Origin of the sequence: Streptomyces sp. NPDC091972 (assembly GCF_044756385.1) — a bacterium.
In the GTDB taxonomy this organism is placed as follows: domain Bacteria; phylum Actinomycetota; class Actinomycetes; order Streptomycetales; family Streptomycetaceae; genus Streptomyces.
Genome location: NZ_JBIVSV010000016.1, coordinates 113,303 through 215,825 on the forward strand (window position 1 = coordinate 113,303; position 102,523 = coordinate 215,825).

Sequence of the window (102,523 nt, forward strand, 5' to 3'; positions counted from 1 at the left end):
GAGGGTGGGGCTGGGGATGGAGCGGGGGCTGCGGCAGGATCGTGGAGGCGTACGGCGGCGTCGGCGACGCGGTCTGCTGCGGGTAGCCGTAGCCGGTGTGGACGGTCGGGCCCTGGGGCGGCGGGTAGCCGGTGAAACGCCGCTGCTGGTGCACCCGGATGTCCATCACCAGGAAGTACACGCTGCTGAAGAGGCCGAGGAGCATGACCAGGCCCATGGCGACGTCGGTACTGGGGTCGCTCTCCGGCAGCGCGCCGACCACCGCGAAGCAGGCGATGGACAGCGGAAGGCTCGCCCAGGCCAGCACCCAGTCGACCGTCCGTCCGCGCAGGAAGGCGACCCGGAACAGCGGAGCGCAGGCGAGCAGGCCGCACGTGAGGAAGCCGGCGGCGGCGAGCAGCACGCGCAGGGTGATGACGGTGCCCGAGCTGCGGGCGGGCGGCACCGCGCCGTGGCCGTACATAACGCTCCTGAACCGGGATTCGATGTGGGGTTCGAGCGTATAGGCCGATACCGACAACAGGTCACGGGTTGTACCGAACCGTTGTCGAGCCGATCAGTCCGGCGCGACCGTTCCGTCGGTGAGTCCGTCGTACATCCCGCGCACGAGCCGCTCCCCGAGCCGGCCCGCGTGCCGGAGCGCCCGCTCGAACTCGTCGAGCGCGCGGAAGCGTTCGCCGTAGCGTCGTTGCTCGTCGAGCGGGAGCCGGGGCAACTGGAGTCTGCGCACGTCCAGGCGGGTCGCGGTGGAGGCGTAGCTGCTGGCCTGGCGGTTGTTGGCGGTGCCGCGCAGGAAGCCGGCGAGGAACCAGGGGTCGAGCGCCGCCGGATCGGGGCGCAGCAGCACGAGGTTGCGTCCCAGGGCGGCTCCCGTGGCCGCCGTGTCGATCACGCGTGCCACCGAGCCCCCGCCGAGGACCGGTACGACGACGTCGCCCGGTTCGGTCAGCACGGCCTCCTCGTCGCTCTCGGGGAGCGTTCCGGAGGGGTCGGTCCCGGAGAGGACGTCGTGGTCGGTGAGCACGGGCACGCGTGCGTGGCCGCCGTTTCCCCCGGTGCGCAGCATCAGGGCGCCCCCGCGCGCGAGTTCGCCGATGGTGGTGAGCGGCCACCGCGCGGGGTGCGCGGTGTCGGCGCGCCGCGGGGTGAGGTCTGCCGTCAGGCGCAGGGTCTCCCCCAGCAGTTCACGCACGGCCGTGAGCTGTTCGGCGCCGTCGGCCGCCGTGGGGGGCGGCAGGTGGCGGGCGGGGGCGAGGTCCACGTCGTCGTCGAGGAGTTCGATGACGGGCAGCGCGCGGGCCAGGCCCGGCCGTTCGGTGAAGCGGCCGGGTCGCCCGAAGGACTGCCAGGCGTCGAGGACGGCTTCGCGCACGGCCCGCCAGTCCGGCCCGCCGCGCCCCTCCCCGGCGAACTGCCCCACGTCGACCAGGAGCACCTCCGGCTGCGCGGGCGCCCTTTCCGGGCGGCGCAGCACCCACAGGTGCAGCGGGATGTTGTACGGCGGGGCCGCCCCGACCGGCAGGGCGATCACGGCGCGCAGGGCACCGCGGCGCAGCAGGTCGGCGCGGATGCGGCGGCCGGAGCGGCGGGACGCCGCCGCGGGCGGCATGAGCAGGACGCCGGCACCGCCGTCCTTGAGACGGGCGAGCGCGTGCTGGACCCAGGCGAGCTCGGACTCGGTGCGGGCCGGGAAGCCGTACTCCCAGCGGGGGTCGTAGGCGAGCTCGTCATGGCCCCAGTTGCGCTCGTTGAACGGGGGGTGGCACAGGACGGCGTCGGCGTGCACGTGCGGGTGGGCGTCGGCGCGGAGGGTGTCGCCGGTGGCGCCGCGCACGGTGGACCAGGTGTGCAGGGCGAGCCGGAGCGTGGTGAGCGCGGCGAGTTCGGGGGCGCTGTCCTGTGCGTAGAGCCTCTGGTCGGGGCGGGTGGCGGCGGCCCGCAGGAGGGCGCCGGTGCCGCAGGCCGGGTCGAGGACGGTACGGGCGGGACCGGCGAGGTCGGCCATGAGACCGGCCAGTTCGGCGGGGGTGAGCGTGTACTGGCGCGGGTTGGCGTCGAGGTGCCGGCCGAGCAGGAACTCGAAGGTCTGCCGGGCTCCCAGCTCGGCCGCCAGCTCGGCGACGCCGCGGAGGAGGGGGGCCGAGGGGAGGAGTTCGGGGGCGGTGGGGGTGTGGAGGGCGGGGTGGGACATCACCGGGCCCGCGTCCTGGGGGCTCACCGCAGTGCGCGCGTCGGGGGCCGGGGTGTGAACCGACCCCGGGGTGTTCACAGCCGTCGGGGCACTCCCGGTGTCGTCGGCCGGAGTCGCCGCTCGGGTGCTCGTGGCCGCCTCCGCTCCGAAGCGCGGTGCGAACACCTCCCGCAGCGCCCCCGGCAGCATGTCCGCCAGGCGCTCGTCGGAACCGGCGCTCACCTCCAGCCAGACCGGCGGGCGGTCGTGGATCAGCAGCAGGGCGCAGCCCGCGTGGGTGAGGGCGGTGACGGGGCCGTCGGGATGGCCGGAGAGCTGCTGCCAGACGCGTTCACGCAGCGGGACCTCAGCGAGTTTGCCCTGCTTGCGCAGCCATGACTCGACCTCGGCGAGCGCGAAGGAGGGGCTGGTCTCGGTGCCGCCGACGGGCCTCGGGAAGTCCGCGTGCCTGCGCCGCCAGTTGCTGACGGCCGCGCGGCCCACCCCGGCCAGCCGTGCGATACCGGCGGCGGTCACCTCAGTCGCGTTGTCCTGCACCCGCCCGCTCCCCTCGTCGTGCGCCGGCCCGGCGACCCCCACCGGCCCAGCGCCCCGCATGTGACGCCGAGCATACCGACGCACGCAAGATCTACCCATTCACGCCGTGTACACGAGCCCTCTCGTGAACCGTGTTGACTCGGTTCACAAGCTCTGCTCTTATTGACCCAGCGAAACGAGCGACTGCCGACTGGCGGTGGTCGCCGGGTCGGAGGGGGACACAGCCATGGGCATGAAGGGCAGGATCTCGCTGGGCGCCGTGGCCGGAGTCGTCGTCATCGGAGTCGCCTCGGCGAACGCCGGGCAGAACGGGGACGGCGGCACCTCCGGGGGCAGCGCCGAGGGTTCCTCGGCCTCCGCGCAGCGCGAGGCCGGGGGCGAGCAGGGCGAGGCGGGTGGCAAGGGCGCCCACAGGGCCGCGGCCGCCGAGAAGAAGGCCGCGTTCCCGGGGGACGGCGACTTCCAGGTCGGTTCGGACGTCAAGCCCGGCACCTACCGCACCACCGGCAACAGCGACGGCATGTGCTACTGGGAGCGGGTCAAGGACGCCTCGGGCGAGATGGACTCGCTGCTGGCCAACGACGACGTCACCGGCACCAGCTACGTCACCGTCAAGACCACCGACAAGCTCTTCACGTCGAGCGACTGCAACGACTGGGAGGCCGTCGCCGACCGGGCGAAGGGCTCCCCCGCCTCCCGGATGGCCGGCGACGGCGGAATGTTCGGAGTCGGCGCCGACATCGCCCCGGGCACCTACAGGTCCACCGGCAACACCGACGACTCCTGCTACTGGGAGCGCGCCAAGGACGCCGAGCACGGCATCGACTCCGTGCTCGCGAACGACAACGTCAACGGCACGGCCGTCGTCGAGGTCAGCGCCTCGGACGCCTACTTCAAGACGACCGGCTGCAAGGACTGGACGAAGACCGGCTGAACCAGCCCGTCCCCCTTCGGTCTCCTCCGCTCACCACCGGGGCGCCCCCATGCGCAGCGCCCCGCACCTCATCACCTCACCGCATCCCCATCAAGGAATCACCATGCGTCGTACCGCACTTGCCGCTCTCTGCATCGCCGCCGCGGCCACCGCAGGACTCACCGGCTGCCAGTCGGACCAGGACAAGGTGGACAGCAGCACGAACGCGTCCGCCGCGCCGGGCAAGTCGGCTGCTCAGAAGGACCCCTTCGCCGGGCTGAGCGGGGGCGAGATAGCCGACCGTGCCGCCAAGGCCACGACCGGCGCCTCCTCGCTGCGGATGAAGGGCGACATCCCCGACGACGAGAGCGGCGCCACCATCAGCCTCGACGTCCTGCTGAACAAGAAGGGCGAGTGCGCCGGCACGATCGGCATGGGCGGCGAGGGCAAGGCCGAACTGATCAAGACCGGTGACATCGTCTACATGAAGTTCGACGAGGCGTTCCTGCGCGAGCAGAGCAAGGGCGAGCCGAAGGCGGACACCGACGCGGCCGTGGACATGCTGGCCGGCAAGTGGACCAAGTCCAAGGCGACGGGCGCGGACGCCAAGGAGTTCGAGGGCTTCTGCGACCTGGGCGCGGCGCTGGAAGGCGCCACGGACACCAACTCCGACGCGAGCCGCGGCAAGACGGCCACCGTCGACGGGACACCGGCGATCGTCCTGCACGAGAAGGACGGCAAGGACCGCTACACCTTGTACGTCGCCACCGAGGGCAAGCCGTACCTGCTGCGGGTCGACAGCACGGCCGGGGCGGACCAGGGGTCCGTCACCTTCAGCGACTTCGACGCACCTGTCCCCACGCAGAAGCCCACCGGCGAGATCCTGGACCTGGACGCCCTGGGCGGCTGACCCACCGCAAGCGACACGGCCCGGGACGTCGGCTTCCGGTCACGACACGCATGACGCGGCACGCATCACCCGGCGCGCATGCCGCGTGACGTGTGACGCGGGACCGATGACGCGGACCGATGACGCGGGACACAGGGATGCGGCACGCTCAAAGGGCGTGCCGCATCCACACGTTGGGCTCGACGTACACCGCGTACCCGCGCTCCGGCTCACACCTGACCGGCACCAGCGCTCCGGGCACCTCGATGTCGCCGGCCGTGTCGAAGGGCAGTCCGGTCCAGCGGCGCCACTGCTCCAGCGAACCGGACACCGTCATGGAGGCCGGCGCCACGGCGTGCACCTCGGCCCCGGCCCGCGCGTGCACGCGCAGCCAGGGATCGTGCGGCAGACCGTCGGGGCGCACGCGACGGGCGTACTCCTCGATCGGGGTGTGCGGTTCCAGATGCTTGGCGCTGGGGCGGACGGGGGCGACGACCTCGCTGAAGCCGTGGGCGCGGGCGCCGTCCCGCATCGCCGAGAGCATCAGGGCGGACAGGCCGCGGCCCTGGACGCGCGGATCGACGACGACCGAGATCGCGCTCACCGTGTCGGTCCGTACACCGCGCCTCAGGTCGCTGAAGGCCCACGTCAGCACCTCGTCCCAGCCCCGGGCGGGCAGTTCACCGCGGTCCTCGGTGTGGAGGGCGAAGGGCACGCTGTGGGCGTGCGCGACGACCTCACCCCGCTCGTCCTCGGCGAACAGCACGTACTCGGGGAACTCGGCGGAGATCCGTCCGTAGTGGGCGTTGCCCACCAGATCCTCGGTCACGAACTCCGGCCAGCTGCTGGCCATGCCGAGGACGCGCTCCCGCATCTCGGGACGCTCGGCGAGACTTGACGTCTTCCACTCCATGCGGTCACCGTAGGCGCGGGCCGGCCCGCCGGAAAAGCGCATTTCCCGACCGCCCCGCGGGAGCCCACGACCGCTCGGGGCGAACGTCACGGCCCTCAGTCCGCGTGGAAGCGGGGCGGCGCCGCCGTCGGATTACCGCCGACCGGGAGCTTCTGGCCGGGGCAGCCCGTGAGGACCTTCTTCATCGCGGACTTCTCGGCGGCCGTGACCCACAGGCCGTACTTCTTCTTCACGGCGACCTGGGCGGCCACATAAGTGCACCGGTACGCCTTGTTCGGCGGCAGCCAGGTCGCCGTGTCCCCGTCCCCCTTGGAACGGTTGGTGCTCGCGTCGACCGCGAGCAGGTTGAGGGGGTCGTTGGCGAGAGCTATCCGTTTGCTGGCGTCCCAGTACTTGGCCCCCTTCTGCCAGGCGTCGGAGAGCGCGACCACATGGTCGATGTCGACCTGACTGCGGCCTCGCCGGTACGTCACCTCCTTGCCGGAGTACGGGTCCGACTCCAGCACGCCGTACGACACCTTGCAGTGCCCGCCGGTGAACTTCACGTCCTCCAGGTCGCGTTTGAGGATGTCGTCGCGGGTGTCGCACTCGTTCGAGTCGGTGTCCGCCCAGGCGGTGCCGAACCTGTCCCGCTCGTAACCCGTCTTGGGCGCCCGCCCCTTCACGGTCAGGGACTCGGCGGCACTGAGCGCGGCACCCGAACCGACCGCTCCCCCGGTCTCCTCGGGTCCGCCGGCCCCTGTGGTCGTCTCCGCCTTGCACCCGGCCACGGCGAACACCAGCACGACGGCGGCCGCGGCCCCGCCCCTCAGACGCATCACGTGCGCCCCTCCCCTTGCAACCCGGTCCGCCCCCGCAAGGAGCGCCTTCCCTCGTACGACGTCGCGCACACCGTAGCGAGCGGGCGCACCGCGGCGTTCAGGAGGTCCAGACCACCATGCTTTCGAGTGGGCATTGCAGACATACCGGCCGTATCGTCATTGCTGAGTCACCTCCGGAAGGAGCTCTGGATGGGCATCTTCGACAGGTTCAAGAGCAACCGCCAGATGCAGGACAAGGGCAAGGACATGTCCGACGTGGCGGAACGGAAGGTCAACGACAGAACGGGCAACAAGTACGAAGGCCAAGTCGACGACGCCCAGAGGAAGATCGAGGGGTCGCTCGGCATGGATCGCGACAGGCCCGAGCAGCTGTAGGACCCAAGAAGGACTGAAGACCCACGGAGGACACCGGACCCGGCCGTCCGCGCAGATCCGTCTCGCGCGGGCGGCTTCGCGTCGAGACGAGGGCCACGTAGAGGCTGACGGAGAGAGTCGCGGTGCACCTCTGGTGCGACCGCCCCCGGCCCACGGCATCAGGGACTACGACGTCTTCTGCTCTGCCGGTGCCGTTCGCTGAACGGGAGTGCCCGAGCGCCCGTTCTGGCTGTCACCGTCAGACCTTGCCGATGCCCAGGGTCGTCTCCGACGGAAGCAGCCCGGAGGAGAGCACCGCGACCCAGAAGTCACCGAGCAGGTCCGCAAGTCGGGCCACCTCGGCGGTGCCCAGCAATTGCCAGGGTCCGGCGGCGAGTTGGTCGGTCTGGTGCTCCACTCGGTGACGCAGGTCGCGGCCGGCGTCCGTGGCCGTGCCTTGTGCGTCGACCAGTCCACGGGCCGTCAGACGCTCGTGAGCCGACCGCCATTCCCCGGCACTCCAGCCCCGGCTCTCGAAGCGCTCCACGGATGCGGCGCCTATCGCGGCGAAGGACACGAGCGACTCGACCGGGTCGAGTCCGGCCACGAGCAGGGCCGCGATGTGGCCGTCGCCTCGGTGCTCACGCAGGATCGTCGCCGCCTGCCACAGCTGGAGGTGCGGGGCCTCGGGCCACAGCAGCTCGGCGTTGGCCGCGGCCAGCGGGCGGCCCGCCGTGTCCACCGCCTCCGCCGCGCGCCGGACGAGAGCGGCGGCCTCCGCGAGCTGCGGACTGTCGACACGGTCGCCGAATATGGCGCGGTAGGCCCGGTCGATGCCCCGCAGCCTCGCCGCCAGCACCGCGCCGGGCTCTGCGATCGCCCACGCGGAGTCGATGTGCTCGGCCACCATGCGGGGGCTGAAGCTGTAGAAGGCCGATGCCACGCGCTCGGTGCCCACCGGCCCCAACGGCGCCGCCCGCAAGGGGAAGTAGCTAGGCCAGCGCTCCTTCGTGTCGTACCCGAGCGCGGCGGCCTCCTCGAAGACCTCCGGCGCGTAGTAAAGAACCGCGTGCAGTGGTTCCAGCAGATGCCAGAGCTGGCGCACCCGGGTCAGCTCCACGGCGTCACCCGCCTCGCCGGCACCGGCCTCCGTCTCGGTCCTGCCGTCGTGCTTCGACATGACATCCCCCGTCGTCAGCGCGGCCCTCGGACCCCGCATCGCAACTTGACACTGACTAGATTGCCCCGCCGCCCCGAACTTGTCAATGCCTAGATCCGGCGTACGCTCTGACCATGGCACCTGTGGAGACCGACCAGCCGAACCGCCCCTACCACCACGGCGATCTGCGCCGCGCGATCCTCACGGCGGCCCTCGACGTCATCGCCGCCGACGGCCCCGCCGGGCTGAGCCTGCGCGATCTGGCCCGGCGTGCCGGGGTCTCGCACGCGGCACCGGCCCACCACTTCCGGGACCGCACCGGACTGCTCACGGCGATCGCCGCCGAAGGCTTCGCGCTGCTCGCGACCGCCGTCAACGACGCCTCGGACCTCAAGGACGCGGGCGTGCGCTACGTGCGCTTCGCCCGCGAGCACCCGGCCCACTTCCAGGTCATGTTCGCGCCCGGCCTGCTGCGCGCCGACGACCTCGAACTCACCACGGCCCGCGCCCTGGCCACCGAGGCCCTGCGCTCCTCGGTCTCAGCCGTGCGCGCCGACGACTTCGGCATCGACAGCCGCCTCGCGGGGGTCGCCGCCTGGTCCCTCGCCCACGGCTTCGCCACGCTGCTCCTCAGCCACAACCTGGACGGCCCGGTCGGCGACAAGGACCCCGAGGAGGTCTTCCGGACACTGGCGACGACGCTGTTCCGCACACACTGAACTCACGGCCGCTCGCCATGAGCGGGTCACCGCCGCCATGGGCGGGGGACGGCCGCCATGAGCGGGGGACGCGCCCGAGGCCCCCCGCACGGAAGCCTCCCGAAGTCGGGCGACATCGGCCCGAGGGCACCATGCAGCCCACAGCACCCCCGTGGGACTCCCTCCCTCAGGGCACCGCCGCCTCACACCCCCCGCCGGGCCACCTGAGCCTGCGCAACGCGACGCCGACGAGCCCAGAGCACGGCGCCCGCGACCTCCCCGCTTCCCGCGTCCCGCGCCACCTGCTCCCGCGACTTCCCGCGTCCCACCCTCCCCAGCGGCACCACCGGCCCCCCTCCCGAGCCGCCGTCCCCGTCCCCGTCCGCCCCCGTCAAGACCCCAGAATCGAGGTGAGGAACTCCCCCACCCATCCGAGCAACTCCCGCCCGACCAACGGCTTTCCCCCCACCTTCGCCGTCTTCGGCCGCGGCACCAGCACCTGGTGGGCCGCCGGCTTGATGACGGTGCCCGGGTAGAGCCGCTTGACCCGCAGTTCCTGCGACTCCCGCAACTCCACAGGCGCGAAGCGGATGTTGGTCCCCTGGAGGACGATCTCGCCGACACCGCACGCCCGGGCGAGCATCCGAAGGCCCGCCACCAGCAGCAGGTTCTCCACCGGCTCGGGCAACTTGCCGTAGCGGTCGACGAGTTCCTCGCGGACGGCCTTGATGTCCTCCTCGGTGTTCACCGAGGCGATCGCGCGGTAGGCCTGCAGGCGCAGCCGCTCGCCCGGGGCGTAGTCGTGCGGGACGTGCGCGTCGACCGGGAGCTCGATCTTGACCTCCAGCGGCGGCTCCTCCTCCACACCGCCCTCGAGCGAGGCCCGGTAGTCCGCGACGGCCTCGCCGACCATGCGGACGTACAGGTCGAAGCCGACGCCCGCGATGTGCCCGGACTGCTCGCCGCCGAGGAGGTTGCCCGCGCCGCGGATCTCCAGGTCCTTCATCGCGACGTACATGCCCGCGCCCATCTCGGTGTGCTGGGCGATCGTCGCGAGGCGTTCGTGCGCGGTCTCGGTCAGCGGCTTCTCCGGCGGGTACAGGAAGTAGGCGTAACCGCGCTCGCGGCCCCGGCCCACCCGGCCGCGGAGCTGGTGGAGCTGGGACAGGCCGAAGTTGTCGCCGCGCTCCACGATCAGGGTGTTCGCGTTGGAGATGTCGATGCCCGACTCGACGATCGTGGTCGACACCAGCACGTCGAACTTCTTCTCCCAGAAGTCGACGACGACCTGCTCCAGGGCCTGCTCCGACATCTGGCCGTGCGCGGTCGCGATACGTGCCTCGGGGACGATCTCGCGCAGCCGGGAAGCCGCCCGGTCGATCGACTCGACCCGGTTGTGGATGTAGAAGACCTGGCCCTCACGCAGCAGCTCACGGCGGATGGCGGCGCCGATCTGCTTCTCCTCGTACGGCCCGACGAAGGTGAGCACCGGGTGGCGCTCCTCCGGAGGCGTGGTGATCGTCGACATCTCGCGGATGCCGGTGACCGCCATCTCCAGGGTGCGCGGGATGGGGGTGGCGGACATGGTCAGGACGTCGACGTTGGCGCGGAGCTTCTTGAGCTGCTCCTTGTGCTCGACGCCGAAGCGCTGCTCCTCGTCGACGATGACCAGGCCGAGGTCCTTGAACTTGGTCTCCGAGGAGAACAGCCGGTGGGTGCCGATGACGACGTCCACCGAGCCCTCCCGCAGGCCCTCCAGGACGGCCTTCGCCTCGGTGTCGGTCTGGAAGCGGCTGAGCGCCTTCACGACCACGGGGAACTGGGAGTACCGCTCGCTGAACGTCCCGAAGTGCTGCTGCACCAGCAGGGTCGTCGGGACGAGGACGGCCACCTGCTTGCCGTCCTGGACGGCCTTGAAGGCGGCCCGGACCGCGATCTCCGTCTTGCCGTAGCCGACGTCGCCGCAGATCAGGCGGTCCATCGGGACCGACTTCTCCATGTCCTCCTTGACCTCGGCGATGGTGGTGAGCTGGTCGGGCGTCTCCGCGTACGGGAAGGCGTCCTCCAGCTCGCGCTGCCACGGGGTGTCCGGGCCGAAGGTGTGCCCGGGGGCCGCCATCCGCGCGCTGTACAGCTTGATCAGGTCGGCCGCGATCTCCTTGACGGCCTTCTTCGCGCGCGCCTTGGTCTTCGTCCAGTCGGCGCCGCCGAGCCGGTGCAGCGTGGGCGCCTCGCCGCCGACGTACTTGGTGATCTGCTCCAGCTGGTCGGTGGGGATGTAGAGCCGGTCGCCGGGCTGGCCGCGCTTGGCGGGGGCGTACTCGACGACGAGGTACTCGCGTGTGGCGCCCTGCACGGTCCGCTGGACCATCTCGATGTAGCGGCCCACGCCGTGCTGTTCGTGGACGATGTAGTCGCCCGCCTCCAGGGTGAGCGGGTCGATCGTCTTGCGCCGCCGCGCCGGCATCCGGGCGCCGTCCTTGCCGGCCGCCTTCTGCCCGGTCAGGTCGGTCTCGGTGAGGACGGCGAGTCTGAGCGCCGGGTCGACGAAGCCGTACTCGATGGAGCCGCACGCCACGTGGACGACGGACGGGCTCAGGGAGGTGAGTTCGGCGTCGAGGCGGGCCGCGATGCCCTCGCCGCCGAGCACCTCGACGGTACGGGCCGCGGGGCCGTGCGCCTCGGTCACGAAGACCGCGCGCCAGCCGTCGGCGAGCCAGCCCTTGGTGTCGGCGAGCGCCTTGGCGGTGTCGCCGCGGTAGGTCTCGGGCGCGTGCATGCCGAGCTTGAGGGTGTCCGCCTCCAGTTCGAGGTCCGCCACGAACGGCGACACCGACCACCACATCATGTCCAGTTCGCGCGCGCGGTCGCGGACGTCGGCGATCGACCACAGGGAGGCCGCGCCGACGTCGATGGGTGCCTCGCCGCCGCCCGCGGTGGCCGCCCAGGACGCCTGGAGGAACTCCTGCGAGGTGGCCACGAGGTCGGAGGCGCGCGTGCGCACCCGCTCCGGGTCGCACACGACGGCCATGGCGCCCTTGGGCAGGACGTCGACCAGGAGCTCCATGTCGTCGACGAGGACGGGGGCCAGCGACTCCATGCCCTCCACGGCGATCCCCTCCGCGATCCTGCCAAGCAGTTCGCCGAGCTCCGGGTGCTCCTCGGCGAGGGCACGCGCGCGTGCGCGGACCTCGTCCGTCAGGAGCAGTTCGCGGCAGGGCGGAGCCCACAGGCCGTGTTCGGCGACCTCCAGGGAGCGCTGGTCGGCGACCTTGAAGTAGCGGATCTCCTCGACGTCGTCGCCCCAGAACTCGATGCGCAGGGGGTGTTCCTCGGTGGGCGGGAAGACGTCGAGGATGCCTCCTCGTACGGCGAACTCGCCGCGCTTCTCGACGAGCTCCACGCGTGCGTACGCGGCGGCGGCGAGGGCTTCCACGATCTGGTTCAGGTCGGCGGTCTGACCGGTGCGCAGGGCCACCGGTTCCAGGTCGCCGAGGCCCTTGACCTGCGGCTGGAGCACGGACCGGACGGGCGCGACGACCACGGAGACGGGGCCGGTCTCGGGGTCGTCGGGGCGCGGGTGGGCCAGGCGCCGCAGGACGGCCAGCCGGCGGCCGACGGTGTCGGAGCGGGGGCTGAGGCGCTCGTGCGGGAGGGTCTCCCAGGACGGGTACTCCACGATCCCCTCGGAGGGGAGCAGGGAACGCAGGGCGGCGGCCAGGTCCTCGGCCTCGCGGCCCGTGGCCGTCACCGCGAGCACCGGACGGCCGGCCTCACGCGCGAGCGCGGCGATCGCGAAGGGGCGGGCCGCCGGGGGGCCGACCAGGTCGACGTGCATGCGGTTGCCGTCCTGGGCCGCCGTGATCGCTTCCGCGAGGGCGGGGTCCTTGACGACGGCGTCGAGCAGACCGTGCAGGCTCATTCGGGGCGGCTTTCGTCCGGGGGGGTTCTGGGGGGTGGGCAACGCGAAGGGCCCGACACAACGAAGGGCCGGGGGGTCTCCAGCCTACGACGGCGTCGGCCCGACCGCCGGAGCCTGTGGACAACCCCGCCGCACCTCGGGTGCCCTGTGGACGGCGACGAACCCCCGCCCCCTGCGGACAGGCCCCCACCCCGAGCCGCCTCACCCCGTACCCAGGGCCACCCCGAGCCGCCTCACTCCGCACCCAGGGCCCCGTCCCGCGCCCCCGCCCTCCCGGAACGGCCGCCCCCAAGCGAAAGGGCCCGGCGCCGAGAAACCCCCCGTGGCTTCTCGGTGCCGGGCCCGCCCCCGTCCCCAGGAGGGCTACTCGGTGGCGATCGCGTTCAGGACGTTCATCCGGCCCGCCCGGAACGCCGGGATCAGGGCGGCGAACAGGCCCACGAAGGCCGAGCCGATGAAGACCGCGATGATCGTCGGCCAGGGGATCTCCAGGACCTTCAGGCCCTCCAGGGCGAGGAGCTTCTGGGCGGTGGCACCCCAGCCCATGCCCAGGCCGAGGCCGAGCAGTGCGCCGAAGAGCGCGATCACCACCGACTCCATGCGGATCATCCGGCGCAGCTGGCGCCGCGAGAGGCCGATCGCCCGCATGAGGCCGATCTCCCGGGTCCGCTCGACCACCGAGAGCGCCAGGGTGTTCACGACACCGAGGATCGCGACGATGATCGCGAGGGCCAGCAGGCCGTAGATCATGTTCAGGAGCTGGCCGATCTGGTCCTTGAGGGCTTCCTTGTAGTCGGTCTGGTCGCGCACGGTGTACTGCGGGTAGTCGTGCAGCGCCGCCTTCAGGGACTTGTACGCCGCGTCCGTCTGGCCTTCCTTGGCCGAGGCGAAGACGAGCTCGTCCAGGGGCATCTTGTCGGCCGGCACGTACTTGGCGAGCGTGGCGGTGGAGATGTACTTCGAGCCCGCGTCGATCAGGCCGTCGCTGCTCGTGATGGCCCGCACGGTCAGGTCTGCCGTGGCGCCGTCCTTGAAGGCGACCTTGATCTTCGACCCGAGGCGGATGCCGTGCGCCTTGGCGAACTTGTCGTGCACGGACATCGAGTCGGGCTTGTACGCGTCGGCGAGCTTTCCGGCGACCGTCTTGGTCTGCAGGTCGGTCGCGTACGTCGGGTCGGCCGCCGTGATGTCGGTGTCCTTGAGGGTCTTGCCGTCGGGGGTCGTGTAGTCGGCCTCCGCGATCTTGTACTCGGTGACCCGCGCGAGTCCCGGCGTGTCCTTGACGGCCTTCACGGCCGCCGGGGTGACGAGCTGCCCGCTGTCGGACTGGATGATGAAGTCCGTGCCGACCGTCTTGTCGAGCTGGTCCGTGGCCGAGGCGACCATGGAGGAGCCGACGACCGACAGGCAGGCGACCAGCGCGAGGCCGATCATCAGGGCGGCGCCCGTGGCTCCGGTGCGGCGCGGGTTGCGCAGGGCGTTGCGCTCGGCCATGCGGCCGACGGGACCGAACACCCTGAGGACGACGGCGCCCAGGACGCGCACCACGACACCGGCGAGGAGCGGGCCGATCACGACGAAGCCGATCAGGGAGAGCACCACGCCGAGGCCGAGCCACGAGGAGCCCTCCTTGGCCTTGTCCGCCTCGGCGGCGAGGTAGAGCGCGTAGGCGCCGCCGGCGGTCAGGAGCGTGCCCACCAGGGCCCGTACGCGGCCCGCCTTGGCGTCGGCGGGGGCGCCGGCGTCCCGCAGGGCGGCCATCGGGGAGACCTTGCCCGCGCGGCGGGCCGGCAGCCAGGCGGCCAGGACGGTGACGACCACACCGAGGAGCAGGCCGACGACCGGGGTGGTCCAGGCGATGGTGAGGTCACTGGTGGAGAGGTTCATGCCCATGGAGCCCATGAGCTTCATCAGCCCGATCGCGAGGCCGACGCCCGCGCCGACCCCGAGCACCGAACCGAACACGCCCAGCAGGAGCGCCTCGGCCAGCACGGACCGGTTGACCTGCTTGCGCGAGGACCCGATCGCCCGCATGAGGCCGATCTCCCGGGTGCGCTGCGCGACCAGCATGGAGAAGGTGTTGATGATCAGGAAGATGCCGACGAGGAAGGCGATCCCGGCGAAGCCGAGCATCGCGTACTTCATGACGTTCATGAAGCCCTCGACGTCCTGCTGGTTGGCGTCGGCGGTCTCCTTGGCCGTCTGCACCTTGTAGGTGCCGCCGAGCTCGGCGGCGACGTTCTTCTTGAGCTGCGTGTCCGTGACCCCGGCCGCGGCCGTGACATTGACGTTCGTGAAGACGTTCGACTCGCCGACGAGCGCCTGCTGGGCGGTCTTCGTGTCGAGGTAGAAGATCGCGGCACCGGGGTTGGTGACCTCGAACTCGGCGACGCCGGAGATCTTCGCCTTGTGCGTGCCGACCGCGCTGATGACGCCGATCTCGTCACCGAGCTTCAGGTGGTGCTTGTCGACGGTGTCCTTGTCGACCATGACCTGGTCGGAGTTCTTCGGGGCCGCACCGGAGGTGATCTTCATGGTGCGGGCGTCGTTGCCGTTCCAGCTGCCGACGATGGTCGGGCCGCCGCCGGACGGCGAGAGGCTGTCCTTGTCGGCGTCCACGACGGTCACCGAGGTCGAGAAGACGGTCCCCTCCGCCGTCTTCACGCCCTGTGCCTCGCGCACCTTGGTCAGTACGGAGGCCGGCATGACCGGCGGCTTGCCGTTGCCGGAGGTCGTCTCGCCGCTGTCGGAGGCGCCCTTGGCGCTCACCGTCACGTCCGAGGAGGTGGCCGCGAAGAGCTTGTCGAAGGTGGTGTTCATCGTGTCGGTGAACACCAGCGTCCCGCAGACGAAGGCGACCGACAGCAGGACCGCCACGGCCGACAGGGCCATGCGTCCCTTGTGCGCGAAGAAGTTGCGCATGGAGGTCTTCATGACGGTCATGACGTGCGCCCCCGGGCGTCGAAGTCCTTCATGCGGTCCAGGACGGCCTCCGCGGTCGGCTTGTGCATCTCGTCGACGATCCGGCCGTCGGCGAGGTACAGCACGCGGTCCGCGTAGGAGGCGGCCACCGGGTCGTGCGTGACCATCACGATGGTCTGGCCGAGCTCGTCGACCGACCTGCGCAGGAAGCCCAGCACCTCGGCGCCCGCGCGCGAGTCGAGGTTTCCGGTCGGCTCGTCACCGAAGATGATCTCGGGGCGGGCGGCCAGGGCGCGGGCCACGGCGACGCGCTGCTGCTGTCCGCCGGAGAGCTGGGTGGGCCGGTGCCGGAGCCGGTCCGAGAGGCCGACCGTGTCCACCACGCGCGCGAGCCACTGCTTGTCCGGCTTACGCCCGGCGATGTCCATGGGCAGCGTGATGTTCTCGAGCGCGTTGAGCGTCGGAAGCAGGTTGAAGGCCTGGAAGATGAACCCGACGCGGTCCCGCCGCAGTTGGGTGAGCTTCTTGTCCTTCAGCCCGGTGATCTCGGTGTCGTCCAGGAAGATCTGACCGCTCGTCACGGTGTCGAGACCGGCGAGGCAGTGCATGAGGGTGGACTTGCCGGACCCGGAGGGGCCCATGATCGCGGTGAACTGTCCGCGAGCGATGTCCACGTCCACATGGTCGAGGGCGACGACACGGGTCTCGCCGGACCCGTACGCCTTGACGACCTGCCGCGCCCGCGCGGCAACGGCCGTACGCCCTCCAGTGCCCCCGTGCCTGGTGATGGTTACAGCCGATGTCACGGTATGTCTCCTATATCGGTAAGTCAGTGAGCCGCCGGGACCGCCCGGCGTTCGGTAAGTGCTGGTGGCTTGTTCGGTACGGCGTTCAGTCTGGTGCCGCGGGTCGGTCCGGCGCGCTGGTGCTCAGCACCCTCTTCTACGGGGGAAAACCCCACCCCCGTCGATCCGGCCGCCCCTCCCCCACCGCTCCCCAGCGGCGTAAAGCCAGGTTAAGGACGGCCCCGGGGCCTTCTCGTCCTCCGGCGGTACGAACCCTCCCCCAGCCGTAGTACGGAGGTACCCCTAGGGGCACTCCACCGACAGGTGGAGGCGATCTAGGGGTCGGCTCCACCCTCCGCCCCGGCGAGACTGCACCCTGCCGCCACGTGAGGGGCAAGTGGGAGAGTGGTCGCCGGCAGATGGATGCAGGGGGAAAGGAATCCGCGTGGACGACACGAAGCCGTCGACCCGGGAGTCCGCGCGGCAGGTCTCGACGGACCGGCGCGGGGCGGTCGTGGCGGCGCTGATGCTGGCGATGGCGCTCGCGGCCCTGGACTCCACCATCGTCTCCACCGCGGTCCCGCAGATCGTCGGCGACCTGGGCGGCTTCTCGGTCTTCTCGTGGCTGTTCTCCGGCTATCTGCTGGCCGTGACGGTGACGCTGCCGGTCTACGGGAAGCTGTCCGACACCTTCGGGCGCAAGCCGGTGCTGATCGCGGGCTCGGTGGTGTTCCTGCTCGGCTCGCTGCTGTGCGCGGTGGCGTGGAACATGGGCGCGCTGATCGCGTTCCGGATCGTGCAGGGCCTGGGCGGCGGCGCCCTGCAGGGCACGGTCCAGACGCTCGCCGCCGACCTGTACCCGCTGGAGGAACGCCCGAAGATCCAGGCCAAGCTGTCCACGGTGTGGGCGGTGGCGGCGGTCGCGGGCCCGGGGATCGGCGGGGTGCTCGCCGCCTACGCGGACTGGCGGTGGATCTTCCTGGTCAACCTGCCGATCGGGGCGGTGGCGCTGTGGCTGGTCGTCCGGTACCTCCACGAGCCGCAGCGCTCCCTGCGCGTCGCGACGGCCACGCGCGCGCGTGTCGACTGGGCGGGCGCGCTCGCGGTGTTCGCGTGCGGCGGTGTGCTGCTGACGGCGCTGGTGCAGGGCGGGGTGGCCTGGCCGTGGCTGTCGGGGCCGTCACTGGTCCTGTTCGGCACGGGCCTGGCCCTGGTGGCCGCCGTGGTCCTGATCGAACGCCGGGCGGCGGAGCCGATCATCCCCGGCTGGGTGTGGCGCCGCCGCACGATCGCCGCGGTGAACCTGGCGCTCGGCGCCCTGGGCCTGCTCATGGTCGCCCCCACGGTCTTCCTGCCGACGTACGCCCAGTCGGTGCTCGGACTCGCCCCGGTCGCCGCCGGATTCGTGCTGTCCGTGTGGACGCTGAGCTGGCCGGTGTCGGCGGCGCTGAGCCAGCACGTGTACCGGCGCATCGGCTTCCGCAACACGGCGATGCTCGGCATCGCATCGGCGGCCGTGGTCCTGTTCGCCTTCCCGTTCCTGCCCTACCCGGGCGCGGCCTGGCAGCCCACCCTGCTGATGCTGCTCCTGGGTGCCGCGCTGGGCCTGTTCCAGCTCCCCCTGATCGTCGGCGTCCAGTCGACGGTCGGCTGGGCGGAACGCGGCACGGCGACGGCGTCCGTCCTGTTCTGCCGCCAGACCGGCCAGACGATCGGCGCGGCGGTCTTCGGCGCGGTCGCCAACGGTGTGCTGGCCGACCGCCTGGGCGGCGCGAGCGACCTCGACTCCGTCACGCGCGCGCTGGACGCCGGCACCGCCCCCGAGACGACCCGCGCGGCCATCGCGGACGCGGTGCACGCCGTGTATGTGGGCGCGGGCTGCGCGGCCGCCCTGGCGTTCGGGGTGCTGCTGGTGCTGGCGCCCCGGCGCTTCCCGGTCCTCAAGGAGCAGTGACCACCGCGGCCGGTCGCGGTGGTCACTCAGCCGCCCCCTGTCCGGTGAGCGCCGTGAGACTGCTGCGGACGAGATCCATCTGGGCCTGGACCTCGTCCCAGCGCTCGGCGTGCTCGCGCAGCACCCGTTCGGTCTCCCGGACGATCCGCTCCTCCTCGGCCCGCGCCTCCGCGAGGATCTCCGCCGCACGCGCGCGTGCGTCCTCCTCGCACCGCACCACCGCGGCCTTCGCCTGCGCGAACTCGCGCCTCGCCTCGGCCAGCACCGCCTTCGCCCGCGCCACCCGTTCGGCGCCCCGCAGGTCCACCTCGGCCGCCCGTTCCTCGTGGGCCCGCTCCACCTCGGCCCACCGCTCCGCGTGCTCCCTCGCCTGCTCGGCGAGCATCGCGCTGGTGCGCTGACGCACTTCGCGCAAGGCGGCGAGCGCCTTCCCACGCCCCTGCTTCACCTCGCGGCGGGCGGCGACACGGATCTCGTCGGCCTCGGCGCGCGCGGCGAGCAGCCGCTGACGAGCGCGTTCGTCCGCCTCTGCGCGCACGGCGTCGGCCTGCGCCTGTGCGGCAGCCCGTACGCCGTCGGCCCGCGCCTGCGCCTCGTCCTCGAGACCCTGCGCCTCCTGCCGCGCCCGCTCCGCGACGGCGGCGGCCTCCTCCCGCCCCATCTCGAAGAGCCGCTGCGCCCCCTTGCCCAGGGCTTCGTACGCCTGCGGGACCAGCCCCGCCACGACCTCCCGCATCCGTACCGCCTCGGCCTCCATGTCCCGGGCGAGCACGGTGAGCCGGGCGGCCCGTTCCCAAGCGGCGTCCCGGTCCCGGGACAGGGCGCCGGCGTACGCGTCGACCTGGTCGGGGCGGTAGCCGCGCCCCCGTACGGCCACGAACCCCGGGGACGACACCGGTGCGCTGCTCATCCTGGAACCCCTCTCCGCGACGACACAAACGAACGCGAAATGATGATTTCGCGCACATCTTGATGTATCGGACGGAAATGTTCATAACGCGACACTCCGCGCACGGGTCGCGGGGACGGGCCGAAAAAGGGAGGGCCGGACCCGGTCTCACCACCGGTTCCGGCCCTCCACGCGCGCGTGGCTCAGCGGCGGCGGGGCGTCACAGCAGCCCGTCCCACATCTGCTCCAGCAGCACCGACCACCAGCTCTCCGGCGAGCTCAGCGCCGCCGGGTCGAGCGAGGCGAGCTGCGCCTGGAAGTCGACGGTCCAGCGGCCCGCCTGCTCCTGGTTCAGACCGAAGCGCAGCCGCCACATCCGGCCGAGCAGGGCCAGACAGCGCTGGAACTCGGGCAGGCCCGTGTTCACGAACTGCGGCGGTACGGGCGCACCGCCCGGCCCGGCCTCCACGGGCACGGCGACGATGTTCGCCGTGCCGTACTGCACGCAGACCGCCTTGCCGAAGTCGCTGCCCATGACGAGGTACGAGCCCGCGTCGGAGGCCGGCTGCACCCCGCGCTCGGCGGCCAGCTCGGCCAAGGTCGGCACCGGCCGCCCCAGTTGGGCCTGCGCCCAGAAGAACGGGCCCATGTCCACCGGCAGCCCCGCCACGACCAGCGAGTGCGCGACGACCGGCGGCACGCCCTGGCGGTCCACCGCGGCCTGCTCGAACCGGAAGATCCCCGGCCCGAACGCCCCCGCCAGCTCATGCGCCACACCCTCCGGCGGGATCGGCGGCGCCGCCTGCACCGGCGGCAGCGGCGCCCGCACCGGTGCCGGGCGGGCGGGTCCGTCGGCCACCTGGTGCAACTCGCCCTGATGCGCCAGCAGTTGCTGCATGCCCTGCTGCCGGCTCGCGTGATCCGTGCCGTACGGGGCGATGCTCGCGATCCGCGCCTGCGGCCACTGCTCCCGGATCATCCGCGCGCAGTACGCGCCCGGCAGCTCGCAGGACTCCAACTCGGTGTGGAGCTCCAGCACCTGGTCCGGGGGCACGTTCATGCCGCGCAACTCGTGGAAGATCTGCCACTCCGGGTGCGGCGTCCCCGGCGCCGACCGCCGGATCAACTGCTGCTCCGACCCGTCCTGCGCGCGGTACCTGAGGACCGCCTGATAGCCGGGACCGACGGTCGGCTGCGACTGCTGGGGGTAGCCGTAGGCGGGCGGCGGGGTCGGCGCGGGGGGCCCCGCAACGGGCTGACCCGGCACCGGGTGCCCGGGCGTCGGCTGTCCCGGCATCGTCGGCGCGGGCGCCGGACCGGGGGACGGTACGGCACCCGGAGGCGGGGGCGGCATGGCGCCGAGCGGCATCGGCCGGGGAGCGCCCGAAGCGGCTGCGGGCACACCGGGGGCGCCGGGCATGCCGGGGGCACCCGGGCCGGGCGGGGAGCCGGGGCCACCGGTCGAGCCGGGACCGGCAGGGCCGGTGCCGGCCGGAGAGCCCGGGGCCTGGGGCGGCGGAGGCATGTTGGGGCCGGCCGTGGAGGGCCTGGACAGCACGGTCTCCGCGTGATGCACGGCGCCACCCGGGGCCCCTGGAACACCGGGAGGCTGCGGCGCACCCGGCACCCCCGGCGGATTCGGCGGCTGAGGAGCGTTCGGCGCACCGGACGTCTGCGAAGCACCCGGCGAGCCCGGCGGGTTCGGGAACCGGGACGCCCCCGGGACGCCGGGCGGCTGCGGAGCGCCCGGGAACCGCGGGGCGTCCCGCCCGTCGGCGGGCTGTACCGACACGGCAGGCGCTGCCGGAGGCGGAGGCGGGGTCGGAACGCCACCGGAACCCGGCTGCCCTGCCGCCCCCACCGTCCCGTCGGCACCGGGGGCCGACACGAACTGGGTAGGCACGTACCCGCCCCCCGCAGGCCCGGGCGGCGGAGGCGGCGGAACCGGACTCCCGCCCTGCGCCCCCCGCGAGGGAGGCGCCAGCTTGCTGGTGGCGACATCGGCGATGTCGCCGGCACTCGGCGCGGGCGGCGGCATGGCACCCGGCGGAGTCGCACCCGGCGCACCGGCCCCTTGCGGGTACCCGTACGACGGCGCCCCCGGCGAAGTCGAGGAAGCCGCCCCGCCCGGAACCCCCTGCGGATACCCGTACGACGCACCCCCGGCGGGCGGTCCGCCCGCCGGCGTGGCTCCGGGCGCCCCCGGCACCGCCGCACCCCGCGGACCCGAGATCCGAGCGGTCCGGGAGTCCGAGACGTCCGAGACATCCGAGACGTCCGACGCGTCCTGCACCTCCGACGCGTCCTGGACCTCGGACGCGTCCCGCACCTCCGAGGCGTCCTGGACCTCGGACGCGTCCTGCACCTCCGGGATCTCCGGGATCTCCGAAGCCGACGACGCTTCCCCGTCACTCACCGGCGGAGGCGCGAACACCGTCTCCGGCAACGCCACCGAGAGGTCTTCGCCCCCGTTGGTGTCGGTCCCGGTCCAGGGCCGTGCCTCCGGGACGACAGAGCCCCCGGCCCCAGCCGCCGCACCGGCGTCAGCCGCACCGGCCCCGGCACCCGAACCGGCCCCGTCGGTCCCCAACTTGTCCGCCGCGTCCTGCAACCACTCCGGCGGCGTCAGCAGGAACGACGTCTGGTTCAGATCGACCCGCGACGCAGCCGCACCCCCCGCCCCGGCCCCGGCGTCCCCGGCCCCGTCCTCCCGGCCGTACTCCTCCTCGTACCGGCGGATCACCTCGCCCACCGGCAACGAGGGCCACAGCGTCGCCTCCCCGCTGTCCCGGGCGATCACCAGCCGCTGCGCGCCCCCGTCCGAACGCGGGCCCTCCGCACGGTCCTCGGCCCACACCACGAACCCGAGGTCGAACTCCCGTACCCGCACCTCACGGTGCTGGTACGACGGCACGTCCCCGTTGATCCACTCCTCCGCGCGCTCCTGCGCCTGCGCGAACGTCACCATCGCTGAAGCTCACTCCCCCGACACGGAAGAAGACACGGGAACGGCACGGGCGAACCCGCCGTCCACCATCAGGTTCGCCACCGTCTCCAACTCCGGCGGGTTGCCGGCCAGTCGGGACAGGAACACGTCGAAGTCCGCACCGCAGGGCAGCAGAAGGCGTTCCACCCGCTCGGCCGGCCGCATCGCGGGATCGACGTCACGGGCGTCGTCGTAGGCGCAGAACCAGACCGATCCGATCGCCGCGCCCTTCACCTTCACGGCCAGCAGCCCGCCCTGGACGAAGCCGACACCGAGGTAGTCCTTCGTCAGGTGGTCCCGCAGGCACTTGTTGACGTACACGAGGTCGTTGACCGCCGCCTCGTCGCGGACCGTGAAGAACGGCTGGTCGACCAGGAGTCCCAGCTCCGCGTCCAGCGCGGCCCCCACCGGCGCCGATCCGCCCGCCGCCTTCAGGAAGGAGCGGTAGGCGCCGGGCAGCCGGTAGCCGAGGTCCTCCTCGACCCCCTGCACCTGCGACTCCGTCACCGCCAGCGACGACTTCGGCAGCCCGAAGTGCGCCGGCCGCGTCTCCTGCAACGGCCGTGTGCCCCGCTTGTTCTGGTCGACCCGGGTCGTCGCGATCCCGCCGTGGTGCCGCAGCAGCGCCTTCACCTCGACCGGGATCAGTTCCAGGCGCCGCGAACCCACCACGTGATGCCAGGTCCAGCCGTGCGGCGTCGCCACCGCGGGCACCGTGTCCCACAGCTCGTGACCGGTCGCCGCGAGCGCCGCGTTCGCCGACACGTAGTCCGTCAGCCGCAGTTCGTCGACCCCGAAACCCTCCGGCGGCTCGGCGATCTCCGCGGCGGCACGCGCGTAGGGGGAGAAGTCGGGGTAGCCACGCTCGTCCACCCGCACCCCTCTGGGATGACGCGCGGCCCGGACCGGGTCCGGAAAGTGCACGACCTGCCCGGCGTAGGCCGCGTTCGGCGGCGCGGCTTGTTGCCCGAGCCGACCTGTCGTCATGGCGAAAGCCCCCTGCGGCGCTCTGGTACGACCCGCGGCGACCCCCTGGGGCAATGCAGGGCCGCCACGCGCCGTATCGACTGTCTCGTCCGTCTCCACGCGTCAACCGCGCGCATCGCGGCGACCACCTGGATCGCGGTGCCGACAGCCTATGCGGTACGACGACACCGGTCACCGGGCACCGGCCCGGCTCCCTCCGCTTCCGTGACCAGCCGTCACCCCATCGTGACGGCCCGCCCGAACCCGGGCGTGTCGCACCGCCCCAGCTTCCGCACCAGCCACGCCATTTGGCAGTCTGTGACCTCCGGGGGGATGCACGGGAGGGGATGACGATCATGAACACGACGCAGACGGGACCGCACACAGGACCGCGCACGGGCATGACGGCCGGCACGAACGGCGGCCCGCACGCGGGCCTCGACGGCGATCCCCGCATCGACTGGAGCAGCGCCGAGAGACCCCACGCGCCCACCCTCCGCCACCGTCGCGACGGCATACTGCCCACCGTTGCCGCCGCCCTCTCCGTGCGCGGCGCCACCCTCACCTCCACCGCCGCCCGCGGCGACCAGCCGCCGCCGCTGCACCCGCTCGTCCAGGACTTCCTCGACACGCTCGGCAGCGACCGGCGCGACCGCTTCACCGGCCGCTGCGCCGAGACCATGCTCATATCGCGGCACATCGCCGCAGCCGACGCCGCCCGCAGCAAGCGCGCCGCCCGCAAGCCGATGACCAACGGAGAGGCCCGCCGCGCCCTCAAGCAGGCCAAGCTCACCGCCCGCCGCATCCGCGAGGACGGCGACCCGCTGCACGGCAGCTTCGCCGCCCCCTGCCGCGCCTGCACCGCCCTCAGCGCCCACTTCGGCGTCCGCATCGTGGACCCGACGGCGAACGGCGGCTGACCACCCCCCACCCGCACGACCCGCACGACCCGCAGCACCCACCCCGACCCCAGCACCGCACCACCCGCACGACGGCGCCCCGAAGCACACCCCGGCGCCCCTCCATGACCTCGACGAACGCGAAGGGCAGATGCACCCCGACCGCACCAGCACCACCCGTTTCCCCGTCCCCGTCGACGCCGCCCTGCGCGCCGCCGGCTGGCAGCCCGGACGCTGGGACATAAAGCAGGCCGAGATCTGGGCCGACACCCTGCGCGAGCACATCTCACCCGCCGGACACCGGCACGCCGTCTTCCCGGCCGCCGTCGAGGCCTGGGCCGAGTTCGGCGGACTGCACCTGACCCCCACCGGCCCCGGCCGCCAGGTCGCCCCGGCCCACCTCCACCTCGATCCCCTGCACGGCCTCCACATGGCCCGCACCCTCGCCGACCTGGGCCGCGCCCTGGACACCGAGGTCTGCCCGCTCGGCGCCGAGACCGACACCCAGGCACTGCTCGCCATCGACACCGAGGGCCGCGTCTACGCTCTGGACCACACCGGCGACTGGTACCTCGGCCCCGACATCGACCAGGCCCTGGCCGGCCTCGTCACCGGCATCGAACCGGCCCGCCTCACCGCGGGCTGACACCCCGGCACCCTAGGCCGCCGGAATCACCGCCGACACCCGGAAACCCCCCGCCTCCGTCGGCCCCGACACGAACACCCCGCCCAGCGCGGAGACCCGCTCCTTCATCCCCACCAGGCCGTTGCCCCCCGAGGGCAACCGGGCCGAGGCGAGGGCAGACATCTCGGGCGGCGGTTCGTTCTCCACCTGCATCGCGATCTCCGACACCCGGTGCGCCAGCCGCACGTGCGTCTTGGCGCCCGCCGCGTGCTTGTGGACGTTGGTCAACGCCTCCTGCACCACCCGGAACGCCGTCTGCTCGATCTGCGCCCCGTACGACCGCACGTCCCCCTCCACGGACAGGTCGACGGCCATGCCCGCGGCGGCCGACTGCCCGATCAGCGTCTCCAGGTCGTCCAGACAGGGTCCGTCGGTCTCCTCCACGACACGGGAGACCGCGGCGGCCGCCGCCACCCCGACCGTGACCAGCGGAACCGCCGACCGCTCCTGGCGCCCGGACCCGTCGCCGCTGCGCAGCACCCCGAGCATCTCCCGGAGTTCCGTCAGCGCCTGCCGTCCCATGTCCCCCACCAGCGCCGCGTTCCGCACGGCCTTCTCGGGGTCCTTGCGGGCCACGGCCTGCAGGGCAGCCGCGTGCACCACCATGAGGCTCACCCGGTGCGCGACGACGTCGTGCATCTCGCGGGCGATACGGGTCCGCTCCTCGTTGCGCGCCCACTCCGCACGCTCCTCGGCCCGCTCGGCGAGCAGCTGGAGTTCCCGTTCGAGGTCGTCGGCCCGCTCCCGCAGGCTCTCCATGAGCCGGCGCCGGGCCCCCACGTACAGCCCGAGCAGCAGGGGCGGCGCGGTCATCCCGATCGCGGTGGTGATCGACGCGAACGGGACGAACCAGTCCCCCAGATCCAGCTCGCCGTGCGCCATGTCCTGCCGCACCCGCACGAACATCACGATCAGCATCCCGACGAGGGACATGCCCGCCAGTGAGCCGATGATCCGGCGCGGCAACTCGGACGCGGCGAGCGTGTACAGGCCGACGATGCCCATCAGATAGCCCATCTGGGCGGGCGTGATGGCGATGCTCACGAGCACGACGGCGATCGGCCACTTGCGCCGGACGACCAGCACCGAACCCGCCAGCACACCGAACACGATCCCCGCGGCCACCGGGATCCCCGCGTCCTTCGCGAACCGGATCCCCTCGAACGCGCACTCCACCGCGGACGCCGACGCCAGACCCGCGTCCAGCACGGCGCTGCGCCACCGTGCCCACCACCACGGCCCCTTCAGTGCCGCGGTGGTGTCTTCCCCCGTCGTGGTCATGCCTCCAGCCTACTTTCGGCCCCCGCAGGTTTTCCGGTGACTTTCCGACGACCGACCCGCACCACATCGAGTGACCGTTCGACTACGGAACAGCCCGATATCCCTCGAACTGCCGAATCGCTCACCGTTCGAGCCCGGAAGATCGGATTCCGCCCGGACGGTATGCCCATGGCACACCCAGAGAACAAGTACGCGGATTTCGAAGGACTGCGGGAGCGGGCGGTCGCGCTGCGGCGACAGGGCTACAGCCTTCGACAGATCCGGGACGAGTTGAAGATCTTCAACAACGACATCCTGCACCGCCTGGTGAAGGGCGAGCCGCCTCCGCAATGGACGAAGCGCCCCAACGCGAAGGACGACCTACGAGCCAGGGCCCGGGAACTCCGCCTCCGGGGCTGGACATACGACCGGATCGAGGCGGAGCTGGGCTGCTCCAGGAGTTCGGTCTCGCTCTGGGTTCGGGATCTGCCGAAGCCGGAGCCCAAGTGCACACCGGAAGAGCAGCGCGCACGCATGAACGCCGGCCTGGTACGCCTGCGCGATTCCCGGGATCAAGAGCGCCGAGCGACCAAGGCTGCTGCGGCAGCGGCCGTCGGCGAACTGTCGGACCGCGAGCTCTTCTTCGCGGGCGTGGCCCTCTACTGGGCCGAGGGCGCCAAGGACAAGCCGCACCGTCGGACCGAGGTGCTGAAGTTCATCAACAGCGACCCCAATGTGATCAGGCTCTTCCTGCGCTGGCTCGAGTTCCTGGGGGTGCGGAGGGAGCGCCTGACCCTGCGCGTGAGCATTCACGAGACCGCAGACGTGGAGGCCGCCGAGAAGTTCTGGGCCGACATCGCCGGTGTGGACACGTCGGCATTCAGCAGGACCACCCTGAAACGGCACAACCCCCGGACGGTTCGCAAGAACACCGGAGACACCTATCGCGGCTGCCTCGTGATTTACGTCCGGCAGAGCGCCGATCTGTACCGTCGCATGGAGGGCGCCTGGTACGGCATAGTAGGAGCCGCCACTCGACGGCCAGACTAAATGTCCGGTTTAGTCGAGCTTGTTCCCCCGTGGTGTAATTGGCAGCACTGTGGCTTTTGGTGCCATCTGTCCGGGTTCGAGTCCTGGCGGGGGAGCCACGCGTCGTCCGGGCCCTGACAGCACTGTCAGGGCCCGCTCTCATGTCCCCCCGGAAACGCCCCGGTATCCTGCGGATGTCACCCCACCCCCTCCACAGCCGAAGGGCATCCCGTGAGCGCCATTCGCCCGGCAGCCGTCGTCGTTCTCGCAGCGGGTGAGGGCACCCGTATGAAGTCGGCCACACCCAAGGTCCTGCACGAGCTGTGCGGCCGTTCCCTGGTGGGGCATGTGCTCGCCGCCGCCCGTGAGTTGGACCCCGAGAACCTCGTCGTGGTCGTGGGGCACGCCCGGGAGCAGGTCACCGCCCACCTCGCCGGCACCGCCGCCGACGTACGAACGGCCGTGCAGGCGCAGCAGAACGGCACCGGGCACGCCGTGCGGATGGCGCTGGAGGAGCTCGGCGGCCGCCTCGAGGGGACCGTCGTCGTCGTGTGCGGGGACACCCCCCTGCTGACCGGCGAGACCCTCAACGCCCTTGCCGCCACGCACTCCACGGACGGCAACGCCGTCACGGTGCTGAGCGCCGAGGTGCCGGACGCGACGGGGTACGGGCGGATCGTGCGGGACGAGACGTCGGGTGCCGTGACCGCGATCGTCGAGCACAAGGACGCCTCCGAGGCGCAGCGGGCGATCCGGGAGATCAACTCCGGGGTGTTCGCCTTCGACGGGCAGTTGCTGGCGGACGCGCTGGGCAAGGTGCGCACCGACAACTCCCAGGGCGAGGAGTACCTCACCGACGTCCTCGGGATCCTCCGCGAGGCCGGGCATCGGGTGGGTGCCTGTGTCGCGGCGGACCACCGCGAGATCGCCGGGATCAACAACCGGGTGCAGCTCTCGGAGGCGCGGCGGATCCTCAACGACCGGCTGCTGACGGCCGCCATGCTCTCCGGCGTCACCGTCGTGGACCCGGCGACCACGTGGGTCGACGTCACCGTGACCTTCGGCCGGGACGCCGTCGTCCACCCGGGCACGCAGTTGCAGGGTTCGACCCATGTCGGCGAGGGTGCCGAGGTGGGTCCGCACAGCCGTCTCAAGGACACGGTCGTCGAAGCCGGCGCCCGGGTCGAGAACACGGTCTCCGACAGCGCCCACATCGGGGCGGGTGCGAGCGTGGGGCCGTACGCCTATCTCCGGCCGGGCACCCGGCTGGGTGCGAAGGGCAAGATCGGGACGTATGTGGAGACGAAGAACGCCTCCATCGGTGAGGGGACGAAGGTCCCGCATCTCTCCTATGTCGGGGACGCGACGATCGGCGAGTACACGAACATCGGTGCCGCGAGCGTGTTCGTGAACTACGACGGTCAGGACAAGCACCACACGACGGTCGGGTCGCATTGCCGCACGGGTTCGGACAACATGTTTGTGGCGCCTGTCACGGTCGGGGACGGGGCGTACACGGCCGCAGGGTCGGTGATCACGAAGGACGTGCCGCCCGGTTCGCTGGCCGTGGCCCGTGGCCAGCAGCGGAATATCGAGGGCTGGGTGGCCCGGAAGCGTCCGGGGAGCGCGGCGGCGAAGGCCGCCGAGGCGGCTTCCCGGGAGGGCGCGAGCGAGGACTGACCGGAAACAGGTGCGCCGAAGTCGTCGTACCGTGATAAGTGCACACCCGCACCCCACCAGCCAGGACGGCCCGTCGCGCCCAGCGGCGCGGTCTGTCGGCATGTGGCTGAGACACCTCTGAGGAGACAGTGCTGTGACCGGGATCAAGACGACCGGCGAGAAGAAGATGATGTTCTTCTCCGGCCGCGCCCACCCCGAGCTTGCCGAGGAGGTCGCCCAGCAGTTGGGTGTCGGGGTCGTCCCGACCAAGGCCTTCGACTTCGCGAACGGCGAGATCTACGTCCGCTACCAGGAGTCGGCGCGGGGCGCCGACTGCTTCGTGATCCAGAGCCACACGGCTCCGATCAACCAGTGGATCATGGAGCAGCTCATCATGATCGACGCGCTGAAGCGTGCGTCGGCCCGCTCCATCACGGTCATCGTGCCGTTCTACGGTTACGCGCGCCAGGACAAGAAGCACCGCGGCCGTGAGCCGATCTCGGCGCGGCTGATCGCGGACCTGATGAAGACGGCCGGTGCCGACCGGATCCTGACCGTCGATCTGCACACCGACCAGATTCAGGGCTTCTTCGACGGCCCGGTGGACCATCTGTTCGCGCTGCCGCTGCTGGCGGATTACGTGGGCCGCAAGGTCGACCGGGACAAGCTGACGGTCGTGTCCCCGGACGCGGGCCGGGTGCGGGTCGCGGACCGCTGGTGCGACCGGCTGGGCGCGCCGCTGGCGATCGTGCACAAGCGGCGTGACAAGGACGTGGCGAACCAGGTGACCGTCCACGAGGTGGTGGGTGAGGTCAAGGGCCGCGTGTGCGTCCTGGTGGACGACATGATCGACACGGGTGGCACCATCTGCGCGGCCGCGGACGCCCTGTTCGCGCACGGCGCGGAGGACGTCATCGTGACGGCCACGCACGGTGTGCTGTCCGGTCCGGCGGCGGACCGGCTGAAGAACTCCCGGGTGAGCGAGTTCGTCTTCACGAACACGCTGCCGACGCCGGGTGAGCTGGCTCACGACCTGGACAAGATCAAGGTGCTGTCGATCGCGCCGACGATCGCGAGCGCGGTGCGCGAGGTGTTCGAGGACGGGTCGGTCACCAGCCTCTTCGACGAGCAGTGAGGCGAGACCGGAGGCGTAAAAACGCTTCTGCATGATCGATTTTTCTGCGGCCTCCCGCGCTGAGTAGACTGCACGAGTTGCTCGGCGAGGGAGGCCGTATCCATGGATGCGGCGGTCCGTTATCGACGCGCTCTTCGTAGCAGGCCGTTCGTGGCCGGGTGACCACGTCCGTTCCTGATTCACGAGGAGTGATCCGCATGTCCGAGGTGAAGCTCACCGCCGAGACCCGCAGCGAGTTCGGCAAGGGTGCCGCCCGTCGCATCCGCCGCGACAACAAGGTTCCCGGTGTTCTGTACGGCCACGGTTCCGACCCGCTGCACCTGACCCTCCCGGGCCACGACCTGCTGCTGGCGCTGCGCACGCCGAACGTCCTGATCTCCCTGGACATCGACGGCAAGACCAACGAGCTGGCGATCCCGAAGTCCGTGCAGCGCGACCCGATCAAGGGCTTCCTGGAGCACGTCGACCTTCAGCTGGTCAAGCGCGGCGAGCAGGTCAACGTCGAGATCTTCGTCCAGACCGAGGGCGAGCTGGCCCCCGGCGGCAACCTGCTGGAGCACGTCCTGAACGCGCTTCCGGTCGAGGCCGAGGCCACGCACATCCCCGAGTCCGTCACCGTCTCCATCGAGGGTCTGACGGCCGGCGACTCCGTCCTCGCCAAGGACATCACCCTGCCGAAGGGCACCAAGCTGGCCGTCGACGGTGAGACCGTCGTCCTCCAGGTGCTGGCCGCGCAGGCCGAGGAGTCGGAGGGCGAAGAGGCCGCGGGCGACGAGGCCGCCGAGGCCTGAGCCCGAGCGCTCGCCGTATAGGCTCCAGCCGCTGCTCCCTGAGGGGGGCGGCGGCTGTTGCACGTGAGGAGACATGGACGTGACCACCCCTGCAGGTGCCCCCTGGCTGATCGTCGGCCTCGGCAACCCCGGGCCGGAGTACGCCGCCAACCGGCACAACGTCGGCTTCATGGTGGCCGATCTGCTGGCCGAGCGGATCGGGGGCCGGTTCAAGCGGGCCGGGAAGGCGCAGGCGCAGGTCGTCGAGGGGCGGATCGGGCCGCCGGGGCCGGCCGGCCGGCGGGTCGTGCTGGCCAAGCCGATGTCCTTCATGAACCTGTCCGGCGGACCGGTGAACGCGCTCAAGGACTTCTACAAGGTGCCGGTCGCGAACATCGTGGCGGTCCACGACGAGCTCGACATCGACTACGGCGTCCTGCGGCTCAAGCTCGGCGGCGGGGACAACGGCCACAACGGGCTGAAGTCGATGACGAAGGCGTTCGGGGCGGAGTACCACCGGGTGCGGTTCGGGATCGGGCGCCCGCCGGGCCGTATGCAGGTCGCGGACTTCGTGCTGAAGGACTTCTCGTCGAGCGAGCGCAAGGAGCTCGACTACTTCGTGGACCGTGCGGCCGACGCGGTGGAGGCGCTGGTGACCGAGGGTCTTGAGCGGGCGCAAAGCACGTATAACTCCTGACTTGTCCCCCGGTGCGCCGGGCCCGAGTTGACCCCGCGCAGGCCCATGGCCAATGATCCCGGCCATGCCTGCCACCGCCCCCACCGCCCGCCGGGCCTCGGTCGCCGCGCTGCGGTTCGGACGGCTCGCGTCGATGGGGACGGTCACGCTGCTGATCCTGGTGGCGGGGGTGTGGGGGTCCTGGGGCAGCGCGCAGTACGTGATGCTGACCAAGGGGCGGGAGCGCGGCACGGTCGAGGTGACCCGGTGCGCGCAGGACATGTGCAGCGGTCCGTACACGCCCCTGTCGCACGGGTCCGTGGCGCGCGACCGGGTCGTCATCGAGAAGTCGGTGGCCGTCCGGAAGGGCCGTACCTACCCGGTGGTGGTGAAGCCCGGCAGTGCCGAGGTCGTGCGGTCGGGGACGGCCGGGGTGCTGTACGCCTGGGTGCCGATGGGCGGGGCGCTGCTGCTCGCGTCGGTGGTCGTGGCGGGCGGGCTGCGCAGGAGCGGGCTCGCGTGGGTGCTGGCGGGGTCGGGGACGGCACTGCTCACGGCGGCTTTCGTGACCATCTGAGGGCTTTCGCCGTTGTCGGTTCCTGTGGAGAACGAGAGTGTTGTCTGTTCGTGATTGACCAGAGGTCAGTCGCGGCTGGATGCTGAGCCGCCCCCTCCACATCTTCCCGTTCCACTCTCGAAGATGGACTACTGCCCCATGCGCACCCTCACCCGCTTCGGCGTCCTGTCCGCCGTCGCCTCGGCGGCCCTCCTGGTCGCCCCGGCCGCCCACGCCACCGCTCCCGGTGACAACGGAACCGTGAAGATCCACGACGCCACCACCGGCGAAGAGCTCCGCAAGAACGAGCCGCACGTCTGCACCTTCTACCTCGACGCCTTCGGCTTCGACGCCGTCCAGGAGGTCGACTGGCACATCGAGGCCTGGGCCCCGACGGCCGACGTCAAGGGCGAGACCGTGAAGTCCGGCGAGATCACGCTGGACTCCGAGGGCCACGGCCGCACGGAGGACCTGTCGTTGCCCGACGGTCACTACAAGCTGTTCTGGAACTTCGAGGGGGAGAAGGGCGCCGCCAAGCACAAGGTCTTCTGGACCGACTGCGAGGACGAGCAGGGCGGCGGTACGACGGCCACGCCGACGACCTCGCCCTCCGGCACCCCCGGAACGGGCGGATCGGCCTCCCCCAGCGCCGAGCCCAGCGAGTCCGCCGGCGGCGGCTCCACCGAGCCCGGGACCTCCCCGTCGGCTTCTTCCTCCGCCTCCGCGCAGGGCACCACCGGTGACCTCGCCGAGACCGGCAACGGCGCTCCCGTCGGCCTGCTCTCCGGGGTCGCGGCCGCGCTGCTGGCGGCGGGCGCTTACCTCGTCGTCCGGCGGCGCCGGGCCTGACGTACCGAAAAGGCGGTGCCCCCGGAATCCGGGGGCACCGCCTTTTCGCGTGTGCGGGGGTCAGCCGGTGTTGCGCAGGCCCGCGGCGACGCCGTTGACGGTCAGCAGCAGGGCGCGGGAGAGCAGCGGGTCGGGCTGCTCACCGGCGGCGGCCGCCTCGCGCTGGCGCTTGAGCAGCGCCACCTGGAGGTAGGAGATCGGGTCCAGGTAGGCGTCGCGGATGGCGAAGGTCTGCTTGAGGACCGGGGCGGCGTCGAGGAGTTCGTCCTCGCCGGTGATCTTCAGGACCTCGCGGACGGTCAGTTCGTGTTCGGCCTTGATGGTGTCGAAGATGTGCCGCAGCTCCTCGGGGACGAGGGTGTCGACGTAGTGGGCGGCGATCCGCAGGTCCGTCTTGGCCAGCGTCATCTCGACGTTGGAGATGAAGTTGCGGAAGAAGTGCCACTGCTCGTGCATCTCGTCGAGCACGGTGTCCAGGCCCGCCTCGCGCAGCGCCTTCAGGCCGGAGCCGACGCCGAACCAGCCGGGCACGATCTGGCGGGACTGGGTCCAGCCGAACACCCACGGGATGGCCCGCAGCCCGTCCAGGGAGACGCCCGAGCCGGGGCGGCGGGACGGCCGGGAGCCCAGGTGCAGGTCGGCGAGCTGGTCCACGGGCGTCGAGGCGAGGAAGTACGTCGGCAGGTCGGGGTCCTCGACGAGCCTGCGGTAGGCGGCGTGCGCGGCGTCCGAGACGACGTCCATCGCCGCGTCCCAGCGGGCCAGGGCCTCGTCGGACTGGCGGGGCGCGGTGTGCAGGGCGGACGCCTGGAGGGTGGCGGCGACCGTGAGTTCCAGGTTCTCCCGGGCCAGGGACGGCACGAGGTACTTGTCGGAGATGACCTCGCCCTGCTCGGTGACCTTGATCTCGCCCTCCAGGGTGCCCCAGGGCTGGGCGAGGATCGCGTCGTGCGAGGGGCCGCCGCCGCGGCCGACGGTGCCGCCGCGGCCGTGGAAGAGGCGCAGGCGCACGCCGTACCGGTGCGCCACGTCACGCAGGCGCCGCTGGGCGCGGTGGATCTCCCACTGCGAGGTGGTGATGCCGCCGAACTTGGAGGAGTCGGAGTAGCCGAGCATGACCTCCTGCACATCGCCGCGCAGGGCCACGAGCCTGCGGTACGACGGGTCGGAGAGCATGTCCTCCAGGATGGTGTCGGCGGCCTTGAGCTCGTCGGTGGTCTCCAGGAGCGGCACGATGCCGATCTTCGCCCACCCGGCGTGCAGGTCGAGCAGACCGGCCTCACGGGCCAGCACCGCCGCCGCGAAGACGTCGTCGGCGCCCTGGCACATCGAGATGATGTACGACTCGATGACCTCGGGTCCGAAGACCTCCAGGGCCCGCTTCACGGTCTGGAAGACGCCGAGGGTCTTCTCGCCGGCCGCGTCGACCGGGGCCGGGGTGGGCGCGAGGGGCCGGCGCGAGCGCAGCTCCTTGGCGAGCAGCTTGGCCCGGTACTCGCGGGGCATGTCCGCGTACCGCCAGGACTCCTCGCCGAGCCGGTCGAAGAGCTGGCCGAGGGCGTGGTGGTGGGCGTCGGCGTGCTCGCGGACGTCCATGGTGGCCAGCTGGAGGCCGAAGGCGGCGAGGGTGCGGATGGTGCGGTTCATCCGGCCGTCGGCGAAGAGCCCGCCGCGGTGTTCCCTCAGCGAGGTCTGGATGAGGGTCAGGTCGTGCAGCAGCTCGCTGGTGCCGAGGTAGTCCCGGCCGTCCTCGTGCGGGATGCCCTTGGCCAGCCGGGTCTTGGTGTTCTCCAGCTTCTGCCGGATGCAGGTGGCCTTGAGCCGGTACGGCTCCTCGGCGTTGAGGCGCTTGTAGCGGGGGCTGATCTCCGGCAGGCGCTCCAGGTCGGCCTTGAGGGACTCCAGGAGCTCCTCGGTGGCGCCGGTGTAGCGGATGGAGTTCGACAGGAAGCCGCGCAGCTCGTCGATGAGCTCCAGGGCGTCGTTGATGCCGTGCTCGTGCTGGAGGATCAGGACGTCCCAGGTGACCTGGGGCGTGACGTTGGGGTTGCCGTCGCGGTCGCCGCCGATCCAGGTGCCGAAGGTGAGGGGGCGGGTGGCGTCGGGGATTCTGACGCCGACACGCTCCAGTTCCGCCGTCAGGTCCTCCAGGACGTCGCCGACCGCGCCGGCGTGCAGCTCGTCGAGGTAGTAGATGGCGTTGCGGGCCTCGTCGGCGGGCTCGGGGCGCACCACGCGCAGCTCGTCGGTCTGCCAGACGAGGTCGATGTTCTCGGCCAGACGGGTGTCGTAGCGGCGCCGGTCCGCCTCGATGACCGGGGTCTCCAGGAGGGCCGCGATCCGGCGGAGCTTGTTCAGCACCGAGCGGCGGGCGGCCTCGGTGGGGTGGGCGGTGAAGACCGGGCGGACGTTGAGGTTGGCGACGGTCTGGCGCAGGTGCTCGGGGTCGGCGTCCTTGAGGCGGTCGGCCGTACGGGCGAGGAGTCCGCCCTCGGCGGCGCGCCGGGCCCGCAGTTCACGGCCGCGGTGCACCTGCTCGGTGACGTTGGCCAGGTGGAAGTAGGTGGAGAAGGCGCGGACCAGCTTGGCGGCGGTCTCCAGTTCGGTGCCGCGCAGCAGCTCGGCGGCGGCCTCGCCGTCCTCTCGGGTGAGGCGGCGCACCTTCTCGACGAGTTCCAGCAGCTCGGGGCCCTCCTGGCGGACGAGGGTCTCGCCCAGGAGATCGCCCAGCCGGCGGATGTCGGCACGCAGCTCGGTACTGGTCGACGTGGCGCTCGTAGTCAGGTCGTCGGCACTGCTCACAGGTGCGGCTCCTTGCAGTGTTGAAGCTCGTCCGGGAGGGGAACCCGGAGCGCGGTCGTGCGGCAGCCGCCGCATACGGCCGGGTCATCCGGGAAGAAATCAGAGCGGACCGCGCTGTCCGACCGACTCCAAGGATAGGTGTCCATGCGGACGCGCAGACTCTCGGGCTCTTGTCGCCGGGCGCCGCACTGCCATACTTACGACGCCGTAGGTTACGGAACCGTAGGGACCGTCGTCACGGAACCCGGGAAGGACTCCCGCAGCCCGGCATCTGTTCTCAACCCTCGAAACCCCACAGGGGACGCCCATGACCACGCGCTCCGATGTGATCGCAGACGCCCCGAAGGCGCCCGACGGCTCGACTCCGCCCTCCGCGACACTGGGCGGTGAGCAGAAGCGTTCGATCGAACAGATCACGCTGCTCCTCTTCATCACCGTTCCGTTCCTCGCCCTGCTCGCGGCGGTGCCGCTGGCCTGGGGCTGGGGCGTGAGCTGGCTCGACCTGGGCCTTCTGGTCTTCTTCTACTACCTCGGCTGCCACGGCATCACGATCGGCTTCCACCGCTACTTCACACACGGCTCCTTCAAGGCCAAGCGGCCGCTCCGGATCGCGCTGGCGATCATGGGATCACTGGCGGTCGAGGGGCCGCTGGTGCGGTGGGTGGCCGACCACCGCAAGCACCACAGGTTCTCCGACGCCGAGGGCGACCCCCACTCGCCGTGGCGGTTCGGGGAGACGGTCCCGGCACTGATCAAGGGCCTGTGGTGGGCCCACATCGCCTGGATGTTCGATGAGGAGCAGACCCCGCAGGACAAGTACGCGCCGGACCTGATCAAGGACCCGGCGATCCGGGCGATCTCCCGCCAGTTCATCTACTGGACGATGCTCTCCCTCGCCCTGCCCGCCGTGATCGGCGGTCTGGTGACGATGTCCTGGTGGGGCGCCTTCACCGGGTTCTTCTGGGGCTCCCTGGTCCGGGTCTGCCTGCTGCACCACGTGACCTGGTCGATCAACTCGATCTGCCACGCGGTCGGCAAGCGGCCCTTCAAGTCGCGGGACCGCTCGGGCAACGTGTGGTGGCTGGCCGTGCTGTCCTGCGGCGAGTCCTGGCACAACCTGCACCACGCCGACCCGACGTCGGCGCGGCACGGGGTGATGCGGGGTCAGCTCGACTCCTCCGCGCGGATCATCCGCTGGTTCGAGATGCTCGGCTGGGCGTACGACGTGCGCTGGCCGTCACGCTCGCGTATCGATTCGCGCCGGAACACGGACGGGGACGGCTCCCGGCGCAAGGAGGAGACCGTCGAGGCGGCATGATGGACGCCGTGGCGACCGACTCCAGCAGTACCCCGAGCAGCGAAGCGAAGCCGCGGCGAGCCCGGCGCACCCGGATGACGGGGGCCGAACGCCGCGCGCAGTTGCTGGAGATCGGTCGCACGCTCTTCGCCGCGAAGGGCTTCGAGGGCACGTCGGTGGAGGAGATCGCGGCGAAGGCCGGCGTCTCCAAGCCGGTGGTGTACGAGCACTTCGGCGGCAAGGAGGGCCTGTACGCGGTGGTGGTGGACCGTGAGATGCGGCGCCTGCTGGACATGGTGACCAGTTCCCTGACCGCCGGCCACCCCCGGGAACTGTGCGAACAGGCCGCCTTCGCCCTCCTCGACTACATCGAGGAGTACACGGACGGCTTCCGCATCCTGGTCCGCGACTCCCCGATCCCCCAGTCCACGGGTTCCTTCGCCTCGCTCATCTCGGACATCGCGACCCAGGTGGAGGACATCCTGGGCCGCGAGTTCAAGCGGCGCGGCTTCGATCCCAAGCTGGCCCCGCTGTACGCCCAGGCACTGGTCGGCATGGTCGCCCTGACCGGTCAGTGGTGGCTGGACGTGCGCCGCCCGAAGAAGGCGGAGGTGGCGGCGCACCTGGTGAACCTGGCCTGGCACGGCCTGGACGGGCTGGAGGCCAAGCCCCGCCTGATAGGACGCAGGAAGAGCTGAGCCGGACCGCACGACGGCCCGGGCACCTAGGGGTGCCCGGGCCGGTGCGTCGTCCGTGCCGTCAGTGCTTGAAGGTGTCCTTCGCCTTCTCCTTGGCCTGGCGCGCGTCGCCCTTGGACTGCGCCATGCGGCCCTCGGCCTCCATGCTCTCGTTGCCGAGCGCGCGCCCCACGGCCTCCTTGGCCTTGCCCTTGGCCTGTTCCTTCTTGGCCTTGGCCTTCTGGTCTCCTGCCACCGTTCTCACTCCCAGCGATTGCAGACTCCGCGGTCTTCACTGCGGGTGACCCGGCCATCGCCGGTCAAACAGAGAAATCCAGCCGCGTCCCGACGGGGTCGCGGGCGTCAGCCCTCCTTGCAGGTGTCAGCCCTCCTTGCGGGCGACGGCGAAGACGCGGCGGAAGGGGAACGGCGTGCCGTGCGGTCCCGCCGGGTACGCCTCGCGCAGAGCCGCCCGGTAGGCGGTCAGGAACTCCTCCCGGGCCGGCGGGTCGTCGGCGAGGGCGGTGAGGAGCGGGCGCAGGCCCGTGCCCTTGACCCAGTCGAGGACCGGGTCCTCGCCCTGGAGCAGGTGCACGTACGTCGTCTCCCAGGCGTCCACCGCGCAGCCCAGGTCGGCCAGTTCCGCCAGGTAGGCCTCGGGCGTGCGGACGGCGTCCTCGTGGCGCAGGGTGTGCGCGAGCCCGGCGCGCTCGGCGAGCTCGCGCATCAGCCGGTGGCTCGGGGAGTCGAAGTTGCCGGGCACCTGGAAGGCGAAGGTGCCGCCCGGCGCCAGTCCCGCCACCCACGCCCGGAAGCGCTCCACGTGCCCCGGCACCCACTGGAGCGTGGCGTTGCTGACGATGAGGCCGTACGGCCGCGCGGGCGTCCAGGTGCGGACGTCCGCGTGGGCGAAGTCGAGGCGGCCGCCGCCGGGGGTGGGGCCGGCGTACTCGACGCGTGCCTTGTCGAGCATCTCGGCGGAGTTGTCGTAGCCGGTGATCCGGGCCGTGGGCCAGCGGGCGGCGAGCAGCGCCGTCACGTTGCCGGGGCCGCAGCCGAGGTCGGCGATCAGGGGCCGGTCCCCGGGCGGGTCCGGGATGCGGGCGAGCAGGTCGGTGAAGGGGCGGGCGCGGTGGTCCGCGTGGCGGAGGTACTGGGCGGGGTCCCAGGTGGGGGTCGTCATGTCTCTCACCTTCCCCGGCGCTTCTCTTGACGTCAAGACACTCGACATCAAGAGACTTCATGTCGACACAACCACTACACTGATCGTCATGGAGGACGAGGTCGATCGGCTGGTCGCTGCGTGGCGCCGGGAGCGCCCTGACCTCGACGTGGAACCGCTCGAGGTGCTCAGCCGGGTGAGCAGACTGGCCCGGCACCTGGACCGGGCGCGCCGGCTCGCCTTCGCGGAGCACAGCCTGGAGCCCTGGGAGTTCGACGTGCTGACCGCGCTCCGGCGCGCGGGGACGCCGTACCAGCTCTCCCCGGGGCAGTTGCTGACGCAGACGCTGGTCACCTCGGGCACCATGACCAACCGCATCGACCGGCTGGCCAAGAAGGGCCTGGTGGAGCGGCTGCCCGACCCGAGCGACCGGCGCGGGGTGCTGGTCCGGCTCACCGAGGACGGCAAGGACCGCGCGGACCAGGCCCTCGCCGGTCTGCTGGAGCAGGAGCGTGCGATCCTCGCCGAGCTCTCCCGCGCCCAGCGCGGGGAACTGGCCGGACTGCTACGCCAGTTGACCGCCCCGTTCGACAACATCCCCGGCTAGGTCGACCGGGCCCACGCCCGCGCGCCGCGCCAGGGCGACGGCGGCCAGGGTGGAGTGCACGCCCAGCTTGCCGAGGACGTTCTGCATGTGGGTGCGCACGGTGTGCGGGGACAGGAACAGTCTCTCCGCCACCGCCTTGCGGCCGAGACCGGCCACCATGCAGCGCAGCACCTCCCGTTCGCGCGGGGTGAGGGACTCCACCAGCCGCTCGCTCTCGGTGCGGTGCTTGCGGGCCGCGGTGAGCTCCCTGAGCACGCCGGTGAGCAGGGCGGGCGGCAGATGGGTCTCGTCGCGCAGCACCCCCCGGATGACGGTGAGCAGCCGGGACAGCGAGCAGTCCTTGGCGACCCAGCCCGAGGCGCCGGCCTGGAGGGCGAGCGCGGCCCGGCGCGGGTCGTCCTTCTCGGCGAGCACGACGATCCGGACCGCGGGCTGCGCCGTGCGGACCCCGGCGACCAGCGAGATGCCGTCGACGAGACCGTCCTCGCCGCCGTCCTGCACGGACATGGCGGACCTGATGCCCTGGACGTTGCCGCCCAGGTCGGCGTCGACGAGCAGCACGTCGAAACGGCGGCCCTCGGCGGCCGCGCGCTCCAGACTGCGCAGCGCGGCGGGACCGCTGCCGGCCGCGGAGACCTCCACGTCGGGCTCGGCCGCCAGCGCGGCGGCGAGCGACTCGGCGAAGATGCGATGGTCGTCGACGACCAGGACTCGGATGCGAACCACGAAACCCCCTTCCCCAAGCTCTCGAAGAGCAGGGGATACCCCGTCGTCCTCGACTGAGGACGACTCGGGAGACGACACCGTCGCGGGCACGACGCCCGAAGCACGATGGCCGCACGGCCGCCGCCGTGCAAGAACTGCTACCCCCACTTCGGGCGCCGTACCCGACCGTCTCGCCCCCTGATGCACAGCACCGGCCCCCACCGGTGCTGTTCATCAGGGTACGGCCGGGGGCCAGGAGCGGAAGGTTATTTGCAGAACTGGCTGTCCGGTGCGTTTATGGTGAGCCGCATGTTTCGTCTGGAGACAGAAGTCGACAAAGCCCGGCGGGATCTGCTCCGCAAACGGCTGCTGGAGACCAACACGGCGGCCTCCCCGGTCCTGCGCGCACTGCGCGGAACCCCAGGTGAACGGGAACTTCCGCTCCACGTCTGGGCGTTGGACGACTCCGGCGCGTTGGCGGGCGGACTGGTCGGCCACACCTGGACGAGCTGGCTGCACGTGACCCATCTGTGGGTCGACGGACGGCACCGCGGGGCGGGCCTGGGTTCGCAGTTGCTCGCACACGCGGAGCGCACGGCGCACGACGAGCGGGGCTGTGCCTCCGTACGCCTGGAGACCTGGGACTTCCAGGCGCCGGATTTCTACCGGAAGCACGGGTACGAGGTGGTGTGCGTGATCCCGGACTATCCGCCGGGGATCACGGAGTACACCCTCACCAAGCGGCTCACCGCCTGAAACGCCACGAGCCCGGCTCGTCCGCCGGCTCCATGCCCAGCTCCCCCGCGATGCCGGCCGCGCGGCGGTGGGGGACGTCGGGGTAGTGCGCGGGGTGGACCTCGACGAACCCGTGGTCGTCGGCCGAGGCCGTGCGCAGCGCCTCCCGGAGCGTGTGCTCCTGCTCCGCCACCCTGGCCCGCTCCTCCCGTCGGCGGGCGACGAGCGCACCCCGGCGGGCCGTGGCCCCGACGACGCCGAGCGCGATCAGCGCGAACGCCGCTACGCCCAGGACTTCCCCGGTCGCGCCCGTGTCGTCCGGGAGCCGGGGGCGCAGGGCGCCCGCGGGGTCGGCGAGCACGGTGACGGTCTGTCCGACGGCGAAGCTGCCGGACGCGGCCCGGAGGGCGGGGCCCGGGAGCCTGGTGCCGTCGCGGCGCGCGAGGGCGTAGTCGTAGGTGTCCGCCTCCCGCCCAGTGTCCGGGGCGGGCCAGTCCCGTACGACGGTGGCGGTGACCCGTTCGCCCCGCCGGTCCAGGGTGAGCTCGTCGCGGGCCTGGTCGGCGACGTGCACGGCCGCCAGGGAGGCCCCCACCACCAGCAGCGCGGCCGGCAGCCCCGTCTGGTCCGCGCACAGCTTCGTCAGCAGCACGGCGAGGAGCACACCGTGCGCGATCCACAGGGGCACGAGGAGTGCGCAGCCCTGGTGGTCCGCCAGGACGAAGAAGCCGGCGATCGCGGCGAGCGCGTAGCAGCCGGTGCCGATCGCCGACAGGATACGAAGGCGCCCGCGACTCACGCTCCGACGCTACTGGCGCGTATGCCAGGGAGAGGCCCGGCTTTCCCCAAGTTCGGATCAAGCCGGGCAAAACAGCGGTCAGCCGGTCTCAGGCCAGGCGTCGCGCCCCCGCCGACGGCACCGCCTCGAACACCCGCGGAGCGGTGAACTCGGCTGCGGCGAAGGCCTCTTGGACCGCCTTGGTGATCGTCTCCACGTCGGCCGCCTCGGCCAGCACGATCGCCGAACCGCCGAAGCCGCCGCCGGTCATCCGCGCGCCCAGGGCACCGGAGGCGAGGGCGGTGTCGACGACCAGGTCCAGCTCCGGGCAGGAGATCCGGAAGTCGTCGCGCAGCGAGGCGTGTCCGGCGACCAGCACCGGTCCGATCGCACGGGTCTCGCCCGACTCCAGCAGGGCGACGACCTTCTCGACCCGCTCGTCCTCGGTGACCACGTGCCGCACCAGGCGTACGGCCTCCTCGTCGTCGCCCAGTCGCTCCAGGGCCGCGTCGAGCTCGCCGTAGGGGATGTCCCGCAGCGCGTCCACGCCGAGCAGGGCCGCGCCCCGCTCGCAGCCCGCGCGGCGCTTGCCGTACTCGCCCTCGTTGTGGGCGTGCTTGACCCGGGTGTCGACGACCAGCAGGACCATGCCCTCGGCGGCGAGGTCGAAGGGGATCTGCTTCTGGGCGAGGTCCCGGGTGTCGAGGAACAGGGCGTGGCCGTCCTCGCAGCAGGCGGACGCGGTCTGGTCCATGATCCCGGTGGGGGCGCCGACATAGACGTTCTCGGCGCGCTGGCACAGCCGGGCCAGCTGCCAGCGCTGGAGGCCGAGGCCGAACAGGTCGTTCAGCGCGAGGGCGACGACGACCTCCAGGGCCGCCGAGGAGGACAGGCCCGCGCCCGCCGGGACCGTCGAGGCGAGGTGGACGTCCGCGCCGGTGACCGGGTGCCCGGCCTCGCGCAGCGCCCAGACGACACCGGCCGGGTAGGCGGTCCAGTTCCGGTCGCTCTCCGGGGCGAGGTCGGTGAGGCGCAGCTCCACGACACCGCCCTCGACGTCGGCCGAGTGCAGGCGCAGGACGCCGTCCGTGCGCCGGGAGACGGCCGCGACCGCGGTGTGCGGCAGCGCGAAGGGCATCACGAAGCCGTCGTTGTAGTCGGTGTGCTCACCGATGAGGTTGACGCGGCCCGGCGCCGACCAGACACCCTCGGGCTCGGTTCCGTAGAGCTCCACGAAACCACGCTGCACCTGCTCCACTACTGCTCCCTCGCGATGTACTGCGCGAACTCCCAGGCGTCCGCGACGATCCCCGCGAGATCCGCGCGGGTCGGGTTCCAGCCCAGCTTCTCGCGGGCGGTGGCGGCGGAGGCGACCAGGGTGGCCGGGTCGCCGTCCCGGCGCGGGGCCACGACCTCGGGGATCGGGTGCCCGGTGACCTTGCGGACGGTCTCGATGACCTGGCGGACCGAGAAGCCCTCGCCGTTGCCGAGGTTGCAGATGAGGTGCTCGCCCGGCTGCGCCGCCTTCAGCGCGAGGAGGTGGGCGTCGGCCAGGTCGGCGACGTGGATGTAGTCGCGCACGCAGGTGCCGTCCGGGGTGGGGTAGTCCTCGCCGAAGACGGAGATCGCCTCGCGCCTGCCCTGCGCGACCTGGAGGATCAGCGGGATGAGGTGCGACTCGGGGTCGTGCCGCTCGCCCTGCTTGCCGTAGGCGCCCGCGACGTTGAAGTAGCGCAGGGACACGGCACCGAGGCCGTGCGCGTTCGCCTCGCTGGTGATCATGAAGTCGACGGCGAGCTTGGAGGCGCCGTAGGGGTTGGTGGGCCTGGTCGGCGCCGACTCGACGATCGGCACCTCCTCGGGCTCCCCGTAGGTGGCGGCCGTGGAGGAGAAGACGAGCTTTTTCACGCCCGCCTCGCGCATGGCGCCGAGCAGCGCCATCGTCCCGCCGACGTTGTTGTCCCAGTACTTCTCGGGCTTCACGACCGACTCGCCGACCTGCGAGAACGCGGCGAAGTGGAGCACGCCGTCGAAGGAGGGGTCCAGCCACTTGGCGGCGTCGCGGATGTCGCCCTCGATGAAGGCGGCCCCGGCCGGGACGCCCTCGCGGAAACCGGTGGAGAGGTTGTCGAGGACGACGACCTCGTGGCCGGCCTCCAGCAGGTGCTGGGCCACGACACCGCCGACGTATCCCGCGCCACCTGTCACCAGGTACTTCATGAACTCGCTACCTCTCGCAGTCGCTGTGCCGCGGCTTCCGGACGGATGTCGTTGATGAAGACGTTCATGCCCGACTCGGAGCCCGCGAGGAACTTCAGCTTGCCGGACGTGCGACGAATGGTGAAAAGCTCGAGGTGCAGAGCGAAGTCGTCACGGCTCACGCCCTCGAACTCCTCCAGCTGGCCGAACGGCGCCTGGTGCCAGGCGGCGATGTACGGCGTGGGCGGCTCACCTTCGCCGAAGATCCGGTCGAAGCGCCTCAAGAGTTCCAGATAGACCTGGGGGAACTCTGTGCGGGCCTCCTCGTCGAGGCCGAGCAGGTCCGGCACCCGGCGCTTCGGGTACAGGTGCACCTCGTACGGCCAGTGCGCCGCGTAGGGCACGAAGGCGACCCAGTGCTCGCCCTCCAGGACGACCCGCTCGCCGGCGAGTTCGCTGTCCACCACGGCGTCGAAGAGGTTCTCCCCTCCGGTCGCCTCCTTGTGGGCCGCGAGAGAACGCAGCATCAGTGCGGTGCGAGGGGTGGTGAACGGGTAGGCGTAGATCTGGCCATGCGGGTGACCCAGGGTCACACCGATCTCAGCACCCCGGTTTTCGAAACAGAAGACCTGCTCCACGGAGGGCAGATGCGACAGCTCCGACGTCCGGTCGGTCCACGCGTCCAGGACGAGCCGCGCCTGCTCCTCGGTGAGGTCGGCGAAGGACGCGTTGTGGTCCGAGGTGAAGCAGACGACCTCACAGCGCCCCGAGTCGCCGGCCAGCGAGGGGAAACGGTTCTCGAAGACCACGACGTCGTACGACGAGTCCGGGATCTCGCTCAGCCGCTCACCCTGCGAGGGGCACAGCGGGCACTCGTCGGCGGGCGGGTGGTACGTGCGGCCCTGCCGGTGCGAGGCGACGGCCACGGAGTCGCCGAGCAGCGGATCCCGTCGGACCTCGGACGTGGTGACGGTCCGCTCCAGGGGCCGCCGGTCCACGGCGTCGCGGACGGTGTCGTCGCGCAGGTCGTAGTAGATGAGCTCGCGACCGTCGGCCAGCCGGGTCGAGGTCTTCTTCACCGCTGCGCTCCTTCACTCAAACATAACTAAACACATGTAACCATAAACTCCCACCAAAGTCACCATCGGAATCAAACAAAGCGCATCAGCCGAGGTGTTCAATTGCTGACTATGCAAACCCCCACAAAAGGCGCATACCTGGCCGCCGAGCTCCGGCTCCCCACCAACTGGCTCGACTACACGATCCTCGGGATCTACTTCGTCGTCGTCCTCGGCATCGGCTTCGCTGCCCGTAGATCGGTGAAGACGAGCCTGGACTTCTTCCTCTCCGGACGCTCACTGCCGGCGTGGATCACGGGTCTCGCCTTCATCTCCGCCAACCTGGCCGCCACGGAGATCCTGGGGATGGCCGCCAACAGCGCGCAGTACGGCGCCTACACGGTCCACTGGTACTGGATCGGCGCCATCCCGGCCATGGTCTTCCTCGGCCTGGTGATGATGCCCTTCTACTACGGCAGCAAGGTGCGCTCGGTCCCCGAGATGCTCCTGCTGCGCTTCGACAAGTGGGCGCACCTGCTCAGCTCGGCTCTGTTCGCCTTCGCGGCCATCCTGATCGCGGGCGTGAACCTCTACGCCCTGGCGATCGTGGTCGAGGCCCTGCTCGGCTGGCCGCAGTGGGTGGCCATCGTGGTCGCCGGCGCCTTCGTGCTGGCCTACATCACCCTCGGCGGCCTCTCCTCGGCGATCTACAACGAGGTCCTCCAGTTCTTCGTGATCCTGGCGGCCCTGATCCCGCTGGTCGTCCTGGGCCTGAAGAAGGTGGGCGGCTGGGGCGGCCTCACGGACAAGCTGACGGCCGAACACGGCGAGAACTTCACCACCGCCTGGGGCGGCACGGGCATCGGCAGTGCCAACCCGCTGGGCGCGAACTGGCTGACGATCGTGCTGGGCCTGGGCTTCGTCCTGTCCTTCGGCTACTGGACGACGAACTTCGCGGAGGTCCAGCGCGCCCTGTCGGCGAAGAACCTGAGCGCGGCCCAGCGCACCCCCCTGATCGCCGCGTTCCCGAAGATCTTCATCGTGTTCCTGGTGATGATCCCGGGCCTGACGGCGGCGGCCCTGATCCCCGGCTTCGGCACCGCCGACTCCGGCTACCAGTACAACGACGCCATCCCGTACCTGATGGAACAGCTCCTGCCGAACGGCGTCCTCGGCATCGCGGTCACCGGACTCCTGGCCGCCTTCATGGCGGGCATGGCGGCCAACGTGTCCTCCTTCAACACGGTGTTCACGAACGACATCTGGGCGAGGTACGTACAGCGGGGGCGCGAGGACGGCTACTACGTCCGCTTCGGGCGCCTGATCACGGTGATCGGCGTCTGTGCGTCGGTCGGCACAGCCTTCCTGGCCTCCTCCTTCTCGAACATCATGAGCTACCTCCAGACGCTGTTCTCCTTCTTCAACGTGCCGATGTTCGTCGTCTTCATCGTCGGCATGTTCTGGCGGCGCGCGTCCGCCAAGTCGGGCTTCTGGGGACTGCTGGCCGGCACGGTCGCGGCGATGGTGAACTACTTCTGGATCTACAAGCAGGGCATCATCGACATCCCGTCCGACCAGGGCGCCAACTTCGTCTCCGCGATCGTCGGCTTCGTGGCCGGTGCGGTGGTCATGGTCGCCGTCTCCCTGTTCACCGCCCCCAAGCCGGCCGAGGAACTCCAGGGTCTCGTCTACGGCACGACGTCCCCGGGCATGTCCGAGCCCCCCGCCGTCGGCGACGACGCCTGGTACCGCAGGCCGGCCCTGCTGGGCTGGGGTGCCGTGGTACTGGCCGCCGTCTGCTACATCCCGTTCTCGTTCTGACCGCGGGAGGATTGAGGAACCATGTCCGAACACGACGTCCAGCGAGAAGTCGCCGAACTCCAGGCCAAGTCGGCCACGGCGGCCCGCATCTTCGACCTGCGCCGCATCATCGGCGGCCTGTTCGTCCTCTACGGCATCATCGTCACGATCGCCGGCATCAACCCGTCCGACTCCTCCCTCGACAAGTCGGAGGGCGTCAACATCAACCTCTGGACGGGCCTGGGCATGCTGGCCCTCGGGATCTTCTTCCTGATCTGGCAGAAGCTGAAGCCTGTGGTGCCTGTGCCGGTGGACGAGGAGACCGACGGCGCGTAGAGGTTGTCGGCCGGGCGCGTGGGAGCTGGTCGCGCAGTTCCCCGCGCCCCTAGGGGGGTGCAGTCACGCACGCCACGATGGACCGTTGGTCGCGTACGGCGGTGAGGGGACGGGGTGGGGGGTGTCCGCCCGCAGCGGCCGGCGTCCGTTGCAGAGCACTGCTGAAGTGGCCGAGCCGCCGGACCGAGGACGGATACCCCCCACCCCGGCACCGACCCACCCACCGGCCCGCACGCGCTACACACGCCCCCACCGAACAGGCGGCTGCGCCGCAGGCATCAGGGGCGCGGGGAACTGCGCAAAAACGCCCGCCCCCACCGAACCCGCACCCGGACCCGGACCCGGACCCGCCCCTTACGACCCCACCGGCCCGGCCCGATCCAGCAACCCCGTCCGAGCCGCCAGCGCCGCCGCCTCCAACCGGGACCCCACCCCCAGTTTCATCAGCACCCGCTGCACATGCGTCCGGGCCGTGGACGGCGCTATCCCCATCCCCGCCGCGATCAGCCGGGTGTCCTCCCCGTCGGCCACCCGCACCAGCACCTCCACCTCCCGGGGCGTCAGCATCTGGAGCAGCCGCTGACCCTCGTCGTCCGGCTGGGCCGCGGGATTGAGCAGTTCGCCGAACGCCCCCTGGAGCAACTGCGGAGCAACCGCCGCCTCCCCCGCCCGGGCCTTCATGATCGCCCGCTCGACACCCTCGATGCGCTCGTCGTGCCGTACGTATCCGGAGGCCCCCGCGGCGAACGCCGCGGCGATCCCGCGAGGGCTCGGCACCGGCCCCAGCACCAGCACCGCCACCTGCGGCCGCTCCCGCTTGATCTTCACCACCGGGTCGAACATCCCCGGCTCGGCCGGCGTGGCCGTCCCCAGCAGGCACACCTCGGGCGCCCGGCTGATCACCAGTTCCGCCGCCCCCGCCGCGGGCGCCGCCGCCGCGAGCACCCGGTGCCCGCGCAGTTTCAACGCCGAGGCCAGCGCCTCGGCGAGCAATCGGTGGTCGTCGACCACCATGAGCCGAACTCCCATCGACCAACCCCCCAGTCACCCCGATGGATCCGCGTGAATGCCCCACGGTGAAGCCCACTGATCCGCACGGGCGGAGGACCTCTCCCGGCACTCTCTCCCGGCACCCCCGCCCTTCATGCCCCCGGAAGCTACACGCTAGTTCGACGTTGCGCTTCCCCTACCGGTGAGAAGTGTCCCGGAAGTGCTGAATTCCTGGCTTTCCTGTCGTTCGAGGACGATGTGCCGCACCTTCACGCGTCCTCGGCGAGCTCCAGCCAGCGCATCTCCAGCTCCTCGCGCTCCCCGGCGAGGTCGCGCAGTTCGGCGTCGAGGGAGGCCACCTTCCCGAAGTCCGTGGCGTTCTCGGCGATGGACGCGTGCAGCTTCGCCTCCTTCTCGGAGATCTTGTCGAGCTGCCGCTCGATCTTCTGGAGCTCCTTCTTCGCGGCCCGCTGGTCGGCGGAGCTCTTCTCGACAGCCGGCTTCTCCACCACGGGCGCCGAGGCGACGGCCGCCTCCTCCATCCGCTGCCGTCGCTCCAGGTACTCGTCGATGCCCCGCGGCAGCATCCGCAGGGTGGCGTCCCCGAGCAGCGCGAACACGCGGTCGGTCGTGCGCTCGACGAAGAACCGGTCGTGGGAGATGACGATCATCGAGCCGGGCCAGCCGTCGAGGACGTCCTCCAGCTGGGTCAGGGTCTCGATGTCGAGGTCGTTGGTGGGCTCGTCGAGGAAGAGGACGTTGGGCTCGTCCATCAGCAGCCGCAGGAGCTGGAGGCGGCGCCGCTCACCGCCGGACAGGTCCCCGACCGGCGTCCACTGCTTCTCCTTGTTGAAGCCGAAGGTCTCGCAGAGTTGCCCGGCGGTCATCTCGCGCCCCTTGCCGAGGTCGACGCGCTCCCGCACCTGCTGGACGGCCTCAAGGACCCGCACCGCGGGGTCGAGTTCGGCGACCTCCTGGGACAGGTAGGCGAGCTTGACGGTCCTCCCGACGACGACCCGCCCGCCCGCGGGCTGCTTCTCGCCCTCGGTCCGCGCGGCCTCGGCCATGGCCCGCAGCAGCGAGGTCTTGCCGGCGCCGTTGACCCCGACGAGACCGATCCGGTCGCCGGGGCCGAGCTGCCACGTCACATGCTTGAGCAGGACCTTGGGCCCGGCCTGGACGGTGACGTCCTCCAGCTCGAAGACGGTCTTCCCCAGCCGCGACGAGGCGAACTTCATCAGCTCGCTGCTGTCCCGCGGCGGCGGCACGTCGGCGATGAGCTCGTTGGCGGCCTCGACGCGGAAGCGCGGCTTGGAGGTCCGGGCGGGGGCGCCGCGCCGCAGCCAGGCCAGCTCCTTGCGGACGAGGTTCTGGCGCTTGGTCTCCTCGGTGGCGGCGATCCGCTCGCGCTCGGCACGGGCGAAGACGTAGTCGGAGTAGCCGCCCTCGTACTCGTAGACGTCGCCCTTCTGCACGTCCCACATGCGGGTGCAGACCTGGTCGAGGAACCACCGGTCGTGGGTGACGCAGACGAGCGCCGAGCGCCGCTCGCGCAGGTGCTTCGCCAGCCAGGCGATGCCCTCGACGTCGAGGTGGTTGGTGGGCTCGTCGAGGACGACCAGGTCCTGTTCCTCGATGAGCAGCTTGGCGAGGGCGATACGGCGGCGCTCGCCACCGGAGAGCGGCGCGATGACGGTGTCGAGGCCCTGCGGGAAGCCGGGCAGGTCGAGTCCGCCGAACAGTCCGGTCAGCACGTCGCGGATCTTGGCGTTGCCGGCCCACTCGTGGTCGGCCATGTCCCGGATGACCTCGTGCCGGACGGTGGCGGCGGGGTCGAGGGAGTCGTGCTGGGTGAGGACGCCGAGACGCAGTCCGCCGGAGTGCGTGACGCGTCCGGTGTCGGCGTCCTCCAGCTTGGCGAGCATGCGGATCAGGGTGGTCTTGCCGTCGCCGTTGCGGCCCACGACGCCGATGCGATCGCCCTCGGAGACGCCGAGCGAGACACCGTCCAGCAGGGCACGGGTGCCGTACACCTTGCTGACGTTCTCGACATTGACCAGATTGACGGCCATTTCTCTCCTGCCCGGGGGGATCGATCGACCCTCCAGGGTAGTCCGACCGCTAGGGCCGGATCACCGTCGCACCCGGCACCGGCCCGGACGCCGTGCGCACCGCCCGGCAGGTGCCGGAGTCGCGCAGCGCGTCCGCGATCCGGGCCGCCGACCCGCTGTCGCGGGCGAGGAACGCCGTGGTGGGCCCGGATCCCGACACCAGCCCGGCCAGGGCGCCCGCGGCGCTGCCCGCCGCGAGGGTGTCGGCGAGTTCCGGGAAGAGGGAGAGGGCGGCGGGCTGGAGGTCGTTGGAGACGGCGGCGGCAAGCGCGTCCGGGTCGCCTTCGGCCAGCGCGTCGAGCAGTCGCTCGGAGGCGACGGGCTCGGGGACGTCGAGGCCCTCGGTGAGCCGGTCGAACTCCCGGAAGACGGCCGGGGTGGACAGCCCGCGCTCCGCCATCGCGAACACCCACGAGAAGGTGCCGCCGACGTCGAGGGCGCGCAGCTTCTCCCCGCGTCCGGTGCCGAGGGCGGCCCCGCCGACCAGGCTGAACGGCACGTCACTGCCCAGCTCGGCGCAGATGTCGAGCAGTTCCGCACGGGAGGCGCCGGTGCCCCACAGCGCGTCGCAGGCCAGGAGCGCACCGGCGCCGTCCGCGCTGCCGCCGGCCATGCCGCCGGCGACGGGGATGTCCTTGGCGATGTGGATGTGGACGGCGGGGTCCAGGCCGCGGCGCTCCGCGAGGGCGATCGCCGCGCGGGCCGCGAGGTTGGTGCGGTCCAGGGGGACCTGGGCGGCGTCGGGGCCCTCGCAGGTGACGCGGAGCCCGTCGGCCGGGGTCACGGTCACCTCGTCGTGGAGGCCGACCGCGAGGAAGACGTTGGCCAGGTCGTGGAAGCCGTCGGGGCGGGCAGCGCCGACGGCGAGCTGGACGTTGACCTTGGCGGGGACGCGGACGGTGACGCTCACTGCTGGACCGGCTCCTTGTTCGGTGCGTGCTCCGCGATACGCGCGAACTCCTCGACGGTGAGGGCCTCCCCGCGGGCCTGGGGCGAGACCCCGGCGGCCACGAGGGCGCTCTCGGCGGCCGCGGCCGAACCGGCCCACCCGGCGAGCGCGGCCCGCAGGGTCTTGCGGCGCTGGGCGAAGGCCGCGTCGACGACGGCGAACACCTCGCGCCTGGAGGCGCTCGTCCTGATCGGCTCGCTCCTGCGGGTGAGCGCGACGAGTCCGCTGTCGACGTTGGGGGCGGGCCAGAAGACGTTGCGGCCGATCGACCCGGCCCGCTTGACCTCGGCGTACCAGTTGGCCTTCACGGACGGGACGCCGTACACCTTCGAGCCGGGCGCCGCGGCGAGCCGGTCGGCGACCTCCGCCTGCACCATGACGAGGGTGCGCTCGATGCTCGGGAAGGTGTCGAGCATGTGCAGCAGCACGGGTACGGCGACGTTGTAAGGGAGGTTCGCGACCAGTGCCGTCGGCGCGGGGCCGGGAAGGTCGGTGACGTGCATCGCGTCCGAGTGCACGAGGGCGAAACGGTCGGCCCGGTGCGGGATGCGGGCGGCGACGGTGGCGGGGAGTGCGGAGGCGAGTACGTCGTCGATCTCCACGGCCGTGACGTGGGCGGCCGCCTCCAGGAGGGCGAGGGTGAGCGAGCCGAGCCCTGGACCGACCTCGACGACGGCGTCCTCGGGGCCCACGTCGGCGGTCCGCACGATCCGGCGGACCGTGTTCGCGTCGATCACGAAGTTCTGGCCGCGCTGTTTGGTGGGACGTACGCCGAGGACGGCGGCGAGTTCGCGGATGTCGGCGGGGCCGAGGAGGGAGTCTGGGGAGGGGCTGCTCACGTGGACAGCCTAGCCGCGGGCCGGTGGGCGCCGGTCCCGCCCACTCATCCGTGCAGCCGGCCGCCGCAGTGCGGCCACGGGCTCGCCCCCCGCCGCACGTACAGCTTCTTCGCCCGGAGCGTCTGTTCCGCCGCCGGTGCGTCCTGCGGGCGGCCGGAGCCGCCGAGCCCCTGCCAGGTCCGCGTGTCGAACTGGTAGAGGCCGCCGTACGTCCCCGACGGGTCCACCGCGTTCGGGCGGCCACCGGACTCGCACACGGCGAGGCCCTGCCAGTTCAGGTGGTCCGCGCCCCGCACGGAGGTGGGCATCGGCTTCGTGCCCACGCGCACGATCTGGGTGCGGGGCTCCCGCACCACCTCGGCCCTGGTCCGCCGCGGTTTCTGCCGCACCCCGTTGACGGTGCGCAGGGAGTACGTGACCCGCCGCACCCCCGGCACTCCCACCTGGTCCACGACCTCCGTGCCCTTGAAGAGGGAGGGGTCCTCGCTCCGCTCCTCCCGGAAGGGGATCCGCTCCTCGCGGACCTCCCGCGACCCGGTGATCCGCAGCACCGTGACGGTCTGGCCCTCGCGGGGGAAGCTGCCCGGCGCCACCGAGGTGGTGTCCATCCCGCTCAGCGTGACCCCGGCCTCCTCGACGGCGTCCGCCACGGTCGCCGCGTTCGTGCGGATGGTCCGGGCCCGGCCGTCGGCCATGATCGTCACGGACCGCTCGGTGCGCACGTCCAGCGCGAGCCCCTCCCGCCCGATCCGCCGGGAGCGCGAGGTGGACAGGTACGCGCCCTCCGCGCGCACCCCGAGCTGTTCGAGTGCCGCGTCCACCGTCCGTGCCGTGGTCCACACCTCGCGCCGATGCCCGTCGAGCGTGAGCCGCACCGGACGCCCGTAGCGCACCGCGACCTCGTCGCCGTTGGCGAGCTGTTCGCCGGGGGCGGGCGCGACCACGTCGTGCGCGCCCACCGCGACCCCCTCCTCGGCGAGCAGTTCGCCCACGTCGTCGGCGAAGGTGTGCAGCGTCCGGGGCTTGCCGTCGACGGTGAGCTCGATGGCCTTGTCCTTGGCGACGAACGCGGTGGTGCCCCCGGCGAGGAACGCGACGACCAGCGCCTGCGGCAGCAGCCGTCTCATCGCCGCCCCGTCCGGCCGCTCCGCGTACCGCGCCCGGCGCCGGCGCGCGGCCCGCCGTCCCGCTCCTGCACGCACCCCGGGGATGGTCGGCAGCTCGGCCACGGGGACCTCGTAGGCGGGCCGGTAGGTGTCCTCGTACGGCGGGACCGGCGTCTCGTACACCCCGTACGGCAGCGTGTCCGCGGTGTTCGGGTCGCTGGGGGGCGTGTCCCAACCGCCGTACGCCGGTGGGTCGTACGGCTCGGTCGGGCCGTAGGACTCGTACGGCTCGTACGTCGTCTCGTACTGCGAGCTGCTCACGCCGACACGCTCCAGGGGCCGAGGGGTCCAGAGGGGTCCGGATCGGGCCCCCAGAACCTAGCGGAGCGACCGTCACTCTCCAAAGCGACTCGACTACCCGGAGTTACGTTCGACGGGGTCAGTATCCGAAGGCGCGTGCGGTGTTCGCGGCGAGTGCCGTGGCCAACGCGTCCTCGTCGATGCCGCGCACGGCGGCCATGGCGCGCACCGTGACCGGAATGAGATAGGGCGCGTTGGGCCGTCCGCGGTACGGCGCCGGCGTCAGGAAGGGCGCGTCGGTCTCCACGAGGAGGAGTTCGAGCGGCGCCACGGCCACCGCGTCCCGAAGGTTCTGGGCGTTCTTGAAGGTGACGTTGCCGGCGAAGGACATGAAGTAGCCCTCGCGTGCGCACACTTCGGCCATCTCCGCGTCGCCGGAGTAGCAGTGGAAGACGGTCCGCTCGGGGGCGCCCTCCTCCTTGAGGACCCGCAGCACGTCGTCGTGGGCGTCGCGGTCGTGGATGACGAGCGCCTTGCCGTGCCGCTTGGCCATCTCGATGTGCGCGCGGAAGGACGCCTCCTGCGCCTCCTTGCCCTCGGGCCCGGTGCGGAAGTAGTCGAGGCCGGTCTCGCCGACGCCCTTGACCTGCGGGAGTGCGGCCAGGCGGTCGATCTCCGCGAGCGCCTCGTCGAGCGCCCCGGTGCCGCCGGCCCGGCGCGCGCCCTGCCGGGACCAGCCGTCGGGGTCGCCGTGCACGATCCGGGGCGCCTCGTTGGGGTGCAGCGCGACGGTGGCGTGGACGGCGTCGTACCGGGCCGCCGTCTCGGCCGCCCAGCGGGAGCCGCGTACGTCGCAGCCGACCTGGACGACTGTGGTCACCCCGACCGACGCGGCCTTGGCGAGCCCCTCCTCCACGGTCCCGTCCTGCATGTCCAGGTGGGTGTGGGAGTCGGCGACCGGTACCCGCAGGGGCTCCGGGAGCGGCGGGGCCGCGTTCTTGTCGCGGGGGCTGTTCGCAGGCATGCCCCGATCCTACGGAAGGGGCATGCCCACCCGGATTCCGGTGCGCTCAGCTCGCCTTGCGCTGGAAGACGTGCAGCAGGTCGGCCAGGTGCCAGTGGTGCTCCGCGCCCGGCTCCGCCGCCGGTCCCGCCGGTGCCGGTGCCTCCACGGGCCCGGCGGCGGGCGTGCGGTGCCGGCGGTGGTCGGCGTCCCGGGCGGAGGCGACCCGGCCGGGACGCATGATCCGTACGACGTGGTGGTCGCAGTTCGCGCAGGTGGGCCGGGAGAGCGGAGAGGGCACGACCCGTCCGTCCACCACGTACTGCACGAACTCCCGGCCGTCGCCGTCGACGTGGTGCTCTATCTCGTACGACTGCTCCCAGCCGTGCCCGCAGCGCATGCAGGCGAAGGAGTAGGACTCGTTGACCACGGCCGTCGCACCGGGGTGCCCTGCGATCTCGCTCATGCCAGCTCCTGTGTGTCCGCTGGTTCGAAGGACGGGTACGTCCCTCACCCCAGTGGACGCCTCCCGGGAGCCGATGGCGACAGGCCTGTCGACTGTTGGACCCGATTTGGACTTTCCTTGCCGAACCGGACCCTCCGACCCCGCGGAGCTTTGCATTCCGAGACACCGCTTTGCGAGCACATGGGGCGCACGCTCAGAAGTCATGCGCCCTGCTCAGAGCGGGTGTGACCCACCTCGTCCAGCGTCTGGGGAGGGGGCGTTCTTCGCTGCGACGACCGCGTCGAAGACCACCCTCTTGGGGACTCCCGCCTCGACGGCCACGGCGGCGATCGCCTCCTTGCGCCGCTCCCCCGCCTCCTCGCGCACCCGCACCCTGCGCACCAGTTCCGCGTCGTCGATCTCCCCGGCCCCCTTCTCGGGCGCCCCCTCGACGACGACGGTGATCTCCCCCCGCACGCCGTCCGCGGCCCACTCGGCGAGCGCGCCCAGCGCCCCCCGCTTGACCTCCTCGTAGGTCTTGGTCAGCTCCCGGCACACCGCCGCCCGCCGGTCCGCCCCGAAGACCTCGGCCATGGCCGCCAGGGTGTCGTCGAGCCGGTGCGGGGCCTCGAAGTACACGAGGGTGCGCCGCTCGTCGGCGACCTCCCGCAGCCGCGACAGCCGCTCGCCGCCCTTGCGCGGCAGGAACCCCTCGAAGCAGAACCGGTCGACGGGCAGCCCGGACAGCGCGAGCGCGGTGAGCACCGCGGACGGTCCCGGGACGGCGGTGACCCGGACGTCCTTCTCCACGGCCGCGGCGACCAGCCGGTACCCGGGGTCGGACACCGACGGCATCCCGGCGTCGGTGACCAGCAGCACCCGGGCCCCGCCGAGGAGTTCCTCGACCAGTTCGGGGGTGCGGGCGGCCTCGTTGCCCTCGAAGTACGACACGATCCGCCCCTTGGGCGTCACACCGAGGCCCTGGGTCAGCCGCCGCAGCCGCCGGGTGTCCTCGGCCGCGACCACGTCGGCCCCGGCCAGTTCTTCCGCGAGCCGGGGCGGAGCGTCCGCGATGTCGCCGATGGGGGTGCCTGCCAGGACAAGGGTTCCAGTCACCTCCCCATCCTCCCAGCAGTGCCCCGAACCGGACGCATCCGCCCATGCACGGGACTCACACAGCGCCGTTCCTTACGATGGCGCGGTGACCAGTACCGCGTCCTCCACGGACACCCGGCAGGACCAGGCCCCCCAGGACCGGCGGCCGTCGTGGCAGCAGAGGCTGCGCCGTTTCGGCTACATGCCCGAGGCCAGAAGCGACGTGCGCGAACGCCTGGTTCCGCCCTTCGCGACGCCCAGTCCCCGGATGTGGCAGGTCCTGGGTGTGCCCCGGGTGCTCGCCGAGCGGGTCACGCGCTGGTCGGGCTGGCTGGGGCCGCTGCTGGTGACGCTGGTGGCGGGGCTGCTGCGGTTCTGGAACCTGGGCAGCCCGAAGAAGGTGATATTCGACGAGACGTACTACGCCAAGGACGCGTGGGCGCTCGTCCACCGCGGCTTCGAACTGAGCTGGGGCAAGAACGTCGACAGCCAGATCCTGTCCTCGAACGGGCATGTGGCGCTGCCGACGGATCCCGCCTACGTGGTGCACCCGCCGGTCGGCAAGTACGTCATCGGACTGGGCGAGCTGATGTTCGGGTTCGACCCGTTCGGCTGGCGGTTCATGACGGCGCTGCTGGGGACGCTGTCGGTGCTGATCGTGTGCCGGGTGGGCCGCCGGATCTTCCGCTCCACCTTCCTCGGCTGCCTCGCGGGCGCGCTGATGACCGTGGACGGCCTGGCCTTCGTGATGGCGCGGACCGCGCTGCTCGACGGTGTGCTGATGTTCTTCGTGCTGGCCGCGTTCGCCTGCCTGGTCATCGACCGCGACCGGGCCCGGGAGAAACTCGCGGCCGCGCTGCCGGTCGACTCCTTCGGCCTCGTGCGCCCCGACGCGCACGTCGCGGACACCCTGCGCCTGGGGTGGCGCCCCTACCGCTGGCTGGCGGGCCTGCTGCTGGGCCTGGCCATCGGCACCAAGTGGAACGGACTGTTCTTCCTCATCGCGTTCGGCGTCATGACGGTGCTGTGGGACGTCGGCTCCCGCCGGGTCGCGGGCGCCCGCCGCCCCTACGAGGCGGTCCTCAAGTACGACCTCGGCCTCGCCTTCCTGGCCATGGTGCCGGTCGCGGTCGTCACCTACGTCACCTCGTGGATCGGCTGGATCCTCTCCCCCGCGGACGGCACCGGCGGCTACTACCGCAACTGGGCGGCGACCGACGGCAAGGGCGGCAACTGGACCTTCCTGCCCGACTGGTGGCGCAGCCTGGTCCACTACGAGCACGAGGTCTACAAGTTCAACGTCGGCCTGTCCTCGCCGCACACGTACATGTCCAACCCGTGGAGCTGGCTCGTCGACGGCCGCCCGGTCTCGTACTTCTACGAGTCCCCCGCGCCCGGCACCGACGGCTGCCCGGTCGACGCGGGCGAGAAGTGCGCGCGTGAGGTCCTGGCGATCGGCACACCCCTGCTGTGGTGGGCCGCCTGCTTCGCGGTCCTCTACGTCCTGTGGCGCTGGTTCTTCCGCCGCGACTGGCGGGCGGGCGCCATCGCCTGCGGGATCGCGGCCGGCTACCTGCCCTGGTTCAACTACCAGGAACGCACGATCTTCTTCTTCTACACGATCGTCTTCCTCCCCTTCCTCTGCCTGGCCGTGGCGATGCTTGTCGGCGCCCTGGTCGGCCCTCCGCGCTCCTCCGACACCCGCCGCGTGGCGGGCGCCACGGCGGCGGGCGTCCTGGTCCTCCTGATCGCCTGGAACTTCATCTACTTCTGGCCCATCTACACCGGCACGAGCATCCCGATCGACGACTGGCGGTCGCGGATGTGGCTGGACACCTGGGTCTGATGGGCCGGGATTCACGTATGTGATTGAGCAGTCGCTTCAGCGAATCGGGAAACTCGTGCCCCGCTTGTCACACCTCCCGCTTAGGCTGCCCCCAACAACGGGGTGAATCGGGGAGGGGGCCACACCATGGCCAAGGGGGTGAAGGTCGCTGTCGTCAGCACGGTGTTCGCCGTGATGGTCGGCGGGGCCGGATACGGCGCGTACAACTTCGTGTCGGCGCTGAGCGACGACGGGAGCGGCGGGGTCGGGGACGCCAAGCGGAGCGGGCCGCCCACCGCCGACGAGATCAAGGAGACCTCCCGGGACTTCTTCGCCGCCTGGGAGAAGGGCGACACGGCGAGAGCGGCCGCCCTCACCAACAACAGCACGACGGCCGAGGTGCTGCTGACGGACTACCAGACGGACGCGCACATCGGTGACGTGCGGATCACGCCCGGCAGGGCGACCGGCGCGACCGTGCCGTACACCGTGAAGGCGACGGTGTCGTACGACGGGAAGTCGAAGCCGCTGGCGTACCGCAGCGAGCTGACCGTCGTGCGCGGGGTGACCACCGGCAAGGCGCTCGTCGACTGGCAGCCCTCCGTGGTGCACCCGCAGCTCCAGCGGGACGACCGGCTCGTCACCGGTGAGTCCGCGAACCCGTCCATCGAGGCGGTGGACCGGAACGGCAAGGTGCTGAGCAAGGAGAAGTACCCCTCGCTGGGCCCAGTCCTGGACGCGCTGCGCGACAAGTACGGGGACAAGGCCGGCGGCACCCCCGGCATCGAGCTGGTCGTCAAGCACCCGGACCAGAGCCCCGACACCTCGCTGCTGACCCTGGCCGAGGGCCGGCCGGGGAAGCTGGAGACCACCATCAGCGCCCGTGCCCAGGCGGCCGCCGAGAAGGCGGTGAAGCGGTACGGCCAGTCGTCGGTGGTGGCCGTCGAGCCGAGCTCCGGCGAGGTCCTGGCCGTGGCCAACAACCGCACCGACGGGTTCAACGCGGCCTTCGAGGGCACCAAGGCCCCCGGCTCCACCATGAAGATCATCACCGCCGCGATGCTCATCGACAACGGCGTGACCTCGATGAACGGCCCGGCGCCCTGCCCGCCCGAAGCCGTGTGGCAGGGGCAGACCTTCAAGAACCTCACCAACATGAAGCCCAACGAGAACGCCACGCTCGCCAACAGCTTCATGCGGTCCTGCAACACCGCCTTCATCAAGCTGATCGACGAGAAGCCGCTCACCGACGAGTCGCTGACGCTGGAGGCCCAGAACCGTTTCGGGATCGGCGAGGACTGGAAGACCGGCATCGTCTCCTTCGACGGCAAGGTGCCCGCGGTCAGCGGCCCGGACCGCGCGGCCAACGCGATAGGCCAGGGCCAGGTCCAGATGAACCCGCTGAACATGGCGTCGGTCACGGCCACCGCCATCACCGGCGCCTTCCGTCAGCCCTACCTTGTCTCGCCGAAGCTCGACGACCGCGAACTGGCCACGGCCAGGGGGCTGCCGTACAACACCGCCTCCCAGCTCAGGCAGATGATGCGGATGACCGCGACCCAGGGCACGGCGGCCACGGCGATGGCGGGGCTGCGCGGGGACATCGGGGCGAAGACCGGTTCCGCGGAGGTCGACGGACAGCAGGTGTCCAACAGCTGGTTCACCGGTTTCCGCAACGATGTGGCGGCGGCGGCCATGACAGAGGAGGGCGGCCACGGCGGCGACGCGGCGGGCCCGATTGTCGCAGACGTGCTACGAGCCGCGGGCTGACGTCACCCGGGCGGGACGGGGACTCTAGGCTGTTGGCCTCGTTGGGACTGATGAGGGCAACGGGGACCCTGCACAGCGCGGAGGAAGCGTAGGTCGTGGGTAACAGAAGGCGCGTCGCCGAGCGACGGAAGACAAGGCCCGCCGTGGTCGGCGGGATGATCGCCGTGGTCGTCGGCGGCGCCGGCCTCGGCGTCTACGCGCTGTACGGCGCCGGAGCCGCGGCCGACGACCGCACGCAGAACACCTCCGTGTCCGCCGGGGACCAGAAGCCGAAGGTCAAGACCGGTCCGCTGTCGGCGACCGAGGTCACCACCACCGCGACCACCTTCCTGACCTCCTGGCAGCAGGGCAAGGTGAGCGCGGCGGCCGCCGCGACCAGCGACACCGAGGCCGCCACCGCGCTCCTCACCGGCTGGACCAAGGACGCCCACCTCACCGGCGTCACCCTCACCCCGGGTGCCCGCACCGGCGCCAAGGTGCCCTTCTCCGTCAAGGCGACGGTGGCGTACAAGGGCCTGAGCAAGCCGCTCACGTACGGCAGTTCGCTGACCGTCGTCCGCGACACCGCCACGGGGAAGCCGCAGGTCGACTGGACCGCCTCGGTCGTCCACCCCGACCTGAAGGACGGCGACACCCTGGTCACCGGCGAGTCCGGGACCCCGCCGATCAAGGCGGTCGACCGGGACGGCGGCGAGATCACCGAGGACAAGTACCCGTCGCTGGGCACCGTCCTGGACGGGCTGCGCGAGAAGTACGGCAAGAAGGCCGGCGGCAAGGCGGGCATCGAGCTGCGGGTGGTCCGCGGGAAGGACGCCGGCTCCGCCAAGTCCGAGGACTCCGACAAGACCCTGGTGGAGCTCAGCAAGGGCACCCCGGGCACGGTGCGGACGACGTTGGACCCGGCGCTCCAGGCGGCGGCCGAGGCACAGGTCGCCAAGCGGGCGCGGTCCTCGGTCGTGGTCCTGCGCCCGTCGACCGGCGAGATCCTCGCGGTGGCCAACGCGAGCCACGGCTTCAACACCGCCTTCCAGGGCTCCCTCGCCCCGGGCTCCACGATGAAGGTCGTCACCTCCTCGCTGCTGATCGAGAAGGGCCTGGCCTCGGCGGACAAGGCGCACCCCTGCCCGAAGTACTTCACGTACGGCGGCTGGAAGTTCCAGAACGACGACAAGTTCGAGATCAAGGGCGGCACCTTCAAGGCGAGCTTCGCCCGCTCCTGCAACACCGCCTTCATCAGCCAGGCGGGCAAGCTGGACGACGACAGCCTGACCAAGCAGGCTCAGCAGGTCTTCGGCCTGTCCATGAACAACTGGGCGATCGGTGTCCCGTCCTTCGACGGTTCGGTGCCGGTGCAGAGCGCGGCCCAGAAGGCGGCCGAGCTCATCGGCCAGGGCGGGGTCCGGATGAACCCGCTGAACATGGCGTCGGTGTCCGCCACCGTCCAGTCGGGCACCTTCAAGCAGCCCTACCTGGTGTCCCCGAGCGTCGACAACCGCACACTGGCCACCGCCTCGCGCACGATGTCCTCGGGCACCCTGTCGCAGTTGCGTGAGCTGATGGCGTACACGGCGGGCTACGGCACGGCGGCCGAGGCGATGTCCGGGGTGTCCGGCAACGTGGGCGCGAAGACCGGCTCCGCGGAGGTCGACGGCCAGAAGAAGCCGAACGGCTGGTTCACCGCGTACCGGGGCGACCTCGCCGCCGCGGGTGTCGTCCAGGCGGGCGGCCACGGCGGCGACACCGCGGGCCCGATCGTGGCGGCCCTGCTGAAGCTGGGCGGCTAGGCCCGCGTCAGCCCCGTACGGGTGCAGTGGCCATGTAGGTCCGGCGCAGGAACCTGAGCAGGGCCTTCTGCTCGAACTGCACCACCGACACGCCCTGCGGCGAGTGGAACTCGAGCACGGCCTGGACCCGCCCGCACGGCCACACCCGCACCGCGCCGCTGCCGGCCGGAGCCCTGAGGCCCTGTTCCAGCAGGGCCCGGGAGAAGGTCCACTCGTGGGGGCCCGGCAGGCCGACCCGTACCGAGCGGGGGTCGGTCTCCGGGTCGTAGCGCAGGACCACCGGGACCGCCTCGTCCTGTGCGATGTCCGCGTCCGAAACGATGTGGGCTCGCGCGTACTGTTCGACTACAGACATCGTGACGGCCCTCTCACGCTGCGTAACCTGTGCGGAAGCTGTGCATCCATTCCCTACCCAGCGTCGCACATTTCCTGCATTCCGCTCCCGGGACCGAAAGCCCGTGACTTGCTCTTCGTGGCACAGCTCTCTTGCAAAGGGTTCGCAACAAGCCACTATCATCGAACGGTGCATGTGCCTGACGGATTCATAGACGCCCCCATCTCGGCCGCGACCGGAGTCGTCGCCGCGGCCGCCGTCGCGGTGAGCCTGCGCGGCGCCCGGCGTGAACTCGACGAACGCACCGCGCCCTTGGCCGGCCTGGTCGCGGCCTTCATCTTCGCCGTGCAGATGCTGAACTTCCCGGTGGCCGCCGGAACCAGCGGACACCTCCTCGGCGGGGCCCTCGCCGCGATCCTCGTGGGCCCCTACACCGGTGTCCTGTGTGTCTCCGTGGTCCTGCTCATGCAGGGCATCCTCTTCGCGGACGGCGGCCTGACCGCGCTCGGTGTGAACATCACCGACATGGCCGTCGTCACGACGGTCGTGGCGTACGCCGTCTTCCGCGGGCTCGTGAAGGTGCTGCCGCGCCGGCGCGGTTCGATCACCGCCGCCTCGTTCGTCGCCGCCGTGCTGTCGGTGCCCGCCGCGGCCGTCGCCTTCACCCTGATCTACGCGGTCGGCGGCACCACCGACGTCTCGATCTCCAAGGTCGCCACCGCGATGATCGGCGTCCACGTCCTCATCGGCATCGGCGAGGCGGCCATCACCGCGCTGACCGTCGGTGCCGTCGTCGCCGTCCGCCCCGACCTGGTGTACGGCGCGCGGGGCCTGCGGCAGAAGCTCAAGCTGCGGGTCGGTGGCGAACTGGTCGACGTGCCGGACACCGCACCCGTCGCCGCCCGCTCCCACCGCAAGGTCTGGATCACGGGTCTGGTCACCTCCCTGGTGCTCGCCGGGTTCGTCAGCTTCTACGCCTCCGCCAACCCCGACGGCCTGGAGAAGGTCGCCGCCGACAAGGGCATCGACGCCAGGACCGAGAAGCACGCCACGGCGGACTCGCCGCTCGCCGACTACGGCGTCAAGGACGTCGAGAACGCCCGCCTGTCCGGGGGGCTGGCGGGCGTGATCGGCGTCGGCGTGACCGTGGTCGCGGGCACCGGGATCTTCTGGGCGGTCCGCAGGCGTCGTACGGCCGACGTCTCACCGGCGAGCACGAGCGGCGTCTGACATGGGGGCCGGGCACGCGCATCGCCTGTACCGGCACGGGCACTCCCCCGTGCACGCCCTGCCGCCGCACACGAAACTCGCGGCCGCCTTCGCCTTCGTCGTGGTCGTCGTCTCGACCCCGCGCGAGGCGATGTGGGCGTTCGGCCTGTACGCCGTGCTGCTGGGCGTGGTCGCGTACGCCGCCCGGGTGCCCGCCGGCTTCCTGCTGAAGCGGCTGCTGATCGAGGTGCCGTTCGTGGCGTTCGCGGTGCTCATGCCGTTCGTCGCGGAGGGCGAACGGGTCGAGGTGCTGGGCGTGTCCCTGAGCGTGAGCGGGCTGTGGGGCGCCTGGAACGTGCTCGCCAAGGGCACGCTCGGCGTCGCCGCGTCCGTGCTGCTCGCCTCCACCACCGAACTGCGCGAACTGCTCCTCGGCCTGCAACGGCTCAGGCTCCCGCCGCTGCTCGTCCAGATCGCGTCCTTCATGATCCGCTACGGCGACGTCATCACGGACGAGATGCGGCGGATGCGGATCGCGCGGGAGTCCCGGGGGTTCGAGGCGAGCGGCGTGCGGCACTGGGGCGTCCTCGCGAAGTCGGCCGGCGCGCTGTTCATCCGCTCCTACGAACGCGGCGAGCGGGTGCACCTGGCCATGGTCAGCCGCGGTTACGCCGGTTCCATGCCGGTCATCGACGAGGTGACCGCGTCCCGGGCGCAGTGGTCGTACGCCCTCGCGCTGCCCGTGACCGCCCTCGTCGTCTGCGTGTTGGGATGGACCCTGTGACAGCTTCCCTCGAAGTGACCGGACTGGCCTTCGCCTACCCCGACGGGCACCAGGCCCTGTTCGGCGTGGACTTCTCGATCGCGCGCGGCGAGCGGGTCGCGCTGCTCGGCCCGAACGGCGCCGGCAAGACGACCCTGGTGCTGCATCTGAACGGCATCCTGAGCGGCGGGGTGGGCACGGTGAAGGTCGCCGGGCTGCCCGTGGACAAGAAGCACATGGCGGAGGTCCGGCGCCGGGTCGGGATCGTCTTCCAGGACCCCGACGACCAGCTCTTCATGCCGACCGTGCGCGAGGACGTGGCGTTCGGGCCGGCGGCGGCCGGGCTGAGGGGGCCGGAGCTGGAGGAGCGCGTGGACCGGGCGCTGGGCAGGGTCGGCATGGCGGAGTTCAAGGACCGGCCCCCGCACCACCTGTCCTTCGGGCAGCGGCGCCGGGTGGCGGTGGCGACGGTGCTCGCCATGGAGCCGGAGATCCTCGTCCTGGACGAGCCCTCCTCCAACCTCGACCCGGCCTCCCGCCGCGAACTGGCCGACATCCTGCGCTCGCTGGACGTGACGGTCCTGATGGTCACGCACGACCTGCCGTACGCGCTGGAGCTGTGCCCGCGCTCGCTGATCCTGAGCGAGGGCACCATCGCCGCGGACGGGAAGACCGCCGCGCTCCTCGCCGACGACGAGCTGATGCGCGCCCACCGGCTGGAGTTGCCCTTCGGATTCGATCCGCGGTCCGTGACAATGGGCGCGTGACGAACGAAGAGGACGCCGGATCACCGCTGCTCGACGACCAGTTGTGCTTCGCGCTGTACGCCGCCCAGCGTGCGGTGACGGCCGCGTACCGGCCGCTCCTCGACGAGCTCGGGCTCACCTATCCGCAGTACCTCGTGCTGCTGGTGCTGTGGGAGCGCGGGGAGACCAGCGTGAAGGAGCTCGCGGGGGCGCTGCGGCTGGACTACGGCACGATGTCGCCGCTGCTCAAGCGGCTGGAGGCGGCCGGGCTGGTGCGCCGGGAGCGCGCGGCGGGCGACGAGCGCTCGGTGCTGGTGGCGTGCACGGGGCGCGCGGAGGAACTCAGGGAGCGCGCGATTCGCGTTCCCGGCGCGCTGCTGGAGGCCACGGCTCTCGACGGGGCGGAGGCCGCCCGGTTGCGTGAGGAACTGCGGCGGCTCGCGCAACGGGCGGACGCGGCGGCCGGGCGCCCCCGCTGACCTTCTGTTACCCAGGGTTGCTACCCCCTGGTAACCCGATCCCGACCTACTGGCCGGTACCTTGTGCGCGATGTACTTGTGCGCACTTCTGTGGGGGGAGACCAGCCATGCCTGAGGAAACCGCCGTCGACACCCGGCCGACGAAGATCATGTACGTGGCCGAGGCCACCGCCCACGGCGGCCGCGACGGCTTCGTCACCAGCCAGGACGGCCAGATCGAGCTGAAGGTCGCCATGCCGCCGGCGCTCGGCGGGGACGGCAACGGCACCAACCCGGAGCAGCTCTTCGCCGCCGGCTACAGCTCCTGCTTCCACAACGCGCTGATCCTCGTCGGCAACCGCGAGGGCTACGACCTGACCGGCTCCACGGTCGCCGCGAAGGTCGGCATCGGCCCCAACAAGCACCGCGGCTACGGCCTCGCGGTCGCCCTCAGCGTCTCCCTGCCGGTCCTGGACGCCGACCTCGCGGCCAAGCTGGTGGACGCCGCCCACGAGGTCTGCCCGTACTCCAACGCGACCCGCGGGAACATCGACGTGACGATTCTGCTTGGCTGAGAGGGACAGCGGACAAGGCCCCGGGCGGCAGCAGGAGGAGTACGGCGTGGACGTGAACGGCACAGTCGCCGAGGGCTTCGAGCCGGTCAGGGACGTGTTCGCGCGGAACTTCGAGGCCCTGGGGGACCGGGGCGCCGCCGTCGCCGTGTACCGGGACGGGCGCAAGGTCGTCGACCTGTGGGCCGGCACCAAAGACGTCGACGGCACCGAGCCCTGGGGACACGGCACCGCGCAGGTGGTGCGCTCGGCGACCAAGGGCGTCGCCGCCGCCGTACCCCTGATGCTGCACCAGCGCGGGGAGCTGGACCTGGACGCGCCGGTGGCCGAGTACTGGCCCGAGTTCAAGGCGCGCGGCAAGGAGCAGGTGCGGGTCCGGCAGGTGCTGAACCACCGGGCCGGACTGCCGGTGCTGGACCGCCCGCTCACCCCCGAGGAGGCCCTGGACCCGCTGAAGGGTCCCGAGGCGGTCGCCGCGCAGGCACCCGTGTGGGAGCCCGGCACGGACCACGGGTACCACGCGCTGACGTACGGCTGGATGCTGGACGGGCTGGTGCGCCGCGTGACCGGGCTCGGCGCCGGCGAGTGGATCGCACGGGAGATCGCCGGACCGCTGGGGGCGGAGTTCTGGCTGGGGCTGCCCGAGCGGGAGGAGGCGGCCGGGCGGACGGGACGGGTCGGACGCGTCGAGGGGCCGGAGCCCGCCGGCGGCCTGCGCGCCCGCCCCAAGCGGTCCGTGACCGAGGCCTTCCAGGACCCCGACTCCCTGACCCGTCGCGCCTTCGCCGCGATCACCCCCTTCCCCGATCAGAACGCGCCGGCGTACCGGGCGAGCGCCCTGCCGGCGACCAACGGGATCGCGACGGCCGACGGGCTGGCACGCGTCTACGCGGCGATGATCGGCGAGGTCGACGGCGTACGGCTCTTCGACCCGGCCACCGTGGAACTCGCCCGCGGCGAGGAGTCGGCCGGCCCGGACCGGGTGCTCGTGGTGAACACCCGGTTCGGGCTCGGCTACATGCTGCACGGCAGCGCCTCGCCGTTCCTCGGCGCGGGCTCCTTCGGGCACCCCGGCCGCGGCGGCTCCCTCGGCTTCGCCGACCCGGAGACGGGCATCGCCCTCGGCTATGTCACCAACGGCTTCCGCAAGACGGTCACGGCGGACCCTCGGGCGCAGGCGCTGGTCAGGGCGGTGCGGGCGGCCCTGTGACGCCTACACGTTGATCGAGTGGGACGTCCGCCCGGACACCTCGTCGATCTCGTCGTGCGCCTTGGTCAGCAGCTGCATCGCGAGTTCGTTCAGCGCCCGTGCCCCCGCCACCTCCTCACCGACCCGCGGCTGGTTCGGGTCGCTGCGATGGCGGCTGGCGTGTCCGTGCGCCCGTATCTCGGTCCCGTCGGGCAGCCGGACCATTGCGGCCGCCTCCGTGTGCCGTTCGTCCTCCCGGAACTCCAGCTCGACGTGCCATCCCACAGCGGTGTGCGTCATGACGGTCACCTCCGGAAACCTCTGCTTCCAGAGTGCTCCTTCCGGCACCCCGATGCACGGGCCGGCTCAGCCGTCGGACTCCGCCGAGGGGAGGTAGGCACCCGGCACGTCGTTCGGCGCGAAGACCTTCCGGTCGCCGGGGTAGGGCTTGGTCCAGTCGTGCGTCTGGTACCACGTGTAGCGGTTCATCTGCTCGGCGTTGGCGTAGTCCGGCACGGCGTGCGGGCCGGTCAGGCGCTGGTGCGAGGCCCAGGTCCGCCACTGCGCCGCGAGCCCCTGCTGCGCCCTGGGCACCGCGGCGGAGGTCGGCGCGGGCGCCGCGTCGGTGTCCTGGGCGGCCGGGGTGTCGGCGCCGCAGGAGGGGGCGGGGCTCACGCCGAGGGTGAGCGAGGTGCGGTTGGGGACCGCGGTGAACGGGGTGCTGTCCGCCTTCTTCGTGAACGCCCCGTACATCGGGGTGGCCGCGCTGTCCTTCTGGTTCATCGGGTGGATCCCGAGGATCTGCTCGATGGTCCGGATCATCGTGATCTGCGTGTAGTAGTGGCTGTCGACGGTGCCGTGCTGGGCGTAGGGGCTGATGACCTGGACCGGGGCGCGGTGGCCGTCCACGTGGTCGAGGCCGTTCTGGGAGTCGTCCTCGACGACGAAGATCGCGGAGTCCTTCCAGTACCGGCTGTGGGAGATCTCGTCGACCATCCGGCCCACCGCGAGGTCGTTGTCGGCGACCGCGGCGGACGCGTTGGCGGGGCCGCCGGTGTGGTCGTTGGAGAACCAGAACATGTTCAGGTTCGCGGGGCCGTTCTTCTCGAAGTCCTGCTTCCAGACCTGCTCCTTGTAGACGTCGGGGACGTCGAGGTCGAACATCGGGAAGCCCTGCACGGAGACCTCGTTGAGCAAGGGGATCGCCGAGCCGGTCCTGATGGGGTACTGGGTCCGCGCCCCGGTCGCCGCCATGGTCCTTGCGTCGCAGTACAGGTTCTGCCAGGTGGCGCCGGCCGGCTTGGACTCGGTGGACTGGAACTCGCCGAAGTCCTTGACCGACCTGCCGGCGGCCTGTGCGCCGGTCCAGATGAACCCGGACTTCTGGTGGCCCAGGACGTCGTTCTCGGTGTCGTAGCTGCGGGTGTACTCACCGGCGGAGGACTCGGTGTACTCCGGGTTGTCCGACTGCATCAGCCAGTTGTGGCCCTCGGCGGAGTTGGTGCCGATGTCGTAGAAGTTGTCGTAGAGGCCGAACTGCTGGGCCAGCGCGTGCTGGTTGGGCGTGACGTTGGTGCCGAAGGTGGTGAGCGCGGGGTCGCCGTCGCCCTGCGGGAGGTCGCCGAGGACCTGGTCGTAGGTGCGGTTCTCCTTGACGAGCAGGAAGACGTGCTTGATCGTCGAGGGGTCACCGAGGCGGGTGGGGACCGGCACCGGCCTGGCGTGGCTCGTGCCCTTGGCGGTGGTGACCGAGCCGGGTGTCCAGCCGTTCTGCCGGAAGACCTCGGCCGTCCGGGACCTGATCACGCGGTCGCTCGGCAGCGTGAACTCGGTCAGGCTCGACGTGGTGTCGTGGGTGCCGTGTCCGGAGGCGGTGGTGGGGCGGCGGGCGTCGATGCCCCGGGTGTTGGAGACGACGACCTTCCGGCCGACGGTGGTGATCTCGGCGGGGAAGTAGTCGGTCGGGAGCAGGCCGACGTAACTCGCCGGGTCCTGCGCGGACTTGTAGCGGTACACGGCCACGGCGTTCGCGCGGCCCAGCGTCACCAGCAGGTGGCCGTCGTCGGTGAGGGTGACCGCGTCGGGCTCGTAGCCGACCTTCGCCTCGGGCCAGGGCTGGGTGGCGATGGTCTGGACGACCTCGTCCTTGCGGGTGTCGATGACCGAGACGGTGTTGTCGGCGGTGTCGGTGACGAACACCGTGCCCTTGCTCGCGTACACGGCCGTCGGGTGCAGACCCACGTCGACGGTCCGGACGGCCGTGTCCGCGCGGGTGTCGATGACGCTGACCGTGCCGGTGGTGGTGGCACCGGTGTCGGGGTTCGCGGGCACCTGGGTGCCGTAGGAGTTCATCGTGGTCTCGCCGGGCCTGGCCGGGCGGCCGCCCTCGTTGCTGACGTACAGCTTGCCGTCGACCAGAGCCACTCCGCGCGGGGCGATGCCGACGGCCCAGCTCCGCCGGAGGGCGCCGGTGGTGGCGTCGAGGGCGACGACCCGGTTCTGGCCGTTGACCGCGGCGTACACGGTGGAGCCGTCGGCCGAGAACACCGCGGCGCCGACGAGGGCCTGCTGGGTGCCGACGGCCGGGACGGGGACGGCCGTCGGGTCGGCGAGGGTGCCGTCCGCCCGGACGGTGAACCGGGTGTAGCCACCGGCCTGCCCCAGCCAGAGCTGCTTGCCGTCGGGCGAGTAGGCGGGGCCCTCCTGGCCGACGGCGGCGCTGCTGATGCGCAGGTCGTCCGCCGCGTTGGCGCCGATCTTCTGCTTCACCTGCCCGGTCGCCAAGTCCATGATCACCAGTGCGGCGTCGCCGTCGGTGACCGCGGCCGCGAGGTGGGTGCCGTCCGGGCTCACCGTGGACGACATGATCTTGCCGTCATCGATGACGGTCCGGCTGCCGTACGGCTTGAGGAACTGGTCGCTGGAGATGACCTCGCCCCTGGCGGTGTTCTCCGCGACCCGCCGGGTGCCGAACTGGTGGGTGGCGGCGACCGCGGTGCCGGTGACGCCGAGGGCGACGGCGATACCGACCGTCACCAGCGTGGCCCGGCGGCTGAGTCGCGTGGCTCTCGCGGCGCCGCAGCGCTGCCGAGTTACCTGCATGGGACTATCCCTTCGAAGTGGTGTCCAGCAGCTCGACGTTGCCGTCGAACTGCCACAGCGGGTTGGGGGCGTCCCCGGTGGGGGTCCGCACCAGGAAGTAGCCGTTCACTTCCTTCGGGCCGTCGCCGTCGGCGACGAACCGCCCGTCCGATCCGACGTCGAGCTGGTACACGGCCGTCCCGGTCACCGGTACGCCGGGCAGGTGCCAGGTCACGACGCACCGCCAGTCGTTGCCCGCCCCCTGCTGGGCGGCCCGGCCGTCGCTCTTGGTGCACGCGGCCGAGGCCCTGAGCTGCGCCTCGGTGACGGCGGGGCGGTGCAGTTGCCCGGTCTGCACGCGGTAGAGGTGGGCGAAGGCCGTGGCGAGGGACCGCTGGACCTTGGTCTGGGTGATGCCCGTCGAGTCGGTCGTGACGGTGATCAGCGCGATGCTGAGAGCGGTCAGTCCGGCCAGCGGCAGCACGCCCACGGTGAACGCGCGGCGCCCGCCCCCGTCGTGTGCGAGCTGGGTGAAGTCCCGTCGGAGGAAGAGGACTTGAGCGAGTGCGGTGGCGAGCACGGCCCACGCCAGGCTGACCGCGACGCCGGTCAGGAGCGGGGCGAGCTGGACCGGGTCGGTGAACAGGCCGTTCCAGGAGACGAAGGCGTAACCGGGCAGGGCGAGGCGTACGGCCACGGGCAGCGGCAGCATCTGGGCGATCTGCATGCCGAGCGCGACGAGCGCCGGCAGCAGCAGCCCCGTCGGTGACCGGCCGAGGGCCACCGACCCGAGCAGGCCGATCGCGGCGAGGGCCAGGGTGGGCGCGAGGGCCGCGACCCAGGCCAGCAGGACCCGCACGGCGGCGTCGGACGGGGCCAGCGGATGGCCGTCGAGGCCGACGAGCGGGTGGTTGCCGACGGACGCGAGGCCGCCGACCGTCGCGGAACAGGCCAGGCCGGCCACGAGCAGCAGGATCACGGTGACACTGGCCAGCACCTTCGCCGCGAAGATCCGCCGCGGTGAGCGGACCGCGACCAGCAGGTGCCGCCAGGTGCCGAGCCGGTCCTCGACGGCGAACACGTCACCGGCGACCATCGAGGTCAGCAGCGGCAGCGCCCAGGTGCCCGCGAAACCGAGGATCACCAGCGGTCCGGCCCAGCCGGTGGCGTGCATCCAGCGGCCGAAGAGGGTGTCGGAGGGCAGCGTGCTCTGCTGCGCCACCCCGGCGACGAAGAGCCCCGGCGCGATCCAGCAGGCGAGGACGAGGAGGCGCACGCGCCACTGGGCGACGAGCTTGACGAGTTCGAAGCGGTAGCCGCGCGAGAGGGGGACCGGGCGCGCGGGGGCGGGGGCCGCGGTGACGGTGTCGGTGGTGGTCGTCATCGGCTCGTGCCCCCGTCCTCGGTCAGGGCCAGGAACGCGGCCTCCAGGGGCGAGACCACGGGGGCGAGTTCACGCACCGCGACACCCGCCGTCACGAGCCGCACCACCAGGTCGTCGAGGGCGGGGACCGGCGCGCGCACGACGAGCGGTCCGGTGTCCTGCGGTGGGCCGCCGTCGTCGACGACCCGGACCCCGTCCGTGCCGTCGGCCAGCCGCCGCGCGGCCTGCGGGTCGGACGTCCGTACCCGGTAGTCGAGTTCACGGCTCTCGGCGGCCAGCTTGCCGAGCGGCCCGGAGAACACGACCCGTCCCACGGCGAGGATGGTGACCTCGGAGCACATCGCCTCCAGGTCGTCCATCCGGTGGCTGGAGACCACGACGCTCGTGCCGTCCGCGGCGAGCCGGTTCAGCACGCCGTGCACATGCCGCTTCCCGGCCGGATCGAGGCCGTTGGACGGTTCGTCGAGGACCAGCAGGCGCGGCCGGGTCAGCAACGCGGCGGCGAGCCCGAGCCGCTGGCGCATGCCGAGGGAGAAACCGCGCGCCTTGTCGTCGGCGACGTCGGTGAGCCCGACCTGGTCGAGCACGTCGTCGACGTCGGCGGTACGCGCGTCCCGGCCGCGGAGTCCGGCCAGCGCGGCCAGGTTCTGCCGGGCGGTGAGCGAGGGGTACAGGCCGGGCCCGTCCACGAACCCGGCGACCCCGTCGGGAGCGGTGAAGGCCCGCCCGACCGGCGTCCCCAGGACCTCCAGGCGGCCCGCGTCGGCGACGGCGAGACCCAGCAACAGCCCGAGCAGGGTGGTCTTCCCGGCCCCGTTCGGGCCGACCAGGCCGTGGATCCGACCGTGCGTCACATCGAGGTCGACGCCGTCGAGCGCCACGACGTCACCGAAGCACTTGGTGATCCCGCGGGCCCGGACTGCGTGGAGTGTGTCCATGGGTCCCCTTCTTCCGAAGTCCGCAGGGACCCTAGGGACGACACACACCCCCGCCACGGACGGCCGGCTGAACGCCCGTGGAACGAACCGTCAAGGCATGGGCAAGAACGGCAATCGGAGAACCGGCGTTGGGCAGCACTTGGGGAGCGCTTGGGAGAACTCCCCGGAAGGGGCCCGCTAACCGGTGTGCAGCATCAGCCCGATGCCCACCACGAGCAGCCCGGCCGCCGCGATCCTCGGCGCCCCGAACCGCTCCTTGAAGAACACCGCGCCGATGGCCGCGCCCACGATGATCGAGGACTCCCGCAGCGCGGCGACCGGCGCGAGCTCCGCCCTGGTCTGGGCCCACAGGACGAGCCCGTACGCGGCCACGGACAGGGCGGCCCCGAGGAGCCCCAGACCGGCGAACGGCCGCAGGGCGGCGGCGAATCCACCGCGCCACCGGTAGAGGGTGTACGCCGGGATCACCACGCCCTGCACCGCCATCAGCCAGGCGATGTACCCGACGGGGGAGCCGGAGGCGCGCACTCCGAGCCCGTCGACGACGGTGTACACGGCGATGGCCAGTCCGGTCGCCAGCGCCGCCCCGATCGCCGCCCAGTCGGGGCGCCGGCCGCGCAGGCCCCACAGGGCGACCCCGGTGAGTCCCGCGCAGGACAGGGCGATTCCGGCGGCCGCCCATCCGTCGGGCACCTCGTGCGCGAACAGGGCGGCGAGCACGGTCACCACGAGGGGCGCGGTGCCGCGCGCGATCGGATAGGCCTGCCCGAAGTCCCCGAGCCGGAAGGACTTCATCAGCAGGGCGTAGTAGGCGATGTGGACGGCGGACGAGGCGAGCAGGTACGGCCAGGCCCCGGCCGCCGGGGCCGCGGTGAACGGGATCATCGCCAGCCCGATGAGCACTCCGCCGCCGGAGATCAGCGTGAACGCGACCAGTTTGTCGGTGATCCGGTGCGCGATGGCGTTCCAACTGGCGTGCGTGACGGCGGCGAGCAGGACGGCCGCCGTGACGAGCGGGGTCACGCCCGGCGCTCGCGGACGTCCACGAGGGTGGCGCCCGCGTGGGCCACCAGGTCCTTGGGCGCGATGGGGAACACGGCGTGCGGATCGCCGGCCGCGGCCCAGACCAGGTCGTGGTCGAGCAGCGACCGGTCGGCCAGCACCCGGGTCCGGGTCCGGTGCCCGAAGGGCGGCACGCCCCCGATGGCGTAGCCGGTGGTCTCCCGTACGACGTCGGCCCTGGCCCGGGTCACCTGGTCGACGCCGAGTTCACGCCGGACGAGTTCGACGTCGACCCGGGAGGAGCCGTCCATCAGCACCAGTACCGGCACCCCGTCCGCCGCGAAGATCAGGGACTTGCAGATCTGGCTCAGCTCGCAGCCGACGGCTGCGGCCGCCTCGGCGGCGGTGCGGGTGGCGTCCGGGAACCGGCGGATCTTCTCGTTCAGTTCGTCGAGTCCCAGCTCCCGCAGGGCCTCGGCGAAACGGGGGTGGGCGGCGTCGGCGGTCGTCATGCCCGCCACGCTAGCGGTGGGTGTACGGGCCACGCGAGCGGGTTTGCGGGGCCGTTCCCCCCTCCCGTGGGGCAGGATGCTGCGATGACCTCGACTCCCGTGATACGCCCCTACGACCCCCGGGACCGTGCCGCCCTCGACGAGATCTGCGTCCGCACCGCACACGAGGGCGGGGACAGCCGGCCGTACTACACCGACCCCGGTGTCTTCCCCGCGGCCTTCGCGGCGCCGTACGCCCATCTAGAACCGGAACTCGCCTTCGTCCTGGACGACGGGACGGGAGCGGCCATCGGCTATGTCGTGGGGACCGCCGACACGCCCCGGTTCGTCGCGGAGTACCGCGAGCGGTGGCTGCCGCTCGTGGCCGACCGCTATCCGGAGCCCAGCGGCCCGCCGCGCACCCCGGACGAGGAGATCGTCGCGCTGCTGCACCGCCCGGAGCGGATGGTGGTGCCCGAAGTCGCCGACTACCCGGCCCACTTGCACATCGACCTGCTGCCGGCGTGGCAGGGGCGCGGGTACGGGCGGGCGCTCATGACGACCCTGTTCCGCGCGCTGCACGAGCGGGGCGTGGCCGCCGTACACCTGTGCATGGTGACCGCCAACAGGCCCGCCCGTGCCTTCTACGACCGTCTCGGCTTCCACGCGATCGCCGTACCGGATGCCGGGCCGGTCACGTATCTCGGCCGGTCCACGGCAACGGAGAGCCGGTGAGGGGAGCCCCCTCACCGGCTCGTCCCGCTCTTCGGCCGGGTGTCAGACGCGGACCAGCTCCCGGTCCTCGTCGGGATCCGTGTCCTTGTCGGCCCGCGTGCGCAGTCCCTCGCCCTCGACGTCGACGTCGGGCAGCGCGCGGTCCAGCCACTTCGGCAGCCACCAGGCGCGGCGGCCGAGCAGGGCCAGGACCGCGGGGACGATCGCCATGCGGACGACGAACGCGTCGAAGAAGACGGCGATCGCGAGACCGAAGCCGATCATCTTGATCATCGACTCGCCGGAGCTGATGAAGCCTCCGAAGACGGCCATCATGATGACGGCGGCGGCGACCACGACCCGGGCGCTGTGCTTGAACCCGGTCACGACGGCCTGGCTCGGGGACTCGCCGTGGACGTACGCCTCGCGCATGCGGGTCACGAGGAAGACCTCGTAGTCCATCGCAAGACCGAAGACCACGCCGACCATGAAGATCGGCATCATCGACATGATCGGTCCGGTCTCCTCGACGCCGAGCACTCCGCCGAGCCAGCCCCACTGGAAGACCGCGACGACGGCTCCGAGCGCGGCGAGCACCGACAGCAGGAAGCCGAGGGCCGCCTTCAGCGGGACGAGGATCGAGCGGAACACCACGATCAGCAGGAGGAAGGCGAGACCGACCACCAGGGCCAGGTACGGGACGAGGGCGTCCGCGAGCTTCTGCGAGAAGTCGATGTTCATCGCGGTGGAGCCGGTGACCAGGACGTCCGCGTCGGCCTTGGAGGCGACGTCGTCCCGGATGGCGTGCACCAGGTCCTCGGTCTGCGTCGAGGACGGCTTGGAGGCCGGGATGACGGTGACGGTCGCGGTGTCGCCGGCCTTGTTGAAGGTCGCCGGGGTGACCGTGACGACGTCCTCGAGGTCCTTGATGCCGTCGGTGACCGTGGCGGCCGCGGCCTTCGGGTCGGCGCTGTCCTTGGCGTCGACCACGATCATCAGGGGCCCGTTGAAGCCGGGACCGAAGCCCTCCGAGAGCAGGTCGTAGGCGCGGCGCTGGGTCGTGGACGTCGACTGCGAACCGTCGTCGGGCAGGCCCAGTTCCAACTGGCTGACCGGCAGCGCGACGGCGCCGAGCCCGAGCACGCCGAGCAGCAGCACGGCGGCGGGGCGGCGGATCACGAAGCTCGCCCAGCGGGTGCCGAGGTTGGGCTTCACCGCCTTGCCGGGGGAGGTCCCGCGCTTCTGGCCCGCCGGGCGGATCCTGCGGCCCGCGTACCCGAGCAGCGCCGGGATCATGGTGAGCGCGATGAGGACGGCGATCACCACGGTGCCGGCCGCGGCGAGACCCATCTTGGTCAGCATCGGCACGTTGACGACCGAGAGACCGGCGAGCGCGATCACGACGGTGAGGCCCGCGAAGACCACCGCGGAACCCGCGGTGCCGGTGGCCCGGCCCACCGCCTCCTCGCGGTCGCGGCCCTCGGCCAGCTCGGCGCGGTAGCGGGAGACGATGAACAGCGCGTAGTCGATGCCGACCGCGAGGCCGATCATCCCCGCGAGCGTGGAGGTGGTGTCGCCGAGGTCCAGCGCCTTGGCGAGGACGGCGATGGTGGAGACGCCGATCCCGACGCCGACGACCGCCGTCAGCAGCGGCAGTCCGGCCGCGATCAGCGAGCCCAGGGTGATGACCAGGACGACCGCGGCGAGGGCGAGGCCGACGGCCTCACCGGCGGCGCCCGCTTCGGTCCGGGCCTGGAGCGCGTCACCGCCGACGTCGACGGTCAGCCCGGTGTCGCGGGCGTCGTCGGCGGCCTTCTCCAGGGCCTTGCGGGTCGCGTCCTCGAGCTCCATGGCCGGGGCGTCGTAGCGCACCGACGCGTAGGCGACCGTGCCGTCCCTGCTGACCGCGTTCGTCGTGAACGGGTCGGTGACGGAGACGACCTCGGAGCCGTCGCCGAGTTCCTTGACGGTCTTCGCGACGGTGGCCCTGTGGGCGGCGTCGGTCATCTTCTCGCCCTCGGGCGCCTTGAAGACCATGCGCCCGGTCGCGCCGTCGGCACTGGCCCCGGGGAAACGCTGTTCCAGCAGGTCGAAGGCCTTCTGCGCCTCGGTGCCCGGTATGGAGAAGGAGGTCGATCCGGCGGCGGGCGCGTTGACCGCGCCGAGGCCGGCGAGCGTCAGCAGGGCCACCCACAGGAGGGCGACGAAGTGCCGTCGCCGGAAGGCGAGCCGGCCGAGTCTGTAGAGGAAAGAGGCCACGAGGGCGAACTCCCGGTCAGGTCGTGGGGTCTTCAGGGCAGGGGTGATCAGCCCGACGACGTGAGCGGTTACGTCAGGTGGAGGGCTTGCTGGGGAGACCGGGGATCAGCCGGTCGCGACACCGAGGGCGGGGAGGACCACGGCGTCGATGTACGAAAGCAGGAAGTTCTGGGTCGGCGGCAGCTCGTCGATCATGGTGCGGGCGGCGAACCCGCCGAGCATCATGTGCATCATGAACTCGATCGCCGGGTTGTCGGGGCTTACCTCGCCCCGGTCGATCGCCCGCTGGACCAGCCTGCGGAACTCCGCCATCTCGGGTTCGACGAGATGTTCGCGGAACGCCTTCAGCAGATCCGGGTTGCCGTGGACCGCCATGGCCAGACCCCGCATGAGGGCGGAGTTCTGCTCCATCGTGCAGTCGTCCGAGCGCATGGTGAGCGCGTGCAGGTCGCCCTTGAGCGACCCGGTGTCGATCTCGTCGAGACCGATACCGCCCGGCTTGCTGTGCCGCACCGCCTTCGCGACCAGTTCGGCCTTGCCGCCCCACTGGCGGTAGAGCGTGGCCTTGCTGGAGCGGGTGCGAGCGGCGACCGCGTCCATGGTGAGTGCGTCGTAGCCGACCTCACGGAGCAGTTCGAGCACGGCCTCGTACAGCTCGGCCTCGCGCTCGGGGGTGATGCGGCTGCGACGCGCGGTCGAGACCTCGGTCATGTCACTCACCCTTCCCGCTCCGGTACGTGGAACGACACTGTTTCGTACGACACGAATGTAGCGCATCCGCCAACGAAACGAAACGGTTTCGTTCGTGTGGTGGGTCACCCCGGGCCGGCACAGCTCGGCGGCGACCGGTTTTTCACAAGTTGCTCCGGTCCATCCCCCGGAAAAGCATGAGGAGGTGAGCTATCTGCGCCTACCGCATCTGAGCGGCGACCTGTTGTGCTTCGTGGCCGAGGACGACCTCTGGCTGGCCCCCCTCGACGGCCCGGGCCGCGCCTGGCGTCTGACCGTCGACCGCACCAAGGTCGGCCATCCGCGCTTCTCGCCCGACGGCCGCCACATCGCGTACACGAGCTGGCGCAGTCTCGTGCCCGAGATCCACCTGTGCGAGGTGGACGGCGGACCGGGCCGCCGGCTCACCTACTGGGGCTCCACGGACACCCAGGTCACCGGCTGGACCCCGACGGGCGAGATCCTCGCCGTCGCCTCCCACGGCGAGCCCTTCTCCTACTTCACCTGGGCGTACAAGGTCCCCACCGACGGCTCCCCCGGCCACAAGCTCCCCTGGGGCCCGGTCTCCGACATCCAGGTCGCCGACCGCAGGACCCTCCTGCTCACCGGCACCCCGCCGCACGAACCGGCCGCCTGGAAGCGCTACCGGGGCGGCGCAATGGGCCGCCTCTGGCTGCACGGCGAACGCCTGCTGCCCGACCTCGGCGGCCACCTCCACTCCCCCATGTTCGTCGGCGACCGGATCGCCTTCCTCTCCGACCACGAGGGCGTCGGCAACCTGTACTCCTGCGCCCCCGACGGCTCCGGCCTGCGCCGCCACACCGACCACGACGCCTTCTACGCCCGGCACGCCGCCAGCGACGGCACCCGCGTGGTGTACCAGTGCGGCGGCGACCTGTGGATCGTCGACGACCTCACCTCCGAGCCCCGCAGGCTCGACGTACGGCTGAGCGGGCCACGGGCCGGACGCCGCCCCTACCAGGTGCCAGCCGCCCAGCACGTGGACGGCATCTCGGTCGACGAGACGGGCCGCGCGAGCGCCGTCGTCGTCCGCGGCAGCCTGTACTGGCTGACCCACCGGGACGGCCCGGCCCGCACCCTCACCGACACCCCGGGCGTACGCGTACGGCTCCCGGAGATGCTCGGCTCCGCCGGCCGGGTCGCCTATGTGACGGACGCGGAGGGCGAGGACGCCGTCGAGATCGCCTACCTGCCCCGGGCGACCGGCGACCGCGAGCCCCGCCGGCTGGCCTCCGGTGAACTGGGCCGGGTCCTGGAACTGGTCTCCGACCCGAGGGGCGAGCGGCTGGCCGTCGCCGCGCACGACGGACGCCTGCTGCTCCTGACCGTGCCCGACAGCGCGGCTGACACCGCGGGCACGGAGGACTCCGACGGGGAGGTCACCGAGTTGATCCGCTCCGTCAACGGCCCCGTCCGCGACCTCGCCTTCTCCCCCGACGGCTGCTGGCTGACCTGGTCGCACCCCGGCATCGGCCGCTCCCTGCGCCAGATCAAGATGGCCCGCATCAAGGACCGGCTGGTCGTGGACGTCACCAACGGCCGCTTCGAGGACGAGAACCCCGTCTTCACCCGGGACGGCCGCTACCTCGCCTTCCTCTCCTGGCGGGGCTTCGACCCGGTGTACGACGTCCACACCGGCGACCTGTCCTTCCCGCTGGGCTGCCGCCCCTACCTGGTCCCGCTGTCCTCGGCCACCCCCTCCCCCTTCGCCCTGAACCCGGAGGGCCGCCCGGCCGCCGGCGGCCTGGACCCGGTCGAGGACACCGGCGGCGAGAGCGGCGACGGCGGCGCGGTGACCGTCGAACTCGAGGGGCTGGAGAGCCGGGTGACGCCCTTCCCGGTCCCCGCCTCCAAGTACTCGGCGCTGCACCCGGTCGCGGGCGGCGGTCTGGTCTGGCTGCGCTGGCCGATCTCGGGCGCCCTCGGCGAGACCTTCGTCAACCCGGACGACACCTCCGAGCGCCCCACCCTCGAACACTTCGCCATCAGCAAGGCGAAGAAGTCCGAACTGGTCGAGCACCTGGACTGGTTCGCGGTCAGCGGCGACGGCTCCCGGCTGGTCGTGGTGGACGAGGGCGATCTGCGCGCCACCCCCGCCACCGAGTCCGGCGACAGCGACTCGACCGTCTGGATCGACCTGCGCCGCATCCTCCACGAGGTCGACCCGGCGGCCGAGTGGCGCCAGTCGTACGAGGAGGCGGGCCGGCTGATCCGGTCGTACTTCTGGGACCCGGGGATGTGCGGCATCGACTGGGACGCGGTGCTCGACCAGTACCGCCCGCTGCTCGAACGCGTCGCCTCCCCCGACGAGTTCGCCGACCTGCTGCGCGAGGTCCTCGGCGAACTGGGCACCTCCCACGCCTACGTCACCGCCGCCCGCCGCAACGAGGGCCCCCCGCACTACCAGCGCCGCCAGGGCCTGCTGGGCGCCAACTTCACCCTCAGGGACGGCGGCTGGACGGTCCGGCGGATCCTGCCCGGCGACTCCTCGGACTCCAAGGCCCGCTCCCCGCTGGCCGGCACGGGCATCCGCGAGGGCGCGGTCCTCACCCATGTCGACGGCCGCCCGGTCGACCCGGTCGCGGGCCCGTATCCGCTGCTCGCGGCGGCGGGCGGTACGACGGTGGAGCTGACCTTCACCCCGGCCGACGGCGAGGGCCGGGCCCGCCGGGTCGCAGTGGTCCCGCTGGTCGACGAGCGCCCCCTGCGCTACCAGGACTGGGTCGCCAAACGCCGCGCTGTCGTACGGGAGTTGAGCGGCGGACGCTGCGGCTATCTGCACATCCCCGACATGGGCGGCTCGGGCTGGGCCCAGTTCAACCGGGACCTGCGCATGGAGGTCTCCCGGCCCGCCCTCATCGTCGACGTGCGCGGCAACGCGGGCGGCCACATCAGCGAGCTGGTGGTGGAGAAACTGACCCGCACGATCCTCGGCTGGGACCTGACGAGGAACGCCCAGCCGGTGTCGTACGCCTCCAACGCCCCCCGCGGACCGGTCGTCGCGCTCGCCGACGAGGCGACCTCCTCGGACGGCGACATGATCACGGCGGCCTTCAAACTCCTGCAACTGGGGCCGGTGGTGGGCCAGCGCACCTGGGGCGGAGTGGTCGGCATGACCGGGCGCCACCAGCTCGGCGACGGCACGGTGATCACGGTCCCGATGAACGCGGCCTGGTTCGACGCGTACGGCTGGTCGATCGAGAACCAGGGCGTCACCCCCGACCTGGAGATCCTGCGCACCCCGCTGGACTGGGCGGAGGGCCGGCACGCCCAGCTCGACGACGCGGTGACGCTGGCGCTGAGCCTGCTGGAGACGAACCCGCCGGCCACGCCCCCGGACTACCGGAACGTACCCGACCGGTCGAGGCCCAAGTTGCCGCCGAGAACCTGAGAAGCCGAACGCAGAGCTGCGGGGTGCCCTCCGAAAACCGGAGGGCACCCCGCACTTCAAGCAGTGACTACATGTCGTAGTCGGGGTCCAGCCGCTCCTGCTCCTCGCGACGCAGTCGCTCGGACTCCTCGTCCCGCATGCGCTCGTCCTGCTCGCCGCGGCGACCGCGCTGGGCCTGCTCCCGGCCCTCCTGGGCCTTCTGCTTGGCCTGCTGCTGCCACTGCTCGGTCTTGTCCTGGAACTGGTCCTTCATACCCATGTGGGTTCACTCCCGTGGGGGTGAGGGGAAGAGCCCCTGGCCGGGGCCTCGACCAGATTCACACGGCCGGACAGAGAACGCATTTCGATCAACTACGGTGCGTAGCGCGCGCCTCCTCGTCCGCCGCCCCACCTGCACCGACGAGCCCCACTTTCATGCCTTCCAGCCGCTGCCCGAACCGCCGCATCTCCCGCTGCCCGACGGTCCCGATGAGCCCCGGCAGGTACCCGCGCACCCCCTGCATCCCGCGCAGCCAGCCCTGGCCGTACACATGGCTCGACCGCCGCTGGATCCCGGCCACGATCCGCTCGACGGCCGGCCCCAGCGGATAGGTCTTGTTGGCCGGCCACGGCAGCCGCTGCCTGAGCTCCCGCATGACGTCGTCCTGGTCGGCCCCGCGCACCATGTCGGTGTCGGTCCACGACAGGTAACCGACCCCGACCCGCACGCCCTTGTGCCCGACCTCGGCCCGCAGACTGTGCGCGAACGCCTCCACACCGGACTTGGACGCGCAGTACGCCGTCATCATCGGCGCCGGGGTGACCGCGGCGAGGGAGGCGATCTGGAGCAGATAGCCACGGCTCTCCATCAGCACCGGCAGGAAGGCCCGCGCGGTGACGGCCGACCCGATGAGGTTGACCTCGATCACCCGCCGCCACGCCTCCGGGTCGGAGTCCACGAAGGGCCCACCGGTGGCCACCCCGGCGTTGGCGACCACGATGTCGACCTTCCCGAACCGCTCCTTCACCTCCGCCGCCACCCGGGCCATCGCCTCGTGGTCGGTCACGTCGGCGTACCAGTGGTCGCTGTCGCCGTGCAGCCGCTCGGAGAGCTGCTTGAGCGCGTCCGGTTCGAGGCCGACCAGCGCGACCTTCGCCCCGCGCGCCGACAGCTTGCGGGCGAGCAGTTCGCCCACGCCCCGTGCCGCCCCCGTGACGACCGCGACCTGTCCTTCGAGTCCGACCCTGCTCATGCGCCCTCCTTGACCTGGACGTACGTGGTGACGAGTTCCCGGATCAGCGCGTTGACCGGCTCGGGAGCCTCGATGGGTGTCATGTGGCCGGCACCGGGCAGTTCGGTGACCCCGAGGCACTGCGGCAGCGCGGCGGCCAACCGGTGTGCGTGCACGGGCGGGGTGAGCCGGTCGGCCGTCCCCACCACGACGGCCGTGGGCACGGTGAGCTGCCGTACCCCGTGGTCCAGGTCGAGCAGATCGAGGACCTGCGACCAGGCGTAGCGCACCTTGCGCGGACAGGCGTGCACGATCCGGGCGCAGGCCTCCACCATGTGCGGGGCCGAACCGGGGCCCATCGTCCCGTACTTGAGAATCCTCAGGGCGAGCGGCGTGACCGGCCCGAGCGGCGCCCGCGCCCCGAGGACGTGCCGGGTCAGCCAGGTGCGCAGCCGCCCGGCCCGGATCGGTACGACGGTGGACTGGGCGACCAGCCGCGACGACCCGGTGCTGCACAGCAGGACGGCCGCCGCGTGCCCCCGGAACCCGGCTCGTTCCGCCGCCGCCATCACCGTCATCCCGCCCATGGAGTGACCGACGATCACCGCCTTCTCACCGGGGGCGAGGGTCGCCTCCAGCACGGCTTCGAGGTCGTCGGCGAGCCCCTCCGCACTGCACGACGGGCTCGCCGGACTGCGTCCGTGGCCGCGCTGGTCGTAGGCGACGACCCGGTGGTCCACGGCGAGTTCACGGATCTGCGCGGCCCAGAAGGCGGTCGAGCAGGTCCAGCCGTGGGCGAGCACGACCGGCGGCGCGCCCTCGGGACCGTGCAGCTCCACGTGCAGGCGGGCGCCGTCGGCGGAGAACACGGTGAGCTCGCGCGCCGGGGCGGGCGGGGCGTACGGCCCGGAGACGACATGTGCCGTGCGGCTCATACGGCGGCCTCCGCGCTCTCGCTCTCGACCGCGCCGCGGCCGTCCTTCCCGACGGGCCGCAGCACCTCGTACTCGGCGAGGTCCACCCGCCGGGTCGCCCGCCGGAACTCGGTCGTCGTACCGGGCCAGACCGTGGTGTTGCGGCCGTTCGCGTCCAGGTACCAGCTCGTGCAGCCACCGGTGTTCCACACCGTGCGCTTCATGCGCTCCTGCACCCGGTGGTTCCAGGCCCGCACGGCGGAGGGGCGGGCGTCGAGGGCCACGCGGCCGCCGAGGACGTCCAGCTGCCGTACGTAGTCGGCCAGGTAGTTGAGCTGGGACTCGATCATGAGGATCATCGAGGAGTTCCCGAGCCCCGTGTTGGGCCCGATGATGGTCATCCAGTTGGGGAAACCGGCGGCGGAGGCACCCCGCAGCGCCTCCATCCCGCCCTTCCACGCCTCGGCGAGCGTCCGCCCGTCCGCACCGACGACCCGGTCCGCGATCGGCATGTCGGTGACATGGAAGCCCGTACCGAACACGATCGCGTCGACCTGCGCCTCGGTGCCGTCGGCGGCGACGAGCGTCGACCCCTCGACGCGGCTGAGCCCGCTCGCGACCACGTCCACGTTGGGCTGGGCGAGCGCCGGGTAGTACGTGCTGCTCAGCAGGATCCGCTTGCAGCCGATGCGGTAGTCGGGGGTGAGCTTGGCGCGCAGCGCCGGGTCCTTGATGGCCCGGGCCATGTTCCGCTTGGCCAACTGCTCCACGGCACCCAGTTCGTTGGGGTGCTTGGTGAACGCCTGCACCTGCAACTCCCTGATGCCCCACAGCAGTCCGCGCCGGACCTGGGTGGTGAAGGGGAGCCGCCGGTGCAGCCAGCGCTCGGCGCCGCTGATCGCCCGGTCCATGCGGGGCATCACCCAGGGCGGGGTGCGCTGGAACAGCGTGACGTTCCGCGCCAGCGGCTGGATGGCCGGGACGATCTGGATGGCCGAGGCCCCCGTCCCCACCATGGCGACCCGCTTGCCGCGCAGGTCGTAGTCGTGGTCCCAGCGGGCGGAGTGGAAAACCCTGCCCGGGAAGGACTCCAGCCCCGGGATGTCGGGGATCTTCGGATCGGAGAGCGGCCCGGTGGCGGAGACGACGAGGTCGGCGGAGAGCCTGCCACTGGTGGTCTCGATGTCCCACCGCAGCTTCTCGCCGTCCCAGGTCATCCGCTTGACCTCGGAGTTGAGGCGGATGTGCGGGCGGAGCCGGAAGACGTCCGTCACGTGCTCCAGATAGGCGCGGATGTGCTCCTGCCCCGAGAAGGTGCGGGGCCAGTCGGGGTGGGGTGCGAAGGAGAACGAGTACAGATGGGACGGCACGTCACAGGCGCACCCCGGATAGCTGTTGTCCCGCCACGTACCACCCACACTGTCGGCCCGCTCCAGCACGACGAAGTCGGTGACTCCCTCGCGCCGCAGCCGTACGGCGGCCCCCAGTCCCCCGAACCCGGACCCGACCACCGCCACCCGCACATGCTCGTGTTCGGCCATGCCGATGCCTTCCCTGCCCGACTCTGCCAGTGAACACTGGCGCAATGGGAATGTAGAACAGCTCCGTACCGATGGGTAGGGGTCGGAAGAAGGAAAGTTACCGGCGGTACAACATAGGCTGCGGTCGTGACGGACAAGCGCGAGTACCGCATGGAGGAACTGGCCCGACTGGCCGGCATCACAGTGCGCACCCTGCGCTTCTACCGCGAACGCAAACTCATCCCGCCCCCGCGCCGCGAGGGCCGCATCGCCTGGTACGACGACCACCACCTGGCCCGCCTGCGCACGATCGCCGCCCTCCTGGAGCGCGGCCACACCCTCACCGGCATCGCGGAACTGGCCGAGGCCCTCGACCACGGCCGCGACGTCGCCGACGTCCTGGGCGTCACACCGACGGAGGAAGAACCGGTCCGCCTCACCCCCGAGGAACTGGCGGCCCGCTTCGAGGGCGAGGTCACCGCGGAGAACCTCGCGGCCGCCCTCGACCTCGGCTACCTCGGCACCGACGGCGACGAGATCGTCCACATCAGCCGCCGCCTCCTGGACGTCTCCTCCGAACTGGTCCGCGAGGGCATCCCGCTGGGCGAGGTCCTGGCCGCCGGCGCCCGCGTCCGCGAACACGTGGACGACCTCGCGGAGATGTTCGCCGACCTGGTCCTGCGCCACGCCGCCGAACCCGACCTCCACCGCCTGCGCCCCCTGGCCCGCAGCGTGGTGGAGGCGGAACTCAGCCTGGCGCTGGACCGACGGCTGCGGAAGCGGGACTAGGAACCTGGCGAGTTCACTCGATCGGAGCACTTTGCGATCTGTAGCGGACGAAACCCGGTTCGTACTCCGAGAGTGAGATCGAAAAGGCCCCGGCGGCTGTGCGACCAGCCCCGGGGTACGGCCGACACTCTCCAGGAGCGCCGACATGCCCCAGCGTAGTCTCCAACCAGGACCTCTCCCTTCCGGTCAACCCGTCAGGGCCCTCGCCGCCGTACGCCTCAGTCACCTCACCACCGCGACGACTTCGCCCGAGCGGCAGCGGTCCACCATTCACGATTGTGCCCAGCGTCTCGGCCTGGCTCTCGTCGCCGAAGCGTCGGACTTCGGCGTATCCGCACTCGTGACATCGCCGTTCGAACGGCCGTCTCTCTCCTCATGGCTGAGCCGACCTTACGAATACGAAGCCGTCGTATGGGCGCACGTGGATCGCGCGGTGCGTTCCGTGGCGCACTTGACGGAGTTGGTCGCCTGGGGACGGCAGCACGGCAGAACGCTCGTCTTCGGAATGCCGCAATCCGCTCCCCCTCTTGTTGTCACGCCCTGGGCTGACGGCTCCACGATCCAGCGATGCGTGGAACTGGCTCGCGACGCCGAACAGGAATCCCGCACCATCTCGAACCGGCTTACCAAGGGGCGCCGGGCGCCGCACCCTTCCGGCAGCGGATGGTGCCTGACTCCTGACCTCGGCACCGCCGAACTCATTCGCATGATCACGAAGAAAGTCCACGCCGGAGCCTCACTGATCGCCATCGCCCGCGAGTTGAACGCATCCGGGGTGCCGGTGCCACGCGACCGCCATGCCCAGATGCAAGGCCGCCCGATGGGCGGCCGTCACCACGGACGGGACTTCGAACGCTTCCGCTGGACCTCGGGCACCCTCTCCAAGGTGTTGCGAAGCCCTTCCCTCATGGGCCATCGCAGAAAGCCCTCCTCGCGCGTTCCAACGGCACGCGCCGCCCGAGAAGGCGGACCGCCGCACTGCTCACCGGCATCGCGCACTGCACCGGCTGCGACGGCCGCATGTACTTCGCCGCCCGTAAGGGCTATGCCTATGGCGACTACGTCTGCCGCGCGACCGCACGAGGCGAGGACTGCCCGGCCGCCGCTGCCATGCGGTCGGACTGGCTCGAAGCGTACGTGCTCGACGAGTACTGCCGGATGACGGGCGAGAACGACGCGTCCCGCGAGCGTCTCCTGGTCCAAGGCGTCCGCGTCACCGTCGCGAAGGGCCGCCCCGGAGGTGGCCCCGCACGCTACGCAGGACCGGATGTGTCCAGGTTGACCTTCACTCTCGGGCAGCGGAAGCACGTGCGACAGACCGGCTGACGGCCTGTCGGCGGTCCGGCTGAGGTGCTCCCACCCCATCCGGGCCGCATGTCACATGTCGAAGACGACCGTCACGGGAGCATGGTCCGACCACCGCTCCTCATGGCTGGCGGCCCGCTCCACGAACCCCTTGATCGCCTTGCCCGCAAGGCCCGGCGTCGCGACGGCGAGGTCGATCCTCCATCCGGAATCGTTGTCGAACGCCCGCCCCCGGTAGGACCACCACGAGTACGGGCCCGCCGCGTCCGGATGCAGGGACCGTACGACGTCGACGTAGCCGCCGTCGGACTCGTCGAACACCCGGCTCAGCCAGGCCCGCTCCTCCGGCAGGAAGCCGGAGCTCTTCTGGTTGGCGCGCCAGTTCTTGAGGTCGGCCGGCTGGTGGGCGATGTTCCAGTCGCCGCAGACGACGACTTCGCGGCCGTCGGCGGCGGCACGCTCACGCAGTCCCTTCAGATGGACGAGGAACTCGTCCATGAAGCGGACCTTCTCGTCCTGCCGCTCGGTGCCGACCTCGCCGGAGGGCAGGTAGAGGGAGGCGACGGTGACGCCGGGCAGGTCGGCCTCGACGTAGCGCCCGCTGGTGTCGAACTCGGCCGAGCCGAATCCGATCCGCACCCGGTCGGGCTCGCGGCGGGTGTAGAGGGAGACACCGGCGCGGCCCTTGGCGGCGGCCGGCGCGTGCACCACGTGCCAGCCCTCGGGGGCACGGACGCTCTCGGGCAGCTGCTCCGGCTCGGCGCGCACCTCCTGGAGGCAGAGCACGTCGGCGGAGGTCTCCGCGAGCCATTCCACGAAGCCCTTCTTCGCGGCGGCGCGCAGTCCGTTCACATTGGCGGAGGTCACAGTGAGCACCCGGGAACGATACCGGCACACTGGACCAGACCCTTTTGCGGATTTGATCATTTGTGGGGAAGCACATGCACATACGCCAGGTCTCCTTCGACCACCCGGACGCCGTGAAGCTGAACGACGAGGTACAGGCCGAGTACCACGTCCGCTACGGCGACGGCGGCGACGCCACGGTCCTGGCCCCGGAGGACTTCGAGCCGCCGAACGGCGTCTACCTGATCGCGTACGACGAGACGGACGCCCCCGTGGCCACGGGCGGCTGGCGCGCCCAGGACGCGAACGGCGAGGGCAACCTGGACGGCGACGCCGAGCTCAAGCGCATGTACGTGATCGAGGAGATGCGCGGCCGCGGTCTCGCCCGCCGCATCCTCGCCGCCCTGGAGGACCACGCCCGCGCGGCCGGCCGCACCCGCATGGTCCTGGAGACCGGCACCAAGCAGCCGGAGGCCATCGCCCTGTACACGTCGAGCGGCTACGAGCCCTGCGTGAAGTTCGGCTACTACCGCCACTACGAGGACAGCCGCTGCTTCGCGAAAGCGCTGTGAGTGGGTCGCCCACATGACAGAAGACCCGCTCCTGAATCAGGAGCGGGTCTTCATGATGCGTGGACCTGAGGGGATTTGAACCCCTGGCCCCCTCGATGCGAACGAGGTGCGCTACCGGACTGCGCCACAGGCCCTTGCAACGAGTGAAACTCTAGCATCCCCATCCGGGTGCTTGGAAATCCGTTCCGGGCTGGTCAGGGCGCGGGGATTCCGGGGCGGTGACTCACTCGTTGGCCGCGCGCGGCCGGTCGCCTACCTCGTACTGGTCGAAGAGCGGGGTGCGGCCGCGCTCGCGTGCCCGGCGGGCGGAGGCGGCGCGACGGGCGTCGGTGCGACCGTCCGCCGTGGTCCTGTCCTCCTCGTCGGCGGACCCGTCCTCCGCTCCGCCGTCCTCCGCGACGGGTGCCGTGTCCTGGCCGGACTGTTCGGGGGCCACGGCACTGGACCGGGCCGAGCTCCAGGCGTCCGGCGCGCCGAGGTCCACGTCCGCGGTGGCCCGCGGGGCGACCGGCGCGGTCACGTAGGTGGGCAGCGGCACCGGCACGGGGTCCCAGCTCTCCCCGTGTCCCGGCCTGCGCTGCCGCTCGCGCTGCTGGTCGACCCACTCGGCGTGGTCGGTCTGCTCGACGAGGGCGCGCCGGTCGGCGGCGAGTGCGGAGAGGCCGGGGTCGGTCTCGGTGCCTGGTCCCTCGTCCGGTTCGTCGGTGTCCGCGCCCGTGCTCGCGGCGGTGCGCCGGCGCGGCTGGCGGGCCCGCTCCCGCAGGTGCTGGGCGGCGGCCTCGGCCCGGCGCCGGTCCATCTGGTAGGCGAACCGGCGGCGTTCCTGGGAGCGCAGGTAGGCGATGTACGCGCTGAGCATCACCGCGGGGACGCCGGGCGCCCACAGGAAGGCGAGTCCTCCGACGGCGGCGACGATCGCGCCGAGGGTGAAGGCGAGGAAGAGCAGCACCGTCGTACGCCGTCGGCGTGCGAGCACCTTGGTGCGCCGGGCGCGTGCCGCGGCGGCTTCCGCGGCGGCCGTGCGCCGGGCGGCGGACGCGGGCGCCTGCTTGCGCGTCGGTGCGCCGCCGGGTTCGGGCGCGGGGGCGTTCGTTTTCGCGCGTGCCGGGTCGCCGTGTCCTGTTTCCCGCTCGGCTTCCCGCGCGGGTTCGCGCGTCGCCTCCCGGCGCTCGGATGCCGGCGGCTGGACCGTCGCCTGGGTCTGCGGACGGGTCGGAGGCATGGCGAAGGCCCGGACGTCCACCGACTCGGTGACGACATCCGGTTCGTCGGCGTCGTGCTCCCCCTCGTCGGCGGAGCGCGCGCGCAGGTCCCTGGCGTACCGACGCTCCATGCCCGCCCGTCCGGACAGCAACCGGATGGCGGTGCTGAAGCGTTCCGTCGGACGGGCCTCGTTCAGCTCGTCCTGCCTACGGAGCCACATCGGCACCAAGTAGGCGGCCCAGGCCCCGACAATGACTGCGTAGATGAGGCCGCTGCTGCTCACGCCTCACACGGTAGAGGGGTTTGCGTGAGGCCATCTGCCAATTGCGCCGGTGTGTCGCACGATCTGGCTGATATTTCGAGCTTTTTTTGTGACCGATCCGATCAGCAGGCCGCCTCAGTCGCGAATTCAATGCCCCGAGACGGTCATGCACCGATCATTTTCGAACACTTATTCAATTCCTGGTGCGGCGAACGCCTATGCGGGATTGTCGTGGGGCGTACTGCGGGAGCGTGCCCGCTGCCAGCGCCGGAGCAACCCGTCGGGTACCTCTTCCGCGGTGAGCGCGAACACGAGATGGTCCCGCCAGGCGCCGTCGATGTGGAGATAGCGCGGCCGCAGACCCTCCTCGCGGAATCCGAGTTTCTCCACGACCCGTCGGCTCGGCACGTTCTCGGGGCGAATGCAGACCTCGATGCGGTGCAGACCGACCGTGCGGAAACAGTGGTCCACGACAAGTGCCACGGCGGTCGGCATCACGCCGCGCCCGGCCACCGACTGGTCCACCCAGTAACCGACGTGCCCCGAGCACATCGAGCCCCAGGTGATCCCGGCGACCGTCAACTGCCCGACCAACTGGCCCCGGTACTCGATGACGAACGGCAGCATCCGCCCGGCGTTCGCCTCGGACCTCAGGTGCCGGACCATCTGACGGTAGGTCGGCCGGTGCGCGATCGGGCCGCTGGGGGTGGGCGGCGGAATGGTCGCCTCCCAGGGGCGCAGCCAGTCCCGGTTGCGCCGGTTGACCTCGCGCCAGACCCGCTGGTCGCGCATCTTTATCGGCCTCAGGACGACGTCGCCGTCCGCCAGTACGACGGGCCATGACGGGCTGTTCAGCTCGCACCCCCACTGCCGGCACCGGGTCCGGGGTGGTCGCCGCCGCGGATCTGGTCGACGGCGTGGACCAACAGGGGCTCCAGGACCGCCAGTCCGTCCTTGACCCCGCCACTGGAACCCGGCAGGTTGACGATCAGCGTGCGTCCCGCCACCCCGGCCAGGCCCCGGGAGAGCGCGGCGGTCGGCACCTTGTCCCGTCCGAACGCCCGGATGGCCTCCGCGATGCCCGGCACCTCGTGGTCGATCACCGCGCGGGTGGCCTCGGGGGTGCGGTCGGTGGGCGAGATGCCGGTGCCGCCGGTGGTGACGATCACGTCGTAGGCCGCCTCCACGCCCGCGCGCAGGGCGGCTTCCACGGGGTCGCCGTCGGGGACGACCTGCGGGCCGTCCACCGCGAAACCGAAGCGCTTCAGGCCGTCGGCGACCAGCGGGCCGCCCTTGTCCTCGTAGACCCCGGCGGCGGCCCGGTTGGAGGCGGTCACGACAAGAGCCCGGTATGTCATGCCCGGCTCCAGTCGCCCGACTTGCCGCCCGTCTTCTCCTCGACCCGTACGTCCGTGATGACCGCTCCCTTGTCGACCGCCTTGACCATGTCGATCACGGTGAGCGCGGCGACGGAGACCGCGGTGAGGGCCTCCATCTCGACACCCGTGCGGTCCGTGGTCCTCACGGTGGCGAGGATCTCCACGGCGTCGTCCGCGACCGACAGATCCAGTTTCACACCCGACACCGACAACGGGTGGCACAGCGGGATGAGGTCCGGGGTGCGCTTGGCGCCCATGATGCCCGCGATCCGCGCGGTGGCCAGGGCGTCGCCCTTGGGGACGCCCTCGCCGCGCAGCAGCTCGATCACCCGGGGCGAGACGAGCACGCGCCCGCTCGCGCGCGCGGTGCGTGCGGTGACGTCCTTGCCGGAGACATCGACCATGCGGGCGGCTCCCGCCTCGTCGATGTGCGTCAGTCGGTCCTGCGTACTCATGGTTGTGCGGCGCTCCCGGTCCGGCCTGTTGTGCGCGACACGGTACCGCCAACCTGGGGTGGTCAGCCGAGCAGGACCACTTCGACCTCGGTGCCGGGCTCGACGGTCTGCACGTCCTCCGGTACGACGATCAGCGCGTCGGCCTGCGCGAGGGCGGCCACCAGATGGGACCCGGCGCCGCCGACCGGGGTCACGGACCCGTCGGCGTAGGTGCCGCGCAGGAACTGCCGGCGGCCCTTGGGGGAGCTCAGCGCCTTGCTCGCGGTCAGGGTGGCCCGGGTGCGCGGGCGGTGGACGTCGTCGAGGCCCATGAGGGTGCGGATCGCCGGGCGGACGAACAGTTCGAAGGAGACGTACGACGACACCGGGTTGCCGGGCAGGGCGAGCAGCGGGGTGTGGTCGGGGCCGATGGAGCCGAAGCCCTGGGGCTTGCCGGGCTGCATGGCGAGCTTGCGGAAGTCGACGCCGGCCCCCGGCTCGTCCTCGTCGCCGACCGAGGACAGAGCCTCCTTGACGACGTCGTACGCCCCGACGCTGACGCCGCCCGTGGTGACCATGAGGTCGGCGCGCACGAGCTGGTCCTCGATGGTGGAGCGCAGGGTCTCGGCGTCGTCGGCGACGGCGCCCACCCGGTAGGCGATGGCACCCGCGTCCCGGGCGGCCGCGGTGAGGGCGAAGCTGTTGGAGTCGTAGATCTGGCCGGTGCCGAGGCTCTCGTCGGGCTGGACGAGCTCGCTGCCGGTGGACATGACGACCACGCGCGGGCGCGGGCGCACGCGTACGGTGCCGCGGCCGATGGCGGCGAGCAGGGCGATCTGGGGCGGGCCGAGGACGGTCCCGGCGTCCAGGGCGCGGTCGCCGGCCCGGACGTCGCTGCCCTGGGCGCGCACATGGGCGCGTGCCTCGGCGGGCCGGTACACGTGCACGTGCCCCTCGGCGCCCTCGGGGGCGAGGCTGCGGGCGCGCATCCCGCTGACCGGGCCCTCACCGAGGCCTCCGTCGGTCCACTCGACGGGGACGACGGTCTCGGCGCCGGGCGGCAGCGGGGCGCCGGTCATGATGCGGGCGGCCTGCCCGGGGCCGACGTGCAGCAGCTCGGCCTGGCCCGCGGCCACGTCCCCGACGACGTCGAGGACGGCCGGGAACTCCTCGCTCGCGCCCGCCACGTCCGCGACCCGTACCGCGTACCCGTCCATGGAGCTGTTGTCGAACGGCGGGAGGGACACCGGGACGGTGACGTCCTCGACCAGCACGCAGCCCTGGGCGTCGAGCAGTTGCAGCTCGATGGGCTCCAGGGGGCGGACGGTCGCGAGGATGTCCTCCAGGTGTTCGTCCACCGACCACAGGTGGTCCTGGTCGGCAGGGCGGGGCGCGACGCTGCTCAAATGCCTACATCTCCTCGGCTACGTAACTGCGAAGCCAGGCCCGGAAGTCCGGGCCCAGGTCTTCACGTTCGCACGCGAGTCTGACAATGGCACGCAGATAGTCGCCGCGGTCCCCGGTGTCATAGCGGCGGCCCTTGAAGACGACGCCGTGCACCGGGCCGCCGACCTTCTCGTCCTGGGCGAGCTGCTGGAGGGCGTCGGTGAGCTGGATCTCGTTGCCCCGGCCCGGCTCGGTCTTGCGGAGTATGTCGAAGATGTGCGGGTCGAGGACGTAGCGGCCGATGACCGCGTAGTTCGACGGGGCGTCGGCGGGGTCCGGCTTCTCGACGAGGCCGCTCACCCTGACGACGTCGCTGTCCTCGGTCTCCTCGACGACGGCACAGCCGTAGAGGTGGATCTGCTCGGGGGCGACCTCCATCAGCGCGATGACGCTGCCGCCGTGCTGCTCCTGCACCTCGATCATGCGCTGGAGCAGGGGGTCGCGGGCGTCGATCAGGTCGTCGCCGAGGAGGACCGCGAAGGGCTCGTGGCCCACGTGGGGGGCCGCGCACAGGACCGCGTGGCCGAGGCCGCGCGGGTCGCCCTGGCGGACGTAGTGCATGGTGGCGAGGTCGCTGGACTCCTGGACCTTGGCGAGCCGGCCGGCGTCGCCCTTCTTCTGGAGGGCGGACTCCAGCTCGTAGTTGCGGTCGAAGTGGTCCTCAAGAGGGCGCTTGTTGCGTCCCGTGATCATGAGGACGTCGTCGAGGCCCGCGGAGACGGCCTCCTCGACCACGTACTGGATCGCCGGCTTGTCGACCACCGGCAGCATCTCCTTGGGAGTGGCCTTGGTGGCCGGCAGGAAGCGGGTGCCGAGCCCTGCTGCCGGAATGACAGCCTTGCTGATCCGAGGGTGCGACTGAGTCATGTCCGCACCCTATCCGGTGCCTTTGCCTGGAATCTGAGGCTCCGGTTAATAAGCTCTTATATGAGCGTATTGGAAGGGTACGGGTGCAGAGTTTGAGTCATGTCGGACGTCCCGCCGAGCCTGACAAGCGAATGTTGCGACGAGAGTACCTGGCGGTGAGGAACAGGTTGACGGCCGATGACGTGCGGGAAGCGGCCTCCGCGCTGGCCGGCCGGGCCCTGGGGCTGCCCGAGCTGGCGCGTGCGCGCACGGTGGCGGCGTACGTCTCCGTGGGGAGCGAACCCGGCACGCTCACGCTCCTGGACGCGCTGCGCGAGCGGGGCGTGCGCGTCCTGCTCCCGGTGCTCATGCCGGACAACGACCTGGACTGGGGCGCCTACACCGGCGAGGGCTCTCTCGCGCGCGTGCAACACGGCGGAAAAATGGCCCTCTTCGAACCCTCCGGCGAACGCCTCGGCCCGGACGCCGTGACCGGCGCCGACGTGGTGCTGCTGCCCGGCCTCGCGGTGGACGGGCGCGGGATGCGCCTGGGGCGCGGCGGAGGGTCGTACGACCGGGTGCTCGCGCGCCTGGAGCGCGCGGGCGCACGACCGGCGCTGGTGGTCCTCCTGTACGACTCCGAGGTCGTCGCGCAGGTCCCGGCGGAGGCGCACGACCGGCCCGTGCACGTGGTGGTCACGCCCTCCGGCGTGACCCGCTTCCAGGACCCGGAATGAGGAAGGGCCCCTCCACGCGCGCGTGGAGGGGCCCTTCGTCGGCCCTACGGCTTCAGGACCAGGGTGTCGGACGTGCTCTCGTCGACGGCCTTGTCCGAGAAGGACCAGTCCAGCAGCTCGCCCTTGACCCACTTGCCGGTCTGGTCGGTGTAGTGCGCGCTGTAGGCGTGCCCTGAGGCGCCGGTGAGGTTGATCCACTTCGACTTGTCGAGGTCGCCGAGGTTGACCACCATCCGCATCGACGGCACCCAGACGACGCCGTAGCCGCCCGCCGCGTTCCAGCCGGTCGCGTTGACCGTTGCCTCGCCGCCGCTGAGCTTCCACGGGCCGCGGTTGAGCATGTACTTGAGGAAGCCGGGCCCCTCCATGCCGAGGGTCTGGTTCTTCAGGAACAGGCGGTGCAGCCGGCCCCAGCTCCAGGTGTCGATGTCCTTGCCGAGCTTGGCGGTCAGCTCCCAGCGGGCGTCGATCATGGCGCGCTTGAACAGCTCGTCGCGGTTGTCGGCCTTGGGACGGTCGCCGACGCCGGCCGGGGTCTTCCACCAGTCGCTGTTCTCGTCGTCCATGAGCTTGCGCACGACCTCGAACCAGCGGTCGCCGCCGTCGGGCTGCGCCTGGTCGGCGTCGCGCTGGCCGCACTCGCGGACCTTGTCCGTCTCGTCCGCGGGGCCGGTGGTGTTGACCGGGTCGACCCACAGGCACTGGCCCTTGACCCGCAGCTCCTTGGGCAGCTTGTTGCCGAAGGCGAGCTTGAGGATGTTGCGCCAGACGGCGTTGAAGTAGGCGGCCGCGGCCGAGTCGGCGTCCTGGGTGTAGTCCCAGCCCTCCAGCAGCTCCTGCGCCTGCCGGACGTCCTTGTCCTCGACGTCGATCTTCAGCAGCTTCGGCACGAGCAGCTTGGCGATCTCGCTGCTGTTGTCGAGCTGCATCTGGCGCATGTCGTCGGTGGAGATCTTACCGCCGCCCTTGATCTTCTGTTCGATCAGGTCGGTGATGCGCTGGCTGCGGGTGCCGTAACCCCAGTCCGTGGTGAGCGTGTAGGGGTACTTGTCCTTGTCGATCACGGCCTGGTTGGCGGTGACGATGAAGCCGCGCTCCGGGTTGTACTCGTAGGGCAGCTCGTCCTGCTCGATGTACTTGCCGGTCCACGCGTACTTGGGGTCCCAGCCCGGGGCCGGGACGGCGCCGGTGGCGCCCTTCGCGCGGATCGGGATGCGGCCGGGCAGCGTGTAGCCGATGTTCTCGGCGTCGGCGTAGACGAGGTTCTGCGAGGGCACGTCGAACAGGGCGGCCGCCGCGCGGAACTCGCTCCAGTTCGACGCCTTGTCCATCGCGAACACGGCGTCCATGGTGGTGCCGGGGTCGAGCGCGGTCCAGCGCAGGGCGACGCCGTAGCCGTCGCCGCGGTCGGGGGCCGCGTTGTCGACGGTGGCCTTCTTGCCGACCTTCACGAGCTCGTCGTAGCGGTCGGACAGCAGGGGGCCGTTGTTCGTCTCGCGGACGACGATCTTCTTGGGCGCGCCGCCGGCGACCTTGATGGTCTCCTCGCGCGTGGTGAAGGGCTTGGTCCTGCCGTCGTAGAGGTAGCCGTCGCCGGAGAGCTTCTCCAGGTAGAGGTCGGTGACGTCGACGCCGGAGTTGGTCATGCCCCAGGCGATCTTCGCGTTGTGGCCGATGACCACGCCGGGCATGCCCGCGAAGGTGTAGCCGGAGACGTCGTACTGGCACTTGCTGGAGACGGTCCGGCAGTGCAGGCCCATCTGGTACCAGACGGACGGCAGCGAGGCGGACAGATGCGGGTCGTTGGCGAGCAGGGGCTTGCCGGTGATGGTGTGCGAGCCCGCGACGACCCAGGAGTTGGAGCCGATGCCCTGGCCGTTGACGCCCACGGCCGTGGGGACGTCGTCCAGGACCTCGTAGAGGCCCGAGAGCTGGCTCTGGAGGGCCGAGGCGGCCGAGGACGAGGCCGAGGCCGTGGTGCCGCCCGCGGACGTTCCGGTGCCGCCTGTGCCGCCCGCGGACGTTCCCGTGCCGCCCGTGCCGCTCGTGCCGCTCGTGCCGCTCGTGCCGCTCGTCGACGTGCCCGTGCCAGACAGGCCGTTGTCCTCGGAGCTGCCGTTCTGCTGGAAGGTCTGGGTCAGCTCGTCGTACTGGCCCTCCTGGACGATCGCCTGGTTCCGGCTGTACGGGTAGTCGGGGTACAGGTCGGCGACCTGCTTCGGGCCGAGGCGGCTGGTCATCAGGGCGCGGTCGATCTCGTCCTGCATGTTGCCGCGCAGGTCCCAGGCCATCGCCTTGAGCCACGCCACCGAGTCGACCGGGGTCCACTTCTCCGGCTTGTAGTCGTTCTCGAAGCCGAGCGCCGCGTACTCCAGGGAGATCTCCTTGCCGTCCTTGCCCTGGAGGTAGGCGTTGACTCCCTTGGCGTAGGCCTGGAGGTACTTCTTGGTGGAGGCCGACAGCTTGGTGTCGTACTCCTTCTTCGCGACCCGGTCCCAGCCCAGTGTGCGCAGGAACTCGTCGTCCTTGACCTGGCCCTTGCCGAACATCTCCGACAGGCGCCCGGAGGTCATGTGCCGGCGCACGTCCATCTCGTAGAACCGGTCCTGCGCCTGGACGTAGCCCTGCGCCATGAACAGGTCCTCGTCGGAGGAGGCGTAGATCTGCGGGATGCCGTAACCGTCGCGCTTGACGTCCACGGGGCCCGACAGGCCCTCGAGCTCGATGGAGCCCTTGGTCTGCGGGAAGGACGCGCGGACGGTGCTCACCGTCCAGTACCCGCCGAAGGCGACCGCGCCGATGACGGCCAGTACGAGCACGAGAACGACCAGGCGGGCTCTGCGCCCCTTCTTCCTGCCGGACTTGCCGGGCTGCTGACCCGATGAGGCGGTGGTGGTGGGGGGCATCGCTGTCCTTGCTGTCCTAACGCGAGCGGCAGGGCGGGCTGTGCTTGCGGCGGGGAGCCTGCGTCATCTCCCCGGGCGGGCGCGCGACGCAGGCTCTGCGCGCTGGAGCAACCATAGGCGCAGGGCCCGGGCCGACTTGACGCGGAGTCGGGAACGAAGGCGGACGAGCGTTCGATCTCGCCTCGCGGAGCGTCAAGAAATCGTCAAGAGTTAGGTAAGGTAACGAAGTACTTGGGTGCGAAGCCCCACCGCCTCGTGTCCTATGTACGTGAGCTCACGCACGCGTGATGCGGGTGAGCCAGGGAAGGGAACGGCCGCTGACTGTCCACCACCTCAACCAGCTCCTGCTCGTCTGCTCGCTCGTCCTGCTCGTCGCCGTGGCAGCGGTCCGGATCTCCTCGCGCAGCGGGCTCCCCAGCCTGCTCGTGTACCTGGGGATCGGCATCGCCATGGGCCAGGACGGCATCGGCGACATCCACTTCGACAACGCCGAACTGACCCAGGTCATCGGGTACGCGGCCCTGGTCGTGATCCTGGCCGAGGGCGGACTCGGCACGAAGTGGAAGGAGATCAAGCCGGCTCTGCCGGCCGCCACCGCGCTGGCGCTGGGCGGGGTCGCGGTGAGCGTCGGGGTGACGGCGACGGCCGCGCACTACCTGATCGGCCTCGAGTGGCGCCAGGCGCTCATCATCGGCGCGGTCGTCTCCTCGACGGACGCGGCGGCGGTCTTCTCGGTGCTGCGCAAGATCCCCCTCCCCGCCCGCGTGACGGGCACGCTGGAGGCCGAGTCGGGCTTCAACGACGCCCCGGTGGTCATCCTGGTGGTCGCCTTCTCCCAGACCGGTCCGATCGAGCACTGGTACACGCTGATCGCCGAGATAGTCCTGGAGCTGGCCATCGGTGCCGCCATCGGCATCGCGGTGGGCTGGCTGGGCTCCTGGGGCCTCCGGCACGTCGCCCTGCCCGCCTCCGGCCTCTACCCGATCGCGGTCATGGCGATCGCCGTCACCGCCTACGCGGCGGGCGCGCTGGCGCACGGCAGCGGATTCCTCGCCGTCTATCTGGCCTCCATGGCGATGGGCAACGCCAAGCTGCCGCACTGGCCCGCCACCCGCGGTTTCGCCGACGGACTCGGCTGGATCGCCCAGATCGGCATGTTCGTGCTGCTCGGCCTGCTGGTCACCCCGCACGAACTGGGCGACGACGTCCTGCCCGGGCTCGTCATAGGGCTGGTGCTGACCATGGTGGCCCGCCCGCTGAGCGTCGTGCTGTGCCTGACGCCGTTCCGGGTGCCGTGGCAGGAGCAGACCCTGATGTCCTGGGCGGGACTGCGCGGCGCCGTCCCCATCATCCTGGCGACGATCCCCATGGTGAGCGGCGTCGAGGGCAGCCGTCGCGTCTTCAACATCGTCTTCGTCCTGGTCGTCGTCTACACCCTCGTGCAAGGCCCGACCCTGCCCTGGCTGGCGCGCACGCTGCGCCTGGGCGGCGACTCCGAGGCCGCCGACCTCGGGATCGAGTCGGCACCCCTGGAGCGGCTGCGCGGGCACCTGCTGTCCGTCGCGATCCCCGCGGGGTCCCGGATGCACGGCGTCGAGGTCAACGAGCTGCGGCTGCCGGCCGGAGCGGCGGTCACCCTGGTCGTCCGCGACGAGAAATCGTTCGTTCCGCTGCCCACCACCGTGCTGCGGCGCGGGGACGAACTGCTCGTCGTCGCCACCGACCCGGTCCGCGACGCCGCCGAACGACGGCTGCGCGCGGTGGGTCACGGCGGCAAGCTGGCCGACTGGCTGGGCACGGGCGGGGACGACGGCACACGTTAAGGGTGTGTTACGCGCCCCCTGTACGATGGTCACCGACCCCTGATCGAACCAACTCTGCCTGACGCAGAGCTGGCGCGACCGTATGGCGGCCGGGACGTCCCTGAGAGCGGTCCTCGGCATCTACCGCAGTCCGCGCAAGAGGACAGCTCTCGGCGCCCCCGCACAGGCGCGCTACCAGGCGGCAGAAAGGCACGGGCCGTGGCATCCACGGTCACCTCCTCCCGCCCGGGATACGGACAGCTGCTGCGCACCCGCGGCGCCTGGACGTTCCTGCTCCCCGGCTTCGCGGCACGCCAGCCGTTCGCGATGCTCACCCTCTCCCTGGTGCTGCTCGTGCAGCACACCACCGGCTCCTACGGCGCGGCGGGCGCCGTCGCGGCCGTCACCGGCGTCTCCATGGCGCTGTTCGCGCCCTGGAGCGGCCGTCTCGCGGACCGCCACGGGCAGCGCGCGGTACTGATCCCCGGCGTCCTGGTGCACACCCTGGCGGGCCTGTCGCTGACGGGTCTCGCCCTCGCGCACGCGCCCCTGTGGGCGTTGTTCGCCGCGGCCGTGCCCACCGGCGCCTCGGTGCCGCAGATCGGGCCCATGGTGCGCGCCCGCTGGGGCGTCAAGCTCCAGGACTCCCCCCTGATGACCACGGCGGCCGCCTTCGAGTCCGTCACGGACGAGCTGACCTTCGTCTTCGGCCCGCTGCTGGCCACCGCCCTGTGCACCGCCGTCCACCCCGCGGCGGGCCTGCTGACGGAGGCGTCGCTGACGCTGCTGGGCGGCCTGCTGTTCGCCGCGCAGAAGAGCACCCAGCCCACGGTCACCGCGACCGCCGGGCACGCACGCGTGGCGCACGCCTCGGCGCTGCGGGTCCCCGGGGTGCGGGTCCTGATCGTGACCTTCCTCGGCATCGGTTCCGTCTTCGGCGGCATGCAGGTCTCGCTGGCCGCGTTCAGCGAGTCGATCGGCGAGCCCGGCCTGAACGGCGTCCTGTACGGCGTCTTCGCCGCGGGCAACATGCTCTCCGGCCTGGTCTGCGGAGCCGTCGCGTGGAAGGTGGCCCCGCAGCGGCGCCTGCTCGTCGGCTACGCGGCCCTCGCGCTGACGGCCTCCGGCCTGTGGGCCGCGCACTCGGTGCTCGTCCTGGCCGGCCTCGGCCTCCTGGTCGGCATGTGCATCGCGCCCGCGCTGGTCACCGGCTACACCCTGGTCGAGGACCTGGTCCCGGCCGGCGCCCGCACCGAGGCCTTCACCTGGCTGACCGGAGCGGTGGCGCTCGGCCAGGCGGCCGCCGTCACGATCGCCGGGCAGCTGGAGGACCGCTTCTGGGGCGGCGCCGGGTTCCTGGTGCCGATGGGCGGCACCCTGCTGGCCCTGGCGACCCTGGTGGCGCTGCGTTCACGCCTCGCGGCACGGCCCGGCGGCCGGACGGTCGCACGTGGCATGGGTCACCGAGTGCCGGTGGCAGTGGACTGATCCCCGGGAATACGTCACTATGGACCTTCGTTAGCACTCATTGAGTGAGAGTGCCAGGAGGAAGACAGTGCCCACCTACCAGTACCAGTGCACCGAGTGCGGCGAGGGCCTCGAGGCGGTGCAGAAGTTCACCGACGACGCTCTGACCGTGTGCCCCAACTGCCAGGGCCGCCTCAAGAAGGTGTTCTCCGCGGTCGGCATCGTCTTCAAGGGCTCCGGTTTCTACCGCAACGACAGCCGCGGCTCCTCGTCGAGCAGCTCGCCGGCGTCGTCGAAGCCGTCGACGTCCACCTCGTCGTCGTCCGAGTCGAAGTCGTCCTCCTCGGACGCGAAGTCGTCGAGCTCGGGCACCTCGTCCAGCAGCAGCTCCGCCGCATAGGTCTCACTTGCAGGACCCTGCCGTCACAGGACGGCAGGGTCTTCGGCGTTTCCCGAGCCCGGCGGCCGCGGGTTTCCGGGGCCGGATACTGTGCTGGTCATGGCGAACGCAGAGATCGGCGTAATCGGCGGCTCGGGCTTCTACTCGTTCCTCGACGACGTGACCGAGGTCCAGGTGGACACCCCCTACGGTCCGCCCAGCGACTCCCTCTTCCTCGGCGAGGTCGCCGGCCGGCGGGTGGCGTTCCTGCCCCGGCACGGGCGCGGCCACCATCTGCCGCCCCACCGGATCAATTACCGCGCCAATCTGTGGGCGCTCAGGTCGGTGGGCGCACGGCAGGTCCTGGGGCCGTGTGCGGTCGGCGGGCTGCGCCCCGAGTACGGACCGGGCACGCTGCTCGTGCCGGACCAGCTGGTCGACCGCACCAAGTCCCGGGCGGGTACGTATTTCGACGGGCTGCCGCTGCCGGACGGTGCCGTACCGAACGTGGTGCATGTGTCGCTGGCCGACCCGTACTGCCCCGTCGGGCGGGCGGCCGCGCTGAAGGCGGCCCGCGGGCGGGACTGGGAGGCCGTGGACGGCGGCACGCTGGTCGTGGTCGAGGGGCCCCGGTTCTCGACCCGCGCCGAGTCGCTGTGGCACCAGGCGCAGGGCTGGTCGGTGGTGGGCATGACCGGCCACCCCGAGGCGTCCCTCGCCCGTGAACTGGAGCTCTGCTACACCTCGTTGACCCTGGTCACCGACCTCGACGCGGGCGCCGAGACCGGTGAGGGCGTCTCGCACGACGAGGTGCTGCGGGTGTTCGCAGCGAACGTGGACCGGCTGCGGGGCGTGCTGTTCGACGCGGTGGCGGCGCTGCCCGCCAACGGGGAGCGGGACTGCCTGTGCGCGAACGCGCTGGGCGGGATGCACCCGGGGTTCGAACTGCCCTAGCGCGGGCGGAAGTTCTCGTTCGGGTGACGGAGTTCTCCACAACCGGGCGGTGGTCCACCGGCCTCGGCGAGATCCGGCGCGAAGCCTCATCGTGGCAGCGCAAGCCGATGTCCCGTCGCTGGTGGTGGTCCTCATGTCCTTCGCTCCGTCGTCGTCTTCCTTCGCTCCGTCCTCGTCTTCTCTCGTTCCGTCCGCGTCTTCCTTCGTCCCGTCCTCGTCTCCCTTGGCTCCGTCCTCGTCTCCCTTCGATCCGGGTCCGCCCGGCGCCGACGCTCCCCCGATCTGCGAGGTCCCGCACTTCGCACCAGTGCGGGTGCGCGGCGGACAGCACCGGCTACGGCGCTTCGTACGGCACCGGAGGGGTGCCGTGGCGCTCGGCCTGGCCGTCACCGCGGCCGCGCTGGTGGCGGCGGGCCCGCGGGGCGACCACGCGGCGCGGGACGAGGAGGGGGCGCGAGGGCATCCGGCGACCGGGCCCGTGCGCGCGCACCGGGCCGTGGCGGCGGTGTCGGCGCCGGTGCGGATCGCCGACGGAGCCACGGTCCGGCTGCTGCGGCCCGGGGACCGGGTGGACGTCATCGCCGCCGAGGAGTCGGCGCTGGGCGGGGACGCCCGGGTGGTCGCGCGCGGGGCAAGGGTGACGCGGGTACCGGAGCAGCCGGACGGAGTGAGCGAGGGCGGGGCACTGGTCGTGCTCTCGGTGCCGCGGGCGACGGCGGCCCGCCTCGCGGGCGCGAGCACCACGGCACGGCTGGCGGTGACGCTGTGTTGAGCCGTGTGATCCGCCTGTTGCGGGGACGGGTGTCAAGTCCCCCTTTGGAGCTACCCGATTGGACAGGGTCACCTCGCGTTGACGTAGGTTGCGGAGCTGTTTGTTCCACAACCTGTGCGTGCGAGAAGAGGCCTCTGGGTGAGCGAGAAGAAGCCGAGCGTCTGGGAGGGCTTCAAGGCCTTCCTGATGCGCGGGAACGTCGTCGATCTGGCAGTCGCGGTGGTCATCGGCGCCGCCTTCACCAACATCGTCAACTCGGTGGTGAAGGGGATCATCAACCCGCTGGTGGGGGCGATCGGCACCAAGAACCTCGACAGCTACAGCTCGTGTCTGCGGGACCCGTGCAAGGTCACGGCGGACGGCACCGTGGTGAGCGGCATCCCGATCCGGTGGGGCTCGGTGCTCGGCGCCACGCTCACCTTCCTGATCACAGCGGCCGTCGTCTACTTCCTGATGGTGCTGCCGATGTCGAAGTACCTGGCCCGGGTGGAGGCCCGCCGGAAGGCGAAGGAGGGGACGCACGAGGTCATCGAGGTGACCGAGCTGGAGGTCCTCAAGGAGATCCGCGACGCCCTGGTCGCCCAGCGGGGCTCGGGCCACGACGGGCGCTAGCTGTATTGATCACGAGCGTTGTTAACGCCGCCAGGGCTTGATCATGGCGAAGACCTCCGGTGTGGTGGAGCTGTCTAGGACTGCACCGCACGGAGG

90 protein-coding genes, 2 tRNA genes and 1 pseudogene (1 of these 93 only partly in view) are annotated in these 102,523 nt (G+C 71.5%); 43 read left to right on the plus strand and 50 right to left on the minus strand.

Features of this window, described 5'->3' with window-relative positions:
* Both ACIQJT_RS36250 and ACIQJT_RS36255 read right to left on the minus strand, forming a co-directional pair.
* A protein-coding gene (locus tag ACIQJT_RS36250; protein ID WP_365451829.1) for a hypothetical protein crosses the window boundary here: on the minus strand, positions 1-463 show its 5' portion. The gene continues 155 nt to the left of window position 1, outside the view; only the first 463 of its 618 coding nucleotides appear in the window; its start codon is at positions 461-463; the stop codon falls past the left edge of the window.
* 93 nt (positions 464-556) lie between these two features.
* Positions 557-2,728 (minus strand): N-6 DNA methylase, encoded by a 2,172-nt coding sequence (locus tag ACIQJT_RS36255; RefSeq protein ID WP_402649975.1) that lies wholly within the window; start codon positions 2,726-2,728, stop codon positions 557-559.
* A 226-nt stretch (positions 2,729-2,954) separates the two neighbouring features.
* Here ACIQJT_RS36255 and ACIQJT_RS36260 point away from each other — a divergent pair, with 226 nt between their 5' ends.
* Together ACIQJT_RS36260 and ACIQJT_RS36265 are read left to right on the plus strand one after the other, a co-directional pair.
* Positions 2,955-3,662: a hypothetical protein gene (locus tag ACIQJT_RS36260; RefSeq protein WP_402649976.1), complete on the plus strand. Its 708-nt coding sequence runs from the start codon at positions 2,955-2,957 to the stop codon at positions 3,660-3,662.
* A gap of 103 nt (positions 3,663-3,765) precedes the next feature.
* On the plus strand, positions 3,766-4,551 hold the full coding sequence (locus tag ACIQJT_RS36265) for a hypothetical protein (RefSeq protein WP_402649977.1): 786 nt from the start codon (positions 3,766-3,768) through the stop codon (positions 4,549-4,551).
* A 148-nt stretch (positions 4,552-4,699) separates the two neighbouring features.
* Here ACIQJT_RS36265 and ACIQJT_RS36270 read toward each other — a convergent pair whose 3' ends face one another.
* On the minus strand, positions 4,700-5,443 hold the full coding sequence (locus ACIQJT_RS36270; protein ID WP_402649978.1) for an N-acetyltransferase: 744 nt from the start codon (positions 5,441-5,443) through the stop codon (positions 4,700-4,702).
* Between the two features lie 95 nt (positions 5,444-5,538).
* The gene (locus ACIQJT_RS36275) at positions 5,539-6,261 is read right to left on the minus strand and encodes an HNH endonuclease family protein (protein ID WP_365452550.1); all 723 of its coding nucleotides are present in this window, start codon (positions 6,259-6,261) and stop codon (positions 5,539-5,541) included.
* A 192-nt stretch (positions 6,262-6,453) separates the two neighbouring features.
* On the opposite strand from ACIQJT_RS36275, the gene ACIQJT_RS36280 reads away from it, so the two are divergent.
* On the plus strand, positions 6,454-6,639 hold the full coding sequence (locus tag ACIQJT_RS36280; RefSeq protein ID WP_365451839.1) for an Rv0909 family putative TA system antitoxin: 186 nt from the start codon (positions 6,454-6,456) through the stop codon (positions 6,637-6,639).
* A 238-nt stretch (positions 6,640-6,877) separates the two neighbouring features.
* On the opposite strand, the gene ACIQJT_RS36285 is transcribed toward ACIQJT_RS36280, so the two are convergent.
* Positions 6,878-7,798 carry a hypothetical protein gene (locus ACIQJT_RS36285; protein WP_402649979.1) on the minus strand — a complete coding sequence of 307 codons (921 nt, stop codon included), beginning with the start codon at positions 7,796-7,798 and terminating at the stop codon, positions 6,878-6,880.
* Between the two features lie 113 nt (positions 7,799-7,911).
* Here ACIQJT_RS36285 and ACIQJT_RS36290 point away from each other — a divergent pair, with 113 nt between their 5' ends.
* Complete coding sequence (locus tag ACIQJT_RS36290) at positions 7,912-8,496, plus strand: TetR/AcrR family transcriptional regulator (RefSeq protein WP_365451842.1); 585 nt, start codon at positions 7,912-7,914, stop codon at positions 8,494-8,496.
* A 370-nt stretch (positions 8,497-8,866) separates the two neighbouring features.
* Here ACIQJT_RS36290 and mfd read toward each other — a convergent pair whose 3' ends face one another.
* From mfd to ACIQJT_RS36305, 3 genes are all read right to left on the minus strand, one after another.
* Positions 8,867-12,397, minus strand: coding sequence for a transcription-repair coupling factor (mfd, locus tag ACIQJT_RS36295; protein ID WP_402649980.1), 3,531 nt, complete (start codon positions 12,395-12,397; stop codon positions 8,867-8,869).
* 363 nt (positions 12,398-12,760) lie between these two features.
* Positions 12,761-15,340: an ABC transporter permease gene (locus tag ACIQJT_RS36300; protein ID WP_402649981.1), complete on the minus strand. Its 2,580-nt coding sequence runs from the start codon at positions 15,338-15,340 to the stop codon at positions 12,761-12,763.
* Positions 15,337-16,125, minus strand: a complete 789-nt coding sequence (locus ACIQJT_RS36305) for an ABC transporter ATP-binding protein (protein ID WP_365451848.1) — start codon at positions 16,123-16,125, stop codon at positions 15,337-15,339. Before ACIQJT_RS36305 ends, ACIQJT_RS36300 begins: the two co-directional genes overlap by 4 nt.
* A 424-nt stretch (positions 16,126-16,549) precedes the next feature.
* On the opposite strand from ACIQJT_RS36305, the gene ACIQJT_RS36310 reads away from it, so the two are divergent.
* Positions 16,550-18,058 (plus strand): MFS transporter, encoded by a 1,509-nt coding sequence (locus tag ACIQJT_RS36310; protein ID WP_402649982.1) that lies wholly within the window; start codon positions 16,550-16,552, stop codon positions 18,056-18,058.
* A gap of 22 nt (positions 18,059-18,080) precedes the next feature.
* Here ACIQJT_RS36310 and ACIQJT_RS36315 read toward each other — a convergent pair whose 3' ends face one another.
* The 3 genes from ACIQJT_RS36315 to ACIQJT_RS36325 form a co-directional block, all read right to left on the minus strand.
* Positions 18,081-18,968, minus strand: a complete 888-nt coding sequence (locus tag ACIQJT_RS36315; RefSeq protein ID WP_402649983.1) for a cellulose-binding protein — start codon at positions 18,966-18,968, stop codon at positions 18,081-18,083.
* A 199-nt stretch (positions 18,969-19,167) separates the two neighbouring features.
* Entirely contained in the window at positions 19,168-21,915 is a 2,748-nt protein-coding gene (locus tag ACIQJT_RS36320) for an SUKH-4 family immunity protein (protein WP_402649984.1), read from the minus strand.
* Between the two features lie 9 nt (positions 21,916-21,924).
* Complete coding sequence (locus tag ACIQJT_RS36325; RefSeq protein WP_402649985.1) at positions 21,925-22,920, minus strand: SMI1/KNR4 family protein; 996 nt, start codon at positions 22,918-22,920, stop codon at positions 21,925-21,927.
* A gap of 326 nt (positions 22,921-23,246) precedes the next feature.
* On the opposite strand from ACIQJT_RS36325, the gene ACIQJT_RS36330 reads away from it, so the two are divergent.
* On the plus strand, positions 23,247-23,819 hold the full coding sequence (locus tag ACIQJT_RS36330) for a YwqJ-related putative deaminase (RefSeq protein WP_365451858.1): 573 nt from the start codon (positions 23,247-23,249) through the stop codon (positions 23,817-23,819).
* A gap of 130 nt (positions 23,820-23,949) precedes the next feature.
* Entirely contained in the window at positions 23,950-24,444 is a 495-nt protein-coding gene (locus ACIQJT_RS36335; RefSeq protein WP_365451859.1) for an SUKH-3 domain-containing protein, read from the plus strand.
* Between the two features lie 12 nt (positions 24,445-24,456).
* On the opposite strand, the gene ACIQJT_RS36340 is transcribed toward ACIQJT_RS36335, so the two are convergent.
* Positions 24,457-25,764, minus strand: a complete 1,308-nt coding sequence (locus ACIQJT_RS36340) for a histidine kinase (RefSeq protein WP_365451860.1) — start codon at positions 25,762-25,764, stop codon at positions 24,457-24,459.
* A gap of 168 nt (positions 25,765-25,932) precedes the next feature.
* Here ACIQJT_RS36340 and ACIQJT_RS36345 point away from each other — a divergent pair, with 168 nt between their 5' ends.
* The 8 genes from ACIQJT_RS36345 (at position 25,933) to ACIQJT_RS36380 (ending at position 32,417) form a co-directional block, all read left to right on the plus strand.
* Positions 25,933-26,793: a hypothetical protein gene (locus tag ACIQJT_RS36345; RefSeq protein WP_402649986.1), complete on the plus strand. Its 861-nt coding sequence runs from the start codon at positions 25,933-25,935 to the stop codon at positions 26,791-26,793.
* A 23-nt stretch (positions 26,794-26,816) separates the two neighbouring features.
* Positions 26,817-26,891: transfer RNA gene (locus ACIQJT_RS36350), tRNA-Gln, on the plus strand.
* A 112-nt stretch (positions 26,892-27,003) separates the two neighbouring features.
* A complete protein-coding gene (glmU, locus tag ACIQJT_RS36355; RefSeq protein WP_402649987.1) occupies positions 27,004-28,452 on the plus strand; it encodes a bifunctional UDP-N-acetylglucosamine diphosphorylase/glucosamine-1-phosphate N-acetyltransferase GlmU in 1,449 nt (482 codons plus the stop codon).
* Positions 28,453-28,585: 133 nt separating this feature from the next.
* Positions 28,586-29,566 carry a ribose-phosphate diphosphokinase gene (locus tag ACIQJT_RS36360; protein ID WP_053851345.1) on the plus strand — a complete coding sequence of 327 codons (981 nt, stop codon included), beginning with the start codon at positions 28,586-28,588 and terminating at the stop codon, positions 29,564-29,566.
* Between the two features lie 197 nt (positions 29,567-29,763).
* A complete protein-coding gene (locus ACIQJT_RS36365) occupies positions 29,764-30,357 on the plus strand; it encodes a 50S ribosomal protein L25/general stress protein Ctc (protein ID WP_053851346.1) in 594 nt (197 codons plus the stop codon).
* 73 nt (positions 30,358-30,430) lie between these two features.
* Positions 30,431-31,033 (plus strand): aminoacyl-tRNA hydrolase, encoded by a 603-nt coding sequence (pth, locus tag ACIQJT_RS36370; RefSeq protein ID WP_402649988.1) that lies wholly within the window; start codon positions 30,431-30,433, stop codon positions 31,031-31,033.
* A 52-nt stretch (positions 31,034-31,085) separates the two neighbouring features.
* Positions 31,086-31,589: a hypothetical protein gene (locus ACIQJT_RS36375; RefSeq protein ID WP_365451866.1), complete on the plus strand. Its 504-nt coding sequence runs from the start codon at positions 31,086-31,088 to the stop codon at positions 31,587-31,589.
* 138 nt (positions 31,590-31,727) lie between these two features.
* The gene (locus tag ACIQJT_RS36380) at positions 31,728-32,417 is read left to right on the plus strand and encodes an LPXTG cell wall anchor domain-containing protein (RefSeq protein ID WP_402650021.1); all 690 of its coding nucleotides are present in this window, start codon (positions 31,728-31,730) and stop codon (positions 32,415-32,417) included.
* A 60-nt stretch (positions 32,418-32,477) separates the two neighbouring features.
* Here ACIQJT_RS36380 and ppc read toward each other — a convergent pair whose 3' ends face one another.
* Positions 32,478-35,219: a phosphoenolpyruvate carboxylase gene (ppc, locus tag ACIQJT_RS36385; RefSeq protein ID WP_365451867.1), complete on the minus strand. Its 2,742-nt coding sequence runs from the start codon at positions 35,217-35,219 to the stop codon at positions 32,478-32,480.
* 307 nt (positions 35,220-35,526) lie between these two features.
* On the opposite strand from ppc, the gene ACIQJT_RS36390 reads away from it, so the two are divergent.
* Together ACIQJT_RS36390 and ACIQJT_RS36395 are read left to right on the plus strand one after the other, a co-directional pair.
* A complete protein-coding gene (locus ACIQJT_RS36390) occupies positions 35,527-36,537 on the plus strand; it encodes a fatty acid desaturase (protein WP_365451868.1) in 1,011 nt (336 codons plus the stop codon).
* The gene (locus tag ACIQJT_RS36395; RefSeq protein ID WP_053851352.1) at positions 36,534-37,214 is read left to right on the plus strand and encodes a TetR/AcrR family transcriptional regulator; all 681 of its coding nucleotides are present in this window, start codon (positions 36,534-36,536) and stop codon (positions 37,212-37,214) included. The genes ACIQJT_RS36390 and ACIQJT_RS36395 overlap by 4 nt, the downstream gene beginning before the upstream one ends.
* 61 nt (positions 37,215-37,275) lie before the next feature.
* Here the strand turns inward: ACIQJT_RS36395 and ACIQJT_RS36400 are convergent, their stop codons facing one another.
* A complete protein-coding gene (locus ACIQJT_RS36400; RefSeq protein WP_078960073.1) occupies positions 37,276-37,449 on the minus strand; it encodes a CsbD family protein in 174 nt (57 codons plus the stop codon).
* Between the two features lie 126 nt (positions 37,450-37,575).
* Positions 37,576-38,376, minus strand: a complete 801-nt coding sequence (locus tag ACIQJT_RS36405; RefSeq protein WP_402649989.1) for a trans-aconitate 2-methyltransferase — start codon at positions 38,374-38,376, stop codon at positions 37,576-37,578.
* A gap of 88 nt (positions 38,377-38,464) precedes the next feature.
* Between ACIQJT_RS36405 and ACIQJT_RS36410 the strand changes: the two genes are divergently transcribed.
* On the plus strand, positions 38,465-38,962 hold the full coding sequence (locus ACIQJT_RS36410; protein ID WP_007382615.1) for a MarR family winged helix-turn-helix transcriptional regulator: 498 nt from the start codon (positions 38,465-38,467) through the stop codon (positions 38,960-38,962).
* Here ACIQJT_RS36410 and ACIQJT_RS36415 read toward each other — a convergent pair.
* Positions 38,921-39,688: a response regulator transcription factor gene (locus tag ACIQJT_RS36415; protein WP_365451872.1), complete on the minus strand. Its 768-nt coding sequence runs from the start codon at positions 39,686-39,688 to the stop codon at positions 38,921-38,923. The two genes, ACIQJT_RS36410 and ACIQJT_RS36415, sit on opposite strands and share 42 nt — an antisense overlap.
* 276 nt (positions 39,689-39,964) lie before the next feature.
* On the opposite strand from ACIQJT_RS36415, the gene ACIQJT_RS36420 reads away from it, so the two are divergent.
* Positions 39,965-40,423, plus strand: a complete 459-nt coding sequence (locus ACIQJT_RS36420; protein WP_402649990.1) for a GNAT family N-acetyltransferase — start codon at positions 39,965-39,967, stop codon at positions 40,421-40,423.
* Here the strand turns inward: ACIQJT_RS36420 and ACIQJT_RS36425 are convergent.
* From ACIQJT_RS36425 to galT, 4 genes are all read right to left on the minus strand, one after another.
* The gene (locus ACIQJT_RS36425) at positions 40,413-41,201 is read right to left on the minus strand and encodes a hypothetical protein (protein ID WP_402649991.1); all 789 of its coding nucleotides are present in this window, start codon (positions 41,199-41,201) and stop codon (positions 40,413-40,415) included. The genes ACIQJT_RS36420 and ACIQJT_RS36425 overlap by 11 nt on opposite strands.
* An 88-nt stretch (positions 41,202-41,289) precedes the next feature.
* The gene (galK, locus tag ACIQJT_RS36430; RefSeq protein WP_365451878.1) at positions 41,290-42,438 is read right to left on the minus strand and encodes a galactokinase; all 1,149 of its coding nucleotides are present in this window, start codon (positions 42,436-42,438) and stop codon (positions 41,290-41,292) included.
* Positions 42,438-43,400, minus strand: coding sequence for a UDP-glucose 4-epimerase GalE (galE, locus tag ACIQJT_RS36435; RefSeq protein WP_365451880.1), 963 nt, complete (start codon positions 43,398-43,400; stop codon positions 42,438-42,440). The genes galK and galE overlap by 1 nt, the downstream gene beginning before the upstream one ends.
* Positions 43,397-44,458 (minus strand): galactose-1-phosphate uridylyltransferase, encoded by a 1,062-nt coding sequence (gene galT / locus ACIQJT_RS36440; protein WP_402649992.1) that lies wholly within the window; start codon positions 44,456-44,458, stop codon positions 43,397-43,399. Before galT ends, galE begins: the two co-directional genes overlap by 4 nt.
* A 111-nt stretch (positions 44,459-44,569) precedes the next feature.
* Here galT and ACIQJT_RS36445 point away from each other — a divergent pair, with 111 nt between their 5' ends.
* A complete protein-coding gene (locus ACIQJT_RS36445; protein ID WP_365452554.1) occupies positions 44,570-46,258 on the plus strand; it encodes a sodium:solute symporter family protein in 1,689 nt (562 codons plus the stop codon).
* Between the two features lie 21 nt (positions 46,259-46,279).
* Entirely contained in the window at positions 46,280-46,573 is a 294-nt protein-coding gene (locus ACIQJT_RS36450) for a hypothetical protein (protein WP_365451884.1), read from the plus strand.
* A 354-nt stretch (positions 46,574-46,927) separates the two neighbouring features.
* On the opposite strand, the gene ACIQJT_RS36455 is transcribed toward ACIQJT_RS36450, so the two are convergent.
* From ACIQJT_RS36455 to rsmI, 8 genes are all read right to left on the minus strand, one after another.
* Entirely contained in the window at positions 46,928-47,602 is a 675-nt protein-coding gene (locus tag ACIQJT_RS36455) for a LuxR C-terminal-related transcriptional regulator (RefSeq protein ID WP_365451886.1), read from the minus strand.
* Positions 47,603-47,832: 230 nt separating this feature from the next.
* Positions 47,833-49,635, minus strand: a complete 1,803-nt coding sequence (locus ACIQJT_RS36460; protein WP_402649993.1) for an ABC-F family ATP-binding cassette domain-containing protein — start codon at positions 49,633-49,635, stop codon at positions 47,833-47,835.
* Positions 49,636-49,684: 49 nt separating this feature from the next.
* Complete coding sequence (locus ACIQJT_RS36465; RefSeq protein ID WP_365451890.1) at positions 49,685-50,584, minus strand: 4-(cytidine 5'-diphospho)-2-C-methyl-D-erythritol kinase; 900 nt, start codon at positions 50,582-50,584, stop codon at positions 49,685-49,687.
* Entirely contained in the window at positions 50,581-51,462 is an 882-nt protein-coding gene (gene rsmA, locus ACIQJT_RS36470; protein ID WP_402649994.1) for a 16S rRNA (adenine(1518)-N(6)/adenine(1519)-N(6))-dimethyltransferase RsmA, read from the minus strand. Before rsmA ends, ACIQJT_RS36465 begins: the two co-directional genes overlap by 4 nt.
* 44 nt (positions 51,463-51,506) lie before the next feature.
* Positions 51,507-52,889 (minus strand): ubiquitin-like domain-containing protein, encoded by a 1,383-nt coding sequence (locus ACIQJT_RS36475; protein WP_402649995.1) that lies wholly within the window; start codon positions 52,887-52,889, stop codon positions 51,507-51,509.
* Between the two features lie 118 nt (positions 52,890-53,007).
* Positions 53,008-53,892, minus strand: coding sequence for a TatD family hydrolase (locus ACIQJT_RS36480; protein ID WP_402649996.1), 885 nt, complete (start codon positions 53,890-53,892; stop codon positions 53,008-53,010).
* A gap of 46 nt (positions 53,893-53,938) precedes the next feature.
* On the minus strand, positions 53,939-54,337 hold the full coding sequence (locus tag ACIQJT_RS36485; RefSeq protein ID WP_365451898.1) for a hypothetical protein: 399 nt from the start codon (positions 54,335-54,337) through the stop codon (positions 53,939-53,941).
* Positions 54,338-54,550: 213 nt separating this feature from the next.
* The gene (gene rsmI / locus ACIQJT_RS36490) at positions 54,551-55,432 is read right to left on the minus strand and encodes a 16S rRNA (cytidine(1402)-2'-O)-methyltransferase (RefSeq protein WP_365451900.1); all 882 of its coding nucleotides are present in this window, start codon (positions 55,430-55,432) and stop codon (positions 54,551-54,553) included.
* 85 nt (positions 55,433-55,517) lie between these two features.
* On the opposite strand from rsmI, the gene ACIQJT_RS36495 reads away from it, so the two are divergent.
* The 3 genes from ACIQJT_RS36495 to ACIQJT_RS36505 all read left to right on the plus strand — a co-directional run bounded on the left by ACIQJT_RS36495 (position 55,518) and on the right by ACIQJT_RS36505 (position 60,790).
* Positions 55,518-57,257, plus strand: coding sequence for a dolichyl-phosphate-mannose--protein mannosyltransferase (locus ACIQJT_RS36495; protein ID WP_402649997.1), 1,740 nt, complete (start codon positions 55,518-55,520; stop codon positions 57,255-57,257).
* 126 nt (positions 57,258-57,383) lie between these two features.
* Positions 57,384-59,006, plus strand: a complete 1,623-nt coding sequence (locus tag ACIQJT_RS36500) for a penicillin-binding transpeptidase domain-containing protein (RefSeq protein WP_402649998.1) — start codon at positions 57,384-57,386, stop codon at positions 59,004-59,006.
* A 95-nt stretch (positions 59,007-59,101) separates the two neighbouring features.
* Complete coding sequence (locus ACIQJT_RS36505) at positions 59,102-60,790, plus strand: penicillin-binding transpeptidase domain-containing protein (protein ID WP_402649999.1); 1,689 nt, start codon at positions 59,102-59,104, stop codon at positions 60,788-60,790.
* A 7-nt stretch (positions 60,791-60,797) separates the two neighbouring features.
* On the opposite strand, the gene ACIQJT_RS36510 is transcribed toward ACIQJT_RS36505, so the two are convergent.
* Positions 60,798-61,145 (minus strand): SsgA family sporulation/cell division regulator, encoded by a 348-nt coding sequence (locus ACIQJT_RS36510; RefSeq protein ID WP_402650000.1) that lies wholly within the window; start codon positions 61,143-61,145, stop codon positions 60,798-60,800.
* 168 nt (positions 61,146-61,313) lie between these two features.
* On the opposite strand from ACIQJT_RS36510, the gene ACIQJT_RS36515 reads away from it, so the two are divergent.
* From ACIQJT_RS36515 to ACIQJT_RS36540, 6 genes are all read left to right on the plus strand, one after another.
* Positions 61,314-62,354, plus strand: coding sequence for an energy-coupling factor ABC transporter permease (locus ACIQJT_RS36515; RefSeq protein ID WP_402650001.1), 1,041 nt, complete (start codon positions 61,314-61,316; stop codon positions 62,352-62,354).
* A 1-nt stretch (position 62,355) separates the two neighbouring features.
* Positions 62,356-63,117: a cobalt ECF transporter T component CbiQ gene (cbiQ, locus tag ACIQJT_RS36520; RefSeq protein WP_053847294.1), complete on the plus strand. Its 762-nt coding sequence runs from the start codon at positions 62,356-62,358 to the stop codon at positions 63,115-63,117.
* Positions 63,105-63,863 carry an ABC transporter ATP-binding protein gene (locus ACIQJT_RS36525; RefSeq protein ID WP_365451914.1) on the plus strand — a complete coding sequence of 253 codons (759 nt, stop codon included), beginning with the start codon at positions 63,105-63,107 and terminating at the stop codon, positions 63,861-63,863. The genes cbiQ and ACIQJT_RS36525 overlap by 13 nt, the downstream gene beginning before the upstream one ends.
* On the plus strand, positions 63,860-64,321 hold the full coding sequence (locus ACIQJT_RS36530; RefSeq protein WP_402650002.1) for a MarR family winged helix-turn-helix transcriptional regulator: 462 nt from the start codon (positions 63,860-63,862) through the stop codon (positions 64,319-64,321). Before ACIQJT_RS36525 ends, ACIQJT_RS36530 begins: the two co-directional genes overlap by 4 nt.
* A 107-nt stretch (positions 64,322-64,428) precedes the next feature.
* Positions 64,429-64,875: an organic hydroperoxide resistance protein gene (locus ACIQJT_RS36535; protein WP_402650003.1), complete on the plus strand. Its 447-nt coding sequence runs from the start codon at positions 64,429-64,431 to the stop codon at positions 64,873-64,875.
* Positions 64,876-64,921: 46 nt separating this feature from the next.
* A complete protein-coding gene (locus ACIQJT_RS36540) occupies positions 64,922-66,082 on the plus strand; it encodes a serine hydrolase domain-containing protein (protein WP_402650022.1) in 1,161 nt (386 codons plus the stop codon).
* Between the two features lie 3 nt (positions 66,083-66,085).
* Here the strand turns inward: ACIQJT_RS36540 and ACIQJT_RS36545 are convergent, their stop codons facing one another.
* The 6 genes from ACIQJT_RS36545 to ACIQJT_RS36570 all read right to left on the minus strand — a co-directional run bounded on the left by ACIQJT_RS36545 (position 66,086) and on the right by ACIQJT_RS36570 (position 72,978).
* Positions 66,086-66,361, minus strand: coding sequence for a DUF1876 domain-containing protein (locus ACIQJT_RS36545; protein WP_365451920.1), 276 nt, complete (start codon positions 66,359-66,361; stop codon positions 66,086-66,088).
* A 66-nt stretch (positions 66,362-66,427) separates the two neighbouring features.
* A complete protein-coding gene (locus tag ACIQJT_RS36550) occupies positions 66,428-69,163 on the minus strand; it encodes an alkaline phosphatase family protein (RefSeq protein WP_402650004.1) in 2,736 nt (911 codons plus the stop codon).
* 4 nt (positions 69,164-69,167) lie between these two features.
* Complete coding sequence (locus ACIQJT_RS36555; RefSeq protein ID WP_402650005.1) at positions 69,168-70,526, minus strand: ABC transporter permease; 1,359 nt, start codon at positions 70,524-70,526, stop codon at positions 69,168-69,170.
* Positions 70,523-71,464 (minus strand): ABC transporter ATP-binding protein, encoded by a 942-nt coding sequence (locus ACIQJT_RS36560; RefSeq protein ID WP_402650006.1) that lies wholly within the window; start codon positions 71,462-71,464, stop codon positions 70,523-70,525. The genes ACIQJT_RS36555 and ACIQJT_RS36560 overlap by 4 nt, the downstream gene beginning before the upstream one ends.
* A 177-nt stretch (positions 71,465-71,641) precedes the next feature.
* Positions 71,642-72,487: an EamA family transporter gene (locus ACIQJT_RS36565; RefSeq protein ID WP_402650007.1), complete on the minus strand. Its 846-nt coding sequence runs from the start codon at positions 72,485-72,487 to the stop codon at positions 71,642-71,644.
* Positions 72,484-72,978, minus strand: a complete 495-nt coding sequence (locus tag ACIQJT_RS36570; RefSeq protein ID WP_402650008.1) for a YbaK/EbsC family protein — start codon at positions 72,976-72,978, stop codon at positions 72,484-72,486. Before ACIQJT_RS36570 ends, ACIQJT_RS36565 begins: the two co-directional genes overlap by 4 nt.
* A gap of 84 nt (positions 72,979-73,062) precedes the next feature.
* Here ACIQJT_RS36570 and ACIQJT_RS36575 point away from each other — a divergent pair, with 84 nt between their 5' ends.
* On the plus strand, positions 73,063-73,692 hold the full coding sequence (locus ACIQJT_RS36575; protein WP_402650009.1) for a GNAT family N-acetyltransferase: 630 nt from the start codon (positions 73,063-73,065) through the stop codon (positions 73,690-73,692).
* 42 nt (positions 73,693-73,734) lie between these two features.
* Here ACIQJT_RS36575 and ACIQJT_RS36580 read toward each other — a convergent pair whose 3' ends face one another.
* Both ACIQJT_RS36580 and ACIQJT_RS36585 read right to left on the minus strand, forming a co-directional pair.
* Positions 73,735-75,930: an MMPL family transporter gene (locus tag ACIQJT_RS36580; protein WP_402650010.1), complete on the minus strand. Its 2,196-nt coding sequence runs from the start codon at positions 75,928-75,930 to the stop codon at positions 73,735-73,737.
* 105 nt (positions 75,931-76,035) lie between these two features.
* Entirely contained in the window at positions 76,036-76,641 is a 606-nt protein-coding gene (locus tag ACIQJT_RS36585) for a TetR/AcrR family transcriptional regulator (RefSeq protein ID WP_365451936.1), read from the minus strand.
* Positions 76,642-76,825: 184 nt separating this feature from the next.
* On the opposite strand from ACIQJT_RS36585, the gene ACIQJT_RS36590 reads away from it, so the two are divergent.
* Positions 76,826-80,071: a S41 family peptidase gene (locus ACIQJT_RS36590; protein ID WP_402650011.1), complete on the plus strand. Its 3,246-nt coding sequence runs from the start codon at positions 76,826-76,828 to the stop codon at positions 80,069-80,071.
* Between the two features lie 67 nt (positions 80,072-80,138).
* On the opposite strand, the gene ACIQJT_RS36595 is transcribed toward ACIQJT_RS36590, so the two are convergent.
* The 4 genes from ACIQJT_RS36595 to ACIQJT_RS36610 all read right to left on the minus strand — a co-directional run bounded on the left by ACIQJT_RS36595 (position 80,139) and on the right by ACIQJT_RS36610 (position 83,737).
* Entirely contained in the window at positions 80,139-80,330 is a 192-nt protein-coding gene (locus ACIQJT_RS36595; protein WP_053852473.1) for a hypothetical protein, read from the minus strand.
* 88 nt (positions 80,331-80,418) lie between these two features.
* Complete coding sequence (locus tag ACIQJT_RS36600) at positions 80,419-81,303, minus strand: SDR family oxidoreductase (RefSeq protein ID WP_365451942.1); 885 nt, start codon at positions 81,301-81,303, stop codon at positions 80,419-80,421.
* Positions 81,300-82,217, minus strand: a complete 918-nt coding sequence (locus ACIQJT_RS36605) for an alpha/beta hydrolase (RefSeq protein WP_365451944.1) — start codon at positions 82,215-82,217, stop codon at positions 81,300-81,302. The genes ACIQJT_RS36600 and ACIQJT_RS36605 overlap by 4 nt, the downstream gene beginning before the upstream one ends.
* Positions 82,214-83,737, minus strand: coding sequence for an NAD(P)/FAD-dependent oxidoreductase (locus tag ACIQJT_RS36610; RefSeq protein ID WP_365451946.1), 1,524 nt, complete (start codon positions 83,735-83,737; stop codon positions 82,214-82,216). The genes ACIQJT_RS36605 and ACIQJT_RS36610 overlap by 4 nt, the downstream gene beginning before the upstream one ends.
* A 126-nt stretch (positions 83,738-83,863) precedes the next feature.
* On the opposite strand from ACIQJT_RS36610, the gene ACIQJT_RS36615 reads away from it, so the two are divergent.
* The 3 genes and pseudogenes from ACIQJT_RS36615 (at position 83,864) to ACIQJT_RS36625 (ending at position 85,831) form a co-directional block, all read left to right on the plus strand.
* Complete coding sequence (locus ACIQJT_RS36615; RefSeq protein ID WP_365451948.1) at positions 83,864-84,505, plus strand: MerR family transcriptional regulator; 642 nt, start codon at positions 83,864-83,866, stop codon at positions 84,503-84,505.
* 145 nt (positions 84,506-84,650) lie between these two features.
* A pseudogene (locus ACIQJT_RS36620) lies at positions 84,651-85,373 on the plus strand (recombinase family protein); the annotation flags it as partial.
* Positions 85,374-85,495: 122 nt separating this feature from the next.
* Positions 85,496-85,831, plus strand: a complete 336-nt coding sequence (locus ACIQJT_RS36625) for a recombinase zinc beta ribbon domain-containing protein (protein WP_402650023.1) — start codon at positions 85,496-85,498, stop codon at positions 85,829-85,831.
* 51 nt (positions 85,832-85,882) lie between these two features.
* Here ACIQJT_RS36625 and ACIQJT_RS36630 read toward each other — a convergent pair whose 3' ends face one another.
* The gene (locus ACIQJT_RS36630; protein WP_402650012.1) at positions 85,883-86,686 is read right to left on the minus strand and encodes an exodeoxyribonuclease III; all 804 of its coding nucleotides are present in this window, start codon (positions 86,684-86,686) and stop codon (positions 85,883-85,885) included.
* 65 nt (positions 86,687-86,751) lie between these two features.
* On the opposite strand from ACIQJT_RS36630, the gene ACIQJT_RS36635 reads away from it, so the two are divergent.
* Entirely contained in the window at positions 86,752-87,228 is a 477-nt protein-coding gene (locus tag ACIQJT_RS36635) for a GNAT family N-acetyltransferase (protein WP_365451952.1), read from the plus strand.
* 60 nt (positions 87,229-87,288) lie between these two features.
* On the opposite strand, the gene ACIQJT_RS36640 is transcribed toward ACIQJT_RS36635, so the two are convergent.
* From ACIQJT_RS36640 to galU, 7 genes are all read right to left on the minus strand, one after another.
* A tRNA-Ala gene (locus tag ACIQJT_RS36640) sits at positions 87,289-87,362 on the minus strand.
* 89 nt (positions 87,363-87,451) lie between these two features.
* Positions 87,452-88,714, minus strand: a complete 1,263-nt coding sequence (glpR, locus tag ACIQJT_RS36645) for a gephyrin-like molybdotransferase receptor GlpR (RefSeq protein ID WP_402650013.1) — start codon at positions 88,712-88,714, stop codon at positions 87,452-87,454.
* Between the two features lie 195 nt (positions 88,715-88,909).
* Complete coding sequence (locus ACIQJT_RS36650; protein ID WP_078960150.1) at positions 88,910-89,548, minus strand: GNAT family N-acetyltransferase; 639 nt, start codon at positions 89,546-89,548, stop codon at positions 88,910-88,912.
* Positions 89,545-90,051: a molybdenum cofactor biosynthesis protein B gene (locus ACIQJT_RS36655; RefSeq protein ID WP_402650014.1), complete on the minus strand. Its 507-nt coding sequence runs from the start codon at positions 90,049-90,051 to the stop codon at positions 89,545-89,547. The genes ACIQJT_RS36650 and ACIQJT_RS36655 overlap by 4 nt, the downstream gene beginning before the upstream one ends.
* Positions 90,048-90,527 carry a cyclic pyranopterin monophosphate synthase MoaC gene (moaC, locus tag ACIQJT_RS36660; protein ID WP_365451958.1) on the minus strand — a complete coding sequence of 160 codons (480 nt, stop codon included), beginning with the start codon at positions 90,525-90,527 and terminating at the stop codon, positions 90,048-90,050. Before moaC ends, ACIQJT_RS36655 begins: the two co-directional genes overlap by 4 nt.
* Positions 90,528-90,589: 62 nt before the next feature.
* On the minus strand, positions 90,590-91,912 hold the full coding sequence (gene glp / locus ACIQJT_RS36665; protein WP_365451960.1) for a gephyrin-like molybdotransferase Glp: 1,323 nt from the start codon (positions 91,910-91,912) through the stop codon (positions 90,590-90,592).
* Between the two features lie 4 nt (positions 91,913-91,916).
* Entirely contained in the window at positions 91,917-92,819 is a 903-nt protein-coding gene (gene galU, locus ACIQJT_RS36670) for a UTP--glucose-1-phosphate uridylyltransferase GalU (protein ID WP_365451962.1), read from the minus strand.
* 131 nt (positions 92,820-92,950) lie between these two features.
* Here galU and ACIQJT_RS36675 point away from each other — a divergent pair, with 131 nt between their 5' ends.
* Positions 92,951-93,535, plus strand: a complete 585-nt coding sequence (locus tag ACIQJT_RS36675) for a 5-formyltetrahydrofolate cyclo-ligase (RefSeq protein WP_402650015.1) — start codon at positions 92,951-92,953, stop codon at positions 93,533-93,535.
* Between the two features lie 44 nt (positions 93,536-93,579).
* Here the strand turns inward: ACIQJT_RS36675 and ACIQJT_RS36680 are convergent, their stop codons facing one another.
* Positions 93,580-96,441, minus strand: a complete 2,862-nt coding sequence (locus ACIQJT_RS36680; protein ID WP_402650016.1) for a penicillin acylase family protein — start codon at positions 96,439-96,441, stop codon at positions 93,580-93,582.
* 287 nt (positions 96,442-96,728) lie between these two features.
* On the opposite strand from ACIQJT_RS36680, the gene ACIQJT_RS36685 reads away from it, so the two are divergent.
* The 6 genes from ACIQJT_RS36685 (at position 96,729) to mscL (ending at position 102,427) form a co-directional block, all read left to right on the plus strand.
* Positions 96,729-98,264 carry a potassium/proton antiporter gene (locus ACIQJT_RS36685; RefSeq protein ID WP_365451968.1) on the plus strand — a complete coding sequence of 512 codons (1,536 nt, stop codon included), beginning with the start codon at positions 96,729-96,731 and terminating at the stop codon, positions 98,262-98,264.
* Between the two features lie 198 nt (positions 98,265-98,462).
* Complete coding sequence (locus ACIQJT_RS36690) at positions 98,463-99,731, plus strand: MFS transporter (protein ID WP_365451970.1); 1,269 nt, start codon at positions 98,463-98,465, stop codon at positions 99,729-99,731.
* A 67-nt stretch (positions 99,732-99,798) separates the two neighbouring features.
* Positions 99,799-100,110: an FmdB family zinc ribbon protein gene (locus ACIQJT_RS36695; protein ID WP_053850269.1), complete on the plus strand. Its 312-nt coding sequence runs from the start codon at positions 99,799-99,801 to the stop codon at positions 100,108-100,110.
* A 99-nt stretch (positions 100,111-100,209) separates the two neighbouring features.
* Complete coding sequence (locus ACIQJT_RS36700; protein WP_402650017.1) at positions 100,210-101,043, plus strand: S-methyl-5'-thioadenosine phosphorylase; 834 nt, start codon at positions 100,210-100,212, stop codon at positions 101,041-101,043.
* Between the two features lie 133 nt (positions 101,044-101,176).
* The gene (locus ACIQJT_RS36705; protein ID WP_402650024.1) at positions 101,177-101,815 is read left to right on the plus strand and encodes a hypothetical protein; all 639 of its coding nucleotides are present in this window, start codon (positions 101,177-101,179) and stop codon (positions 101,813-101,815) included.
* Positions 101,816-101,953: 138 nt separating this feature from the next.
* Positions 101,954-102,427, plus strand: a complete 474-nt coding sequence (gene mscL, locus ACIQJT_RS36710; RefSeq protein WP_053853294.1) for a large conductance mechanosensitive channel protein MscL — start codon at positions 101,954-101,956, stop codon at positions 102,425-102,427.
* The last annotated feature ends 96 nt before the right edge of the window (positions 102,428-102,523 follow it).

What these genes read in the sequence shown, in the direction of transcription:
- ACIQJT_RS36260 (WP_402649976.1), top strand. Translation starts at nt 2,955, where the DNA reads ATGGGCATGAAGGGCAGGATCTCGCTGGGCGCCGTGGCCGGAGTCGTC.
- ACIQJT_RS36265 (WP_402649977.1), top strand. Translation starts at nt 3,766, where the DNA reads ATGCGTCGTACCGCACTTGCCGCTCTCTGCATCGCCGCCGCGGCCACC.
- ACIQJT_RS36270 (WP_402649978.1), bottom strand. Translation starts at nt 5,443, where the DNA reads ATGGAGTGGAAGACGTCAAGTCTCGCCGAGCGTCCCGAGATGCGGGAG.
- ACIQJT_RS36275 (WP_365452550.1), bottom strand. Translation starts at nt 6,261, where the DNA reads ATGCGTCTGAGGGGCGGGGCCGCGGCCGCCGTCGTGCTGGTGTTCGCC.
- ACIQJT_RS36280 (WP_365451839.1), top strand. Translation starts at nt 6,454, where the DNA reads ATGGGCATCTTCGACAGGTTCAAGAGCAACCGCCAGATGCAGGACAAG.
- ACIQJT_RS36285 (WP_402649979.1), bottom strand. Translation starts at nt 7,798, where the DNA reads ATGTCGAAGCACGACGGCAGGACCGAGACGGAGGCCGGTGCCGGCGAG.
- ACIQJT_RS36290 (WP_365451842.1), top strand. Translation starts at nt 7,912, where the DNA reads ATGGCACCTGTGGAGACCGACCAGCCGAACCGCCCCTACCACCACGGC.
- mfd (WP_402649980.1), bottom strand. Translation starts at nt 12,397, where the DNA reads ATGAGCCTGCACGGTCTGCTCGACGCCGTCGTCAAGGACCCCGCCCTC.
- ACIQJT_RS36300 (WP_402649981.1), bottom strand. Translation starts at nt 15,340, where the DNA reads ATGACCGTCATGAAGACCTCCATGCGCAACTTCTTCGCGCACAAGGGA.
- ACIQJT_RS36315 (WP_402649983.1), bottom strand. Translation starts at nt 18,968, where the DNA reads ATGAGCAGCGCACCGGTGTCGTCCCCGGGGTTCGTGGCCGTACGGGGG.
- ACIQJT_RS36320 (WP_402649984.1), bottom strand. Translation starts at nt 21,915, where the DNA reads ATGGTGACGTTCGCGCAGGCGCAGGAGCGCGCGGAGGAGTGGATCAAC.
- ACIQJT_RS36325 (WP_402649985.1), bottom strand. Translation starts at nt 22,920, where the DNA reads ATGACGACAGGTCGGCTCGGGCAACAAGCCGCGCCGCCGAACGCGGCC.
- ACIQJT_RS36330 (WP_365451858.1), top strand. Translation starts at nt 23,247, where the DNA reads ATGACGATCATGAACACGACGCAGACGGGACCGCACACAGGACCGCGC.
- ACIQJT_RS36335 (WP_365451859.1), top strand. Translation starts at nt 23,950, where the DNA reads ATGCACCCCGACCGCACCAGCACCACCCGTTTCCCCGTCCCCGTCGAC.
- ACIQJT_RS36340 (WP_365451860.1), bottom strand. Translation starts at nt 25,764, where the DNA reads ATGACCACGACGGGGGAAGACACCACCGCGGCACTGAAGGGGCCGTGG.
- ACIQJT_RS36345 (WP_402649986.1), top strand. Translation starts at nt 25,933, where the DNA reads ATGGCACACCCAGAGAACAAGTACGCGGATTTCGAAGGACTGCGGGAG.
- ACIQJT_RS36365 (WP_053851346.1), top strand. Translation starts at nt 29,764, where the DNA reads ATGTCCGAGGTGAAGCTCACCGCCGAGACCCGCAGCGAGTTCGGCAAG.
- pth (WP_402649988.1), top strand. Translation starts at nt 30,431, where the DNA reads ATGGACGTGACCACCCCTGCAGGTGCCCCCTGGCTGATCGTCGGCCTC.
- ACIQJT_RS36375 (WP_365451866.1), top strand. Translation starts at nt 31,086, where the DNA reads ATGATCCCGGCCATGCCTGCCACCGCCCCCACCGCCCGCCGGGCCTCG.
- ACIQJT_RS36380 (WP_402650021.1), top strand. Translation starts at nt 31,728, where the DNA reads ATGCGCACCCTCACCCGCTTCGGCGTCCTGTCCGCCGTCGCCTCGGCG.
- ACIQJT_RS36390 (WP_365451868.1), top strand. Translation starts at nt 35,527, where the DNA reads ATGACCACGCGCTCCGATGTGATCGCAGACGCCCCGAAGGCGCCCGAC.
- ACIQJT_RS36395 (WP_053851352.1), top strand. Translation starts at nt 36,534, where the DNA reads ATGATGGACGCCGTGGCGACCGACTCCAGCAGTACCCCGAGCAGCGAA.
- ACIQJT_RS36405 (WP_402649989.1), bottom strand. Translation starts at nt 38,376, where the DNA reads ATGACGACCCCCACCTGGGACCCCGCCCAGTACCTCCGCCACGCGGAC.
- ACIQJT_RS36410 (WP_007382615.1), top strand. Translation starts at nt 38,465, where the DNA reads ATGGAGGACGAGGTCGATCGGCTGGTCGCTGCGTGGCGCCGGGAGCGC.
- ACIQJT_RS36420 (WP_402649990.1), top strand. Translation starts at nt 39,965, where the DNA reads ATGGTGAGCCGCATGTTTCGTCTGGAGACAGAAGTCGACAAAGCCCGG.
- galE (WP_365451880.1), bottom strand. Translation starts at nt 43,400, where the DNA reads ATGAAGTACCTGGTGACAGGTGGCGCGGGATACGTCGGCGGTGTCGTG.
- ACIQJT_RS36445 (WP_365452554.1), top strand. Translation starts at nt 44,570, where the DNA reads ATGCAAACCCCCACAAAAGGCGCATACCTGGCCGCCGAGCTCCGGCTC.
- ACIQJT_RS36450 (WP_365451884.1), top strand. Translation starts at nt 46,280, where the DNA reads ATGTCCGAACACGACGTCCAGCGAGAAGTCGCCGAACTCCAGGCCAAG.
- ACIQJT_RS36455 (WP_365451886.1), bottom strand. Translation starts at nt 47,602, where the DNA reads ATGGGAGTTCGGCTCATGGTGGTCGACGACCACCGATTGCTCGCCGAG.
- ACIQJT_RS36460 (WP_402649993.1), bottom strand. Translation starts at nt 49,635, where the DNA reads ATGGCCGTCAATCTGGTCAATGTCGAGAACGTCAGCAAGGTGTACGGC.
- ACIQJT_RS36480 (WP_402649996.1), bottom strand. Translation starts at nt 53,892, where the DNA reads ATGCCTGCGAACAGCCCCCGCGACAAGAACGCGGCCCCGCCGCTCCCG.
- ACIQJT_RS36485 (WP_365451898.1), bottom strand. Translation starts at nt 54,337, where the DNA reads ATGAGCGAGATCGCAGGGCACCCCGGTGCGACGGCCGTGGTCAACGAG.
- ACIQJT_RS36500 (WP_402649998.1), top strand. Translation starts at nt 57,384, where the DNA reads ATGGCCAAGGGGGTGAAGGTCGCTGTCGTCAGCACGGTGTTCGCCGTG.
- ACIQJT_RS36510 (WP_402650000.1), bottom strand. Translation starts at nt 61,145, where the DNA reads ATGTCTGTAGTCGAACAGTACGCGCGAGCCCACATCGTTTCGGACGCG.
- cbiQ (WP_053847294.1), top strand. Translation starts at nt 62,356, where the DNA reads ATGGGGGCCGGGCACGCGCATCGCCTGTACCGGCACGGGCACTCCCCC.
- ACIQJT_RS36525 (WP_365451914.1), top strand. Translation starts at nt 63,105, where the DNA reads ATGGACCCTGTGACAGCTTCCCTCGAAGTGACCGGACTGGCCTTCGCC.
- ACIQJT_RS36535 (WP_402650003.1), top strand. Translation starts at nt 64,429, where the DNA reads ATGCCTGAGGAAACCGCCGTCGACACCCGGCCGACGAAGATCATGTAC.
- ACIQJT_RS36545 (WP_365451920.1), bottom strand. Translation starts at nt 66,361, where the DNA reads ATGACGCACACCGCTGTGGGATGGCACGTCGAGCTGGAGTTCCGGGAG.
- ACIQJT_RS36550 (WP_402650004.1), bottom strand. Translation starts at nt 69,163, where the DNA reads ATGCAGGTAACTCGGCAGCGCTGCGGCGCCGCGAGAGCCACGCGACTC.
- ACIQJT_RS36555 (WP_402650005.1), bottom strand. Translation starts at nt 70,526, where the DNA reads ATGACGACCACCACCGACACCGTCACCGCGGCCCCCGCCCCCGCGCGC.
- ACIQJT_RS36560 (WP_402650006.1), bottom strand. Translation starts at nt 71,464, where the DNA reads ATGGACACACTCCACGCAGTCCGGGCCCGCGGGATCACCAAGTGCTTC.
- ACIQJT_RS36570 (WP_402650008.1), bottom strand. Translation starts at nt 72,978, where the DNA reads ATGACGACCGCCGACGCCGCCCACCCCCGTTTCGCCGAGGCCCTGCGG.
- ACIQJT_RS36575 (WP_402650009.1), top strand. Translation starts at nt 73,063, where the DNA reads ATGACCTCGACTCCCGTGATACGCCCCTACGACCCCCGGGACCGTGCC.
- ACIQJT_RS36585 (WP_365451936.1), bottom strand. Translation starts at nt 76,641, where the DNA reads ATGACCGAGGTCTCGACCGCGCGTCGCAGCCGCATCACCCCCGAGCGC.
- ACIQJT_RS36595 (WP_053852473.1), bottom strand. Translation starts at nt 80,330, where the DNA reads ATGGGTATGAAGGACCAGTTCCAGGACAAGACCGAGCAGTGGCAGCAG.
- ACIQJT_RS36600 (WP_365451942.1), bottom strand. Translation starts at nt 81,303, where the DNA reads ATGAGCAGGGTCGGACTCGAAGGACAGGTCGCGGTCGTCACGGGGGCG.
- ACIQJT_RS36605 (WP_365451944.1), bottom strand. Translation starts at nt 82,217, where the DNA reads ATGAGCCGCACGGCACATGTCGTCTCCGGGCCGTACGCCCCGCCCGCC.
- ACIQJT_RS36610 (WP_365451946.1), bottom strand. Translation starts at nt 83,737, where the DNA reads ATGGCCGAACACGAGCATGTGCGGGTGGCGGTGGTCGGGTCCGGGTTC.
- ACIQJT_RS36635 (WP_365451952.1), top strand. Translation starts at nt 86,752, where the DNA reads ATGCACATACGCCAGGTCTCCTTCGACCACCCGGACGCCGTGAAGCTG.
- ACIQJT_RS36655 (WP_402650014.1), bottom strand. Translation starts at nt 90,051, where the DNA reads ATGACATACCGGGCTCTTGTCGTGACCGCCTCCAACCGGGCCGCCGCC.
- moaC (WP_365451958.1), bottom strand. Translation starts at nt 90,527, where the DNA reads ATGAGTACGCAGGACCGACTGACGCACATCGACGAGGCGGGAGCCGCC.
- galU (WP_365451962.1), bottom strand. Translation starts at nt 92,819, where the DNA reads ATGACTCAGTCGCACCCTCGGATCAGCAAGGCTGTCATTCCGGCAGCA.
- ACIQJT_RS36675 (WP_402650015.1), top strand. Translation starts at nt 92,951, where the DNA reads ATGTTGCGACGAGAGTACCTGGCGGTGAGGAACAGGTTGACGGCCGAT.
- ACIQJT_RS36680 (WP_402650016.1), bottom strand. Translation starts at nt 96,441, where the DNA reads ATGCCCCCCACCACCACCGCCTCATCGGGTCAGCAGCCCGGCAAGTCC.
- ACIQJT_RS36685 (WP_365451968.1), top strand. Translation starts at nt 96,729, where the DNA reads ATGCGGGTGAGCCAGGGAAGGGAACGGCCGCTGACTGTCCACCACCTC.
- ACIQJT_RS36700 (WP_402650017.1), top strand. Translation starts at nt 100,210, where the DNA reads ATGGCGAACGCAGAGATCGGCGTAATCGGCGGCTCGGGCTTCTACTCG.
- ACIQJT_RS36705 (WP_402650024.1), top strand. Translation starts at nt 101,177, where the DNA reads ATGTCCTTCGCTCCGTCGTCGTCTTCCTTCGCTCCGTCCTCGTCTTCT.